113 protein-coding genes and 1 tRNA gene (2 of these 114 cut by a window edge) are annotated in these 111,521 nt (G+C 73.4%); 59 read left to right on the top strand and 55 right to left on the bottom strand.

Annotated features, from left to right (window positions below):
- Positions 1 to 49 carry the 3' portion of a hypothetical protein gene (locus tag O7546_RS03840; protein WP_281600467.1) on the top strand. 710 nt of this gene lie to the left of the window's left edge, so only the last 49 of its 759 coding nucleotides appear in the window; its start codon lies beyond the left edge, outside the window; its stop codon occupies positions 47 to 49.
- On the opposite strand, the gene O7546_RS03845 is transcribed toward O7546_RS03840, so the two are convergent.
- Entirely contained in the window at positions 19 to 1,113 is a 1,095-nt protein-coding gene (locus tag O7546_RS03845; RefSeq protein WP_281600468.1) for a DNA cytosine methyltransferase, read from the bottom strand. The genes O7546_RS03840 and O7546_RS03845 overlap by 31 nt on opposite strands.
- A 329-nt stretch (positions 1,114 to 1,442) precedes the next feature.
- Positions 1,443 to 2,699: a helix-turn-helix domain-containing protein gene (locus O7546_RS03850; RefSeq protein WP_281600469.1), complete on the bottom strand. Its 1,257-nt coding sequence runs from the start codon at positions 2,697 to 2,699 to the stop codon at positions 1,443 to 1,445.
- Between the two features lie 250 nt (positions 2,700 to 2,949).
- Between O7546_RS03850 and O7546_RS03855 the strand changes: the two genes are divergently transcribed.
- The 3 genes from O7546_RS03855 to O7546_RS03865 are packed head-to-tail and all read left to right on the top strand — an operon-like array spanning position 2,950 to position 3,651.
- The gene (locus O7546_RS03855) at positions 2,950 to 3,180 is read left to right on the top strand and encodes a hypothetical protein (protein WP_269701887.1); all 231 of its coding nucleotides are present in this window, start codon (positions 2,950 to 2,952) and stop codon (positions 3,178 to 3,180) included.
- Complete coding sequence (locus tag O7546_RS03860; protein ID WP_281600470.1) at positions 3,177 to 3,419, top strand: DivIVA domain-containing protein; 243 nt, start codon at positions 3,177 to 3,179, stop codon at positions 3,417 to 3,419. Before O7546_RS03855 ends, O7546_RS03860 begins: the two co-directional genes overlap by 4 nt.
- A complete protein-coding gene (locus O7546_RS03865; protein ID WP_281600471.1) occupies positions 3,412 to 3,651 on the top strand; it encodes a hypothetical protein in 240 nt (79 codons plus the stop codon). Before O7546_RS03860 ends, O7546_RS03865 begins: the two co-directional genes overlap by 8 nt.
- Before the next feature lie 194 nt (positions 3,652 to 3,845).
- Here O7546_RS03865 and O7546_RS03870 read toward each other — a convergent pair whose 3' ends face one another.
- A complete protein-coding gene (locus tag O7546_RS03870; RefSeq protein ID WP_281600472.1) occupies positions 3,846 to 4,358 on the bottom strand; it encodes a flavoprotein in 513 nt (170 codons plus the stop codon).
- Positions 4,359 to 4,619: 261 nt separating this feature from the next.
- Between O7546_RS03870 and O7546_RS03875 the strand changes: the two genes are divergently transcribed.
- Positions 4,620 to 5,447: an SAM-dependent methyltransferase gene (locus tag O7546_RS03875; protein ID WP_194799497.1), complete on the top strand. Its 828-nt coding sequence runs from the start codon at positions 4,620 to 4,622 to the stop codon at positions 5,445 to 5,447.
- 35 nt (positions 5,448 to 5,482) lie between these two features.
- Here O7546_RS03875 and O7546_RS03880 read toward each other — a convergent pair whose 3' ends face one another.
- A complete protein-coding gene (locus O7546_RS03880; protein WP_281600473.1) occupies positions 5,483 to 6,247 on the bottom strand; it encodes a hypothetical protein in 765 nt (254 codons plus the stop codon).
- A 168-nt stretch (positions 6,248 to 6,415) separates the two neighbouring features.
- On the opposite strand from O7546_RS03880, the gene O7546_RS03885 reads away from it, so the two are divergent.
- The 5 genes from O7546_RS03885 to O7546_RS03905 all read left to right on the top strand — a co-directional run bounded on the left by O7546_RS03885 (position 6,416) and on the right by O7546_RS03905 (position 10,659).
- Positions 6,416 to 7,708: an AAA family ATPase gene (locus tag O7546_RS03885; RefSeq protein WP_194799499.1), complete on the top strand. Its 1,293-nt coding sequence runs from the start codon at positions 6,416 to 6,418 to the stop codon at positions 7,706 to 7,708.
- 75 nt (positions 7,709 to 7,783) lie between these two features.
- Positions 7,784 to 7,987 (top strand): hypothetical protein, encoded by a 204-nt coding sequence (locus tag O7546_RS03890; RefSeq protein WP_281600474.1) that lies wholly within the window; start codon positions 7,784 to 7,786, stop codon positions 7,985 to 7,987.
- 55 nt (positions 7,988 to 8,042) lie between these two features.
- Positions 8,043 to 8,348 carry a DUF6403 family protein gene (locus O7546_RS03895; protein ID WP_281600475.1) on the top strand — a complete coding sequence of 102 codons (306 nt, stop codon included), beginning with the start codon at positions 8,043 to 8,045 and terminating at the stop codon, positions 8,346 to 8,348.
- On the top strand, positions 8,345 to 9,694 hold the full coding sequence (locus O7546_RS03900) for a hypothetical protein (protein WP_281600476.1): 1,350 nt from the start codon (positions 8,345 to 8,347) through the stop codon (positions 9,692 to 9,694). Before O7546_RS03895 ends, O7546_RS03900 begins: the two co-directional genes overlap by 4 nt.
- Positions 9,691 to 10,659 carry a hypothetical protein gene (locus tag O7546_RS03905; RefSeq protein ID WP_281600477.1) on the top strand — a complete coding sequence of 323 codons (969 nt, stop codon included), beginning with the start codon at positions 9,691 to 9,693 and terminating at the stop codon, positions 10,657 to 10,659. The genes O7546_RS03900 and O7546_RS03905 overlap by 4 nt, the downstream gene beginning before the upstream one ends.
- Before the next feature lie 27 nt (positions 10,660 to 10,686).
- Here the strand turns inward: O7546_RS03905 and O7546_RS03910 are convergent, their stop codons facing one another.
- Positions 10,687 to 11,253: a snapalysin family zinc-dependent metalloprotease gene (locus tag O7546_RS03910; RefSeq protein WP_262014916.1), complete on the bottom strand. Its 567-nt coding sequence runs from the start codon at positions 11,251 to 11,253 to the stop codon at positions 10,687 to 10,689.
- Positions 11,254 to 11,369: 116 nt separating this feature from the next.
- On the opposite strand from O7546_RS03910, the gene O7546_RS03915 reads away from it, so the two are divergent.
- The 5 genes from O7546_RS03915 to O7546_RS03935 all read left to right on the top strand — a co-directional run bounded on the left by O7546_RS03915 (position 11,370) and on the right by O7546_RS03935 (position 16,567).
- The gene (locus O7546_RS03915; protein WP_281600478.1) at positions 11,370 to 11,675 is read left to right on the top strand and encodes a globin; all 306 of its coding nucleotides are present in this window, start codon (positions 11,370 to 11,372) and stop codon (positions 11,673 to 11,675) included.
- Positions 11,676 to 11,833: 158 nt separating this feature from the next.
- Positions 11,834 to 12,547, top strand: coding sequence for a hypothetical protein (locus O7546_RS03920; protein WP_281600479.1), 714 nt, complete (start codon positions 11,834 to 11,836; stop codon positions 12,545 to 12,547).
- A 13-nt stretch (positions 12,548 to 12,560) separates the two neighbouring features.
- Entirely contained in the window at positions 12,561 to 12,821 is a 261-nt protein-coding gene (locus tag O7546_RS03925; RefSeq protein WP_091418956.1) for a hypothetical protein, read from the top strand.
- Positions 12,818 to 13,225, top strand: a complete 408-nt coding sequence (locus tag O7546_RS03930) for a hypothetical protein (protein WP_281600480.1) — start codon at positions 12,818 to 12,820, stop codon at positions 13,223 to 13,225. Before O7546_RS03925 ends, O7546_RS03930 begins: the two co-directional genes overlap by 4 nt.
- A gap of 42 nt (positions 13,226 to 13,267) precedes the next feature.
- Positions 13,268 to 16,567: an AAA family ATPase gene (locus O7546_RS03935; protein ID WP_281600481.1), complete on the top strand. Its 3,300-nt coding sequence runs from the start codon at positions 13,268 to 13,270 to the stop codon at positions 16,565 to 16,567.
- Between the two features lie 45 nt (positions 16,568 to 16,612).
- Here the strand turns inward: O7546_RS03935 and O7546_RS03940 are convergent, their stop codons facing one another.
- Together O7546_RS03940 and O7546_RS03945 are read right to left on the bottom strand one after the other, a co-directional pair.
- Positions 16,613 to 17,467, bottom strand: a complete 855-nt coding sequence (locus O7546_RS03940; RefSeq protein WP_194799506.1) for an ABC transporter permease — start codon at positions 17,465 to 17,467, stop codon at positions 16,613 to 16,615.
- Positions 17,464 to 18,477, bottom strand: a complete 1,014-nt coding sequence (locus O7546_RS03945) for an ATP-binding cassette domain-containing protein (RefSeq protein ID WP_194799507.1) — start codon at positions 18,475 to 18,477, stop codon at positions 17,464 to 17,466. The genes O7546_RS03940 and O7546_RS03945 overlap by 4 nt, the downstream gene beginning before the upstream one ends.
- A gap of 353 nt (positions 18,478 to 18,830) precedes the next feature.
- Here O7546_RS03945 and O7546_RS03950 point away from each other — a divergent pair, with 353 nt between their 5' ends.
- Positions 18,831 to 20,429 carry a hypothetical protein gene (locus tag O7546_RS03950; protein WP_269696206.1) on the top strand — a complete coding sequence of 533 codons (1,599 nt, stop codon included), beginning with the start codon at positions 18,831 to 18,833 and terminating at the stop codon, positions 20,427 to 20,429.
- A 63-nt stretch (positions 20,430 to 20,492) separates the two neighbouring features.
- Here the strand turns inward: O7546_RS03950 and O7546_RS03955 are convergent, their stop codons facing one another.
- The 4 genes from O7546_RS03955 to O7546_RS03970 form a co-directional block, all read right to left on the bottom strand.
- On the bottom strand, positions 20,493 to 21,476 hold the full coding sequence (locus O7546_RS03955; RefSeq protein ID WP_194799509.1) for an aldo/keto reductase: 984 nt from the start codon (positions 21,474 to 21,476) through the stop codon (positions 20,493 to 20,495).
- A 110-nt stretch (positions 21,477 to 21,586) separates the two neighbouring features.
- On the bottom strand, positions 21,587 to 22,441 hold the full coding sequence (locus O7546_RS03960) for an aldo/keto reductase (protein ID WP_281600482.1): 855 nt from the start codon (positions 22,439 to 22,441) through the stop codon (positions 21,587 to 21,589).
- Between the two features lie 117 nt (positions 22,442 to 22,558).
- Positions 22,559 to 23,734 carry an endonuclease gene (locus O7546_RS03965; protein ID WP_194799510.1) on the bottom strand — a complete coding sequence of 392 codons (1,176 nt, stop codon included), beginning with the start codon at positions 23,732 to 23,734 and terminating at the stop codon, positions 22,559 to 22,561.
- Positions 23,735 to 23,774: 40 nt separating this feature from the next.
- The gene (locus tag O7546_RS03970) at positions 23,775 to 24,752 is read right to left on the bottom strand and encodes a LysR substrate-binding domain-containing protein (RefSeq protein ID WP_281600483.1); all 978 of its coding nucleotides are present in this window, start codon (positions 24,750 to 24,752) and stop codon (positions 23,775 to 23,777) included.
- Between the two features lie 38 nt (positions 24,753 to 24,790).
- Here O7546_RS03970 and O7546_RS03975 point away from each other — a divergent pair, with 38 nt between their 5' ends.
- Both O7546_RS03975 and O7546_RS03980 read left to right on the top strand, forming a co-directional pair.
- The gene (locus O7546_RS03975; protein ID WP_194799512.1) at positions 24,791 to 25,672 is read left to right on the top strand and encodes a serine hydrolase; all 882 of its coding nucleotides are present in this window, start codon (positions 24,791 to 24,793) and stop codon (positions 25,670 to 25,672) included.
- Positions 25,673 to 25,812: 140 nt separating this feature from the next.
- The gene (locus O7546_RS03980; RefSeq protein WP_281600484.1) at positions 25,813 to 26,814 is read left to right on the top strand and encodes an MBL fold metallo-hydrolase; all 1,002 of its coding nucleotides are present in this window, start codon (positions 25,813 to 25,815) and stop codon (positions 26,812 to 26,814) included.
- Positions 26,815 to 26,823: 9 nt separating this feature from the next.
- Here O7546_RS03980 and O7546_RS03985 read toward each other — a convergent pair whose 3' ends face one another.
- Genes O7546_RS03985 through O7546_RS03995 form a run of 3 tightly spaced genes read right to left on the bottom strand, consistent with a single transcriptional unit; the run spans position 26,824 to position 30,162 of the window.
- Positions 26,824 to 27,579, bottom strand: a complete 756-nt coding sequence (locus O7546_RS03985; protein WP_281601137.1) for an FkbM family methyltransferase — start codon at positions 27,577 to 27,579, stop codon at positions 26,824 to 26,826.
- Positions 27,580 to 27,592: 13 nt separating this feature from the next.
- The gene (locus tag O7546_RS03990; RefSeq protein ID WP_281600485.1) at positions 27,593 to 29,350 is read right to left on the bottom strand and encodes a sulfatase; all 1,758 of its coding nucleotides are present in this window, start codon (positions 29,348 to 29,350) and stop codon (positions 27,593 to 27,595) included.
- A complete protein-coding gene (locus O7546_RS03995; RefSeq protein ID WP_281600486.1) occupies positions 29,347 to 30,162 on the bottom strand; it encodes a CDP-alcohol phosphatidyltransferase family protein in 816 nt (271 codons plus the stop codon). The genes O7546_RS03990 and O7546_RS03995 overlap by 4 nt, the downstream gene beginning before the upstream one ends.
- Positions 30,163 to 30,320: 158 nt before the next feature.
- Between O7546_RS03995 and O7546_RS04000 the strand changes: the two genes are divergently transcribed.
- A complete protein-coding gene (locus O7546_RS04000; RefSeq protein ID WP_281600487.1) occupies positions 30,321 to 30,833 on the top strand; it encodes a helix-turn-helix domain-containing protein in 513 nt (170 codons plus the stop codon).
- A gap of 32 nt (positions 30,834 to 30,865) precedes the next feature.
- Positions 30,866 to 31,960, top strand: a complete 1,095-nt coding sequence (locus O7546_RS04005) for a serine hydrolase domain-containing protein (protein WP_281600488.1) — start codon at positions 30,866 to 30,868, stop codon at positions 31,958 to 31,960.
- 13 nt (positions 31,961 to 31,973) lie between these two features.
- Here O7546_RS04005 and O7546_RS04010 read toward each other — a convergent pair whose 3' ends face one another.
- The 4 genes from O7546_RS04010 to O7546_RS04025 form a co-directional block, all read right to left on the bottom strand.
- Positions 31,974 to 33,395: an amino acid permease gene (locus O7546_RS04010; protein ID WP_194799516.1), complete on the bottom strand. Its 1,422-nt coding sequence runs from the start codon at positions 33,393 to 33,395 to the stop codon at positions 31,974 to 31,976.
- A gap of 116 nt (positions 33,396 to 33,511) precedes the next feature.
- Positions 33,512 to 34,216 carry a hypothetical protein gene (locus tag O7546_RS04015; RefSeq protein ID WP_269696213.1) on the bottom strand — a complete coding sequence of 235 codons (705 nt, stop codon included), beginning with the start codon at positions 34,214 to 34,216 and terminating at the stop codon, positions 33,512 to 33,514.
- A 2-nt stretch (positions 34,217 to 34,218) separates the two neighbouring features.
- Complete coding sequence (locus O7546_RS04020) at positions 34,219 to 35,004, bottom strand: ABC transporter permease (RefSeq protein ID WP_269696214.1); 786 nt, start codon at positions 35,002 to 35,004, stop codon at positions 34,219 to 34,221.
- Positions 35,001 to 35,900 carry an ATP-binding cassette domain-containing protein gene (locus O7546_RS04025; RefSeq protein ID WP_281600489.1) on the bottom strand — a complete coding sequence of 300 codons (900 nt, stop codon included), beginning with the start codon at positions 35,898 to 35,900 and terminating at the stop codon, positions 35,001 to 35,003. Before O7546_RS04025 ends, O7546_RS04020 begins: the two co-directional genes overlap by 4 nt.
- A 132-nt stretch (positions 35,901 to 36,032) precedes the next feature.
- Here O7546_RS04025 and O7546_RS04030 point away from each other — a divergent pair, with 132 nt between their 5' ends.
- The 3 genes from O7546_RS04030 to O7546_RS04040 all read left to right on the top strand — a co-directional run bounded on the left by O7546_RS04030 (position 36,033) and on the right by O7546_RS04040 (position 38,566).
- Complete coding sequence (locus tag O7546_RS04030) at positions 36,033 to 37,271, top strand: histidine kinase (protein WP_281600490.1); 1,239 nt, start codon at positions 36,033 to 36,035, stop codon at positions 37,269 to 37,271.
- On the top strand, positions 37,268 to 37,939 hold the full coding sequence (locus O7546_RS04035; RefSeq protein ID WP_120571433.1) for a response regulator transcription factor: 672 nt from the start codon (positions 37,268 to 37,270) through the stop codon (positions 37,937 to 37,939). Before O7546_RS04030 ends, O7546_RS04035 begins: the two co-directional genes overlap by 4 nt.
- Before the next feature lie 108 nt (positions 37,940 to 38,047).
- On the top strand, positions 38,048 to 38,566 hold the full coding sequence (locus O7546_RS04040) for a hypothetical protein (protein WP_281600491.1): 519 nt from the start codon (positions 38,048 to 38,050) through the stop codon (positions 38,564 to 38,566).
- A 182-nt stretch (positions 38,567 to 38,748) separates the two neighbouring features.
- Here O7546_RS04040 and O7546_RS04045 read toward each other — a convergent pair whose 3' ends face one another.
- Positions 38,749 to 39,528, bottom strand: a complete 780-nt coding sequence (locus O7546_RS04045; RefSeq protein WP_120571431.1) for a D-Ala-D-Ala carboxypeptidase family metallohydrolase — start codon at positions 39,526 to 39,528, stop codon at positions 38,749 to 38,751.
- A 257-nt stretch (positions 39,529 to 39,785) separates the two neighbouring features.
- Here O7546_RS04045 and O7546_RS04050 point away from each other — a divergent pair, with 257 nt between their 5' ends.
- Together O7546_RS04050 and O7546_RS04055 are read left to right on the top strand one after the other, a co-directional pair.
- Positions 39,786 to 40,427 (top strand): hypothetical protein, encoded by a 642-nt coding sequence (locus O7546_RS04050; protein WP_194799524.1) that lies wholly within the window; start codon positions 39,786 to 39,788, stop codon positions 40,425 to 40,427.
- Positions 40,428 to 40,459: 32 nt separating this feature from the next.
- A complete protein-coding gene (locus O7546_RS04055; RefSeq protein ID WP_030272926.1) occupies positions 40,460 to 40,924 on the top strand; it encodes a PPOX class F420-dependent oxidoreductase in 465 nt (154 codons plus the stop codon).
- Between the two features lie 16 nt (positions 40,925 to 40,940).
- Here the strand turns inward: O7546_RS04055 and O7546_RS04060 are convergent, their stop codons facing one another.
- Together O7546_RS04060 and O7546_RS04065 are read right to left on the bottom strand one after the other, a co-directional pair.
- Positions 40,941 to 41,582, bottom strand: a complete 642-nt coding sequence (locus O7546_RS04060) for an NAD(P)H-binding protein (protein WP_194799525.1) — start codon at positions 41,580 to 41,582, stop codon at positions 40,941 to 40,943.
- Between the two features lie 55 nt (positions 41,583 to 41,637).
- Positions 41,638 to 42,870, bottom strand: a complete 1,233-nt coding sequence (locus tag O7546_RS04065) for a serine hydrolase domain-containing protein (protein ID WP_194799526.1) — start codon at positions 42,868 to 42,870, stop codon at positions 41,638 to 41,640.
- A 57-nt stretch (positions 42,871 to 42,927) separates the two neighbouring features.
- Here O7546_RS04065 and O7546_RS04070 point away from each other — a divergent pair, with 57 nt between their 5' ends.
- The 5 genes from O7546_RS04070 to O7546_RS04090 all read left to right on the top strand — a co-directional run bounded on the left by O7546_RS04070 (position 42,928) and on the right by O7546_RS04090 (position 47,437).
- Positions 42,928 to 43,521, top strand: a complete 594-nt coding sequence (locus tag O7546_RS04070; protein WP_194799527.1) for a pentapeptide repeat-containing protein — start codon at positions 42,928 to 42,930, stop codon at positions 43,519 to 43,521.
- 44 nt (positions 43,522 to 43,565) lie between these two features.
- On the top strand, positions 43,566 to 44,018 hold the full coding sequence (locus O7546_RS04075; RefSeq protein WP_281600492.1) for a pyridoxamine 5'-phosphate oxidase family protein: 453 nt from the start codon (positions 43,566 to 43,568) through the stop codon (positions 44,016 to 44,018).
- Between the two features lie 1,080 nt (positions 44,019 to 45,098).
- Entirely contained in the window at positions 45,099 to 46,007 is a 909-nt protein-coding gene (locus tag O7546_RS04080; protein WP_281600493.1) for a hypothetical protein, read from the top strand.
- 125 nt (positions 46,008 to 46,132) lie between these two features.
- Entirely contained in the window at positions 46,133 to 47,038 is a 906-nt protein-coding gene (locus O7546_RS04085; protein WP_269696219.1) for a hypothetical protein, read from the top strand.
- Between the two features lie 87 nt (positions 47,039 to 47,125).
- Positions 47,126 to 47,437 carry a hypothetical protein gene (locus O7546_RS04090; RefSeq protein ID WP_194799530.1) on the top strand — a complete coding sequence of 104 codons (312 nt, stop codon included), beginning with the start codon at positions 47,126 to 47,128 and terminating at the stop codon, positions 47,435 to 47,437.
- 21 nt (positions 47,438 to 47,458) lie between these two features.
- Here the strand turns inward: O7546_RS04090 and dacB are convergent, their stop codons facing one another.
- A complete protein-coding gene (dacB, locus tag O7546_RS04095; RefSeq protein ID WP_281600494.1) occupies positions 47,459 to 49,042 on the bottom strand; it encodes a D-alanyl-D-alanine carboxypeptidase/D-alanyl-D-alanine-endopeptidase in 1,584 nt (527 codons plus the stop codon).
- Between the two features lie 317 nt (positions 49,043 to 49,359).
- Between dacB and O7546_RS04100 the strand changes: the two genes are divergently transcribed.
- Positions 49,360 to 49,641 (top strand): iron-sulfur cluster biosynthesis family protein, encoded by a 282-nt coding sequence (locus O7546_RS04100; protein WP_047894073.1) that lies wholly within the window; start codon positions 49,360 to 49,362, stop codon positions 49,639 to 49,641.
- A 2-nt stretch (positions 49,642 to 49,643) separates the two neighbouring features.
- Here O7546_RS04100 and O7546_RS04105 read toward each other — a convergent pair whose 3' ends face one another.
- Positions 49,644 to 50,618: a hypothetical protein gene (locus O7546_RS04105; protein ID WP_281600495.1), complete on the bottom strand. Its 975-nt coding sequence runs from the start codon at positions 50,616 to 50,618 to the stop codon at positions 49,644 to 49,646.
- A gap of 374 nt (positions 50,619 to 50,992) precedes the next feature.
- On the opposite strand from O7546_RS04105, the gene O7546_RS04110 reads away from it, so the two are divergent.
- A complete protein-coding gene (locus O7546_RS04110; protein ID WP_281600496.1) occupies positions 50,993 to 51,346 on the top strand; it encodes a hypothetical protein in 354 nt (117 codons plus the stop codon).
- Between the two features lie 249 nt (positions 51,347 to 51,595).
- Entirely contained in the window at positions 51,596 to 51,988 is a 393-nt protein-coding gene (locus O7546_RS04115; protein ID WP_013284343.1) for a cupin domain-containing protein, read from the top strand.
- 36 nt (positions 51,989 to 52,024) lie between these two features.
- On the opposite strand, the gene O7546_RS04120 is transcribed toward O7546_RS04115, so the two are convergent.
- Together O7546_RS04120 and O7546_RS04125 are read right to left on the bottom strand one after the other, a co-directional pair.
- Entirely contained in the window at positions 52,025 to 53,206 is a 1,182-nt protein-coding gene (locus tag O7546_RS04120; protein WP_194799534.1) for a threonine synthase, read from the bottom strand.
- Between the two features lie 8 nt (positions 53,207 to 53,214).
- A complete protein-coding gene (locus O7546_RS04125) occupies positions 53,215 to 54,249 on the bottom strand; it encodes a DNA polymerase ligase N-terminal domain-containing protein (RefSeq protein ID WP_281600497.1) in 1,035 nt (344 codons plus the stop codon).
- A 78-nt stretch (positions 54,250 to 54,327) separates the two neighbouring features.
- Between O7546_RS04125 and O7546_RS04130 the strand changes: the two genes are divergently transcribed.
- A complete protein-coding gene (locus O7546_RS04130; RefSeq protein WP_194799536.1) occupies positions 54,328 to 55,110 on the top strand; it encodes an aldo/keto reductase in 783 nt (260 codons plus the stop codon).
- Positions 55,111 to 55,171: 61 nt separating this feature from the next.
- Here the strand turns inward: O7546_RS04130 and O7546_RS04135 are convergent, their stop codons facing one another.
- Positions 55,172 to 56,305, bottom strand: coding sequence for a cellulose binding domain-containing protein (locus O7546_RS04135; protein WP_194799537.1), 1,134 nt, complete (start codon positions 56,303 to 56,305; stop codon positions 55,172 to 55,174).
- A gap of 330 nt (positions 56,306 to 56,635) precedes the next feature.
- On the opposite strand from O7546_RS04135, the gene O7546_RS04140 reads away from it, so the two are divergent.
- A complete protein-coding gene (locus O7546_RS04140) occupies positions 56,636 to 57,742 on the top strand; it encodes an FAD-dependent monooxygenase (protein WP_194799538.1) in 1,107 nt (368 codons plus the stop codon).
- A 127-nt stretch (positions 57,743 to 57,869) separates the two neighbouring features.
- Positions 57,870 to 59,627 carry a cytochrome c oxidase subunit I gene (gene ctaD / locus O7546_RS04145; protein ID WP_013284349.1) on the top strand — a complete coding sequence of 586 codons (1,758 nt, stop codon included), beginning with the start codon at positions 57,870 to 57,872 and terminating at the stop codon, positions 59,625 to 59,627.
- A gap of 497 nt (positions 59,628 to 60,124) precedes the next feature.
- Here ctaD and O7546_RS04150 read toward each other — a convergent pair whose 3' ends face one another.
- From O7546_RS04150 to O7546_RS04165, 4 genes are read right to left on the bottom strand one after another with little or no spacing between them, the layout of a single operon-like run.
- Positions 60,125 to 61,366 (bottom strand): MFS transporter, encoded by a 1,242-nt coding sequence (locus O7546_RS04150; protein ID WP_194799826.1) that lies wholly within the window; start codon positions 61,364 to 61,366, stop codon positions 60,125 to 60,127.
- A 39-nt stretch (positions 61,367 to 61,405) separates the two neighbouring features.
- On the bottom strand, positions 61,406 to 61,987 hold the full coding sequence (locus O7546_RS04155) for an isochorismatase family protein (RefSeq protein ID WP_281600498.1): 582 nt from the start codon (positions 61,985 to 61,987) through the stop codon (positions 61,406 to 61,408).
- Positions 61,988 to 62,002: 15 nt separating this feature from the next.
- Positions 62,003 to 63,289, bottom strand: coding sequence for a nicotinate phosphoribosyltransferase (locus O7546_RS04160; RefSeq protein ID WP_194799540.1), 1,287 nt, complete (start codon positions 63,287 to 63,289; stop codon positions 62,003 to 62,005).
- Positions 63,290 to 63,305: 16 nt separating this feature from the next.
- Positions 63,306 to 65,978, bottom strand: a complete 2,673-nt coding sequence (locus tag O7546_RS04165; RefSeq protein ID WP_194799541.1) for a LuxR family transcriptional regulator — start codon at positions 65,976 to 65,978, stop codon at positions 63,306 to 63,308.
- A gap of 193 nt (positions 65,979 to 66,171) precedes the next feature.
- Here O7546_RS04165 and O7546_RS04170 point away from each other — a divergent pair, with 193 nt between their 5' ends.
- The 9 genes from O7546_RS04170 (at position 66,172) to rdgB (ending at position 72,932) form a co-directional block, all read left to right on the top strand.
- Positions 66,172 to 67,713, top strand: a complete 1,542-nt coding sequence (locus O7546_RS04170; protein ID WP_194799542.1) for a hypothetical protein — start codon at positions 66,172 to 66,174, stop codon at positions 67,711 to 67,713.
- A gap of 115 nt (positions 67,714 to 67,828) precedes the next feature.
- Complete coding sequence (gene clpS, locus O7546_RS04175; RefSeq protein WP_018786685.1) at positions 67,829 to 68,119, top strand: ATP-dependent Clp protease adapter ClpS; 291 nt, start codon at positions 67,829 to 67,831, stop codon at positions 68,117 to 68,119.
- Entirely contained in the window at positions 68,116 to 68,619 is a 504-nt protein-coding gene (locus O7546_RS04180) for a DUF2017 domain-containing protein (RefSeq protein ID WP_194799543.1), read from the top strand. Before clpS ends, O7546_RS04180 begins: the two co-directional genes overlap by 4 nt.
- A 55-nt stretch (positions 68,620 to 68,674) precedes the next feature.
- Positions 68,675 to 69,163 carry a M67 family metallopeptidase gene (locus O7546_RS04185; RefSeq protein ID WP_128138201.1) on the top strand — a complete coding sequence of 163 codons (489 nt, stop codon included), beginning with the start codon at positions 68,675 to 68,677 and terminating at the stop codon, positions 69,161 to 69,163.
- A 67-nt stretch (positions 69,164 to 69,230) separates the two neighbouring features.
- Positions 69,231 to 69,569, top strand: a complete 339-nt coding sequence (locus O7546_RS04190; protein ID WP_047892373.1) for a MoaD family protein — start codon at positions 69,231 to 69,233, stop codon at positions 69,567 to 69,569.
- A gap of 11 nt (positions 69,570 to 69,580) precedes the next feature.
- Positions 69,581 to 70,546, top strand: coding sequence for a cysteine synthase (locus O7546_RS04195; RefSeq protein ID WP_194799544.1), 966 nt, complete (start codon positions 69,581 to 69,583; stop codon positions 70,544 to 70,546).
- Positions 70,547 to 70,771: 225 nt separating this feature from the next.
- Entirely contained in the window at positions 70,772 to 71,518 is a 747-nt protein-coding gene (locus O7546_RS04200; protein WP_187691215.1) for an MBL fold metallo-hydrolase, read from the top strand.
- Positions 71,519 to 71,589: 71 nt separating this feature from the next.
- A complete protein-coding gene (gene rph, locus O7546_RS04205; RefSeq protein WP_194799545.1) occupies positions 71,590 to 72,318 on the top strand; it encodes a ribonuclease PH in 729 nt (242 codons plus the stop codon).
- Complete coding sequence (gene rdgB / locus O7546_RS04210) at positions 72,315 to 72,932, top strand: RdgB/HAM1 family non-canonical purine NTP pyrophosphatase (RefSeq protein ID WP_120571409.1); 618 nt, start codon at positions 72,315 to 72,317, stop codon at positions 72,930 to 72,932. Before rph ends, rdgB begins: the two co-directional genes overlap by 4 nt.
- Positions 72,933 to 72,934: 2 nt before the next feature.
- Here the strand turns inward: rdgB and hutH are convergent, their stop codons facing one another.
- From hutH to O7546_RS04240, 6 genes are read right to left on the bottom strand one after another with little or no spacing between them, the layout of a single operon-like run.
- Positions 72,935 to 74,473 (bottom strand): histidine ammonia-lyase, encoded by a 1,539-nt coding sequence (hutH, locus tag O7546_RS04215; RefSeq protein ID WP_194799546.1) that lies wholly within the window; start codon positions 74,471 to 74,473, stop codon positions 72,935 to 72,937.
- Positions 74,470 to 75,636 (bottom strand): imidazolonepropionase, encoded by a 1,167-nt coding sequence (hutI, locus tag O7546_RS04220; protein ID WP_269696226.1) that lies wholly within the window; start codon positions 75,634 to 75,636, stop codon positions 74,470 to 74,472. The genes hutH and hutI overlap by 4 nt, the downstream gene beginning before the upstream one ends.
- Entirely contained in the window at positions 75,636 to 77,000 is a 1,365-nt protein-coding gene (locus O7546_RS04225; RefSeq protein ID WP_281601138.1) for a formimidoylglutamate deiminase, read from the bottom strand. Before O7546_RS04225 ends, hutI begins: the two co-directional genes overlap by 1 nt.
- Entirely contained in the window at positions 76,997 to 78,196 is a 1,200-nt protein-coding gene (locus O7546_RS04230; protein ID WP_281600499.1) for an allantoate amidohydrolase, read from the bottom strand. The genes O7546_RS04225 and O7546_RS04230 overlap by 4 nt, the downstream gene beginning before the upstream one ends.
- Entirely contained in the window at positions 78,193 to 79,848 is a 1,656-nt protein-coding gene (gene hutU / locus O7546_RS04235) for a urocanate hydratase (RefSeq protein WP_281600500.1), read from the bottom strand. Before hutU ends, O7546_RS04230 begins: the two co-directional genes overlap by 4 nt.
- A 12-nt stretch (positions 79,849 to 79,860) precedes the next feature.
- Positions 79,861 to 80,706, bottom strand: a complete 846-nt coding sequence (locus O7546_RS04240; RefSeq protein ID WP_194799549.1) for a MurR/RpiR family transcriptional regulator — start codon at positions 80,704 to 80,706, stop codon at positions 79,861 to 79,863.
- 114 nt (positions 80,707 to 80,820) lie between these two features.
- On the opposite strand from O7546_RS04240, the gene O7546_RS04245 reads away from it, so the two are divergent.
- Positions 80,821 to 82,023 (top strand): hypothetical protein, encoded by a 1,203-nt coding sequence (locus tag O7546_RS04245; protein ID WP_194799550.1) that lies wholly within the window; start codon positions 80,821 to 80,823, stop codon positions 82,021 to 82,023.
- On the opposite strand, the gene O7546_RS04250 is transcribed toward O7546_RS04245, so the two are convergent.
- The 7 genes from O7546_RS04250 to O7546_RS04280 are packed head-to-tail and all read right to left on the bottom strand — an operon-like array spanning position 82,020 to position 90,005.
- Complete coding sequence (locus O7546_RS04250) at positions 82,020 to 83,699, bottom strand: glycosyltransferase family 39 protein (protein WP_269696228.1); 1,680 nt, start codon at positions 83,697 to 83,699, stop codon at positions 82,020 to 82,022. The two genes, O7546_RS04245 and O7546_RS04250, sit on opposite strands and share 4 nt — an antisense overlap.
- 54 nt (positions 83,700 to 83,753) lie before the next feature.
- The gene (locus O7546_RS04255) at positions 83,754 to 84,629 is read right to left on the bottom strand and encodes a glycosyltransferase family 2 protein (RefSeq protein WP_281600501.1); all 876 of its coding nucleotides are present in this window, start codon (positions 84,627 to 84,629) and stop codon (positions 83,754 to 83,756) included.
- Positions 84,629 to 85,546, bottom strand: coding sequence for a glycosyltransferase family 2 protein (locus O7546_RS04260; RefSeq protein ID WP_281600502.1), 918 nt, complete (start codon positions 85,544 to 85,546; stop codon positions 84,629 to 84,631). The genes O7546_RS04255 and O7546_RS04260 overlap by 1 nt, the downstream gene beginning before the upstream one ends.
- Positions 85,543 to 86,877 (bottom strand): hypothetical protein, encoded by a 1,335-nt coding sequence (locus O7546_RS04265; RefSeq protein WP_269696231.1) that lies wholly within the window; start codon positions 86,875 to 86,877, stop codon positions 85,543 to 85,545. Before O7546_RS04265 ends, O7546_RS04260 begins: the two co-directional genes overlap by 4 nt.
- Positions 86,864 to 87,958: a glycosyltransferase family 4 protein gene (locus O7546_RS04270; protein WP_194799554.1), complete on the bottom strand. Its 1,095-nt coding sequence runs from the start codon at positions 87,956 to 87,958 to the stop codon at positions 86,864 to 86,866. Before O7546_RS04270 ends, O7546_RS04265 begins: the two co-directional genes overlap by 14 nt.
- Positions 87,955 to 88,788 (bottom strand): glycosyltransferase family 2 protein, encoded by an 834-nt coding sequence (locus tag O7546_RS04275; protein ID WP_281601139.1) that lies wholly within the window; start codon positions 88,786 to 88,788, stop codon positions 87,955 to 87,957. Before O7546_RS04275 ends, O7546_RS04270 begins: the two co-directional genes overlap by 4 nt.
- 20 nt (positions 88,789 to 88,808) lie before the next feature.
- Entirely contained in the window at positions 88,809 to 90,005 is a 1,197-nt protein-coding gene (locus O7546_RS04280; RefSeq protein ID WP_281600503.1) for a hypothetical protein, read from the bottom strand.
- Between the two features lie 174 nt (positions 90,006 to 90,179).
- Between O7546_RS04280 and O7546_RS04285 the strand changes: the two genes are divergently transcribed.
- A complete protein-coding gene (locus O7546_RS04285; protein WP_194799557.1) occupies positions 90,180 to 90,941 on the top strand; it encodes a lipopolysaccharide biosynthesis protein in 762 nt (253 codons plus the stop codon).
- Here O7546_RS04285 and rfbC read toward each other — a convergent pair.
- The gene (rfbC, locus tag O7546_RS04290) at positions 90,887 to 91,495 is read right to left on the bottom strand and encodes a dTDP-4-dehydrorhamnose 3,5-epimerase (protein ID WP_194799558.1); all 609 of its coding nucleotides are present in this window, start codon (positions 91,493 to 91,495) and stop codon (positions 90,887 to 90,889) included. The genes O7546_RS04285 and rfbC overlap by 55 nt on opposite strands.
- Entirely contained in the window at positions 91,492 to 92,379 is an 888-nt protein-coding gene (gene rfbA / locus O7546_RS04295; protein ID WP_194799559.1) for a glucose-1-phosphate thymidylyltransferase RfbA, read from the bottom strand. The genes rfbC and rfbA overlap by 4 nt, the downstream gene beginning before the upstream one ends.
- Positions 92,380 to 92,465: 86 nt before the next feature.
- Between rfbA and rfbB the strand changes: the two genes are divergently transcribed.
- Both rfbB and rfbD read left to right on the top strand, forming a co-directional pair.
- A complete protein-coding gene (rfbB, locus tag O7546_RS04300) occupies positions 92,466 to 93,467 on the top strand; it encodes a dTDP-glucose 4,6-dehydratase (protein WP_194799560.1) in 1,002 nt (333 codons plus the stop codon).
- The gene (gene rfbD / locus O7546_RS04305; protein WP_281600504.1) at positions 93,464 to 94,342 is read left to right on the top strand and encodes a dTDP-4-dehydrorhamnose reductase; all 879 of its coding nucleotides are present in this window, start codon (positions 93,464 to 93,466) and stop codon (positions 94,340 to 94,342) included. Before rfbB ends, rfbD begins: the two co-directional genes overlap by 4 nt.
- Here the strand turns inward: rfbD and O7546_RS04310 are convergent.
- Complete coding sequence (locus tag O7546_RS04310; RefSeq protein WP_194799562.1) at positions 94,311 to 95,765, bottom strand: sugar transferase; 1,455 nt, start codon at positions 95,763 to 95,765, stop codon at positions 94,311 to 94,313. The genes rfbD and O7546_RS04310 overlap by 32 nt on opposite strands.
- Before the next feature lie 109 nt (positions 95,766 to 95,874).
- Positions 95,875 to 96,942, bottom strand: a complete 1,068-nt coding sequence (locus O7546_RS04315) for an LCP family protein (protein WP_228531614.1) — start codon at positions 96,940 to 96,942, stop codon at positions 95,875 to 95,877.
- 165 nt (positions 96,943 to 97,107) lie between these two features.
- On the opposite strand from O7546_RS04315, the gene O7546_RS04320 reads away from it, so the two are divergent.
- Together O7546_RS04320 and O7546_RS04325 are read left to right on the top strand one after the other, a co-directional pair.
- Positions 97,108 to 97,407: a hypothetical protein gene (locus O7546_RS04320; RefSeq protein WP_269696237.1), complete on the top strand. Its 300-nt coding sequence runs from the start codon at positions 97,108 to 97,110 to the stop codon at positions 97,405 to 97,407.
- 54 nt (positions 97,408 to 97,461) lie between these two features.
- On the top strand, positions 97,462 to 98,502 hold the full coding sequence (locus O7546_RS04325; RefSeq protein ID WP_194799564.1) for an expansin EXLX1 family cellulose-binding protein: 1,041 nt from the start codon (positions 97,462 to 97,464) through the stop codon (positions 98,500 to 98,502).
- Between the two features lie 126 nt (positions 98,503 to 98,628).
- On the opposite strand, the gene O7546_RS04330 is transcribed toward O7546_RS04325, so the two are convergent.
- The 3 genes from O7546_RS04330 to bcp form a co-directional block, all read right to left on the bottom strand.
- The gene (locus O7546_RS04330) at positions 98,629 to 99,156 is read right to left on the bottom strand and encodes a GNAT family N-acetyltransferase (protein ID WP_281600505.1); all 528 of its coding nucleotides are present in this window, start codon (positions 99,154 to 99,156) and stop codon (positions 98,629 to 98,631) included.
- 64 nt (positions 99,157 to 99,220) lie between these two features.
- Positions 99,221 to 99,306: transfer RNA gene (locus O7546_RS04335), tRNA-Leu, on the bottom strand.
- Positions 99,307 to 99,371: 65 nt separating this feature from the next.
- Positions 99,372 to 99,842, bottom strand: a complete 471-nt coding sequence (gene bcp / locus O7546_RS04340; protein WP_194799566.1) for a thioredoxin-dependent thiol peroxidase — start codon at positions 99,840 to 99,842, stop codon at positions 99,372 to 99,374.
- 123 nt (positions 99,843 to 99,965) lie between these two features.
- On the opposite strand from bcp, the gene O7546_RS04345 reads away from it, so the two are divergent.
- Genes O7546_RS04345 through O7546_RS04360 form a run of 4 tightly spaced genes read left to right on the top strand, consistent with a single transcriptional unit; the run spans position 99,966 to position 102,650 of the window.
- A complete protein-coding gene (locus O7546_RS04345) occupies positions 99,966 to 100,685 on the top strand; it encodes an energy-coupling factor ABC transporter permease (RefSeq protein WP_030270233.1) in 720 nt (239 codons plus the stop codon).
- A complete protein-coding gene (locus O7546_RS04350; protein ID WP_194799567.1) occupies positions 100,682 to 101,119 on the top strand; it encodes a PDGLE domain-containing protein in 438 nt (145 codons plus the stop codon). The genes O7546_RS04345 and O7546_RS04350 overlap by 4 nt, the downstream gene beginning before the upstream one ends.
- Before the next feature lie 2 nt (positions 101,120 to 101,121).
- Positions 101,122 to 101,892 carry a cobalt ECF transporter T component CbiQ gene (cbiQ, locus tag O7546_RS04355; RefSeq protein WP_194799568.1) on the top strand — a complete coding sequence of 257 codons (771 nt, stop codon included), beginning with the start codon at positions 101,122 to 101,124 and terminating at the stop codon, positions 101,890 to 101,892.
- Positions 101,889 to 102,650, top strand: a complete 762-nt coding sequence (locus O7546_RS04360) for an ABC transporter ATP-binding protein (RefSeq protein WP_194799569.1) — start codon at positions 101,889 to 101,891, stop codon at positions 102,648 to 102,650. The genes cbiQ and O7546_RS04360 overlap by 4 nt, the downstream gene beginning before the upstream one ends.
- Positions 102,651 to 103,120: 470 nt before the next feature.
- Here O7546_RS04360 and O7546_RS04365 read toward each other — a convergent pair whose 3' ends face one another.
- From O7546_RS04365 to O7546_RS04380, 4 genes are read right to left on the bottom strand one after another with little or no spacing between them, the layout of a single operon-like run.
- Entirely contained in the window at positions 103,121 to 104,209 is a 1,089-nt protein-coding gene (locus O7546_RS04365; RefSeq protein ID WP_281600506.1) for a hypothetical protein, read from the bottom strand.
- Entirely contained in the window at positions 104,206 to 104,922 is a 717-nt protein-coding gene (locus tag O7546_RS04370; RefSeq protein ID WP_030270220.1) for a thioredoxin domain-containing protein, read from the bottom strand. The genes O7546_RS04365 and O7546_RS04370 overlap by 4 nt, the downstream gene beginning before the upstream one ends.
- The gene (locus O7546_RS04375) at positions 104,915 to 105,442 is read right to left on the bottom strand and encodes a MauE/DoxX family redox-associated membrane protein (RefSeq protein ID WP_194799571.1); all 528 of its coding nucleotides are present in this window, start codon (positions 105,440 to 105,442) and stop codon (positions 104,915 to 104,917) included. Before O7546_RS04375 ends, O7546_RS04370 begins: the two co-directional genes overlap by 8 nt.
- Before the next feature lie 30 nt (positions 105,443 to 105,472).
- Positions 105,473 to 106,060: a sigma-70 family RNA polymerase sigma factor gene (locus tag O7546_RS04380; RefSeq protein ID WP_194799572.1), complete on the bottom strand. Its 588-nt coding sequence runs from the start codon at positions 106,058 to 106,060 to the stop codon at positions 105,473 to 105,475.
- Positions 106,061 to 106,282: 222 nt separating this feature from the next.
- On the opposite strand from O7546_RS04380, the gene O7546_RS04385 reads away from it, so the two are divergent.
- The 3 genes from O7546_RS04385 (at position 106,283) to O7546_RS04395 (ending at position 109,685) form a co-directional block, all read left to right on the top strand.
- Complete coding sequence (locus O7546_RS04385; RefSeq protein WP_281600507.1) at positions 106,283 to 107,950, top strand: copper resistance protein CopC; 1,668 nt, start codon at positions 106,283 to 106,285, stop codon at positions 107,948 to 107,950.
- Positions 107,951 to 107,966: 16 nt separating this feature from the next.
- The gene (locus tag O7546_RS04390) at positions 107,967 to 108,692 is read left to right on the top strand and encodes a YcnI family protein (protein ID WP_269696244.1); all 726 of its coding nucleotides are present in this window, start codon (positions 107,967 to 107,969) and stop codon (positions 108,690 to 108,692) included.
- Positions 108,693 to 108,833: 141 nt separating this feature from the next.
- Positions 108,834 to 109,685, top strand: a complete 852-nt coding sequence (locus O7546_RS04395; protein ID WP_269696245.1) for a hypothetical protein — start codon at positions 108,834 to 108,836, stop codon at positions 109,683 to 109,685.
- 102 nt (positions 109,686 to 109,787) lie between these two features.
- On the opposite strand, the gene O7546_RS04400 is transcribed toward O7546_RS04395, so the two are convergent.
- Positions 109,788 to 111,083 (bottom strand): glycosyltransferase family 87 protein, encoded by a 1,296-nt coding sequence (locus O7546_RS04400; RefSeq protein ID WP_194799576.1) that lies wholly within the window; start codon positions 111,081 to 111,083, stop codon positions 109,788 to 109,790.
- A gap of 107 nt (positions 111,084 to 111,190) precedes the next feature.
- Here O7546_RS04400 and orn point away from each other — a divergent pair, with 107 nt between their 5' ends.
- A protein-coding gene (gene orn / locus O7546_RS04405) for an oligoribonuclease (RefSeq protein WP_281601140.1) crosses the window boundary here: on the top strand, positions 111,191 to 111,521 show its 5' portion. Its footprint extends 227 nt past the window's final position; only the first 331 of its 558 coding nucleotides appear in the window; it begins with the start codon at positions 111,191 to 111,193; its stop codon lies off the right edge, out of view.

The following is a 111,521-nucleotide window of genomic DNA, read 5'->3' on the forward strand; positions in this document are numbered from 1 at the left end:
GCATGACGGGCTTCCTCATCAGCGAGGGGACAACGTGTCGGCAATGTGATCCGCCAGTGCCGCTGCCAGTTCGACAGGCACGGCGTTGCCGATCTGCCGTGCGATCTGGACCTTGGAGCCACACCACTTGAAGTCGTCCTTGAAGCCTTGCAGGAGGGCTGCTTCGTGGTGGCTCAGAGCGCGGTGCTCTTCGGGGTGCAGGTAGCGTCCTTTCTCCGGCTTGAAGAACTCGGTCCTGATGGTCACCGACGGGCTGTCCCATCGCAGCCGCCCGAAGACATCCATGCCTGCTGTCCGGTCCACCCAACAAGGAGGAAGAAGATGCCGGGGGATGCTTCGCCGATCGCCCTCGGGCGGGATGTGCGTCATCCGCTTGAGCGAGATCGCGGTGTACTTGCGTGCGAAGTCCAGGTCTGACGCCTTGAAGATGCCTGGCACCGTGGCGTCGAAGAACCGGTCCGTGTCGCCAGGGAGCTCCGTATTCTCCGGGTTTACCGAATTGCGCAGACCCCAGATCGCGTCTCGCACCGTCCGCCAGTTCTCCCGGGGAACGTCCCCCGTCGGCACGTCGATGACAGGGTAATCCTTCAATGTGCCGATGACAATGAAACGCTTGCGGAGCTGCGCGGCGCCGAAATTGGTGGCAACAACTGACTTGTATCTCAACGAGTAGTTGCTGAGCGTAGCTCCAGGTTCGGTCATCTCTTGCAGGCTGTGGAATTGGCCCGACTTGCCGAACTGCGGCACGTTCTCGAGCAGGAACGCCTTGGGTTGGATCTTGGTCAGGGCTTCTACGTAGTGACGCCACATCGAGTTGCGCGGATCGCCGATGTCGCGTTTGCCCAGGTTCGAGAAGCCCTGGCAGGGCGGTCCGCCGATCACGACGTCGGCATCTGGTAAATCCTTCTTGACCCAGTCGGCAATGTCTCCGCGATATACGTTCTTCTCGCCGAAATTCGCAGCGTAAGTTGCTGCCGCGGCGAGATCGAACTCAACTGCGCCTACCGTGCGGTATCGGTCGGTGCTGTGGAAGCCGGACGTCAGGCCGCCGCAGCCGGCAAAGAGGTCAACGACTCGAAGCTTGTCCGACCCGCCCTGCAGATGGTTCGTCATTCGCTCCTCCTGCCGGAAGAATCTGCCCTGCAGAGGTGGCCAAGGGCTGCGGAGCAATGATATTGAGCTGATATGTCGCTGTCTCGAGGGCGCGCGGGCTGCCTGGTGGCGGGAGCGATGATCTCTTCCAATCAACTCTTCCTTCGTCGAACAGGACCTGCGCGTCGCGCCCACCGTACAGACCGCCGCCGACATGAGGCTCTCAGGCTGCTGCGGTCCCTCAGGCAGGGAGCACGTGTGGCCAAGCAGAGTAACCGAAGGCGACGCGCCGGGCCGAGGGAGGCGGCAAGCGAAGCTTCGATCGGCGGTACCTCGGTCGGCAGGTTGTCTCAGGCAAGGAGTCCTGCCCGCGACGCCAGCGGGCGCAGACCCGGCGTCGCCGCTCGCTTGTCCTCGGCCATGAGGTCGAGCAGGAGTGTTCGAGCTTGCACGTTTGCATGCACCGCCTCTGCGGCAACCCGCTCGGCTTCGAGGAGATGCAGCACCGCTGTGGACCTGTCCGCCGAGGCCCTGACGACGGCCGTCGCGAGATCGACGTGCACCTGAGCGCGTCGTCCGACAACGGCGGTGGGCAGGCGCGACGTGTCGATGCGCTCTCCGATCTCCAGCGCATGAGCCGCTTTCCCGGCGCGGACGGCGGCCGAGACGGAGTGGATGGCGACGTTGGTTCGGCCGAAGGCGGTCCACAGCCGATTCTGTTCTGCGCCCAGCTCTGTGGCCAGCTCTTCCGCCTGCGAGAGGTGCTGCGCAGAGTCCTTGGTGTTTCCCCGCCCTGCGGTCAGCAGGGCGGCCAGGAGCAACAGCGCACCACGGGCGGAAATCAGGTCGGGATTGCCTCTGTGACCGTATGTAGCCAGACGATCTATGCCGGCCTGTGTGATGCTCTCGGCCTCGGCGGCGCGGGCCGGCATTCGTATCAGGCCGCAGGCTGCCTGATACGCGGAAATCGCGATGAGAGCCTGGTCATCGCCGATCCGCGCTGCGTTGGCGGCTCGGTCCGCACTCAAGAGGGCTGTCTCGCCGTCGCCGACCTTGGCCGCGAGCTTGGCGGCTGCGATGTACGCAACGGCAAGAAGCCGGAAAACGTCCCTTTGACGAGCGCCGGGCGGTCGACCGGACAACTCGACCGCCTGACGCAGCACATCTGGCAGCAGGCGGGCGGCGGTTGAGTAGCTCGCTTGTTGATAAAGGGTGTGGACACGGCTCACGGAGCGCTGGAGCTGGACGACGGACTGAGCCGGTCGTACCGGCTGAGCGAGGTAATCGGTCAGAAAGCCCCGCAGGCCGCTCAGAAGGTCTGATCGCGTAGCACCTGTACCGCTGGCGTCGTAGTCCTCTGTCGCGTCTCCCATAGCCTGTCCTCGGCGCCTGACCACTGACACGTCGGCGAGCATGTCATCGACCTGGTCGAGCGTAACGCTCAACGCGAAGGCGATGCGGGTCCGATGCCACGGGTGCGGATCGGTCTCCGCGTTCTCCCACCTCACCACGGTGGACCGCTCCACACCCAGGATGTCGGCCAGGCGCTCCTGGCTGTACCCGAGAGCCTTTCGTCGCTGACAGAGCCGCTGCCGCTTGAGGGCCAAGCCCGACCTCCCTCCGTTCCGTCGTCAATGTAGTCACAATCCGTCGATCTCGGGGGTTGCTGGATGCCTCATTTTTGCGCCATACGGGCCTCTTCGGCGCTGTGGCCTCTCGTCCTGCCCGGCTCGAGGCTTTACGCATGGCCCGGGGCGGGCGCCGGGCTCCGGCGGCACCGCGTCCCCGATCGCGGCTCCTGTCGTCCCCGCCCGCTCCGGCGCCACTCCACCAGACCCGACCCGGAGGCGCCTGCCGATGTCCGCCGTACTCGCCGACTTTCCCGTCCTCACCCCGGTCACCGACGAGGAACTGCTCGTCGCCGCGCTGGCCGTGCGCGTACACGTGCCCGAGCACTGGCCGCAGGGACCGCTGTGCCGTAGCGAGCGCGTCCCGTACCCCTGCCGGCTGGCCCGGTGGGGGAGGGCGACGCTCGCCGCGGCCGGGTTGCCCGACGAGGCCGTGGCCGCCGGGACGGTGGCGTCGTGATCTACGTGACCGGCGAGCGGGTGCAGGCGTATCAGGTGCGCAGCGCCGTCTTCGACACCCGCTGGCGTGGCCTGGACCCGGCGCAGGTGCACGACTACCTGTGCCGGGTCGCCGACGAGATGGATCGCCTGCACCGGGAGCTGACCACGGTGCGCACCGAGTCGGAGCGGGTCCGCCAGGCCTTGCGGCAGTGGCAGTCCCGCCACAACGGCTGCCGGCGGCGCGGCCACGATGACTGAGCCGCGCTGGATCGTCCACCTGCCGACCACGCTGACCAGCCGGGACGCCGCCGTCGAGCTGGCCGCCGCGCTCGCCCGGTCGCTCGGGCACCTGGATGTCGTCGACTTCGGCGAGACGACGCTCAGCGAGGAGGACGCGCAGCACCTGCGGTACCGGGTCTGGTGCGACGTGCGGCTGCCCGGCGGTGGGCGCTGCGGACTACGAGATGGTCACGGCGGGTCGTGTGGGTAACGGAGCTGCTCTGAGGCCCGTGTACCTCGGGCGGAGTGCTGGACACCTGGGGCCTCACCGCCAATCGATGCCCGTCGGTGCGGCACCACCAGGTCTGCCGGCTCCTCGACACCCCGGGCGAAGGCAACGACCCGAGACGAAAGAAGCGCTGCTCTGGCGCTGCGTTCCGTTCCAATCGAGGGGCCCCGCTCCTGTCAGGCGCCGGTTCGGGCCGCGCGCAACACGTCGACCACCGCCGCCCAGTGGCTCTGCTTCATCTCGTCCGGTGTCCTCAGCACATCGCCGTCGTGTACCACTACTCCCGCATCGCGCAACCGCCGCAGGTTCGGCCCGTAGGCGGGGTGTGCGGCGAGCGTTGCCTTCACCCTGGGGAAGACATGGATCGGCACGCCGGTGCCCAGCAGCTCGTTGAGGACTCCCAGTGCCAGCGTGTCGCTCGCCCCGGTCGCCCACTTGTTCAGCGTATTGAACGTGGCGGGTATGACTGCGGCGCCATCGGCCGGGGGGTGCGGCTCCGGATCGCCGGGCCGACGCCACTGCGCGCGTACCGGATATCCGGTCTGTTCGGCGAGCGCGTCGCAGTCGAGCCAGCTCGCGGCGATCGGGGTGGCGATCAGGCAGATTCTCCAGCCGTCGGTCATCAGGAGGTCGGCGAGTTCGCCGATCCGCTGGGCCGGTGGCGCGGCGCAGACGACGAGGTAGAGCACCGGCGCTTCACTCATGCCCCGCAGTCTTACCCGGCGCGTTGTCGAAAAGGACCTGCGCCACTGATGAATCCGTCAAGAAGGGGGCCGTGCCTTGAACCTGGTCCGGGCGCCGGTCAGAGCGCTTCGGCGTGTCGGTCGATGAACGCCCTGGTGACGGGCCGGTCCGCTGGGAGCGGTCCCAAACGGGGCGACCATCCACCCTGTACGGTCGCTACACTCCCCGAAAACGCCCGGAACCGCCCACGGAGTCTGGAGACGCCAGTGACCCGCGACAAGGCCGCACCGCCCGGAATCGACGTCACCATTCCCAGCGTGGCCCGGGTCTACGACTACTTCCTGGGCGGCAAGGACAATTTCGAGGTCGACCGGAAGGTCGCCGAGCACGCCCTGCGGATCACGCCGGACGGGCCGGCCGCCGGTCAGGCGAACCGGGCGTTCCTCCGCCGGGTGATCCGCTACCTGGTGACCGAGGCGGGCATCGACCAGTTCCTCGACATCGGCTCGGGGCTGCCCACCCAGGGCAACGTGCACGAGGTCGCGATCGAGCACAACCCGGCCGCCCGCGTCGTGTACGTGGACAACGACCCGATCGTCCTGGCGCACGGGCGGGCGCTGCTCGCCGCGGAGGGCACCGCGACGGTGATCCAGGCCGACATCCGGGAACCGGAGGAGATCCTCAACGACCCGGACGTCCGCCGGTTCCTCGACTTCGACCGCCCGATCGGGCTGCTGCTGTTCGCGATCCTGCACCACATCGGCGACGACGAGGACCCGCGATCGGTGGCTGCGGCGCTGGTCGACGCGCTGCCGTCGGGCAGCTACGTCGCGATCTCGCACTTCCGTGACCCGGGCGAGCGGGATCCGGAAGGCTCCCGCAAGGCCCGCGAGGTCGAGCGGGTGTTCAACGAGTCGCTCGGCACCGGCCGCTGGCGTACCGACGAGGAGATCCTCGCCTTCGCCGACGGGCTGACGGTGCTGGAGCCGGGCCTGGTGCCGCTGGCCGAGTGGCGTCCGGACCCGGACGCGCCCGCCCAGCAGCAGACCGACACGTACCACACCTTCGTCGGACTGCTCGCCCGCAAGCCGTAGGCGGTGCGAAGGGCCCGCGAGCGGGTACGGGCACGTCAGCCGGCCTCTTCGTCGCCCTCCTCGAACCGTGCCAACACGGCGGACAGGTCCCGCAGGAACGCGTCGACCCGGGCGCGGTAGTAGCCGTGCGCGACGAGCGGCAACTCGAGCAGGGCCCGCTCCACCTGTACCTTCGTTGCGAGGCGCAGCAGGTGATCCTCCGACCGCAGCGCCTCCCGGCCCTTCTGCACGAGGGCGTCGACGGCATCCCTGTCGTATCCGCGCGCTTCGATCGGGAAGTCGGCTGAGTCGAAACGCTGACGGACGATCTTTCGGTGGTCGGTGAAACGGCTGCCGCCGTACCGGGCGAGCGCGTCGGCCACCTGGTCCGTCTTCTCCCGGACGTCGTGCACCTCGAGCAGGACCAGGCAGGGCCGGCCGTCCAACGGGCTGCGGTGTGTCAGTGGAACGTCGAGGGCCGACGTGGCGGCGGGTACGAGCAGCAGCAACGGCGACGGCATCCTCTTGTCGGACAGCACCGGAGGTTGCTGGTCCAGGACCAGGTGGTCGATCTCCGCCCAGGGCAGCAGCCGGTTCAGTCCGGCCGTCCGGACGGTCAAGCCGTCGACGTTGATGTGGAACCGGAACGGCCGGACCGCCTCGACGACGCCCGCAGCGCCGACGAGCATGATGAGCCCGCCGAAGATCAGCCCGCCGACCAGTCGAAGGGTGCTGCCGCTCAGCCCGGACAACACCATGCAGAAACCGAACGGCAGCATGACGCCGACGAACAAACCGGCGCGACTGCGGTGAAGATCCATCGTCTCACCCGCGATTCCCCGTCTCTTCTGACTGAGAGGGTGACAGCCGGGCGCAAGGTGATCGATGAAGCAGACGGCGATCTTCCTGGCGGCGGTGGGCGGCCCTGCCCGGGCGCGTGTTAAGAAGGGGCCCCGCCTCTACCGGAGACGTTGAAAGGGGGCCCTTCCTTGCACGAAGCGGAGCAGGTGATCCAGCGTGTGCTGCGGGATCTGCGCGACGGCACGCACCGCGGCGTCGTGGTGGACTCGCCTCCCGGCGCCGGGAAGTCGACCCTCGTCGTCCGCGCCGCGATCGAGACCGCCGCCACCGGTGACCCGCTGATGATCGTGGCGCAGACCAACGAGCAGGTGGACGACCTCATCGACCGGCTCGGCCGCAAGGCGCCGGAGCTGCGCGTCGGGCGGCTCTCCGCGACCGACTACCGGCCCACCGAGCGGGTCACCGCCCACCCGGCGGTCCGCGTCGCCGCGAAGGTGGCCGACCTCGGCGGGCCGGCGGTCACCATCGGTACGGCGGCCAAGTGGGCCACCGTCACCGAGGGGAGCTGGCCGTGGGCGATCGTCGACGAGGCGTACCAGATGCGCGCGGATGCGCTGCTGCGCGTGGCGGGGCGGTTCGAGCGGGCGCTGTTCGTCGGCGACCCCGGGCAGCTCGATCCGTTCAGCACCGTGGAGACGTTCCGCTGGACCGGCCTGACCTGGGATCCGATGCAGTCGGCGGTGGCCACGCTGCTGCGGCACAACCCGGAGCTGCCGGTGCACCGGTTGCCGGTGTCGTGGCGGCTGCCCGACTCGGCCGCGCCTGTGGTGTCCGCCGCGTTCTACCCGTTCACCGGGTTCCGCGCCGGGACCGGCCCGGCCGACCGGGCGCTGACGTTCACCGGGCCCGGCGCGGGTGACGCCTACGACGCCTCGGTCGAGCTGGCCGCCGCCACCGGCTGGGCGTTGCACGAGCTGCCGGCCCGGCACACGGTGCGTACCGACGGGGAGGCCGCCGCGGCCTGCGCGGAGCTGGCGCTGCGGGTGCTGGCGCGCGGCGCGGTCGCGGTCAGCGAGGCAGCGCCGGGCGGCGCGCCGGTCACCGCGGACCGGATCGCCGTCGGGGCCGCGCACCGCGATCAGGTCGCGGCCATCCGCTCCCGGCTGGGCGCGGCCGGTGCGGGCATCACCGTGGACACCGCCAACCGGCTTCAGGGCCGGGAGTACGACGTGACGATCGTGCTGCACCCCCTCTCGGGCCGGCGCGACGCCACCGCGTTCCACCTGGAGTCGGGGCGGCTGTGCGTGCTGGCGTCACGGCACCGGCACGCCTGCGTGGTGGTGGCGCGGGCCGGGATCGGTGAGCTGCTCGACGCGTACCCGTCGACCGAGCGGGTGCACCTGGACGTACCGGTGAAGTTCCCGGACGGCTGGGAGGCCAACCAGACGGTGCTGACCCACCTCGATGCCCACCGGGCGTGACGAGGGGCCGTCGCGGCAGGATCGGCGGACCGTTCGGATCTTCCGGCGTTCGCGGCCGGTGGGCACGATGGCCGGATGCATCCTCACGACCCCTACCAGCAGCAGCCGTACTACCCGCCGGCGTACGTGGAGCAGCCGAGCGAGGGGATGAGCAGGTGGGCGATCGTCCTGTGGGTCACGGTGCCGGCGCTGCTGGTGATCCTGTGCTGTGCCGGATGCGTCGTCTCCGGGTTCGCGGGCGGATTCATCGAGGGATTCAACGAAGGCCGGTCGTCGTAGGTCGCACCGCCGCCCTCGGCGCGCGGCGCTGGCGGCGGTGCGTTAGACAGGGATCATGACCACGAGCGTGCTGCAGTGGCTGGGCGGGGGCCTGGTGGCGGTGGCCGCCGGTTTCCTCGCCGCGTCGCTCCCCCGGCGCCGCGTCCGGGCCGAGGACCGGCGGGTCGCCTGGTCGTCGGCGCGGGCGGCGATCCACGACGCCACAGTCAGCCGGGACGCGTCCCCGACGGCGGTGCCGGAGGCCGAGCGGCTGCTGGCCCGCGCCGAGATGCTCGCCGCCGCCCGTGGCGGCGCCGACGCGGCCCGGGCGGCGGCCGAGCACGCCCGCCGCGCCGACGAGCTGTGGCGGGCCGGGCGATGACGAGGGTACGGCGGGAGCTGCTGCGCTGGTCGCTGCTGGCCGCCGCGGCGGCGGTGCTCGTGGTGTTCCTGGTGGCGCAGCGGCAGAGCGTGGAGGTCAGCTACGGGCGTTCCCCGTCGGCCGCCGCGCTGCCGGAGGGCTCGGCCGGCGAGTTGAGCGATGCGAGCGTGCCGTCGGTCGAGGAGATGACGGCGCTGGTCGCCGCCGCGCCGGTGGTGCGGCTGCCGGGGGCTGTCGCGCGCTGGGACGAGCAGCGGGTCCGGGCCGCCATCGGTGACCGGGGCACCCGCATCCTGGTCGCCCCGCCCGGTCTGGACGAGGCCGAACGCCGGCGGGTCAAGGACGTGGAGAAGGCGGAGATCCGGATCGTCGGTACGGAGGTCAGCGGTGGCCTCTACGTGGCGTCGCCGGACGACCTGCCGGGCTGGCGGGCCCGGTTCGCCACACACGACGTGACCGGCGCGCTGCTCACGCTGCTGGCGACGCTGCACGAGCAGCCCCTCCCGCCGGACCGCGACGACCTGCGCTGGCGCGAACCGACCGGCCCGGAACTGGCCCCGATGGTCACCGCGCTGCGGGCCACCGGCCGGTACGTGGGCACCGGAGCCACGCTGACCCGCCTGCCGGAGAAGGCGGCGGGCACCGCGTTCCCGGACGGCGCCTGGTTCGTGGTGCTACCCGCCCAGCCGTACGGGGAGCCGCTGCCCGCGTACGGGCCGGCGCTGCACCGGCTCGCCCCGGACCAGCCGCTCGTGGTGATGTACGGCGACTGGATCGAGTACCACGGTCCGGGCGCTGCGGAATTCGCCGAGGTGGCCACCGCGAGCTTCTACGCCCAGTTCGGCGGGCGGATCGGCCGGTACGCCTACCCACAGCAGAACGTGCTCGGCACGTACCTGGCCCAGGTCACCGACGTGCGGTACGCGGGGCTGTTCGACCGTCCGCTGCCGTACCGGCCGTTCGACCCGCTGCGCGTGGCGTTGCCGGCGCTGCCCTGGATCTTCGCCGCCTGCGTGGCGGGTTTCGTGGTGCTGTCCATCCGTACCGTGCGGGGGTCCGGCCGCCGCCCGGCCGACGTCGGTCCCGGTGGTACGCCGGCCCGGCTGGCCGGGCTCTCCGCGCTGGCTGTGGAGCTGTCGCTGCTGACCGACGCGCGCAGCGACCCGGCGCTGGTCCGGGGCGTGGGCCGGTTGCGGGCGGCCCGGGACGCGTTCGACGAGGGGTTGCCCGACCGGCACGTACGCGAACTGCTCGCCGACGCGGCGGCCGAGCTGGACGACGTGGCCCGGGACGTGCGGATGCCCGGCTACCGGCCGGACGTCTACCTGCGGGCGAGGCTGTCGTGAGCCGCGTCGCGAACCGGCCCGCACGGGCGGCGGACCGTCGTGGCGGGACGGCGACCGGTCCGCGCCGGCTGCTGGGCCGCCTGGTCGGTACGGCGTTCGGCCGCGCGGTGCTCGCCTGCCTGGCGCTGGCTGGCTGGGCACTGTGGACCGGCGGCATCCTGGACGGGCCGGTCGCACGGCAGGTGCGCGTCTCGTCGGTCTACGCGGCGCCCGGCGTGGACCTGGACCGGGCCGCCGCCGAGCGGGTCATCGGCAACCGGCGGCTGGTGGTGCTGATCATGGAGCCCGGTGCCGACCTGCGGGAGGCGTGCGCCGACACCGAGCGCGCCGCCCAGGGCACGCTGGTGCTGGCGATGAGCCGCGACGGTGAGGACTGGGACACCTACGGCTGCTCCCGCCTCGGTGGTGACCTGGGCCGGGCCGTGGTCACCGAGACCACCATCGGCCGGGGCGCCGACGCGTTCGTGGACCGGCCGGTCGAGGCGCTGAAGGTGATCGTGCTGAACTACGACCGGCTGGTCCGGGCCGGTCTGGTGCCGGACGGCGCCCGTACCATCAGCCCGTCGCTGCCCCGGTACCTGCTGGCCGGCGGCGCGGTGACCGGGGTGGTCGCCGGTGCGGCGGTGCTCTGGCTGGGCGGCCGGCGGGCCGGGCGGCTGGCCGACGCCCGCCGGGCCGGGCGGGACGCACGCGCCGACGAGCGGGCCGCGCTCGGCGCTGCCACGGCTGTCCTCGCCCAGCAGATCATCGACCTGGACGGGCACGCCGGGCCGGCTGCCCCGGCGCATCGGCGGCTGGCCGCCGACTACGTCGGCCTGCTCGACGAGGTGTCCGAGGTGGACGACGACGCCGGGGCCGTGCGCCGGCTCCGGGAGCGGGTCGAGAAGCTGAGCCGCCGCGCGGCGGATCTCGCCGACGATGCCGCGTCCGGCCGGCGTGGGACGCGCGGACGGGGCCGGCGGTGATCCGCCGACCCCGTCGTCAGTGCGTCGTCAGCGCTGGGCGCCCACGGTCGAGGCGGCCGGCCAGCTGCCGGTGAAGACCTGGGCGGGCGTCGCGCTGCGGACGGCGAAGCCGAACAGCGAGTCGACCCGGGATGCCTCGGCGGAGCTGGGGTACGGGTTGGTGCAGCTCGTGCCGGCGCTGCCGCCGGACATCAGGATGGCGCAGTTGCCGTTGTAGTTGTCCGGCAGGCCGAGGATGTGGCCGATCTCGTGCGTCATGATGCGCAGTGCCGAGTACTGCTGGGCCTGGTTGTAGTCGATCACCACGCGGCCGTTGCCGAGGCTGGTGCGCTGGGCGTACGAGCCGCCGCCGTAGGTGTAGGTGATCCGCAGGTTGGACCCGCACTGGGCCATGTTGATGTTGTTCGTGTAGTTGTTCCAGATCGCCGCCGCCTGCACCGCCGTGTTGGCGAACGGGCCGGCCTGGCTGATGTTGTAGCAGACGTTGCGGACGGCGGCGGAGGCCGGAGCCGGGTTGACGGCTACCGCGCCTACTGCTGCCAGCGTCGCGGCCGCGAGGGTGGCGAGGATCCGGGACAGCTTGGGCTTACGCATGGTTCACACTCCTTGGGATGGGGGGTGAGCGGAACGCCGCAAGCCTATAGATAGGCATTCATCGATATCAAGGGTTGCGGTGAACTGACCGGGCTCGATCATCCGTACCCCTCGTCGTGCGGACCACGGAGCTGGTGACCTGTCCCCGCGAGCCCGGCGAACGGCTCGGCCCGGTCGCCGTGCGCGCCGCGGTGCTCACCGCCCGGCTGGGCGCGGCGCTGGGCGGGACGCGGCGGAGCCCGGACGGCGTGCCCGCGGACGCCGGCACACCGGTCCTCGGTGGACCACGACGCCCGCCGCTCACCGGCGAGCAGCGCTGGCGCGTCCTGGACTACCTGGCCGCGGCACTCTGGACGCTCGACCTGCCGGCGGCGACAGTCGTCGACGCGCAGCGGGCCGTGGCCGGGCTGCTCCGGGCCTGACCGCCCGCCAGGCCGGGTGGCGTGAACCGGGCACAGGAACGGTCGTTCACGCCGCCGGGTATCCCCGGCTTTCCTGTCGGCCTCCCGTCACGCAGGGTGTATTTCTGATCGCTTCCGGTCGATAGCGTCGGGGCACTGCCGTCGACGAAGGGCCGACGATGAACGACAACGGACACCTGCTCGACCGTCGGCGACTGCTCGCCGGCGCGGCGGCGGCCTCTGCGGTCACAGTGACCGGCCTGGCCGTCGCCACCACCACCGGCGCCGCGGCGGCCGCACCGGGCCGCCCCGCGACGCCACTCGTCTCCCGGGACCGCATCGCCACCGCCGCGCTGCGGGCGCCCGACGGATCCGCACTCCCGGTCGCCGTCCAAGCCGACTTCCACGCCCGGCTCGCCGCCTGGCTGGCGTTCTGGTCGGCGAACTCGCCGGCGGCCTGGAGCGTGCCGGTGCAGGTGGTCGCCCGGATCGAGGCGGCCGGCGACGCGCTGGTGCTGCACGGGATCCGGCACCGCCGCGACGACGAGCTGCGCGCCGGCTTCGCCGCCGGCCGGCGGGACGCCACCCACCTGGCCACGCTGGCCAGCCTGCACCACCACTTCCCGAGCGTGCGGGTCCGCCCGGACGGCACGGTCCGGGTCGCCGACGGACCTGCCGGGTTCACCGGCGCGCCGGAACAGGTCGCCTTCGCGGTCGCGGCCTGCCGCGAACTGTGGGGCGACACCACGGCGACCGCCGACCGCTGGGCGGAGCACGCCGCCCGGGTGCTCGCCCGCGCCGGGCATCGCACCGACGCCGCCTCGCACGCCGGCTGGGCGGCCTTCACCCGCACCAGCCTGCGTCGCGGGCTGGGCACCGAATCGTACGAGTGACCGGAGGAAGCACATGGCCCGCAACGAGTTCCGCTTCGTGGTCGACGGCGTCGACCTGAGCCCCGAGCAGCAGACACTGATCGCCGCGGAGATCCAGAAGGCCGGCCTGGCCGCGCTGCGTACCGCCGACGCCAGGCTGACCAACCCGCTGACCGTCGGCCACGGCAACATCAAGCTGCGTCCCGAGTGGTACGGCCTCTGGGTCATCGACGGGCCGTTCGCCCAGGACCTCGGGCAGAAGATCAACGACATCGGGTTCTGGATCCAGCGGTGACCGACACCGCCCGGCCGGCCGGCACGCCGGAGCGGATGTGCCCGAGCACCCCGGCGTCGAACGCCACCGTGTTCCTCGGCATGATCACTCCGGCGGGCCGGGTGGCCTACTTGACACCGGCCGTACCGGCCGAGGTGGCGCTCGCCGGGCTCGGTGACTCCGACGAGCCGATCGAGTCGCGGGCCCGGCTCGCCGGCCCGTGCGTCACCTCGTCCTGCGGCTTCTGGACCGGCTCGCACTGCGGGCTGGGCGCCCGGATGGCCGCCTCGTACGCCGAGACCGCCCCGCCCGCGGAGGAGACGCTGCCGAAGTGCGCGATCCGGCGTACCTGCCGGTGGTTCGCCGAACAGGGACCGGCCGCCTGCCCGGCGTGCGCGCACGTGGTGACCGACGCGCGGCTCTGAGGGACCCTCCTTGTCGGACCCTTCGGCTAGCGTCGTGAGGTCATGGAGCCGCGGTTCGGCCAACACCTCATCGGGCGGGAGCATCCCGCTGCGCTGCTGCGCGCCGAGGTGGCCCGGCTGGTCGACAGTCACGGCGGTCTCGTCCTGGTCACCGGCGAGCCGGGCATCGGCAAGACCACGCTGGTGTCGGCCGCCGCCGACGAGGCCCGCCGCGGCGGGGCGCTGGTGCTCGGCGCCGCCTGCTGGGACTCCGACACCGCTCCCGACTACTGGCCCTGGGTGCAGGTGCTGCGCCGGCTGGCCCGGTCCGCCGACGACCCGCGCGGGGTGCGGGAGGCGGCCGCCGCCGGCCTGGCGGCACTGCTCGGCGAGCGCACGGCGGGCGACATGACCGAGCCGGGTGACGTCGGCCGGGCCGAGTTCGACAGGCACGACGCGGTGACCGCCGCCCTGGCCGCCGTGGCCCAGCACCGGCCGGTCGCGGTGGTCCTCGACGACCTGCACTGGGCCGACCCGGCGTCGCTGCGGCTGCTCCAGTTCGTCACCCAGCACGCCTGGTTCGAGCGGCTGCTGCTGATCGGCACCTACCGGGACGCCGAAGTCGAATCCGGCGACCACCCGCTGCGGCAGTGGCTGCTGCCGCTCACCGCCAAGGCCACCACCGTCACGCTCGCCGGGCTGGGCCGTGCCGAGGTGGCCGCCCTGATGGCCCGCACCGCCGGCCGGGAGCCCGACGCGAGCGTCGTCGACGAGGTGCACCGGCGCACCGGCGGGAACCCGTTCTTCGTCGAGCAGACCGCCCGCCTCTGGCACACCCACGGCCTGACCGACACCGTCGCCCCCGGTGTACGGGAGGTGGTGCGCCGCCGGCTCGACCAGTTGCCCGCCGGAGTGGTCGAGGCGCTCACGGTGGCCGCCGTGCTCGGCCGCGAGTTCGACAGGCGGACGCTCGCCGCCTGCGTACCCGCTCCGGTCGCGCAGGTGGACCGGCTGCTCGCCCGCGCCGCCGCGGCCCGGCTGGTGCTGCCCCGCGACGGCGGCCGGTTCGTCTTCGTACACGACCTGGTCCGCGAGACGCTCTACGACGGGCTGGCCGACGACGAACGGCGGGCCCGGCACGCGGCGGTGGTCCGGGCCGTCTACCAATCGGACCTGCTCGCCGGCGCACTCAGCCCGGCCCACCTGGCCCGGCACGCCTGGCTGGCCGGCGCCGAGCTGGACCCGGAACGCGCCGGTGACCTGCTGCTGGCCGCCGCCCGCGACGCCGGGGGCCGGATCGCCGTGGACGAGTCGGTACGGCACTACCGGCGCGCGCTCGAACTGACCGGCGAGCCCGGCCGGCGGGTCCGGGTGCTGCTGGAACTGGCCGGGCTGCTGCACCACGCCGGCCCGCCGGCCGAGGTGGAGCGGCTGCTGGCCGAGGCCGCCGCGCTGGCGAGGGAGCTGCCCGATCCCGGCGTGCTGACCCGGGTGGCGCTCATCGCCCACCGGCAGCACTCCGCCACCCGCCGCCGGCTCGACGCCGCCGAGCTGGTCCGGGAGGCGTACCGGCGGTCGATCGCGGAGCCGGACCCGGAACGGCCGGTACGCGCGCTGGTCACCGACCTGATCACCGCCACCGAGACGCTCGCCCGGCACGGCCGCGACGACGAGGCGCTCACCTTCAGCCTGTGGGCCCGCCACGACACCACCTGGGGGCTCGGCACCGCGCAGGAGCGAGCCGTGGTCACCGCCGAGATCCGGGAGGTGGCCCGCCGCAGCGGCGACCGGGAGACCGAGCTGTGGGCCACGGCCCTGCGCTGGGTCGCGCTGCTGGAGCTGGGCGATCCGGGCTACCGGCAGGAGCTGACCGCGTTCGTGACCGGCGCGCGACGCGACGACGTGGCCCGGCAGCGGGTGGCGGCGATCGCGGACACCGCCATCATCGCCGCCTTCCAGGGCGACCTCGCCGCCGCCGAGGCGGGCTTCGCCGAGGCGGAGAGCTACCGCGAGCCGGGGCACTCCGATCACGCGTTCATGACGCACCACATGCGCTGGTCGATTCTGCTGCTGTACGGCCGCCTCGCCGAGGCCGAGGCGGTGCTCGACCGGGTGGGCGCCGGGCACCCGCAGGTGGAGCTGCTCCGGGCGATCACCGCGGCCGAGCGCGGCGACGTGGCCACGGTGCTGCGGCTCACCGCCGCGATCGAGGCAGCGGGCACCGCGTACCCCCGGTCGGTGTCGCCGTTGTGGCTGCGCCTGCGGGCGCAGGCGGCGGCAGTGGACGGCGACCCGGCGCGGTGCGCGGCGGTGCGGGCCGACCTGGCCCCGCACCGCGGGCAGTGGGCGGCGGCATTGTTCGGCTGCGACATCGTCGGCCCGGTCGACCTGTGGTTGGCCGGTGTGGACGCGGCCGAGGGCCGGTGGGACGACGCTGTCGACTGCTACGCGGCGGCCCGGGACGCGGCCGACCGGCTGGGCGCCCGGCCCTGGTCGGTGCTGGCCCGGGCCGGTCTGGTGGGCGCGCTCGCCGGGCGCGGCGGGCCGGGCGACGCGGCCGAGGCGCGGCGACTGCGGGCCGAGACGGTGGCCGAGGCGCTGTCGCTGGGGATGGTTCAGGTGGTGGACCGGCTGGGCGCGGCGGATCCCGCCCCGGCGGCGGTGTCCGCAGTGGTCGCGCCGGTGCCGGCCCGGCTCGGCGCGGGCGTTCCGGCCCTGGCCGTCGCGTCGTCGCTGTCCAGCCGGCGGGGTGCGCTGGGCCTGTCCCGGGCGGGTGTGGTGCACGGGCGGCCGCCCGACCCCGGCGCGGACGTCATCCAGCCCGAGTTCCGTCCGGACGGGCCGGTGTGGCGCCTCGCGTACGACGGCGTCGTGGTGCACCTGCCCGACGCCAAAGGGCTGCACGACCTGCGCCTGTTGCTGAGCCGTCCCGGCACGGACGTGCCCGCCGTCGAACTGCTCGACCCGGCGGCCGGTCCGGAACTCGTCGCCGTGCGCCGCCTCGGAGCCGATCCGGTGCTCGACGACGAGGCGAAGGCCCGCTACCGCCGGCACCTGCGGCGGCTCGACGACGAGATCGACCGGGCGGCGGCCAAGGACGACGGGCGGCGGCTGGCCGAACTGGACGCCGAGCGCGCGGCGCTGCTCGACCAGTTGCGTGCCGCCGCCGGGCTGGCCGGGCGCCACCGGCGACTCGGTGACCAGGCGGAACGGGCGCGCAAGGCGGTGACCGGACGGATCCGGGACACCCTGCGCCGCATCGACGAGCGGCATCCGGCGCTCGCCGCGCACCTGCGCGAGTCGGTCACCACCGGCGGCGCCTGCCGCTACCGGCCGGCCGAGCCGGTGCCCTGGCGGCTCTGACCGACAAGGTGGCGGGGCCGGGTGGACCCCGCCACCCTCGTCGCGTCAGCGGCGGTTGTAGCGGTACATCGTCAGCGTGCCGAAGACGACCACGAAGAGGGCGCTCCAGAGCAGCATCCACATGGTGCTCGGGCCGTCCACCGAGCCGGCCATCGCCGCGCGGACCGAGGTGACGAGCTGGGTGATCGGGTTGATCTTGACGAACGCCTGCAGCCAACCGGGCATGGTCGACGGGTCGACGAACACGTTGCTCAGGAACGTCAGCGGGAACAGCACCATCATGCTGGTCCCCATCACCGACTTCTCGCTGCGCAGCACCAGGCCGAAGAACGTCCACACCCAGGAGAACGCGAACGAGAAGATCACCAGCAGCCCGATCCCGGCGAGCACCCCGAGCAGACCGCCGTCGGGGCGGAAGCCGAGCACCACGCCCACGGTGAGGATGACCACGGCGGCCAGGACGTAGCGCAGCACGTCGCCGAAGATCATCCCGACCAGCGCCGCCGGCCGCCAGACCGGCAGCGTACGGATCCGGTCGAAGACGCCCTTCTCGATGTCGCTGTTCAGCCCGACCCCGGTGTACATGGTGATCATCACGACGCTCGTGACCATGATGCCGGGCAGGAAGAACTGCAGGTACGCACGCGGGCTGTCGGCGAGCGCGCCACCGAACAGGTACGTGAACATCAGCACCATGATGATCGGGAACGCGGTCACGTCGAACAGCTGCTCCGGCACGTGCTTGATCTTCAGCAGCGCCCGCCAGCCGAACGTCAGCGACGCCGACAACGCGCTGGGCCGGGCCGGCCGCTCGGCCGGGGCGAGCACGGTGGCCAGCGCCTCGGCGGACGGCATGTAGACGGACGGCGACCGCCCGGTGCTGATCGCGGTGTCGCTCATCGCGCCGCCTCCAGTTCGTCGTCCCGCTCGTCCGCCGGGACGGCCGGGTGGTCGGTCAGGGCCAGGAAGACCTCGTCCAGGCTGGGCTGGCCGAGGGAGAAGTCGTCCACCACGATGCCGGCGGCGGCCAGCTCACCGAGCGCCCGCGCCGCCTGCGTACCGGCCTCCAGATCGGTGCCGTGCTCGCCGACGCGGGCGGTCAGCGCCGCCGGGTCCGCGGCGAGCTGCACCGGTACGCCGAGCGACGCCCGCAGCACCTGCTCGGCCTGCGGCCGCTGCTCCGGATCGCGCAGCCGGATGTGGACGCTGCCCGCGCCGATCGACGACTTCAACTCGCCCGGGGTGCCCTCCGCGATCACCCGGCCGTGGTCGACCACGGCGATCCGGCCGGCGAGCTGGTCCGCCTCGTCGAGGTACTGCGTGGTCAGCAGCACCGTCGTGCCGTACGCCACCACCGCCCGCACGATCGCCCACACCTGGTTGCGGCTGCGCGGGTCCAGCCCGGTGGTCGGCTCGTCGAGGAACAGCAGGTCCGGCGTGTTGAGGATGCTCGCGGCGATGTCGATGCGCCGCCGCATCCCACCGGAGTACTTCTTCACCTGCCGTCCCGCCGCCTCGGTCAGCCCGAACGCGGCGAGTAGCTGTTCGGCCCGGTCCCGGGCGCCGGCCCGGCCCAGCCCGAGCAGCCGGCCCAGCAGGACCAGGTTCTCCGCGCCGGTCAGGTCCTCGTCCAGCGAGGCGTACTGGCCGGTCAGGCTCACCCGGGCGCGCACCGCGTCGGCCTCGCGCACCACGTCGTGCCCGAAGACCCGGGCCGTGCCGCCGTCCGGGCGCAGCAGCGTCGCCAGCACGCGTACGGCTGTGGTCTTCCCGGCGCCGTTCGGGCCCAGGACGCCGTAGACGGTGCCGGCGGGAACCCGCAGGTCCAGCCCGTCGAGTGCCCGGGTCGAACCGAAGGACCGGACCAGGCCCTCGGCCTCGACGGCCAGGCCGGTGTTCCGGTTGCTCATGAATCGCTACCTCTCTCGTCGGTGTCTCGACAGGCGTACGGGCGTGCCGCCAGACCGATCGCCTGTTTCAACGAGGCCGGGATGCTGTGGTGTTGTGCCGGCCTCACCTCTCAGGCGCCAGACGGCCCGCCAGATCCGATCTGGCGGTGGCGATTCCCGGCCGACGACGGCCGGTACGGGAGGAAGGCGGGGTTATGACCGTTCCCGCAGCAGTCCGCCGGATGACCGGTCGCGGACAGTGCCCGATCGATCGTCTGCCATATGCTGCGCCGGCATCCGACGCACGGGGGGCGTGTCCTGGTTGTGGTGACGCGGACGCCTCTTGAGCGCATTGAAACCGAGAGGGGTCCACCGTGTCCATCGTCCGAAGAGTGCTCGGCGCACTCGCCGTGACGGTCCTGGCCGTCACCGCCGCACCCACCGCCGCCGGGGCGGCGGATCCGGCCGGCGTGCTCCACCTGACCGTCACCAGGCCCGACGGCAGCCCGGCCGGCGCCAACGTCGCCGTGACGGCCGCCGACAACAGCTACGACAAGGACCTCCTGCCGCTCGACGAGTCCGGGCAGCTCAGCGTGGAGGTGCCGGCCGGCGACTACAAGATCGCCATCACCCCGGTGTACAGCGACGGCCAGGACGACGAGTCGCTGAGGCAGTGGGTGCCGGGCCGGACCAGCTGGGCGCAGGCCGGAACGGTCCGGGTGTCCGCGGGGGACACGACGGAGGTCTCCGAGCGCCTGCTCGTGCCCAGCGGGTCGACCCTGCGGGCGCGCGACGCGGTCACCGGCGCCGCGGTCGACGGGCTGTGCGTGTTCGTCGACCCCCGGCGCAATCCGTGCGGCGACACCCAGGTGACCGTTCCGCCGCTGATCCCCGGCCCGCAGGAGGTGTGGGTCTACACCCGGGACGACACCCACCTGCCCCGCTACGCCACGGTGAACGTCCTCGCCGACGGCAGCGGCACCGCCGTGGTCGTCCTGACCCCGGCCGCGAACGTGGTCTCCCGGGTGGTCGACGCGGCGACCGGCGCACCGGTCGCCGGGGCCTGTGTGACGCCGGCGCCGGCCGGGACCGGCGAACTACCCCACAACCCGGGACGGTACTGCTCCGACGCCTCCGGGAACGTCCGCGTCGGCCTGGTCGCGGCCGGCTCCTGGAACCTGTTCGCCCGCCCCGCCGGCGGATCGGCGTACGGCGCGCAGTGGGTCGGCGCGACGGGCGGCACCGGCGACGCGAAGCAGGCCCGGGTGGTCACCCTCCGGGCCGGGCAGACGGTCACCGTGCCCCCGATCCGGCTGGACCGCTCCGGTGTCGTCACCGGCACCGTGACCAGCGCGGCCACCGGCAGGCCGGCGACCTCCGGCACCGTGACGCTCGCGCCCGAGTCGGGTTTCTTCCCGGATTGGGGAGTGGAACTGGACGCGCAGGGCCGCTACCGGATCGACTGGCTCGGCCCGTACGCCTGGCCGCTGCTGTTCACCACCGCCGACAATGCCACCCAGTGGTCCGGCGGGTTCGCCCTGCGGGGCAAGGCCGTGCCGGTCACCGTCCGGGCCGGCGCCACCACCGTCTACAACCTTGCCGTACGGCGAGGCGTCCTGGTCACCGGCCGGCTCGTCGACCCGGAGGGCCGCCCGGTGGTCGCCGAACTGACTGTGCGCAACGCGCGTACCCGTGAGGTCATCGGATACACGTTGGATCCGGATCGCGACGGTGAGTACGCGCTGCGCGTGCTCGGTCCCCAGCCGGTCACCGTGGCGTGGCTGTGGACGCCGCCCTACATCAACTACGCCGGCTGGTACGACGGTGCGACCCGCCCGGCCGACGCCACCGAGGTGGCCCTGCCGGGCACCGGCACCCTGCGGCTCGACGTCACTGTCGACCGGTTCCCGGCCGGTTCAGCGGCGCGGGCGAGCTCAGCGGCACCGGCCGGCTCAGCGACGCGGGCCGGTTGAGTGACACGAGCCGGTTGATCGGCGCGGGCCGGGTGGCGTGTGAGCCACCCGGCCCGGCGCCGGTCAGCGTGCCGAGTCCAGCCGGGTCCGCTGCTCGGCGGTCAGCTCCAGGTCGACCGCGGCCAGGCTCTCCTCCAGCTGCGCCACCGAGGAGAAGCCGACGAGCGGGACGGCCGGGATGTCGCCGCCCATCAGCCAGGCCAGCACCACCTGGTTGACGGTGGCACCGGTCTCGGCGGCCACCGCCCGCAGCGCCTCCAGCCGGGCCGGAGTGGCGGGCACCGCGTACTCCTCGCCGAGCCGCTCCGGCCGGACGTACGCGCCCTTCAGCAGCGGCGAGTACGCCACCAGCGTGAGCTGCGGCTCGGTGCGCAGGTAGCTGAGCAGGTCCGGGCCGACCCAGCCGACGTCCCCGTCCCGGTCCAGCTCGCTCGGCACGTCCAGGCGCCGGGGCAGGTAGCTGCGGTGGTACTGCAGCACCTCGTACCCGGGCAACCCGGCCGCGGCGGCGAGCGCCCGCGCCCGCTCCACCCGCCAGGTGCGGTGGTTGCTGGCGCCCAGCAGCCCGACGGTGCCCTCGGCGACCAGCTCGGCGAAGCCCTCCACGGTCTCCCCCAGGGGAACCGTGTGGTCCTCGATGTGGGCGTAGAGCAGGTCGATCCGGTCGAGCCCGAGGCGCTCCCGGCTGCGCTCGGCGGACTCGCGGATCACCTTCGCCGACAGCCCTTCGGGGTTGTCGACGTAGCTGGTGCCCGGCGCGAGCGGACGGGCGCCCAGCTTCGTCGCGATGACCACCTCGTCGCCGATCCCGCGGCTGCGCCGCCAGCGGCCGAGCAGTTCCTCGCTCTCGCCACCCTGGCCCCCGTTCTGCCAGAAGGCATAGTTGTCCGAGGTGTCGATGAAGGTGCCGCCCGCCTCGACGTACCGGTCGAGGATGGCGAACGAGGTGGCCTCGTCGGTGGCGGTGCCGAACAGCATCGCGCCGAGACTGAGCACACTGACCTCGCGGCGGGTGGCCGGGTCCGTGCCGATGGTGCGGTAGCGCATGTCTTCCTCCCCGTCGAAGCGTTGCCGGTCACCCTGCCCCTTCGAGTGCGCGCGAAGTCAACAACGGAGGGGCCCCGGGTCTCCCCGGGGCCCCTCCGACGTGTGACTGCTCAGCTCGGGATGTAGTCGAACTCGTCCGGGTTCGGGCCCGTCCGGCCGGCCTCGCCCCGGTCCAGCGAGGTGAGCCGCTCCATCGCGGTGTCGTCGAGCGTGAAGTCGAAGATCGCGAAGTTCTCCTCGATCCGCTTCGGCGTGGTCGACTTCGGGAAGACGATGTCGCCGCGCTGCACGTGCCAGCGCAGCACCACCTGGGCCGAGGTCCGGCCGACCTGCTCGGCCACGTCGACGACAGTCGGGTCGTCGAGCACCTTGCCCTGCGCGATCGGCGACCACGCCTCGGTGAGGATGCCGTGCGCCTTGTCGTACGCCCGCACCTCCTCGTTGCCGAGGTACGGGTGCGCCTCGATCTGGTTGACCGCCGGCACCACGTCCGCCTCGGCGGCCAGCCGCTCCAGGTGCGCGACCTGGAAGTTGGACACGCCGATCGACCGGACCGTGCCCGCGTCACGCAGTTCCTCCAGCACCTTCCAGGTGGAGACGAAGTCGCCGTCGTAGCGGGTGGGCAGCGGCCAGTGGATCAGGAACAGGTCGAGGTAGTCGAACTTCAGCTCCCGCAGCGACTGCTCGAACGCCTTGCGGGCGTCGTCCGGCCGGTGGAAGCCGTTGTTCAGTTTGCTGGTGACGAAGACCTCGCCGCGGTCCAGGCCGGAGGCGCGCAGCGCCTGACCCACCTCGGCCTCGTTGCCGTACATCTGGGCGGTGTCGATGTGCCGGTAGCCGACCTCCAGCGCGGTGCCGACGGCCCGGACGGTGTCCTTCGGCTCGATCTGGAAGACGCCGAAGCCGAGCTGCGGGATGGTGTTGCCGTCGTTGAGTGCGATGTCCGGAATGCCGTTCTGGGCCATGAGAGCCTCATCTCCGATCGTGCGGTGCCCGGGGCGTGTCCGTGCCGACCGCCTCCCGGCCGTGCCAACCGGATGTCTCTACCCGCTCGCCACGCTTCCTCACATCGGGGACGAGCGTCAACCCCAGATCGACCGCGCCCACTCGGGGTGGTCGACGAACGGGTTGCGGTTGCCCTGCCAGCGCTCGTGGATGCGCTGGTTGCGGCGCTTCTCGAAGGCGTCCGGCGGATCCTGGTCGTTCCAGGCCAGCAGCTTCGACAGCCGCCCGAGGCGGGGTGCGGAGCCGTTGGAGACCGAGTCGTTCGGTTCCAGGTCCGGCCAGCCGTCGTCGCCCTCGTACCGGATCGCCATGTAGAGGATCATGCGGGCCACGTCGCCCTTCACCGCGTCGCGCGGCTCGAACGAGTCGGCGTCGGTGTAGCAGCCGGGCGCCTCGGCGACCGTGCCGCCGCCCGCATCGAAGTCCTTGTTGCCGCGCAACGAGTTGACCGACACGTCCTCCGGGCGAAGGTGGTGCACGTCGGTGCCGGGACCGGTGGCGGTGCCGAAGTCGCCGTGCGACTTGGCCCAGACGTGCTCCCGGTTCCAGTCGTTCGCGCCGCCGCCGTTGCTCGTCTTGCTCTGTGACCGTCCGCTGTAGAGCAGGACCACGTTCGCCGGGTTGGCCGGATCCTGGTCGGTGTCCTTCAGCGCGTCCCACACCTGGTCGTAGCTGAGCTTCGTCTGCACCCTGATGATGCCGTGCAGCGCGGTGCGCAGCGCCGTCCCGGTCTTGCCGGACGCAGCCGCGTAGTAGGCGTCCGGCGCGGCGGTGCCGGTCGGGCTCGGGGTCGGCGTGGGACTCGGCGTGGTGCCGCCGCCGAGGCTCATGGCGGTCGGGTTCTTCAGCCCGCCGTGGCTGAAGTACGCGGTGAGCGTGCCGGTGGCGGTGACCTGCCGCCCGCGCAGCGACGGGTTGGTGAGCAGCCCGAAGGTGCTCCGCCAGGCGGCCGTCACCTGCACGTACAGCATCCGGGCGGTGCCGGTCTCGCCGGCCTGGTCGGCGATGGCGATCGCGGTGTCGGCGGTGAAGCCCGAGGTGAGCACCGTGGTGGTGGCGGTGGGCTGGCCGATGACGTAGCCGGTGACGGTGGCCGTCCGGCCGTCCTGGGCGGCGAGGGCCTGCGCCACCGTCAGTGTGGTCGCGGCCGACGCGGCGCCGGTGACGCCGAGCGGGAACGCGACCGCGACGGTGAGCACGACCGCCGCGATCAGCCGCCCGGGTCGCGAGCGGGTGACGCACTTGATATTCATGATCAGCGATGTTAGTCGGATCGGGGTGAACTGCGGGAGGTCAGCGGGCCAACTTCTCGTCCCGGCCGGCCTCGAACAGCACCGGCCACGGCCGGGCCGCCGGGGCGAGGAGCGCCGGCCCGCCCGGTTCGTCGGGCGCGGCGAGCGTCTCGGTGGCGAGGTGGCCGAACATCGGCGGGGCGGGGTGCGCCGCACGGATCGGCCAGGCCGCGGAGATCCGCCGGACCAGCGGCGTACCGGTGATCGGCCGCCACGCGACACGTGGTTCCCGGCGGGCCAGCGCGGCGGGCTCGACGGCGACCGCGCCGCCGGCGAGGAGCAGACCGAACAGGAACTCCGGGTTGCGCGCGGGGCGGACCCGGGCCGGGGCGAAACCGTGCTGCCGGCACACGGTCAGCAGATGCTCGTGCCAGCCCGGAGCGGTGGCCGGTGGCGCGGTGACCAGGTCCATGCCGGCCAGATCGGCGAGCGCGATCTCCCGCGGTCGAGCCAGTGGCGAGGCCCGGGGCAGCAGCACACCCACAGGTACGTCCACCGGCTCACCGAAGCGCAGCCCGGCCCCGTCGACCGGATGGTGCAGCAGGCCGACGTCCAGCCGCCCGTCCGCGAGCATCCGGTGCTGCTCGGCGCTCGTCAGTTCGTGCAGGTCGAGGGCGAGCCCGGGCGCGCGGGCCGCGAGCGCGTCGAGCAGCGCGCGCAACGTCACGGCCGGGGTCTCCGGGGGTACGCCGGCACGCAGCACCCCGAGCGCGCCCCGGCGGACCCGGTCGGCGAGGTGACGCAGCCGGCGTTCACCGGCCAGCAGCTCGTCGGCCTCGCCGAGCAGCAACTGGCCGGCGGTGGTGAGGCCGACCTGGCGCTGTGACCTGTCGAACAGGGTGACGCCCAGCTCCCGCTCCAACCGCTGGATCGACTGGCTCAGCGGCGGCTGTGCCATGCCCAGCGTCTCGGCGGCCCGGCCGAAGTGCAGTTCCCGGGCGACCACCACGAAATGCCGCAGGTGCCGCAGCAGGTCCATCCGCGCACCCTAGCGTCGCCGCTGGTTACCGTGTCGGCGTGGATGTGGCGGAACGGGTCGGGGAGATCTTCGGGCGGGCCGGGGTGCGGGGTTGCCTGCACGTCGTGGACGTGGACGACCCGACCGGCGGTGAGGTGGCGCTGCGCGCCGACGAGCAGATCGTCATCGCCTCCATCTTCAAGATCATGGTGGTGCTGGAGTTCGCCCGGCAGGCGGCCGCCGGCCAGCTCGACCCGACCGAACGGGTGCTCGTCGGTGCCGCCGACCGGCTCGGCGGCTGGGGTGTGGCCGGCTGCGCCGACGACGTGGAGGTCTCCCTGCGCGACCTCGCGTACCTGGCCATGTCGGTGAGTGACAACACGGCGGCCGACCTGCTGCTGCGCCGGATCGGGGCGGACGTGCTGCCGATGCTGGCCGCGGAGCTGGACCTGCCGCGCACCCGGATCGTCGGCGGCCCCCGGCAACTCGTCGAGACGATGCTCTCCGACGTGGGCGCACGCACCGAGGCGGACTTCGCGCGGATCTTCCCCACCCTGTCGCCCGAACAGGTCCGCGCGATGCGGGTCTTCGACCCCGAGCACACCAGCTCCAGCACCGCCCGGGAGCTGACCCGGCTGCTCCGCCTGGTGTGGCGGGACGAGGCCGGCCCGGCGCCCGCGTGCGCCATGGTCCGGGAGCTGATGGCACGGCAGCTCTTCTGGACCCGGCTGGCCGCCGGTTTCCCACCCGGGGTCCGGGTCGCCGGGAAGACCGGCACCCTGCCGGGACTGCACCTCGAAGCCGGCGTCGCGGAGTACCCCGACGGCCGCAGGTACGCGATAGCGGTGGCGGTACGCACCGAACGGCTGGCCGCCCGCCGGATCGACGTGGACCTGGCGATGGGGGAGGCGGCCCGGACCGCCGTCGATTCGTTGCGTTGATCCGGGCCGGGCCACCGGCCTGGCCTGCGGTGATATCGGTCCGGATATCGGTCGTTGCGCTCGTCGATCTTGGACATCGGCGCCGGCGGGGTGGTGGTCTGGGCCTACCGATCACCGATCCCGAACGGGGAGGACGACACATGCCCGAGAACCAGCCGTCCGGCTACGCCCGCCGTCGACTGCTACGCGACACCGCGGTCGGCGCCGCCGCCGTCACCACCGCCGGACTCGTCGTCGGCGCCCCGGCCCGCGCCGCCGGGCCGAGCCCCGTCGCCGCGCCGAGCCGTGCCGCCGGCGGTACGCGACGCGGCGGCGCGGTGAGCTTCCGCTGGTGGGGTACCTCCGGCTGGCGGATCGACATGGGGGACCGGACGGTGCTCGTCGACCCGTACCTGAGCCGGTACGACACCGGGCTGTTCCGGAAGCCGTTCAACCCCGACACCCGGCTGACAGTGGCCGCCGACGTGGTCGACCGGCTCGCCGACCGGGCGGAGAACGTCTTCGTCACCCACACCCACTGGGACCACTTCAACGACGTGCCGCACATCGCCGCCCGGACCGGTGCCCGGGTCTTCGGCACGCTCACCGCGTATCACCTCGGCCTGGCGTACGGGCTGCCGACCGGGCAACTGGCCCCGGTCAAGGGCGGCGAGGTGCTCGACTTCGACGGGTACACGGTGGAGGTGGTCGGCTCGCTGCACAGCCGGAATCCCACCTGGTCGATGGCCTTCCCCGGGGTACGGGTCACCCGGCCGCCGCGTCCGGAGACGATCGCTGACCTGCCCGAGGGCGACACGCTGGCGTACCAGATCCGGATCGACGGCGGCCCGTCCGTGTTCTTCATGGGCGCCAGCGACTTCGACGAGCGCAAGCTGAGCGGACTCGCCCCGGACGTGGCGATGGTCGCCTCCGCCGCCACCACGGCGACCGCCGACTACGTGCCCCGGCTGATGGCCGCGCTGGACCGCCCGAAGGTCGTGGTGCCGGTGCACTGGGACAACTTCGAGACGCCGCTCACCAACCCGCCGACTGTCGCCGACAGCGACCGGGAACGCCTCGACGCCCTCGTCGCCGAGGTGCGCCGGGTCTCGCCGCGCAGCCGCGTGCTGGTGCCCGAGTACCACACCGCGTACCGATTCTGACGGCGCCGCTCAGGAGGCCGCCAGCCGGGCGTAGACGTCGCCGGAACGACCGGCCGGGCGGTACGTCTCCAGCAGGCGCACCAGCTCGGCCGCGTCCAGCCACCTGTCGCTCGCGAACCGCATGGTCTCCACGGGCGAGTAGTTGTAGCGGTAGCCACCCGCCGACGCGCCCAGCCGTTCCACCAGCTCCAACGCGGCCAGCGCGGAGTCGTGCGCGGGCGGCAGGTACTCGAACGACAGCCCGCGCACCGGACGGCTCAGCCCGGCCAGCACGTCGACCTCGAAGCCCTCGACGTCGACCTTGCAGAACGCCGGTACGCCGTGCCGCTCGATCAGGTCGTCCAGCGTCACCACCGGCACCTCGACCGACCGGTCCCAGCGGACCCCGGCGAAGCTCGGATCGGCGGTGACCGACTCGATCCACGACGACGACATGGTGGACACCGTCGGAGTCGCGCTGGACAGCTCCAGCCGCGCGCTCCCGGACCGGGCGCCGACAGCCGTCGGCTCGATCGTCACGCCGGCGTCCCGCCCGAAGCCCAGGCGCAGCACCCGCAGGCAGTCCGGCTGCGGCTCCACCGCCACGACGCGCGCGCCCAGCCGTCGCCAGGTACGCACCCGGCCGCCGACGTGCGCGCCGATGTCGAAGCCGAGGTCGCCGGGGGAGAGGAACTGCCCGTAGAGCTGCCGGGCACGCCGGTGCTTGGCCGGCTGTCCGTGGTAGACGGCCAGGGAACGGGTGATCCCCCAGGCCCGCGCGAGCATCGTCACGACATCCCTAACTGTGAGTGGTGGACTTCGGTCCGAACGCGTGCAGGAACCGGTCGCGGAACGACTCCATCGGCCAGACCGGGGCCTGCGGGTCGGGGTTGAGGCCGTCCTGCCAGCCCCACCCGGCGATGCGGTCGAGCACTGCCGGGTCCTTGGCGACGACGGTGATCGGCACGTCCTTGCCGGCTCCCTCGCCGGTGACCGCCCGGGCCGGCTGGTGGTCGCCGAGGAACACGAGCACCAGGTTCTCGTCACCGTAGCGCTGCACGTAGGAGATCAGCGTGCGCAGCGTGTAGACCACCGACTGCCGGTACGCCTCCCGGGTGCCCTCCGCCGAGCGGTCGGCACGCGCGGTCCCCTTGTACACCGAGCCGTCCCCGACGTCGTCCCAGTCGACCAGCGGCGGCACCGGCGTCCACGGAATGTGGCTGGACAGCAACGGGATCTCGGCCATCACCGGCGCATGTCCGGGTCCGCGCTCGCGGCGCTGGAACGTCGACAGCGTGTACTGGTCCGGCGGTGAGGAGAAGCTGAACAGCGGCCCCCGGTAGCCGAGTTCCTTCACCCCGTACACCTGGTCGGGGGAGAAGAAGTCGGCCTCCGGCCAGGCCCGGGTGAGTGCCGGCATGACCAGCGTGGTCCGCCAGCCGGCGCGCTTGAACGCGCCGTTGAGGGTCAGGTGGTCGCTGCGGACCAGGTTGGTGTAGCGCAACTGGTTGTCCGCCCGGATGCCGCTCATCAGGGTGGCGTGCGCGAGCCAGCTTCCGCCGCCGGTGGTGGACGAGGTGAGGAACGCGCTGCGGCTGCCGTATCCGGCCGCGCGCAACTGCCGGGTCCCCTCGTCCAGGACGGCGTCCACCTCCGGCGCGAGGTCCGGGTCCTCCAGCGCGACCCGGCCGTAGCTCTCCACGAACGTGAACAGCACGTCCTTGCCGCGCAGCGCGGTCAGCAACTCGTCGCCCGGCACGTTCTGGAACGGGTCGCCGGCGAGCTGCGTGTTCAGCGTCTCCTGGTCGTTGAGGCCCGCCCGTACCTGCCGGGCCCGGTCGTAGAGACCGGACGCCACCGTGTCGGCGGCGACCGGGACGCCCGGCACGATCTGTGCGCCGAGCACGGCGCAGACCACCCAGGCGGCGGCGAACGCGGTGGTCGCGCGCGCGGTGACCCGCCGGTGGCCGGCCACCACCCGGGTCAGCCGCCGCACCGACAGCGTCACCAGCAGCGGTACGGCGAGGACGGCGACCACGGCCAGCGCCACCGCGCCCACCTCGGCGGTCCGGCCGTACGACTCGGACAGGAACTCCGCGCCCGCGCCGAGGAACGTCCAGTCGGCGATCAGGTCGAAGGGGCGGTCCAGCACCAGCGAGAACCCGAGGTCGGTGACCTTGAGGACGAGGACCAGACCGAGCAGCGCGCCGAGGATCGTGGCCACCACCCGGCGCGGACGCGGCCGCAGGACCAGCAGCAGGGCCACGCCGATCAGCCCTTCCACCGGGATGCGCAGGAACGCGCGGGGGGTGAATTCGTTGACCTCGCTCGGCGCGACGAGTGCCACCAGCACGAGCACGGCGGCCAGCGCGGTGACCATCGCGGCGAGCACCCGCCGGGTACGCCGGCGGCCGGTCTGCCGGGCGTCGGCTGCATCGGCGTCCGGGGCGCCGCCGTCCTCGCGTGTGTCGGTGTCCGGAGTGGTGCGGTCCGGGACCCGGTCGCCCTCGGTCGTGGTGCCGGCGTCGTCGTCCGCCGCGCGGGACAGGTCGGTCACCGGTGCCGACCGCCGACCTCGGCGGGCTGCCGGGCGATCCGCACGCCCGGCGTCCACTCGGGCCGGTGACCCGCCGGTGCGGGGGAGACCGGCGCGGCCGGGAGCGCGCGCGGCGCCGGCCGTACGCGGTGCCGCCACAACCAGGCGACGTCACGGCCGAACGACTCGACGAGCATCGCGAGCGCGCCGAGAAGCACCGCGACTGCGAGCAGCCGGGACAGGACGCCCGCCGCCACCACCGCCAGCGCGATGCCCTGCGTGGCGGCCACCACCTTGCGCCAGTAGCGCGGCGGCAGCGAACCGCGCATCCAGGGCAGCACCCAGCCGGCGGCGACGAAGACGTACCGCATCGCGCCGATCACCAGCACCCAGGCGCCCACCTGGTCGGCGACGTATCCGCAGAGGACCAGGACGAGGAAGGAGTCGACCTCCATGTCGAACCGGGCGCCCAGCGCGCTCACCGTGCCGGTACGCCGGGCCACCTGCCCGTCGACCCAGTCCAGCGACAGCGCCACCGCGCTCAGCACGACGAGCACCGGCACCACGATCGGCTCGCGGAACGAGTCGACAGTCAACGCGGCAACGCCACCGGCGAGCGTCGCCCGGGTCAGCGTCACCCAGTCGGCCGGCCCGAGCCGGTCCGCGCCCGAACGCCGCAGCCCGTATCCGAGCGCCGCGACCGTCACCACCCCGAAGAGCAGACCGGCAAGCCAGCCGTACGCGCTCAGGCCGACCGTGCCGGCCAGGGCCGCGAGTACGCCGACCTGGAGAATCGCCCCCGCGAATGGATCAGTTCGAAGTGCGGACACCATGCCTCCGAGGTAGACGTCACGAACCACACGTGTGTACGGAGAACATGCCCGAACAGTTCGTTCTGATACCGGAAACGCGCCAGCAGAAGTAGCGGCACCGGCAGCTCCGCACGTTTGTTTGTTTGCACGTAAGTACGTACTTCCGTACTATCGCTGCCGTGGCAAGCGTGGAGGAACGGCTCGCGGCCCTGGAGGCCCAGGTGGCCCGGCTCGTCGGCGAGCGGGACGCCGGAGCCGGCGCGGCGACCGGCGAGGTCGCGCCGGCCGACGCCCTCTGGGCGCTCGGCGGCCTGAAACAGCGGATACCCGCCGACGGCACCGGGGCGGTGCTCTACACCGGCACTGTCCGCACCGGGGACCGGCACTACGACTGGCAGTACGGCTCCACAGTCGACGACCTGCTCGACGATGACTGGCCCGCTCTGGCCGGCACGCTTACGGCGCTGGCGCATCCGGTGCGGCTGCGGCTGCTGCGGGAGATCCTCGGCGGGCGGCACGGCACCGCCGAACTGGCCGACCTCGACGGGCTCGGCACCACCGGTCAGCTCCATCATCACCTGCGGCAACTCGCCGCCGCCGGCTGGCTGCGCAGCGGTGCCCGAGGGCGCTACGACATCCCGCCCGAGCGGGTGGTGCCGCTGCTGGCCATCCTCACCGCAGCCCGCCGCTGATCCGGACATCCACCCCGACGGAAGGCAGCACCATGCGTACCCCGATCGTTCTCGCCGTCGCCGCCGGCCTCGCCGCCACGGCCGTGGCCGCCGTCCGGAAGCCCCGGCCACCGCGCCTGGGCCCGCAGCAGACAGGCGACGCGGACCTGGCCGCGACGGTCCGGGCCGCCGTCGACGACACCGAAGGGCTGCGCGGCCTCGCGGTCGCCGTGATCGAGGGCGACCGGGTCCGCGTCGCGGGCCTCGGCGAACGGGCGCGCGGTGGGCCGGCCGTCGAACCGGGCACGCCCTTCGAGATCGGCTCGATCGCCAAGCCGCTCACCGGGATGCTCCTGGCCCGGCAGGTGGCGGCCGGTGCGGTCGACCCCGACGACCGGCTGGCCGCCGTCCTGCCCGGCGTGACCGGTCCGGCCGGCGGCGTCACGCTCGCCGAACTCGCCAGTCACCGCGCCGGGCTGCCCCGGCTGGCACTCGGCTCCACGGGTGCGACGATCCGCATGTGGTGGGCGGCGTCCACGGCCGGAAACGCGTACGCCGGCTACGACGTGGACCGGATCGTCGCCGTCGCCGCGAACACCGAGCCGGGCGGAGACCGCGGCACCGTCTCCTACTCGAACTTCGGCGCGGCGCTGCTCGGCCAGGCGCTGGCGGCCCGGGCCGGCGTCGGCTACCCGGAACTGCTGCGCCGGGACGTGCTGCGTCCACTCGGCATGACCGCCACGCTGGCCGCCACCGAGGCCGGGCACCTGCCGGCCGGGCGGGCCGAGGGCGCCACCGCCGCCGGCCGCGCCGCCGACCCGTGGCTGGGCGCGGGCTACGCCCCGGCCGGCGTCGGAATCTGGTCCACGGCCGAGGACCTGGCCCGGCTCACCGCCGCGATGCTCGCCGGCACCGCCCCCGGCGCCGACGCCGCCATGCCCCGCTTCGACGCCGGGGACGACGGCCGGATCGGGTACGGCTGGTTCACCAGCCGGCACGGCGACCGGGAGATCGTCTGGCACAACGGGGGAACCGCTGGCTTCCGGGCGATCCTGGGCTTCGACCGGGCCGCCGGCCGGGGCGTGGTGGTGCTCGGCAACACCACGCGCGACGTGGACCCGATCGGCCTGCGACTGCTCGACGGCTGAGGTGACGCGGCGGTCAGCGGGCCCGGTCGGCGGTGTCCTCGTCGCGCCGGGCCAGCGCCGAACGGCGGTAGCCGTACAGCGCGTAGACGACCGCGCCGAGCAGGAACCAGGCGCCGAACCGCAGCCACGTCACCGGGTCGAGGAACGTGATCAGCCAGATCGAGAACACCACGCCGATCGCCGGCACCACGGGCATGCCGGGGAGCCGGAACGTCCGCGGCGCGTCCGGGCGGCGGTAGCGCAGCACGATCACCGCCACGCACACCACCACGAACGCCAGCAGGATGCCGATGTTCGTCAGCTCGGCGGCCTGCCGGATCGGCAGGAAACCGGCGATCAGCGCCGAGCCGACACCGACGATCCAGGTGACCCGGGTCGGTACCCGGCGTACCGGGTGGACCTTGGCGAACCAGCCGGGCAGCAGCCCGTCCCGGCTCATCGAGAACCACACCCGGGTCACGCCGAGCATGAACGTGAACATCACGGTGAGGATGCCGATGATCGCCCCGACCGCGATCACACTGGCCAGTCCGGAGAGCCCGACCGAGGCGAACGCGGAGGAGAAGCCGCTCTCCGGGTCGATGTCCCGGTAGTTCTGCATGCCGGTGAGCACCAGCGTGGCCAGCACGTACAGCACCATCGAGATGACCAGCGACCAGATGATCGCCTTGGGCATGTGCCGGCGGGCGTCCCGTGACTCCTCCGCGGCGGTGCTCATCGCGTCGTACCCGAAGACGGCGAAGAAGACGGTGGCCGCGCCGGTGATCGCGCCGCCGACGCCGAACGGGAAGAACGGCGAGTAGTTGGCGGTCTTCACGTGGAAGAAGCCGACCACGATCACCAGCAGCACGACGGCGACCTTGAGGCCCACCACGAACGTCTCGAACCGCGCGGCGGCCTTGATGCCCCGGGTCAGCAGGAACGCGATGAGCAGGCAGAGCACCACCGCGAACAGGTCCACCCGGTGCCCGTCGCCGGTGCCGGGCGCGCCGAGCATCCAGGCCGGCAGGTCCGCGCCCAGCTCGTTGACGAGGAAGCCGAAGTAGCCGGAGATGCCGATGGCCACGACGGCGACGATCGCCGTGTACTCCAGCAGCAGGTCCCAGCCGATGAACCAGCCGACCGCCTCGCCCAGCACCGCGTACCCGTAGGTGTAGGCCGACCCGGCCTTGGGGATCATGCCGGCGAACTCCGCGTACGAAAGCGCGGCGGCGGCGCTGGCCAGACCGGCGATCAGGAACGACACCAGCACGGCCGGGCCGGCGGTCTCGTTCGCCACCGCCCCGGCCAGCGCGAAGATGCCCGCGCCGATGATGCCGCCGACCCCGATCGCGGTGAGCTGCCACAACCCCAGTTCGCGGGAGAGGCCCGCGTCGGTCTCGTCGGCGATCTGCTCGACCGGCTTGCGCCGGAAGATGCCCTGTCCCACGGCCATGCCGGTTCCTCCCGTCGCACCGACGTACTCCGGCCGGGCCGCCGCCGTCCGGCGAGCCGCACCCGTATGGACGAACGTAGATGCTCGGCGCGAAGATCGCAGCGCGACCGCGGCGGTCAGCCCGGCGGTGGGCCGGCCACCAGCCGCCAGTACTGCCGTTTGCCCTCGTCGCGGACCACGACGCCGAGCCGGGCCAGCTCCCCGTGCAGCTCCCGGGTCTCGGCGTCGTGGCCGCCGTCGAGCGCCCGCTGCCGGGCGCGTAGCAGGGCGTCCGCGCCGGGCGGCAGGCCGGGCAGCCCTTCCACCCACCGCCGGTACGCGTCCCGGTGCGGGTCCTGGCCGGTCCACGGCCAGCCCTGCCTGGTGAACGCCTCCCGCAGCCGCTCGGTGTCCAGGTCGGACTTCTCCCGGGCCAGCTCGCCACCGGCGGTGTCCAGCAGCACCAGTGCCTTTCCGTCGACGAACACCCCCGCCACGTCGGCGCGGGCCAGCTCCCGGCCGTGCCCGTCGCGGTGCAGCCGTACCGTCCGGTGCCCGACCGTGACGGTCAGCCGCTCGCGGACCGCCACCACCGCCAGGAACAGGCCGCCGAGCAGGCCCACAGCGGCCCCGATCGGGTACGACCGCTCGTCCGGCCACCGGGTGAGCAGCTCGAACAGGCCCTGGAACGGGAACCAGGCCAGCCCGGCGATCCAGCCGGACAGCGCGGTCAGCCCGGCGCCCAGACCTGCCCCCAGCAGCGGGAATCCCGCCCACATCAACACCAGCTCGCCGCGTCCGCCGTCGACCACGACGTCCTCGCCGGGTTGCCGGACGGCCACGGTCAGGACACCTCCCGGCGCATGGTGCGGACCAGACCGGCGACCAGCGGCAGGAGCACCCAGACGGCGAGCGAGACGCCGAGCCGGCCCCACTGCCCGCCGGTCATCTCGGCGCCGAGCAGCGGCTCCATCGTGTACGAGGTGTCCAGCCAGCGGGCCGGCTCACGCAGCGCCGAGATCATCGCGGCGAGCAGGCTCCACACGGTGGGCAGCAGCAGGTAGGCGACGATCGCCAGCGGCGTGTTCAGCAGCAGCAGGCCGAAGGCGGCGCCCATCAGCACGTTCACCACCTGGAACACGGCCGCGTGCGGCAGCAGTTGCCAGTCGAACGTCCAGGCGCCCGCCCCGCCGGTGGCGCGGGCGGCGAGCGTGCCGACGACGGCGACGGCCAGGCTGACCAGCACCGAGGCGAGCGCGGCGAGCACCACCGCGACGAGTTTGGCGACGATCACCCGTTCCCGGCGCGGCACCAGCGCGAACGTGGTGAGCGCGCTGCGCTGCGACCACTCCCCGGTGATGGAGAGGATGCCGAGCACCGGCAGCAGCAGCCCGACCGGCAGCAGCGACGGGGTGAAGAAGGCGGTGAACGTCTGGTCGGCCGCGTCCACGACGAACAGCTGCACCACCACGATCACGGCGGCGATCAGCCCGATCGTGATCAGCAGCCAGCGTCCGGCCCGGGTGTCGGCGAGCTTGCGCAGTTCGACGGCGGTCAGCCGGGCCAGCGTCGGTCCGGCGACGGCGGCCTCGGGACGCGGCGGCGCGGGGGTACGGGTGGCGGTGGTCATCGGACGGCCTCCTTGGTCGACGCGCCGGCGGTGAGGGTGAGGAAGAGTTGTTCCAGGCCGCCGCTGCCGGCCGGGCGCAGCTCGGTGAGGACCAGTCCGGCGTCCGCCGCGGCCTGGCCGACCTCGCCCGGCTCGGCCCGGACCACGAAGCCGCCGTCGGTGCCGGCGGTGGCGGGCAGCGCGGCCCGGTCCAGCGTCAGGCGCAGGGCGTGCGCGTCGCGGGCCCGCACGAGGGTGCCGGCGCCGGCGAGCAGCTCGTCCTTGCCGCCCTGGGCGACCACCCGGCCGCCGCCGATCACCACCAGCCGGTCGGCCACCGCCTCCACCTCGCGCAGCAGGTGCGAGGAGAGCAGCACCGTGCCGCCCCGGTCGGCGAAGTCGCGCAGCAGGCCGCGCATCCAGAAGATCCCCTCCGGGTCGAGGCCGTTGGCCGGCTCGTCCAGGATCAGGACCCGGGGGTCGCCCAGCAGCGCCAGCGCCAGGCCGAGCCGCTGCCGCATGCCCAGGGAGTACGCGCCGACGCGGCGCCGGGCCGCGGTGTCGTTCAGTCCGACCTGGTCGAGTGCCGCCGCCACCCGCCCCCGGTCGACGCCCATGGTGCGGGCGGCGAGCGTGAGCGTCTCCCGTCCGGTCCGCCCGGTGTGCTGCGCTGAGGCGTCGAGCAGCACGCCGATCTCCCGCCCCGGGTTGGGCAGCTGCCGGTACGGGCGGCCACCGACAGTCGCGCCACCCGAGGTGGGCGGCGTCATCCCGCAGATCATCCGCATGGTGGTGGACTTCCCGGCGCCGTTCGGCCCGAGGAAACCGGTCACCGAACCCGGTTCGCACCGGAACGTGACGTCCTCGACGGCGGTGTGCGGGCCGTACCGCTTGGTGAGCTGGTCGACTTCGATCATGCCGTCGAGCCTGCCGGGGTCATCCGGTCACGCGCTGCGGCCGGCGGTCTGCGCCGCCGTCGACCTCGGTTCACCGAAGGCGTCGACTTTGGTAGCTGGTAGCCGGTCCGGACGGCTTCCTAGCATGGACGGGTGACCAGCGCCGCCGTACCCGATCATCCCTGGCTCCTGCCGGGTTCCCTGGTGCCCGCCCGGGCCGCCCGTCGGACGCCCCGGGACTGGTTCGTGGACGGCGTGCTGTTCGTGGCCTCGCTGCTCTGGGTGCTGATCACCCACGCCGACGTCACCAGCGCCACCCCGGAGTTCGGCCTCAACGCCGGTCCGGCCTGGCTGGAGGAGGTCGACCTGCTGATCGGCCTGCTGGTCAGCGGCGCGCTCTGGCTGCGCCGGCGCTGGCCGGTCGGGCTGGCGGTGGCCACCGCGCCGCTCGTGTTCTTCTCGGTCACCTCCGGCGTCGCGTTGCTCGTCATCACGTTCACCGTGCTCGTGCACCGGCCGCTGCCGGTGGGTCTGGCCCTGGCGGCGTGGAACGTGCTGAGCCTGCCGGTCTACCTCGCCGTCCGGCCCGACCCGACGATGCCGTTCTGGGGTTCGGTGATCTGGACCGCGCTGTTCATCGGCGTGGTGGTGGCCTGGGCGCTGTTCGTCAGGGCCCGCCGCCAGCTGGTGCTGTCGCTGCGCGACCGCGCCGAGCGGGCCGAGGCCGAGCAGCAACTCCGGCTCGACCAGGCCCGGCAGCTCGAACGCGGCCGGATCGCCCGCGAGATGCACGACGTGCTCGCGCACCGGATCTCCCTGCTCAGCCTGCACGCCGGCGCGCTGGAGTTCCGGCCGGACGCGCCGCCGGAAGAGGTGGCGCGGGCGGCCGGGGTGATCCGGGCCAGCGCGCACGCCGCGCTCCAGGACCTGCGCGAGGTGATCGGCGTGCTGCGGGCCGAGGTCGGCTCCGAGGCCACGCCGGAACGGCCGCAGCCAACCCTCGCCGACGTGCCCGCGCTCGTCGCCGAGAGCCGCGACGCCGGGGTACGGGTCGGCGTGGTCGACGAGGTGATCGAGCCGGAGGCGGTGCCCGCGGCGATCGGGCGCAGCGCGTACCGGATCGTGCAGGAAGGGCTGACCAACGCCCGCAAGCACGCACCGGGCGCGGTGGTGACGGTCCGGCTCGCCGGCGGCCCGGGGGACGGGCTCGCGGTGGAGATCCAAAACCCGTGGCCGGTGGGCGCGTCGCCCACCGCGATCCCCGGCACCGGCACCGGGCTGGTCGGGATCGCGGAGCGGGTCACGCTCGCCGGTGGCCGCCTCGAACACGGGCGGGACGCCGACGGCGCGTTCCGGCTGACCGCCTGGCTGCCCTGGGCGGCGGCTCAGTGAGCGCGCCGGTGCGGGTGCTCATCGTCGACGACGACCCGCTGGTCCGCGGCGCGCTGTCGATGATCCTCGGCGGCGTACCCGACCTGGCTGTGGTCGGCGAGGCCGCCGACGGTGCCGAGGTGCCGGCGGCGGTCGCCGCACACGCCCCGGACGTGGTGCTGATGGACATCCGCATGCCCCGCGTCGACGGGCTGGCCGCCACCGAGGCGCTGCGTGCCACAGCCGAACCGCCCGAGGTGCTGGTGCTCACCACCTTCGACGCCGACGAGCAGGTGCTGCGGGCGCTGCGCGCCGGGGCGAGCGGATTCCTGCTCAAGGACACCCCGCCGGCCGAGATCGTGGCCGCGGTACGCCGGGTCGCGGCGGGGGAGGCGACGCTGTCCCCGGCGGTGACCCGCAAGCTCATCGCGCACGTCACCGGCACCGCGCCGGTGCCCGGCGCGGACCCGAAGCGGGAGCGGGCGGTACGGCTGCTCGACGGGCTCTCCGAACGGGAACGGGAGGTCGCGGTGCTGCTCGGCCGGGGCCGGACCAACGCGGAGATCTCCGCCGAGCTGTTCATGAGCGTGGCGACCGTGAAGGCGTACGTGTCGCGGCTGCTGACGAAGCTCGATCTGAACAACCGCGTGCAGGTGGCCCTGCTGGTCCAGGACGCCGGCCTGGTCTGACTCGCCGCACGGCGGGATTGAACTGCTGCCGTTCTCCGGCCGTACCAGTGGTCGAGGATGTGGTGCGGCCGTTCCGCCGTACCGCTGCCGAGCTGCGGGAGGCCTGCCGTGCGAGTTGGTGAGCAGTCGACGGACCCCATCGACCAGATCCTGGGCGAGGTGCCGGTACCGGCGCCGTTGACCCCCGAGGACGTCCGCCTCGCGGTCCGGGCGGTGGTGGTGCACGCCGCCGAGGAGTGGCCCGCGGGGCCGAAGTGCCGCAACGACGGGTCGTCGTTCCCCTGCCGGTTGCATCGCTGGGGCCGGCGGGTGCTGGAGACACACGGTCTCAACGACCGTCAGATCGACGCGCTGATCCGGCACGGCAACCCGTTCGTGCACGTGCCCTTCCCGTTCGTGCTGACCGGCCCGTCCGGCGCCCGTCCGGCCGCCGGTCAGGTCGCCCGTCCGGCCGGTCAGGCGGGTCGGCCGGGCGTACCCGGTCAGGCCGCCCGTCCCGCCGCCGCGGCCCAGGCGGCGCGCGGTCCGGTCCCGCGGGTCGCGACGCCGCCGGTGCGGCCCGGTCTGCGCCCTGTCGCCGGGCGGCCGGCTCCCGCCGCCCGGCCCCGCTGGCCCCGGGCGAGCTGACTCCCGCCGCCCGGTTCCGGGCCGACCGCCCCCGGGCCCGCCGGCCCGGGTGAGCTGACGCCCGGCGCCCGGTTCCGGTCGCGTCGACGCCCCGTCGCGGAGCGGCGTCGGTCGTGCCGGAGCATGCCGGCGGCGGCCCGGCCGGGGAGCCCCCACCCCCGTGCCGGGCCGCCGTCACCGTGTCACTTGACGCCGCAGTCCGGGGCGGACCAGTCCCTGGTGTTCGGCGCCTTGTCCCGGTTGTTCTCCCGCCGCGAGTCCACGTGCGTGTGGTCGTCGTGGTCCGGGTAGCCGGGCCCGTAGATGCCGCTGAAGCCCTGGTCGCGGGCGGATCGGGCGATGTCGCAGAGGCTGCGGTGCTTGGCGATCAGGTCGGCCGCGTTGCCGTAGAGGTGCTGGCTGTCCGCGGCGCCGCCGACCTGCCGGTTGCAGGCGATGCTGCGGAACCCGCTGGTCACGTAGAGCGGCTTGTCGCCGAGGCTGCGCCGCAGCGCCTCCAGCTTCCACATGGTGCGCAGCGCGTTCTCCCGGGTGGCCGACGAGGAGAGCGGACCCCCGGCCCACCCGCCCTTGCCGCAGCCGTTGTCCAGCTCGGCGTAGCTGAAGTGCTTCGGCGTGCAGTCGCTGTCCTTCTGCAGGTCGTAGATCTTGGCGAACGTCTGCGGTCCGGCCACGCCGTCGGCGCGCAGCCCGTACGCGGCCTGGAAGCGCTTGACCGCGGCGGCCGTCTCCGGGCCGTACACACCGTCGACCCGGACGATGCCGCCGTACGCGGCCCAGCCGGCCACCCGGATCTGGAGCTGCCGGACCTCGGCGCCGGAGCTTCCCTGGGACAGCGTCCGCTTCCAGGTGTAGCAGCCGTCGGCGTGCGCCGGTGGCGCGGCCACGACTGTCGCCACGGCGGCGCCGGGCAGGGCCAGCGCGAACGCGACCGCCGCCCGCTTCAGGGTGTTGACGCGCACAGAGTCCTCCCGATGTCAGAGCGGAACTGGGATCCGACGGGCACATCGACCGGTACGTCCCGTCTCTCTCACCGTGACAGGTGCGAGGATTCTTCGTGGTGATTAGCCGAAATTGTTCTTACATCGGTCGTTTGCTGGGTATCAGCTGTGAATACTGCCTGTTTGCGTACGCGCCGCCGGGTGTCGCCCGTCGGAGGTGAGCGGTAACGTCTGCTCCCGGACCCGGGCGGCGACCTCGACGGGCGGGGAGGTGGGCGTTGGCGCGTGGCGGCGTGTTCTGCGTCGAGGGGCAGTGGCACCGCGACCTCAACGAACGAGGATCCGTCCTGCCCACGCTCGACCTGCTCGAACGACTCGGCCGCATCCGCTACATCCACAAGGACGCGGCCACCCGTGACGAGCTGTTCTACTTCGTCGACAGGTGGCTGCTCAAGCAGTACGCGGACCACCGGGTGGGCTTCTTCGCCATGCACGGCGAGCCGAGCCGGCTCTGCCTCACCGACTGGGACTCGGTCGAGCTGTCGGACGTGGCCGAGCGGATGGCCGGCCGCTGCGAGGGCCGCCGCCTCTACTTCGGCAGCTGCTCGGTGCTGCGTGCCTCCGACGCCACGCTACGCGAGTTCCTCGACGTCACCGGCGCGGCCCTGATCTGCGGCTTCACCCGCGAGGTGGACTGGGTCGAGTCGGCCGCCTTCGAGACGGTGCTGCTCGACGTGCTCGCCAACGGTCAGCGGCACAACGCCGCCGAGGTGCGGATGCGCTCGGCGCACTGGGCACCGCTCGCCGCGTACCTCGGTTTCCGGGTCATCTATGCCAACGGCCGCGCCTGGCGGCCCTCGGCGCGCCCGCGCGTGCCGGAGCAGGTCCCGGCGCAGCGGTCCGCAGGGCGTCCACGCTGAGAACGACGGGCGTGCCTGGTAGAACCGAGGGCATGGCACGCAGCATCGCGAAGAACACCCGGGTCGACCGGGACGCCCTGATCGAGTTCCTCCGCCCCCGCCACCACGTCGTGCTGATGACCACCCGCTCCGACGGTCGTCCGCAGTCCTCCCCGGTGGCCTGCGGCGTGGACGCCGAGGGCCGTCTGGTGATCTCCACCTATCCCGAGCGCGCCAAGGTCGCCAACATCCGCCGCGACCCGCGCGTCTCCGCGTGCGTGCTCTCCGACGACTGGAACGGCCCGTGGGTGCAGGTCGACGGCGTGGCCGAGGTGCTCGACCTGCCCGAGGCGCTGGAGCCGTTGGTCGAATACTTCCGCAGCATCTCCGGCGAGCACCCCGACTGGGACGAGTACCGGTCGGCGATGGTCGCGCAGGGCAAGTCGCTGATCCGCGTCACGATCGAGTCGTGGGGTCCGATCGCCACCGGCGGCTTCCCGGCCCGGCTGGCCGACTGAACCGGTACGCGCCGGGTCAGTACGCGACGGTGAACCGGGCGTTGCCGAACCGGGGATCCTCGATCTCGTCGACGATCGCCACCGCCAGATCCTCGTAGGTGAGCACCGAACGGCCCTGCGCGTCGGTCACCGGGTGGTCGGTGCCGGTGCGGTAGTGCCCGGTCCGCTCACCCGGGTGGAACTCCAGCGGCGGCGGCGAGACGTACGTCCAGGTCACCCCGTCCGCGCTGGTGCGGTAGAACTCCAGCGCGTCGGCCTGGCCGTGCGCCGAGTCCCGGTACTCCTCCGGGAAGTCCGGCTCGTCCAGGTAACGGGTGCCCTTCGGCGTGAGCAGCGTCGAGCCGCCGCCGACGTGGATCACCCGCGGTGGGTCCGGCAACTCACGCAACGTGTCGACCAGCGTCCGCGCGGCGTCGCGCCACAGCTCCCGCTCGCCACCGCCGATGGCCACCACCAGCACGTCCGCATCCTCGGCCAGTTCGCGTACGCTCCGCGCCGAGGTGGCGTCGCCGGTCACCGTGCGTACGCCGGGGGGTAGATAGCCGACCGCCTCCGGACGCCGCACCGCCGCTGTCACCCGGTGCCCCCGCTCGACCGCCTCGGCCGCGATCCGCGAACCTGCCGTCCCGCCGGCGCCGAACACGACGATGTCGCTCATGCCTCACAGGCTAGGCAGCCCACCGGGGGACGGCGGGACGTTCCGCCGAACCGGCTCAGTCGACGATCGCCGAGTAGACGAGCTGGCGCAACTGGCTGCGCAGCGGGTACGTGCTCGACGGCATCAGCTGGGTGAACAGCAACGCGGTGACCTCCTCGACCGGGTCCACCCAGAACGCGGTGCTGGCCAGTCCGCCCCAGTAGAACTCGCCGACGCTGCTCGGCACCCGCGACGGCACCGGGTCCAGCACCACCGCGAAGCCCAGCCCGAAGCCGATCCCGTCGAGGATCGTCTCGGCGAAGCCCTCCGGCGAGAACGACGCCAGGTCCCGGTTGCCCGGCAGATGGTTGCGGGTCATGAAGCGCACCGTCCGCGGCCCGAGCAGGCGCACGCCGTCCAGCTCGCCGCCGCGCAGCAGGAACTGGGTGAACCGGTGGTAGTCGGCCGCCGTGGAGACCAGCCCGCCGCCGCCGGAGTGCCAGGTCGGCTCCGCCAGCGCGGCCCGGCCCACCCCGTCGGCGCGTACCGCCTGCCCGGTCGCCGGGTGCGGGGCGTAGAGCGCGGCCAGGCGCTTCGCGTCCGCCGCGTCCACCCACCAGCGGGTGTCCGTCATGCCCAGCGGACCCAGGATCCGCTCGGCGAAGAACGCGTCCAGCGACTGCCCGGAGATCACCTCGACCAGGCGGCCCAGCACGTCGGTGGAGACGCCGTAGTTCCAGCTCGTGCCCGGCTGGAACAGCAGCGGCAGCCGGGCCAGCCCGGCCGAGGCCGCCGCCAGGTCCGCGCCCGCCGGCACGCCCAGGTCGAAGCCCGCCGCCCGGTACAGGCCGTCGACCACCGAGACCTGGGCGAAGCCGTACGTCAGGCCGGCCGTGTGGGTGAGCAGGTGCCAGATCCGGATCGGCTCGACCGCCGGCACGGTGTACGGCTTGAGCACCGAACCCCGGTCGTAGACGCGCACGTCGGCGAACTCCGGCAGCCAGCGGCTGACCGGGTCGTTCAGCTCGAACCGGCCCTCCTCCCAGAGCATCATCGCGGCGACCGAGGTGATCGGCTTGGTCATCGAGTAGATGCGCCAGAGCGTGTCCGGCTCGACCGGCGTACCGGCCTCCCGGTCCCGCAGCCCGTACGTCGAGGAGTGGGCGATCTCGCCCCGCCGGCTGACGACGATCTGCCAGCCGGCGAGCCGGCCGTCGTCGACGTACCGGGCGAAGTGATCGTCGATCCGCGCCAGCCGGGCGGGATCGAAGCCGACGTGGCCGGGGTCGGTGCTCACCGTGACACTCACGACCGCGAACCTACCCGCCGGTACCCGCGGCCGGGAAGTGTCACTAGGGTCGGTGGCATGCCCGAGCCGGTCGAGGACGTCACCTACCGCCAGCAGGACTGGTACGCCGAGGAGCTGGCCGACCGGCACTTCGTGCGGTGCGAGTTCTTCCACGTCGACCTGACCGAGGCGGTCAGCCGCGGCGCGGTCTTCACCGACTGCGTGTTCGGCAACGTGGCGTTCAACGCCTCCCGGCACACCGACTCGGCGTTCACCAGGTGCTCGTTCAGCAAATGCAACCTCTTCGAGGCCGAGTTCACCGGCTGCAAGCTGGTCGGCAGCACGTTCGACCGCTGCGACATGCGCCCGCTGCGCGTCGACCGGGGCGACTGGTCCTTCGTCACGCTCGCCGGGGCCGACCTGCGCGGGGCGCGGATCACCGACGTACGGATGCGGGAGGTCGACCTGACCGGCGCCGACCTCACCGGCGCGACGCTGACCGGCGTGGACCTCTCCGGCGCCCAGCTGCACGCCGCCAAGCTGATCCGGGCCGACCTGCGCGGCAGCGACCTGTCCGCGCTCGATCCGACGGCGGTGCAGCGTTCCGGCGCCCGGATCGACGCCGAGCAGGCGGTGATGCTGGCCCAGGTGCTCGGTTTCCAGGTGGGCTGAAAAGGCGCCGCGGGTTGTCAGGTTTTCCGGACACACTCGGGCACATGACATGGTGGTCCGATCTGGTGACGGCGGAGCCCGAGTTCGCGGCGCGGGTGCGCGCCCGCTTCGCGGTCCGCAAACACGGCACGATGGCGACACTGCGGCGGGACGGCTCCCCGCGGATCAGCGGCACCGAGTTCGACTTCGGCGACGACGGACAGCTGCGGCTGGGCAGCATGGCCGGCGCGCTCAAGGCGCGTGACCTGCTGCGTGACTCTCGAGTGGCGCTGCACAGCCCGACCGAGGACACCCCGCCGGACGACCCGTCCGCCTGGGACGGGGACGCGAAGATCGCCGGCCGGGCGCACGAGGAGCCGCCCGCCGAGGACGGCTCGCACCGCTTCCGGATCGAGCTGACCGAGGTGGTGCTCACCCGGGTCGGCGACCCACCCGACCACCTCGTGATCGAGAGCTGGCACCCCACCCGAGGCCGCCAACACCGAACCCGCCACTGACCCGCCGCCCGCCGCCCGCCCGCGCCTGCTCCCGTCGCCCGCCCGCGCCTGCTCCCGTCGATCATGAAGTTGACGGCACTCCGTGCCCGAAATGTCCCCGCCAACATCATGATCAACGGGGTTTGCGAGGGCGGGTGCGTCTGCCGCGTCGGGCCGGGGGAGATCTTGGTAGGAAATGGCCCCTATGGGGGCCATATTCTTCCAAGATCTTGTCCGCGGGAGGGGCTGGCGGGGGGTGGTGCGTGGGAATTGCGGGGGCCGATGACCTTCTCCAAGATCGCGTTCTGTGTCATCCTCCCTACGGCGAGCCACGGGGCCGGGCCGCTCGCCGCCGGTGGCCGAGGAGGGTCGGTGGCTGAGGACGACATCGCGCGGACCGGAATCCGAGTCGGGGGTTGGCTGCCCACGCCGGACGAATCGACGGACGCGCCCGAGCGCCCTACCGGTCCACGCCGCCTGCCCGGGGACACCGACCCCGGCGCATCCCGGCCGGTGATGCCCCCGGACGTCGAGCGCTCACCCTCCGACGCGGACGATCCGGTGCCGCCGCTCGACCTGGATCCGCCCGGTACCGCTGTCTGGCCGCCTCCGCGCGCCGCCGGCCCGCCGGCTTCCGACCTTCCGGCCGCCGGTCCGCTCCCGACCGACATGCCCGCACCCAGCCTGCCGGCGCCGCCCCCGCTCACCCCGGGCCCGCTCACCCCGGGCCCGCTGGCTTCGGGTCCGATCGCGCCGGGTGTGCAAGCTCCGGGTCGGCTGAGCCCGGGTGTGCAAGCTTCGGGACCGATCGGTCCGGGTTCGATCGGCCCGGGACCACTCATCTCCGGAGCGGCTGCGCCGGCCGGCCCCGAGTCGCGTCCGAATCCGCCCGGCGGCCGGCTTCCGCTGGTCGGGCCGGCGCCGATCGGACTGCACCTGTCCGGTTCGCCGCCGATCCGGCCGGGCACCACTACCCACGATCCGGCCGGCCCGGCAGGACCCGCCCACGGCCCGGCGAGGTCGCCAGCGGCCGCGCCTGGCCCGGCAGGCCCGGCAGGCATCACCCACGATCCGGCAGACGCCGCCCACGGCCCGGCCGAGGTGGAAGCGCGGCCGGGCCGGCACTCCGCCTCGGAGAGTCTGACGGCGCGCCTCGCCGACCTGACCGGCGGGATCAGCGTCCGGCTGCGCGACGCGGCGCGGACCGGGCTGAGTCGGACGCCCGACCCGGCCCGGCCCTCGGTCGATGCCCCGGTCACCCGGGTCGCGGCGGCCCGGGCCCGGCGTCGACGCCGGCGCGCCGTGTTGGCAGCGGTGGCCGTGACCGGGCTGGTGACGGCGCTGGCGTACGCGGTCCGGTCGCCCGCGTCACCCCCGCGGGAGACCGCGCCGGTGGCGGCACCGACTGTGCAGGCACCCGGCGATCGGGCGCCGGTCGCGCCGGTCACCGGCGACCCGGTCTCGCCCGGCGGGCCGCTGCTCGACGTGGACCTGGCACCGCTGCCGGGGTCGTTGTCGCTCACCGACCTCGGTACGCGGGACTGGCGGCACTGGGGCGGTACCGGCGCGGACAGCTTCCACCGCAAGGCGGGCGGCAGCGGCGAGATCCAGGACCCGGGTGGCGAGCGGCTGGAGCACAACGCGGGCGCCTGTGACCTGCAGTGGACCGACGGCACGCCGACGGCGCGTCAGGAGGGCACCCGGGCGGGTGTCTTCCAGCGCGGCGCCGGGAAGAGCTTCACGCTCGGCGTGACCGGGAGCGGGGATCTGCGTACGGTCCGGCTGTTCGTCGGCACCTTCTCGGCCGGTGCGCGGCTCGACCTGTCGCTGTCCAGTGGGGGCGACCCCGCCGTCCGCGAGGTCGCCCTCGCCGCGGGCGACCGCTTCTACCAGTACGTCATCCGCTTCCGGGCGGCCCCGGGGGAGCGGCTGCTGATCAGGTGGCGGGCCCTGACCGTGACCGGCGGCCAGAACGACGGGGTGGCGCTGCAGGCGATCACGGTAGGCTGAGCGGCCGGTCCGGCGAGCGGTCGCCAGGTAACGAACTGGAAACGCCCGTCACTCGACATATGGCGCAAAGGGCCATGCGGTGACACCGTGAAGCCCGTCGCACACCTGTCGTATCCGGCGGTGTCGTGACCGAAGTGGAGGGTGTGGTGGGCCAGGAGGACCGTCCGCGTACCGGCCCCGGCTCACACCGGCACGGCCTGCCGCGTACCCGGTCCGCGTTGCGCCGGCTGCGCCGCCGGCGTCGGCTGATGCTCGAAGGGCTGGCCGCCCTACTCTGCCTGGCGGCGCTGGCCGTCTACCTGGGCGTCGAACGGCACGACGCGCCGCGCGAGGAGCACGCCGGAGTGCCGGTGGCACCGCCCGGGCGGGTCGGGCTGCCGAACGAGGCCGACGACACGGTGGTCAACCCGGGCTTGCGTCCCCGGCAGCGGCCGCCGTCGCCGAGCCCGTCGCCGTCCACGCAGTCACCGTCACCGACGCCCGCGCTCCCGCCGACCGTCACCGTGACCCGCGCCGAGGTTCCCGCCACCGTCGACCTCACCGCCGCCGGGCCCACCGACTGGGTCCACTGGGGGCTCACCGGCGCCGACCGGACGGTCCGCAAGCGCGGTGGCTCCGGCGAGATCCGCGACGAGGGCGGCCGGGGGCGGCGGGAGAGCTTCAGCAACAACCCCGAGGCGTACGCGTGGCGTGACGGCAACCCGGTCGCGTCGGCGAGCGGCACCATGTCCGGCCTCTACACCTGCCATCGGGGCAGCGGGTTCAACCTGTCGGTGGCCGCTGACGGGCAGCAGCGCACGGTGCGTCTGTACGCCGGACTCTGGATGGCCCGGGGCCGCCTCGACGTGCGCGTCTCCAGCGGCGGCCCGGTGACCACGCTCCGGATGGAGGATCCGCACACGGCGCTCACCGCCGAGTTCACGATCAAGTTCCGTGCCTCGCGTGGCGCGCGGCTGCTGATGAGCTGGACGGTGGAGGAGTCGCTGGGCGACTGCGGCAACGTCAGCCTGCAGGCGGTGGCGCTGCGCTGAGCGGGGACAGTTTGTCCGTCGCGTACCCGGCCGGGCGTCGTACGTTTCCGTTGTCCCGTCCGACCATCCTCTGTGGAGGCCCGACCGATGACCGGCCCTGCCCCCGTCGTCCCCGCCCGCCCGCGCACCGACTGTGACGTGCTGCGCGAGATCCCGATGCCGCCGTACGTGACGGTCGAGGACGTCCAGTTCGCGGTGCGGGCGGTGGTGGTGCACGCTCCGCGGGCCTGGTCGGGCGGGACCATCTGCCGCAACGACGCCAGCCCGCACCCGTGCCGCCTGCACGTGTGGGGCCGCCGGGTGCTCACCCTGCGCGGACTGCCGTCGGCGGAGATCGACGCGCTGGTCGAGCGCGGCGACCCCGCCGCCGACCCGCGTCCGTACCGCCCCGGCGCCTGAGCACCGGGGCGGCCGGGCCGGTCAGCAGAGCGCGGGCTTCACCCAGGAGCACTCTCGCCCCTCCGGTACGCGCGGCGACTCCGGCGCGACCGGCACGGCCCGCCGAGCGGTCGCCGTCTCCTTCTCGGTGTACGAGGCGAGCGCGATGGCGATCTGGTCCTCCAGCCCCTTCACCGACGAGGTGAGGTAGTTGTTCAGCACGATCGAGAACGCGAGCAGCCGTCCGTCGGCGTCGGTGACGTAGCCGGAGAGCGCCGACGCGCCGGTCAGGCTGCCGGTCTTGGCGTGCACGTTGTTCGCGGCGGCGGTGCCGCCCATCCGGCTGCGCAGCGTCCCGCCCACGAACCGGTCCGGGTTGCCGGCCACCGGCAGCGCGGCGTACCAGGTGTCGAACCACGGTTCGGCGCGGACCGCCGAGAGCAGCGTGACGAACTGGGCCGGCGGGACGAGATTGCGCCGGGACAGGCCGGACCCGTCGCGCTGGCGCAGCGTGCCGGTGTCCACTCCGGCGTCACCCACGTACCCGCTGATCGCGGACAGCCCGGCGGCCCAGGTGCCGGCCCCGGACAGCTGTCGGCCCAGTTCCTTGGTGAGCACCTCGGCGTGACCGTTGTTGGAGAGCTTGAGGAACGGCACCATCAGGTCGGCCAGCGGCATCGAGTCGTGCCGGGCGAGCGGCTTGGCCGTGTCCGGGGTGGCGGTGCCGAGCACGGTCCGGCCGAGCACCCGTACGCCGTGCCGCCGCAGCGCGGAGCGGAACACGTCGGCGGCGTACCCGGTCGGTTCCCACACGGTCACCCAGTCGCTCTCGGCGGCCTGGCCGACCGCGATCTGGCCGGTCACCACCACCGTGTTGCCGCCGTGCTCACGTTCGAAGGAGATGGTGGTCTCGCCGTCGGCGACCGTCTCGGCCCGGATGTCGATCCGCAGCCAGCCGTTGTCCGGGGTCATGGAGATCTTCGGCCGTGCGCCGGCCCGTGTGCCGGGGGTGGCGTGCACGATCACGGTGCCCGCGTCGTAATCGGTGTCCGGGGCGACCGTCAGCGCGGACACCTGCGCGGCGTAGTAGTAGGGCTCGTCGTCCCAGGTCCAGTCCGGACCGAGCCGGCCCCTGTCGTAGCGGGTGTCGTCGGCGACCAGATCGCCCGCGACCACGCGTACACCCGCCGCGGCGACCTGCTGCGCGAGGCGGTCGTAGTCGGCGGCGAGGATGGTGGGGTCGCCGCCGCCACGCAGGTAGAGGTCACCGGAGAGCATCCCGGCGCGGCGCGTCCCGTCGGCGCTGACCTCGGTGGTGAAGCGGTGACCCGGGCCGAGGAGTTCCATCGCCGCCGCCGAGGTGAGCAGCTTGGTGTTGGAGGCGGGGATGAGCCGCCGGGTGCCGTTGCGGTCGTAGAGCGTACGGCCGGTGGTGGTGTCGACGACCACCACGCCCGCCTGCGCCCCGTCGAGCCGGCTGTCGGCGAGGACCGCGTCGATTGTGGCGTTCAGCCGGGTCTGCGCGGGGGTGGGCGCTTCGGCGGTGGCGGTGGTGGTGCCGGCGGCGGCCGCGGTGGCGACCAGCGCCAGCACCGCGAGCGCCCGGGGGAATAGGCGTCGATGCATGGAAGGATGCTGCCACGGAGATTTCCTGCGGGAAAGGCTCCGGAGCGAAAGGTTATTTGCGGCTGCCGACGCCGGCACCGCAAACCCCTCGGTGTTCCCGGTACGGACCGGGGAAAACACCTGTTCACCGGGGAGCGGCCGATCGCCGGGTTCCGTTTGACGGATGACCTGGCAGCGGGCACGGTGGGGGTGAGGGCCGGGGAACCGCCCTGCTTCCAGCGCGGCGGGGCCGTGTCTCGCCCGCTTCCGGGTCGCGAGCCGACCGCGTGGGCCGTGTCGCCCGCGAAACCCGACATCCAGCCATGAGGAGTTCAGCCATGCTGACCATGACCGACAACGCCGTCCTGGTGATCCGTGACCTCGCCGCCCAGCAGGACGTCGCCGACGCGGGCGGGCTGCGCATCGCCGCCGACACCGACGCCGGTTCGCTCTCGATCGAGCTGGTGCCGCAGCCGGTGCAGGGCGACCAGGTGGTGGACACCGAGGGGGCGCGCATCTTCCTCGACTCGGACGCGGCCGAGCTGCTGAACGACACGTCTGTGGACGCGGTCGTCGACGAGGAGGGCGTGGTCCAGTTCGGGTTCACCGAGAAGGAGTGAGCTCAGCCGGCCCGCTGGTCCGGTTCCGGCCGGACCAGCGCGGCCAGCACGTGCGCCAGATGGTGCGAGGTGCTCCACGCGATCCAGTTGGCCGGTGAGCCCGCGCCGGCGCCCCGCCGGGCCCGCCGGACGATCTCGTGGTCGCCCCAGGAGAAGCCGGCCCCGGCCGGTGACCAGTGCGGCGCGGTGGTGAGCGTGCGGCACAGGTCGGCGAAGCGATCGTCGCCCCGCCCGCCCCGCCGCGACCAGCGGTACACCCACCACGCGTCGTCGGCGGCCCAGCGCAGCGTCGGGGTCCGGTCGCCCGGCTCGTCCGCGTCCCGTACCGCGCAGCAGACGCCGTAGTCGCCGTATCCGAGGCCCAGGTCGGCCAGGCGCCGCCAGAGCGACCAGTCGTAGCGGTCCAGCCGCACCGGTTCGTCCACCGGCAGCCGGGACAGCGACGGAGGCATTCCGCCCGCGGCCACCGTGACCGAGCGCCAGGCGTGCCGCCGGGCCCAGTGCGCCGCCCGCCGGACCCGTGGCTCGGCCAGCCGCACGTCGGCCTGGCAGCACACGTCCCCCGCGTCGAGCAGCAGATCGCACTGCTCGGGCAGCAGCCCGGTCACCCGCCACACCCGTTCCGCCGCCGCCGTCGCGGCGTCCGGTCCGGCCCGGTCCGGGCCGACCCGCAACCGGACCACCGCGTGGTGCGCCCAGGCCCGGGCCGCCGCGCCGTGCGCGGCCAGCCGCCGGTCACTGTCCGCGAGACCGATGACCGGCACCAGCGGTACGCCCCAGCGGGCCGGATCGTGGTCCGCGCCGTCCGGCAGCGCCGACACGTCGACGGCGGGCAGCAGGCCGTCGGGCAGCCGATTCAGCGCATCCACGATGGACGGCGCGTCGGCCGGAACGTCGAGGATCGGTGCGAGCAGCGCGGCGGAGGCGTCGTCGAGCCGGGTCAGCGCCTCCAGTTCCCCGCGCCGCGCGGCAAGCACCGGGCGGTAGGCCGGAGGTCGACCTCGGAGCGGCGGCACCATACTTCAATGTAGCCAGACGACTGCGCTGCGTCATGGTTTCCGGTCGGCTCCGGTTCCGGGAGCAGGCATCGCAGGGGTCGGTGGAGGGAACCCCGTAGTCGATCGTCAGGGCGACGTTTCCGCAGCTCAGAGCCGTCCACTGTCAATGATCGGACAGTCCTCCGGCTGGTTGCCGGGCGGTTCGCCGACATAGCGTCGGAATCACCGAGGGGGACCGCCGACGATCGCCCGGAAGTGCACGAACGCCTCCTGCCGGCGTACCGGCGGGAGAGAGGATCACCATGCCGAGCCGCAGGGCAAGGAGGGAAACCACCGGCCAGCCGATCCCGAGCATGCGGGATGCCGCGCGCGCCGACACCGAGATCAACTCGTGTTCACCGGTCGGGTTACCGCCGACCGCGCGCATGCTGTTCGCCGTTGTCGACGCCAACGGGCGGCTCGTCCGGGGCCTCGGCGCCACCTCGGCCACCCGGCTCGCCGCCGGGATGTACCAGGTCGCGTTCGACCAGGACGTGGCCGGGGCGGCGTACGTCGGGACGGTCGGCCCGGCGACGGCGAACGGGCTGGTACCGCAAGGCGTCATCACGGTGGCGCCACGCTCGGGCATCGCCAACGCGGTGTTCGTCGAGACGCACGGCGCGAGCGGGCACGCGGACCGCCCGTTCCACCTGGCCGTGCTGGCCTGACCGGACCCGCGAACGAGCGCACGGCGCCGCACGACCTCCGGTCGTAACGTCGCCGCGCTCCGGCCGTCTCCCACCACCGCAGCCGTACGGCGGTACGCCGGCGGGGACCTGGCTCGACCGGTCCAGCCCGCACCGGTCTTGTCGGCAGCACATGCCCCTTCTCCGGGCATCCAAACCGGATCGGCGTGGGGAATTCCACCATCTGCGACTCCCGGCGTGGCGGGCGCGTGATCGGGGTATGAGCGGGCCATGGAGCATTTCACGATCGCGACAGTCGCCGAGAAGAGTCCCGACTTCCGCCGCGTGCTCTGGACCGGAGAGCACACCCAGCTGGTCATCATGACCATTCCGCCGGGCGGCGAGATCGGCGAGGAGGTCCACGAGGGCATCGACCAGATCCTCACGTTCGTCAGCGGCACCGGCGAGGCGCGGGTGGCCGGGGAGAAGAAGGAGGTCGTCTCCGGCGACCTGGTGGTCGTACCGGCCGGCACGAAGCACAACTTCGTCAACACCGGGCCGAACCCGCTGGTGCTCTACACCGTCTACGGCCCGCCGGAGCACGCCGACGGCGCGGTGCACAAGACGAAGGAGGAGGCGGACGCCGCCGAGGAGGCGGGCGAGGACGAGCCGCCCACCTCCTGACCGCACGTCTCGAGCGGGGCGCCACGATCTCGCCTGTCAGACGGGCGCCCCGCTGTGCACCAGCCCCGGATACTTGACGCCGGCCCCGGTGTTCAGCACCACCACGCGCTCACCGGGCCGGATCCACCCGCCCGCGCGCAGGTGCCGGGCGGCGGTCAGGCAGGCCGCGCCCTCCGGGCAGAGCAGCAGCCCCTCCCGGGCGGCGAAGTCGCGCAGGTCGGTGAGGATCTCGGCGTCGTCCACCGCGATCGCGGTGCCGGCGCTCTCCCGCAGCGCGGACAGGATCAGCTCGTCGCCGAGCGGCGCGGGTACGGTGATGCCGAACGCGACGGTGTGGGCGTCCTCCCACGGGGTGACGCGCTCCTCGCCGGCCGCGAACGCCCGCACGATCGGCGCGCACCCGGTGGACTGCACCGCGACCAGCCGGGGCAGCCGGTCCTCCACCCAGCCCAGCTCGCGCAACTCGTGCAGCGCCTTGTGGATGCCGATCAGCCCGACGCCACCGCCGGTCGGATAGACGATCACGTCGGGCACCTGCCAGCCGAGCTGCTCGACGATCTCGTACCCCATTGTCTTCTTGCCTTCGAGGCGGTACGGCTCGCGCAGCGTGCCGGCGTCGAAGATCCCGCCGTCCGACCCGGCGATCAGCTCGGCGACGTCCCGGCCCGCGTCGTTTATCAGGCCGTCGATCAGCCGCAGGTCGGCGCCCGCGGCGAGGCACTCCTCGCGGCAGATCGTCGGCGCGGCCAGCGGCATGGCGATCGTCGCGCCGATCCCGGCCCGCGCCGCGTACGTGGCCCAGGCCGCTCCCGCGTTGCCGTTCGTGGGCATGGCGATCCGCCGCACGCCCAGCTCCCGGGCCCGGCTCACGCCCACCGACGCGCCGCGCGCCTTGAACGAACCGGTCGGCGTCAGCCCCTCGTCCTTGACGATCAGATCCGCGATGCCGATCTCGTGGCCGTACGCCGGCGCGCGCCACATCGGCGTCCAGCCCTCGCCCAGCGTGGTCACGCACCGGGGGTCGGCCACCGGCAGCAGTTCCCGGTAACGCCACAGGTCGGCCGGGCGCAGCCCGAACTGCTCCGGCGCGACGGTGGCGGCCACCGCGGCGAGGTCGTAGCGGGCCAGCAGCGGCGAGCCGCAGCCGCAGAGGTTCTGCAACACGTCGGCCGGGTGTTCACTGCCGCAGCGCGGGCACTCCAGGTGCGTCAGGTGCACGGTGGTCCTCAGCTCGCGTCGATGCTCAGCCAGTGCCGGCTGCGCCGGCCCGGCTCGTACGGGGAGTCGAGGCGTTTCGCCACCACTCCCGGGAGCCCCTGCTCACGGGCGGCCCGTAGGGCGTCCGCGCCGACTCCCGGGAACCACGGCGGAGTCTGCCAGTGCGGACCCGTGAGCGCCAGGCCGTCGAGCAGGTCACGGCGTTGCGCGTACGGCACGTCGAGGCTGGACACGCCCTCCAGCCAGAGCAGGTCGACGGCGAGGAACTGACCGTCGCGCCGGGTCGGCGGACGGACCCGCCCGGCCGGGTCGATCCGGACCAGCACGCCGTCGAGCACCGCCTCGGCCGGGGCCAGCGCCTCGGCCATCGCCCGTGCCCAGGGGTACGACCCGCTGACGTCGGTGTCGTCGCCGTCGAGCAGCCGCAGCCGGCCGCCCGAGACGTACGCCATCGCGCGCACGCCCGCCCAGCGCAGCTCGTACCCCCAGGCGGCGGCGTCGCGCGGCAGCCGCCCGCCCTCGGCGGGGAGCATCGGGCGGACCAGCTCGGGCATCGGCGTCCAGCCCTCCGGTGCCGGGTCGGTGCGCCTGATCATCCAGTCCCGGCCCCGCCCGCCGGTGGCGAACAGGACGTACCGGCCCTTCGTGCGCTCGCCGTCGAGCACCACGATCACCTCGTCGTCGCGCCACTTCTCCGCGCGGTAGGTGCCGGTGTCGTGCACTGTCATCCACCCGCCGCCGTACTCCCCGGCCGGGATCTCCCCGTGGAACGTCAGGTACTCCATCGGGTGGTCCTCGGTGTGCACCGCCAGGTGGTTGCGGCCCGGGTCGCGCGGCAGGCCGCGCGGCACCGCCCAGGAGGCGAGCACGCCGTCGTGCTCCAGGCGCAGGTCCCAGTGCAGGCTCCGGGCGTGGTGCTGCTGGATGACGAAGCGGGGGGCGCGCCGCGCGGACCGTTTCCGGCCGGCAGCCCGCTCGGGCACCGGTTCCGGGGTACGCGCGGCGTCCCGTTTCCGCCGGTACTCCTCCAGCCGGTCCGCCATCCCCGCATCCTCCCCCAGACCCGCCGTACGCGCCGGGATGCCGGTGTGTGTGCGGCCAACCGGGGTAGAACGGGGGACATGGACAGCGACCAGCCCACCCTTCCGCTCACCGGCGACGTCCGGATCCCGCTGCTCGGCTTCGGCACGTGGCAGGCCACCGGCGAGGCCGGGTACCAGGCGGTGCTCGCCGCACTGGACGCCGGCTACCGGCACATCGACACGGCCACCATGTACGGCAACGAGAAGGAGGTCGGGCGGGCGGTGAAGGAGAGCGGTCTGCGCCGCGAGGACGTCTTCATCACCACCAAACTGCCGCCGGACCGGGTGGGCCGGGAGCGGGAGACCATCGAGGCGAGCCTGGCCGCCCTGGACACCGACTACGTCGACCTGTGGCTGGTGCACTGGCCGCCGTCCGCGCCGGGCGACAGCATCCCGGTGTGGCGGGAGATGCTCGCCGCGCGGGACGAGAACATGGCGCGCACGGTCGGGGTGAGCAACTACTCGATCGGGCAGATCGACGAGCTGATCCAGGCCACCGAGGAGACGCCCGCGGTCAACCAGATCCGCTGGAGCCCGTCGCTGTACGACAGGCACACGCACGCCGCCCACCGGGACCGGGGCGTGGCGCTGGAGGGGTACAGCCCGTTCAAGGCCAGTGACCTGTCCGACCCGGTGCTGGTCCGCATCGCCCAGGCGCACGACGTGTCACCGGCCCAGGTGGTGCTGCGCTGGCACATCGACCACGAGATCGTGGTCATCCCGAAGTCGGTCACGCCGGAGCGCATCCGGGCCAACGTCGACGTGTTCGGGTTCTCGCTCACCGCCGAGGAGATGCGCGACGTCGACGCACTCGCCGGCTGAGGCGTACCGGGGAAGGGGGCGCGGTCCGTCGCGGACCGCGCCCCCTTCTCGTGTGCGGTGGTCAGCCCCGGGCGCAGGTGGAGCCGTTGAGCGTGAAGCTGCTCGGCGCGGAGTAGCTGCCGTTCAGCGTCGCCTGGTAGCCGAAGCTGGTGGACGCCCCGGGCGCCAGCGTGCCGTTGTAGCCGGCGTTGCGGGCGGTCACCGCCGAGCCGCTCTGGCTCACGGTGGCGTTCCACGCGTTGGTGACGGTCTGCCCGGAGGGCAGGTTGTAGTTGAGCGTCCAGCCGTTGATCGTGCCGGAGCCGGTGTTCTTGACGGTCACGTCGGCGGTGAAGCCGTTGTTCCAGACGTTCGCCGCCTTGTAGGTGACGGTGCAGGACGCGCCGCCGGACGGCGGAGGCGTGGTCGGCGCGGACGTGGTCGGCGGCGGGTTGGAACCGGTGTTGACGCTCTGCGAGAACGAGTTCACCGCCAGTCCGACGCCGCCCTGCCACGGCTCGAACCCGGCCTGGATGCTGGTCAGGTACCAGTCGTTCGTGATCGCGCCCCGGTTGCGGGTGTCGTTGATGAACGCCATCGCGTCGAAGCTGAAGCTGGGGATGGCGGACGGCGACAGGTACGAGATGACGTTGTTGGAGCCGTTGCTGCCGCGCCAGACCTCCCAGGTGCGGCCGGCGATGCTGGCGGTGCCGACCGGCGAGCCGATGGGCTGGATCGAGCCCTGCCGGTTGAGCCAGATCATGATCTCCATCTGGTTCACGCCGTCGCGCTTGGGCGACGGGTCGAGCCAGATGTCGTACGACGCGTTGAAGATCGCGCCGCTGACGTAGTTGTAGCTGATGCTGGACGGGGCGCTGCTGATGTTCTTCACCTGCACCGGCAGGTTCGTGCCGGGCGAGCAGTTGGTGTAGTGGCAGCCCACGAAGATCGACGGGTACGCGACCGGCGCCCCGTTGGTCGGCGCGGAGCCGTCCGCCCGGGTGATCGAGAAGCCGGTCGAGGTGACGTTGATGCACTGCTGGGCACTGGTGCCCCAGCGGTTGTTCTGCACCACGTACTTGCCGCCGATGGTGGTCGAGCCGTACTGCTCGCAGATCTGGGTGTCGGCGGAGGCGGTGCCGCCGAGCGCGACGGCGACGAGGGTGCCGGCGGCGAGCAGTCCGGCCGCCGCGAGGGCCCTGAGTGGACGCTTCATGATGCTCCTTGGCTCGGCGCGGGGACGGCGCCGGTTCGGTAGGTGGTACGGGCGGGAGCGCTCCCACGATGCACTGCACACATTTACATGTCTCGAATCATTGCGCAAATGCGCCGGGCTCGTTAACGCTCCGCGTCCGGCCGGTGGCGCACGAGAGGACCGCGGCCGCCCCCTTCCCCCAGATGGAGGCGGGATTCCTGCCGGTGGGACGGGGTGCGCCGCCGACCGGCGGCCCGCGCCAGGGCGCACGGGCACTTCCGCCGCCTGGTTGCGGCGAGTAATGTCTTGCCTCCAACGCGTTCCGATCCCCCTCCGGAGGCGTACCCCGTGATGGGTGGTTCCCCCCTGCGCATCCTCGTCGTCGGCGCGGGCATCGCCGGCCTCGCCGTGGCCCGGGCGCTGCGCCTGGCGGGGTTCCGGCCCGACGTCACCGAACGGCTGCCACCCACCGAGACGATCGAGACCGGCCTCTACCTACCGGGCAACGCCGCCCGGGCGATGCGCCGGCTCGACCTCGACGGGCCGCTGCGCCCGCTCGGCCAGGTGATCCACCGGCAGCGCTTCCTCGACGCCGCCGGGGCGCCGCTGTGCGAGGTCGACCTCGACGCGCTCTGGGCCGGCGTGGGGGAGTGCCGGGCGCTGCCCCGGGCCGAACTGCACCGGGTACTGCTCACCGGTGCCGGCGGCGCGGTGCGCCACGGCGCCGAGGTGAGCACCGTCGACCCGCTGCCCGGGCGGGTCGCCGTCGGCTTCACCGACGGCACCACCGCGGAGTACGACCTGGTCGTCGGCGCTGACGGACCCCGCTCGGCGGTACGGACGCTCGCCGCGCTCGGCGGACCGCCACGCCCCGCCGGGCAGGTGGTCTACCGCGCCCTGGTGCGCGGCGGCCCCCGGATCGCGGACTGGACCGCCCTGCTCGGCCAGCGGGCCGGGTTCCTCGTGGTGCCGCTCGGCGCCGGACGGCTCTACTGCTACGCCGACGAGGCCGGCACCGACCTGCCCGCCGATCCGCTGGCCCGCCTGCACGAGCTGTTCGGCTCCTACGGCGGCCCGGTGCCCGAGGTGCTCGCCGCGCTGGAGAGCGTGTGCGTGGAGCGCACCGAGGAGGTCGAGCTGGGACGCTGGTTCCACGGCCGGGTGCTGCTCGTCGGTGATGCCGCTCACGCGACCGCGCCGACGCTGTCCCAGGGTGCCGCCATGGCGCTGGAGGACGCCGTCGTGCTCGCCGAGTCGCTGCGCGCCGCCGGCAGCGTCGACGCCGCGCTGATCGCGTACGAGAGTCGTCGCCGCCCGCGTACCCGCTGGGTGCGGGACCGGACCCGGGACCGCAACCGCACCCGCGACGTGCCGCCGGCGCTGCGCGACCCGTTGCTGCGCGGACGCGGCGGGCGGATCTTCCGGGAGCACTACCGGCTCCTGACCGGTCCCCTCTAGAGAGCGGGAGATCGTAGCCGCCCACCCCACGCGGCGGGGCCACCTACCGGGGACTATCCTCCCTACGGATGACGGCTGCGCCGATGACCAGCGCGCCGAGCGGGACAACCAGAACCGGAGGCCACTCGTGACCACCGTCGCACCCAAGCCGGTCGTGACCCGGCCCTGGCCGGTCCGCGAGCCGGTCAAGGGGTCGGCCATCGCGCGGCTGCTGCGCACCACGGACGCGAAGCAGATCGGGATCATGTACATGGTCACCGCGTTCGTGTTCTTCATGATCGGTGGCCTGATGGCCCTGATCATGCGTGCCGAACTCGCGCGACCGGGCCTGCAGTTCCTGTCGCCCGAGCAGTACAACCAGCTCTTCACGATGCACGGCACGATCATGCTGCTGTTCTTCGCGACGCCGATCGTGTTCGCCTTCGCGAACTACGTGGTGCCGCTGCAGATCGGCGCGCCGGACGTGTCGTTCCCCCGGCTCAACGCCTTCGCCTACTGGCTGTACCTGTTCGGTGGCACGCTCGCCACCGCGGGCTTCATCGCCCCGGGCGGCGCGGCCGACTTCGGCTGGACCGCGTACACGCCGCTGAGCACCGCCGACCACGCCCCGGGCGTGGGCGCCAACATGTGGGTCGTCGGCCTGGCCATCTCCGGTCTGGGCACGATCCTCGGCGCGGTCAACCTGATCACCACGATCCTGACCCTGCGCGCGCCCGGCATGACCATGTTCCGGATGCCGATCTTCACCTGGAACATGCTGGTCACCAGCCTGCTGGCGATCCTGGTCTTCCCGCTGCTGGCCGCCGCGCTGTTCGCGCTCGCCGCGGACCGCCTGATGGGCGCCCACGTGTACGACCCGGCGACCGGCGGGCCGATGCTGTGGCAGCACCTGTTCTGGTTCTTCGGTCACCCCGAGGTGTACATCATCGCGCTGCCGTTCTTCGGCATCATCAGCGAGATCATCCCGGTGTTCTCCCGGAAGCCGATCTTCGGCTACAAGGGCCTGGTGGCCGCCACCATCGCCATCGCCGCCCTGTCGATGAGCGTCTGGGCGCACCACATGTTCGCCACCGGCCAGGTGCTGCTGCCGTTCTTCAGCTTCCTGAGCTACCTGATCGCCGTGCCCACCGGTATGAAGTTCTTCAACTGGATCGGCACCATGTGGCGGGGCCAGATCACGTTCGAGACGCCGATGCTGTTCTCGATCGGCTTCCTGGTGACCTTCCTCTTCGGTGGTCTCACCGGTGTGCTGCTGGCCAGCCCGCCGCTCGACTTCCACCTGCACGACTCGTACTTCGTGGTGGCGCACTTCCACTACGTACTCTTCGGCACCATCGTGTTCGCGGTGTTCGCCGGCATCTACTTCTGGTTCCCGAAGATGTTCGGCCGGATGCTCGACGAGCGGCTCGGCAAGATCCACTTCTGGCTGACCATGATCGGCTTCCACACCACGTTCCTGGTGCAGCACTGGCTGGGCAACGAGGGCATGCCGCGCCGGTACGCCGACTACCAGGCCGCCGACGGCTTCACCACGCTGAACACGATCTCCACGATCGGCGCGTTCATCACCGGTATCTCGACGCTGCCGTTCATCTGGAACTGCTGGAAGTCGTACAAGACCGGCCCGGTCGTCGAGGTCGACGACCCGTGGGGCCACGGCAACTCGCTCGAGTGGGCCACCAGCTCCCCGCCGCCGCTGCGTAACTTCGACCGCATGCCGCGCATCCGCTCGGAGCGGCCGGCGTTCGACGCGAAGTTCCCCGAGCTGGCCGCCGGGCAGAGCCTGGCCGGTCCGCCGGAGGGTGGTGCCAAGCCGCTGACCAGCGAGGTCAACGGTGGTGCCAGCTACCAGGAGGACACCGCAGGCAACCTCGACCAGCGCTGACGCAGTCCAAGGCCGGGCGCCGCACTCCCCCACGGGGTGCGGCGCCCGCTCTGTTTCTCCCGCCCGTCCCCGCCCGTCCCCGCCCGTCCCCGCCCGTCCCCGTTGATCATGAAGTTGACGGTGTTCCGTGTCCGATTTGTCGCCGCCAACTTCATGATCGCCGGGGTGGGGGGCGGGGTGCGGCACCAGTTCGGGGGAGTGGTGGTGTCCGGAGCGCCTGGAGCCAGCCACTTCCCCGTACTGGTTTCGCCCCGCCTCGGGGCGCCCCGGTGATCAAGGGGTTTGTGTCGGTTTGGCCTGCATGGGGGGACACCAACTCCTTGGTCAACTTCCGGGAACGTGGGGTTCCGGCCGGGGCCGTCACGCGACGCCAGTACGGGGGAGTGGTGGTGTCCGGAGCGCCGGGACCTAGCCACTTCCCCGTACTGGTTTCGCCCCGCCTCGGGGAGTTGATCACGCGGGGTGGGGTGGGTGGAGGCGGGGGCGGGGCCCGGGGGCTAGCGGGACGCCAGGGCCAGGTCGGGGTCCGGGGTCGGGGTGAGGGCCGGGGTGCGGCGGTGGCGCAGCTCTATCGGGAGCACCGCCAGCGCCACCAGCGCGCCGATCGCGCCCGTGACCACGAAGCCCCACGCGGGCGCGGAGGCGTCGATGACCGCGCCGGCCAGCGGTGCGCCGAGCGCGATGCCGACCGTCACGGCGGAACCGTGCAGGCCCATCGCCAGACCCCGGACGGAGGACGGGGCCAGCCGGCTCACCGCGTCGGAGGTGGACGCGATGGTGGGGGCGCAGAGCGCACCGGCCGGGATCAGCGCCAGACACAGCAGCCACCAGTGCGACCCGCCCAGCCCGACCGGGATGGTGGTGAGGCTCAGCGCCGCCATCAGCGCCAGCGGGGAGAACGAGCGGCGTACCGCGCCGTAGGCGAAGCCGCCGGCCAGCGAGGCGACCGCCCAGGCGGCCAGCACGGCGCCGGTCCAGCCGACCTCGCCTCCCTCCCTGAGCACGGCGACCACCGCGACGTCGGTGCCGCCGAGCACCAGGGTGGCGGCGAGGCTGACCGCCAGGACGGCGAGCAGGCGCGGGGTGAGCCATTCGCGGCGGTGCACCGGGCGCGGCGGAGCGGCCGGTTCGTCGGCGGCCCGGATCGGCGGGTCGAGCACCCAGAAGCAGATGCCGGAGGCGACGATCCCGGCGCCGACTGCCCAGAGCGTCAGGCGCGGCGTGACGGCGGTGGCCAGGGCCACGGCGAGCGCCGGGCCGACCATGAACGACAGCTCCACGGCCATCGAGTCCAGCGCGTACGCGGGGCGGCGCTTCTCCACCGGCACCAGCGCGGCGATCGACTGGCGGACCATCGAGAAGATCGGCAGGGCGAGCAGCCCGGCGAAGAACGCTGCCGGCAGGAGTACCGGGTACGGCAGTGTGGGCGCGGCGGACCAGAACAGCGCCTCGGCGACTGTGGTGAGCACCAGCACCGGCCGGAGCCCTCGGCGGTCGATGAGCCGCCCGAGCAGCGGGGCGCCGACCGCCGCGCCGATCGTCGACGCGGCGCCGACCAGGCCGGCGGCGCCGTAGCCGCGGCCCAGGTCGAGCACCACGTAGAAGGTGAGCGTCACCCCGGTGGCGGTCAGCGGCACACGGGCGAGCACCGACACCAGCAGCAACGATCGGAGACCGGGTAGGGCGAGCGCTTCCCGGTAAGGCTTCAGGTTCACGACGGTCCGTACCTCCGGCGCCATCCTCGGGCCGGGGTACAACACCCGCAAGCAATTATCAGGTCAAGCGGCAGTGATCACAGGCTCGCCCACCATTGTCACCCCGGCGCCGTCCAGCGCCCGCAGCGCGACGTCGAGCGTGTCCGGCGCGACGGCGGCGGTCAGGTCGAGCAGCACCGTGGTCCGGAAGCCCTCCCGGGCGGCGTCCAGTGCGGTCGCGCGCACGCAGTGGTCGGTGGCGATGCCCACCACGTCGACCTGGTCCACGTCGTGCCGCCGCAGCCAGTCGGCCAGGCACTCGCCGTCGGTGGCGTGGCCCTCGAAACCGGAGTACGCGGCCGCGTGCTCGCCCTTGTGGAAGATCGCCTCCACCCGGTCGGTCGCCAGCTCGGGGTGGAACTCGGAACCGGCGGTGCCGACCACGCAGTGCCGGGGCCAGGAGTCGACGTAGTCCGGCGGGTCGCCGAAGTGCGCGCCCGGGTCGATGTGGTAGTCCTTCGTCGCGACCACGTGGTCCCACCGGTCCGGCTCGGCGGCGAGCAGCCGGGAGATGCCGGCGGCCACGCCGGCCCCGCCACCGACCGCGAGGGAGCCGCCCTCGCAGAAGTCGTTCTGCACGTCCACGATGATCAGGGCGTTCGCCATCTGACGGGTTCCTCCTCAGCTCGCGGGTACGACGGTCACCGGTACGGCGGGATCCCCGGCGGAGAGCTTGAGCCCCTCCCACGGGATGGAGATCAGGCACTGGCGCAGGTGGTCCCGGGACTCCTCCAGCGTGGGCAGCGTCTCCGGCTCGCCCGACACCACGTACGAGCGCTGGAGCAGCCGGTCGTTCGGCTGCCGGTCCGGTACGCCCTGCGGCACGATGACCTCCTCGGTGGCGGTGCCGGTCGGCTTGTGCCGGCGGACCGCGACCTTCCGGCCGCCGATGGTGGCCTTGTGCTCGGAGCGCTTGACCACCGGCCGACCTTCCACCTCGACCAGCTTGTAGACCAGGCCGGCAGTGGGTGCCCCGGAGCCGGTCACCACCGCGGTGCCGGCGCCGTACATGTCGACCGGTTCGGCGGCGAGCGCGGCGATGGCGTACTCGTCGAGATCGCCGGAGACGATGATCTTCGTCTCGGTGGCGCCGAGCGAGTCGAGCAGCTCCCGGGACTGCTGGGCGATCACCGCGAGGTCGCCGGAGTCGATCCGGACCGCCCGCAGCTCCGGCCCGGCCACCGCGATCGCGTTGCGGATGCCCTGGGCGATGTCGTACGTGTCGACGAGCAGCGTGGTGTCCTTGCCCAGCGTGGCGACCTGGGAGGCGAACGCCGCCCGCTCGTCGTCGTGCAGCAGCGTGAAGGCGTGCGCGGCGGTGCCCGCGGTGGGGATGCCGTAGCGCTGCCCGGCGGCCAGGTTGGAGGTGAACCGGAACCCGGCCAGGTACGCGGACCGCGCCGCTGCGACGGCGGCCTCCTCGTGCGCCCGGCGGGAGCCCATCTCGATCAGCGCCCGGCCCCGGGCCGCGGTGACCATCCGAGCCGCGGCGGCGGCGACCGCGCAGTCGTGGTTGAGCACCGACAGTACGAGCGTCTCCAGCACCACGCACTCGGCGAACGTGCCGGACACGGTGAGGATCGGCGAGCCGGGGAAGAACAACTCGCCCTCGGCGTAGCCGTCGATGTCGCCGGTGAACCGGTAGTCGGCCAGCCACTGCGCGGCCGGCTCGTCCACCACACCGGTACGGCGCAGGAAGTCGATCTCCGCCGGATCGAACCGGAAGTCGCGGATCATCTCGATCAGGCGGCCGGTTCCGGCGACCACGCCGTACCGGCGCCCGGCCGGCAGCCGCCGGCTGAACACCTCGAAGACGCAGCGTCGGTCGGCCGTGCCGTCACGCAGGGCCGCGCTGACCATGGTCAGCTCGTAGTGGTCGGTCAGCAGCGCGGGACGAAGGGTGCTCACCGCCCCAGCCTAGAGTTCAGCCCGGGTCCACGCCGTCGTGCCCCGGCATGGACCGCAGTGCGGCCCGCAACTCGCCGCGCCCGGCGACGCCGAGCTTGCTGTAGACGCGCTGGAGATGGTTCTCCACCGTGCGGGTCGACAGGAACAGCCGCTCGGCGATGGCGCGGCTGGTCACGCCGTCTGCGGCCAGCCGGGCGATCTCCCACTCCCGCTCGCTGAGCGCCGGGCGCAGCAGCCGCAGCGCCGGGGTGGAGATCTCGTCGCAGCGGCGCAGCAGATCCGCGAGGCGTTCCCGGATCGGCCCGGTGGCGCCGGCCCGGACGTGTCGCGTCCGATGCAGGGCCAGGGCGGTCGCCTCGGCCGCGTACACGATCAGCTCCCGGTCGGCGAAGCCGTCGGCGACCGCGAGCAGCGCGTCCGGCGAGCCGTCGACAGCGGCCCGGCCGAACCGGGCGACGAGCGGCGGCAGGACGCCGTCGACCTGCTCGGAGAGTTCGGCCAGGCGTTGCGCCACGGTACGCCGGCCACCGTCGGTGCAGGTCGGCCCGACCGGCGCGGCGGCCTGGTCCAGCCGGACCAGGTCGAGCAGGACGAGCAGCTCGTGCCCGGCCAGGCCGTCCTCGCGCAGCCGGTCGGCGAGCGCGCACAGGTGCTTGGTGGCCGCCGGCAGGTCACCCGTGGCGGCCTGGACCGCGCCCCGGGCCTGCTCCAGCCACGGGTAGAGCACGGCCATACCGGGCGCGTGCGTCCGGTCCGCCTCGGCCATCGCGTCGGCCGCGTGCGTCACGTCCCCGCGCAGCGCGGCGGCCTGGGCGCGCTCCGCGTGCGCGAGGCCCGCGTACACCCGGCTGGTGGCGAGCACCGCGCACGCCTCCAGGCTGGTCCGCAGCGCCTCGTCGCCACGCCCGCGCAGCCGCGCCGCGTACGCCTGGAGGATGGCCAGGTAGCCGGTGCCGAGCCGGAAGTCACCGGCCCCGGCCAGGTCGGCGAACTCGTCGGCGACGATCGCGTCGATGCCGGGCAGGTCGCCGGAGAGCGTCAGCCGGGTGCCCCGGGCCAGCTCCATGGCGAGCTGGAGGTAGGGCATGTCGGCCCGCCAGCACGCCGCCTCGGCCTGCACCCGGGCGATCGCTGTGGCGCTGCGCTGGTATTGTCCCTGCGCGGCCTGGAGGTGGGCGAGCGTGCAGCGGGCCAGCTCCCGGGCGGCCATCGGGGCGGCGGGCCGGTCCAGCACCTCCTGGGCCAGCCGTACCGCGACGTCGACGTCGAGCCGGTGCAGCCGCATGATGGCCTCGAACGCGCGTACCCGGGCCCGGTCGGCGGGGTCGCTCAGCTCCTCGCCGCGCGCGGCGATCTCCTCCACCGTGGACTCGCGGTTGAGCCCCCAGTAGCTGACCATGCCCCGCACGGTCAGCCACCGGCTGCGCCGCCGGTCGTCGTGGATCTCGCCGGCGACCTGGTCGAGCACGCCGATCGCCTCGTCCGGCCGGTCGCCGAACATGAGGATGGTGGCGAGCAGCTCGGCCGCGTCCGTGCCGCCGCCGGCCTCCAGCGCCGCGCGGGCCAGCCGGGTGGCAAGCGGCACGTCGTACCTGCCGAACGCCTGCACCGCCGCTTCGAGCAGCAGGGCCACGTCCTGCGCCGTACCCGAGTCGAGCCGCCACACCGCGACGCGCAGCAGGTCCTCCCGGCGGCGCTTGCCGACCTGTTCCAGCAGCCCGGCCAGGGTGGCCTGGAGCCGGCGGGTGCGGCTGACCGGGCAGTGCCGGCGCATCACCTCGCCGTAGAGCGGGTGCGCCAGCCGGACGTTGAGCCGCCGGTCGTCGTGGACCAGCGCGATGAGCCCGCGTTCCTCGGCCGTCTCCACGTCCGCCGGGTCGACCGCCCGTTCCAGCAGTTGCAGGCCCAGCGGCTCGCCGAAGGCGACAAGCTCGACGACCGCCCGGACGCCGGGGGTGAGCTGGCCGATCCGGGTGTCGATCAGCTCGGTGAGGTTGGGCGCCAGCTCCAGCCGGCCGGTCCAGGTCCAGAGCCCGTACCTGCGGTCCAGCGCGTCGTCGGCGGCGAGCACCAGCTCCCGCAGCAGCAGCGGGTTGCCGGCGGAGAGCTGGAACAGCCGGTCCGAGGAGCAGGCGTCGACCGGGCCGCCCAGGATGGCGGCGAGCAGCCCCGAGGTCTCGGTGCGGCACAGCGGGCCGAGCTCGACCAGGTCGGCCAGGTCGTCGGTCCAGAGTGCCCGGATCGGCAGCGGGACCTGTTCGCCGTTGCGCAGCGTCCCGATCACGTACGCGTTCTCCGAGCGGGCGACCAGGTGCACGAGCGCCGCCGAGGGCGGATCGAGCAGATGCGCGTCGTCGACGGCGAGCACGATGGGCCGGCCGGCTGCCTGTTCCTGGAGCACGTCCAGGGCCCAGCGCAGGATTCCGGCGGGGGACAGGCCCTGCGGCTGCGAGGCGGGCAGCACCTGGACCAGCCCGCCGAACGGCAGCGCGGCAGTGGTGGCGCTGGCCGCGATGGACCAGATCGCGTACCGCTCGGGGGAGAGCGCGGCCACCCCTTCGCGCAGCAGCCGGCTCTTGCCGACCCCGGCGTCGCCGCCGAAGAGCAAACCGCGCCCCTCGGGGCCGCCGACCGCCGACAGCAGACGGTTGAGTTCATCAGTACGGCCGACGAACTCCCACCTACTCATCGATGCAGCATATCGACCGTGTTCCGTCCGCGTGCGTATCGTCACGCAGTGAAGTTGAGTAATCTGTTCATTACCCGTGAGTACCGGAGTTGTTGGCTGTCGGATGGCCGACACCCGTACTCTTCCGGCAGTCCCCGTACCCAGGGAAGATCCGCGACCGGCACCCCGGTCGCCCGACCGGGAGGCCCACCTGATGACACCGGGTCCGCTCCCTTCGGTCGACGTGCCCGACCCGCGCCGTCAGGCCGAGCCCTCCTCCGGAAGTGCCCCGCTGCCGACCCGGCTCGGTGTGACAGCGCCCGGTCCGGACGAGCCGATGGCGGTGGTCGTCGCCGGTCCGGCCGGCGCGAACCGACGCGAGCTGATCGCCGGCCTGCTCGGGATCGAGGCCGCGACGCTCGCCGTGCCGCCGGGGAGCAACCTGCTGATCCAGCACGCCGCCACCGCCACCCGCGCCGCGTACGTCCCGGGCTACCGCCAGCCGCACTCCTACGGCGCCGACCCGCTCGCGGCCGGCCCGGCGCTGGCCCGGCCGCCCCGCCGGGTCGAGCTGAGCCTGCCCGATCCGCTGCTGCGGCACTTCGCGGTGGTCGACACGCCTGATACCGGCACGCTCGGTGTGGCCGGCGGCCGGGTGCTGCGCGACGCCGTCGGCCGGGCCGGCGCGCTGCTCTTCGTGATCTCCGCCGACCAGGCGTTCAGCGCGGCCGAGCTGCACCTGCTGGCCGAGGTGGTGCGTACCCGGGTCGAGGTGTTCTTCGCCGTCACGCCCGGCGTGACCGGCCCGGCGCCGGACGACGACGCGCGGGCCCAGGACCGGACGGCGTCCGGCCGGGCCGGGTCCGCCCGCCCGCTCGACCCGGTCTCGGTCTCCATCGAGGCGCACCGCGCCGCGCTGCTGGCCGCCGTGCCGGCGCTCGCCCCGGCCCGGTGGTTCCCGGCCCGCCGCGCCGAGCTGCCGAACCTGCGCCGAGCGCTGGTGAACTGGGCCGCCGACGAGGTGCGGCGGCGCGGCAGCGCCCACCCGCCGGTGCCGGTCGGCGGGCACGGCCGGGTGCCGGTGCTCACCGGTGTCGAGCCGGGTGAGCTGGCCGACGGGATCGACCGCCAGGCCCGCGCCTGCGCCCGCCGGATCCGTCAGCACCTCGCCCTGGAGCTGGCGAACATCCACCTGCGGGTGGTGCAGGAGATCGTCTTCGGGGTCGGCTGCGCCGGCCTGCCGCAGATGCTCGACCGGGAGCTGGAGGCCCTGTCGCTGCTCGCCACCACGCAGTGCGACGAGGCCGTGCGGGGCCTGGTCGACGAGGCCGCCGCCCGGGTCTTCGGCGCGCCGCTGGCAGAGGGCGTACGCCGGCGGATCATCCACGCGGTGCGCTTGGGCCTGGCGGACCACCCGGACGCCCCCGAGCTGGACCGGGTGCTCCTGGTCACCAGCACGGCCGGGGTCGCCGGGCTGACCGGCGCGGGCGCCCTGGACGCGCTGGCCGGGCTGCCCGGCGCCCAGCGGGACGAGGTGCTCCCGCCGGTCGGCGTCGCCCTCAACGGCGGCTGCTGGCAGCACTGGCGGGCACCGGGCAACGACGACCCGAACGCCGCCCGTTCCTGGGCCCAGCGCGCGCTGCGCGAGGTCGAGCTCGAACTGTCCCGCGAGGTGTCCCGCCGCTTCGAGGTGATCCGTCTCTCGCTCGGCGGGGTGCTCGCCGATGCGGTCGACCACGGCATCCTGCTTGCCTGACCACGGCGCGGGCACACCGCGACCCGGGCTCGCGTACGCCGCCCGGGCGGGTGACGACGACCGCCGCGCCGTTCCGGTTCATCGGTTCCCCGGATCCGGTGGCACGATGGGGGGCATGGCGGCTCCACAGGTTGCGCCGGTCGAGACGCCGGACACCGAAGAGGTGCCGGTCTCCGACCGGCCGTGGGTGACCATCGTCTGGGACGATCCGGTCAACCTGATGACGTACGTGACCTGGGTGTTCCAGAAGCTCTTCGGGTACAGCCGGGAGAAGGCGGAGCGGCTCATGCTGGACGTGCACCACAAGGGCAAGGCCGTGGTCTCCAGCGGCGCGCGGGAGCGGATGGAGCACGACGCGGCGCAGCTGCACGCGTACGGCCTCTGGGCGACGGTGGACAGGTCATGAGCATGTTCCGCCGCCGGGGCGACCACTACGTGGCCACGTTCGCGGTCGACGAGGTCCGGGTCCTGCGCAAGGTCGCAGGCGAGGTGGTCGGCCTGCTGACCGACGGCTTCGACCACGGCGATCCGGTGGTCGGGCGGCTGTTTCCCGACGCCTACCCGGACGACGACGCCGGCACCGCCGAGTTCCGCCGCTACACCGAGGGCGACCTGAAGACCGGCAAGATCGACCAGGCGGGCGCCGTGCTCGCCGCGCTGCCCGACGGAGACGCCGGCGGCGAGGTGCGGCTGGACGCGGAGGCGGCCGAGGCGTGGCTGCGGGCGCTGAACGACGCCCGGCTGGCGATGGGCGTACGCCTGGAGATCAAGGACGGCACCGACCTGGGTGAGGAGCTCGACGACGCGGTCGCCGCGGACCCGGGCTCGTCCCGGGTGTTCCAACTGTCGGTCTACGCCTATCTCGGATATCTCCAGGAATCCCTGCTCAACGCGCTCATCGACTGAGTGGTGACGGTCGCCACCTCGCCGCCCGGCCGGGCCAGGGGCTAGGCTTGGCGGCGTGCTGAGCATCGACCGGTCGATCATCGACGCGATCGTCGCCCACGCGCGTCGGGACCACCCGGACGAGGCGTGCGGCGTGGTCGCCGGCCCCGTCGGCAGCGACACCCCGACCCGGCACATCCCGATGGACAACGCCGCCCGCTCCATGACGTTCTACGAGTTCGACTCGATGGAGCAGTTGCGGGTGTGGCGCGAGATGGACGACCGCGACGAGGAACCGGTCGTCATCTACCACTCGCACACCGCGACGGAGGCCTACCCGTCACGTACGGACGTCTCCTTCGCCGGCGAGCCGGGCGCGCACTACCTGCTCGTCTCGACCCGCGAGCCCGACACCGAGGAGATCCGCTCCTTCCGGATCGTCGACGGCGTGGTCACCGAGGAACCGGTGGAGATCGTGGACGCCGCCGTGGACCCGAACGCCGTCCAGTCCTACATGTTCGGGCAGAGCCCGGCGACGGTCGACTACGAGTGTTCCGGCCGCTGACCTTCAGCGCCGGCACCTTCCTTTTCCCGTCACCTGGCACGATCCCGAACGAGGAGCACGAGACATCATGGCCATCGAGGTTCGTATCCCCACCATCCTGCGCAGCTACACCGGCGGCGCGAAGGTCGTCGAGGGCAGCGGCGACACGCTCGCCGACCTGATCGCCGACCTGGACTCCCGGCACGGCGGCCTGAAGGCCCGCCTGGTCACCGACGCGGGCGCGCTGCACCGGTTCGTCAACGTCTACGTCAACGACGAGGACGTCCGCTTCCTCGGCGCGCTCGACGCCAAGCTCAACGACGGCGACAGCGTGACCATCCTGCCGGCCGTGGCCGGTGGCGCGTTCGGCTTCGCGGCCGCCGCGGCGATCGCCTCGCACGCGGTCTCCACGCGCGCCGCCCGCTGAGGGGGCCCGCGATGGCGCGGTACGAAAGCCTCCTCGACGCCTGCGGCGGCACGCCGCTGGTCGGGTTGCCCCGGCTCTCGCCGACGGTCCCGGCCGGGGCGCCGCCGGTGCGGCTCTGGGCCAAGCTGGAGGACCGGAACCCGACCGGCAGCATCAAGGACCGCGCGGCCCTGTTCATGGTGCGCGCGGCCGAGGAGTCCGGTCGGCTGCGTCCGGGTGACACGATCCTGGAGCCGACGAGCGGCAACACCGGCATCTCGCTGGCGATGGTGGCGAAGCTGCGCGGCTACCGGCTGGTCTGCGTGATGCCGGAGAACGTCTCCACCGAGCGGGTGCAACTGCTCCGCATGTACGGCGCGGAGATCATCTTCTCGCCCGCCGCGGGCGGCTCGAACCAGGCGGTCGCGACCGCGAAGCAGATCTCCGCCGAGCACCCGGACTGGGTGATGCTCTACCAGTACGGCAACGAGGCGAACGCCCGGGCGCACTACGAGACGACCGGGCCGGAGCTGCTCCAGGACCTGCCGGGCATCACCCACTTCGTGGCCGGGCTGGGCACCACCGGCACGCTCATGGGCACCGGGCGCTACCTGCGGGAGAAGGTCGAGGGCATCCAGATCGTGGCGGCCGAGCCGCGCTACGGCGAGCTGGTCTACGGTCTGCGCAACATCGACGAGGGTTACGTGCCCGAGCTGTACGACGCCGGGGTGCTGTCCCGCCGGTTCTCCGTGGGCACCCGGGACGCGGTGCTGCGTACCCGGCAGCTCGTCGAGGTGGAGGGCATCTTCGCCGGGTTCTCCACCGGCGCCATCCTGCACGCCGCGCTCGCGGTGGCGCACGAGGCGGTCCGCGACGGCCGCGGCGCGGACGTGGCGTTCGTGGTCTGCGACGGCGGCTGGAAGTACCTCTCGACCGGCGCGTACGGCGGCACCCTCGCCGACGCGGAGGAGGCCCTGGAGGGTCAGCTCTGGGCCTGACGGACCGATGGCCGGTCCGGCCGGTGGCGTGCCCGCCGGCCGGACCGCCGGTCTCGTCCGGAGCGGACGTGTATGGGTGTCACGTTGATGACAACTTCCGGCAGATGATTCTTGCCCGACCGGGGCGACGCGTAGGCTGCGCAGCGTGGCGAGCGCGTCGGTAGAGATCATCGGCGGCGCCGCCGCCGGCGCATCGACTACTCATGGTGAGATCGAGGCCACCGGATGAGACTGACCGTCCTCGGCTGCGCGGGCAGCTTCCCGGGGCCCGAATCCCCCTGTTCGGCCTATCTCATGGAAGCAGACGGCTTCCGGCTTCTGATCGACTTCGGGGTGGGGTCGCTCTCCACGCTCCAGCGTTACGTCGGGCTGCACGCCCCCGACGCCATCCTCCTCACCCACCTGCACTGCGACCACATGTTCGACGCCGTGTCCTACGTCGTGGTACGCCGGTACGCGCCGGACGGCCCGTACCCGCCCCTGCCGATGTACGCCCCGTCCGGCGCGCCCGACCGGTTGGCCGCCGCGTACGGGCAGGAGGAGGGCTCGGTCGAGGACGTCTACCAGTTCTACGGCCTCCAGCCGGGCACGTTCCCGATCGGCCCGTTCTCCGTCACCGTCGACCGGATGAACCACCCGGTGGAGACGTACGGGGTGCGGCTGGAGCACGGCGGCCGGGTGTTCTGCTACTCCGCCGACACCGCGCCCTGCGAGGCGCTGCTACGCCTGGCCCAGGACGCCGACGTGTTCCTCTGCGAGGCGAGCTACATGGACGGCGTGGAGAACCCGCCGGATCTGCACCTGACCGGCCGGGAGGCCGGTGAGGCGGCCACCAAGGCGGGCGTGGGACGGCTCCTGCTCACCCATCTCGTACCGGCCTGGGGCAGCGAGTCGCAGACCGTGGAGGCGGCGGCCGGGGCGTACGCCGGGCCGCTGGACGTGGTCCGGCCCGGCGCCTGCTACGAGGTCTGAGCCCGGCGGCGGCCCTGTCGTCGGCGGGCACCCGCGGGCGGTGCGATCACCGCACCGCATAGGGTGCAGGCATGGCGCGACCTGACGGGCGGCGGCCCGACCAACTCCGACCGGTGACCCTGACCCGGGGCTGGAGCACCCACCCGGAGGGCTCGGTGCTCGTCGAGTTCGGCGCGACCCGGGTCCTCTGCACGGCGAGCGTCACCGAGGGCGTGCCCCGCTGGCGCAAGGGCTCCGGGCTGGGCTGGGTGACCGCCGAGTACGCGATGCTGCCCCGCGCCACGAACACCCGTTCGGACCGGGAGAGCGTCCGCGGCAAGGTCGGCGGGCGCACGCACGAGATCTCCCGGCTGATCGGCCGCAGCCTGCGCGCCTGCGTCGACCTGAAGGCGCTCGGCGAGAACTCGATCGTGCTGGACTGCGACGTGCTCCAGGCCGACGGCGGCACCCGTACCGCCGCGATCACCGGCGCGTACGTCGCGCTTCACGACGCGGTCACCTGGCTGGCCGAGCGCAAGGCGCTGGCCGGCAAGGTGGAGAAGGTGATGCACCGCTCGGTGGCCGCGGTGAGCGTCGGGGTGATCGGCGGCGAGGCGATGCTCGACCTCTGCTACGCCGAGGACGTCACCGCCGAGGTCGACATGAACGTGGTCTGCACCGGCACCGGCGACTTCGTCGAGGTGCAGGGCACCGGTGAGGCGGGCGTCTTCGCCCGCGACCAGCTCGACGCGCTGCTCGACCTGGGCGTGGCGGGTTGTCTGGAACTGGCCGACGCGCAGCGGAAGGCGCTCTCGTCATGAACAAGGTCCTGCTCGCCACGCGGAACCGGAAGAAGCTCGTCGAGCTCCAGCGGATCCTGGACGGCGCGCTCGGCGCGCACCGGATCGCCCTGCTCGGGCTCGACGACGTCGAGGAGTACCCGGAGCTGCCGGAGACCGGCCTCACGTTCGGCGAGAACGCGCTGATCAAGGCGCGGGAGGGCTGCCGGCGTACCGGCCTGCCGACCATCGCTGATGACTCCGGGCTGGCGGTGGACGCGCTCAACGGCATGCCGGGTGTGTTCAGCGCCCGCTGGTCCGGCCGGCACGGCGACGACCACGCCAACCTCCAGCTCGTGCTGGACCAGGTCGCCGACGTGCCGGACGAGCACCGGGGCGCCGCATTCGTCTGCACCGTCGCGCTGGTGCTGCCCGGCGGCAAGGAGCACCTGGTCGACGGCCGCCAGTCCGGCCGGCTGCTGCGCGCGCCGCGCGGCGACGGCGGCTTCGGCTACGACCCGATCTTCCTGGGCGACGGGCAGGAGCGCACCAACGCGGAGCTGACGCCCGAGGAGAAGGACGCGGTCAGCCACCGCGGCAAGGCGCTGCGGGAACTGGCCAAGCTGGTCGCGAAGGTGCTCCCGCCCGCCGCCTGAGATCAGCCGAGCGGGCCGATCTCCCGCTCGATCGCCGCGCGCAACTCCGGGCCGCGTACCACGTCCCGCGCGGCCTCCATCAGCGGCGCGAGGAACACGTCCGGTCCCGGCTCGCCGATGGTGCCGCCGAGCGCGTCGAGCGCCGCCCGCCCGGCCGGTGACGGGGTCAGCGGCGCGCGGAGCTGGAGCCCGCGTACGGCCGCCAGCAGCTCCACCGCGAGCAGGCTGGTCAGGTTGTCCAGCACCGTGCGCAGCTTCTTGGTGGCCGCCCAGCCCATCGAGACGTGGTCCTCCTGCATGCCGCTGGTCGGCAGCGAGTCGATCGAGGCGGGCGCGGCGAGCCGGCGGTTCTCCGCCACGATCCCGGCTGCGGTGTACTGGGCGATCATGAGCCCGGAGTTCACCCCGGCGTCGGGGGACAGGAACGCGGGCAGCTCCCGGGAACGGGTGACGTCCAGCAGGCGGTCCACCCGCCGCTCGGCGATCGCGCCCACCTCGGCGGCGGCGATGGCCAGGTAGTCGGCGGCGAAGCCGAGCGGCGCGCCGTGGAAGTTGCCTGTCGACTCGACCCGCCCGTCCGGCAGCACCACCGGGTTGTCCACCACCGACAGCAGTTCCCGTCCCGCGACCACCTCGACGAAGTCGAGCGTGTCCCGGGCCGCGCCGGCGACCTGCGGGGCGCAGCGCATCGAGTACGCGTCCTGCACCGCGTGCGCCAGGTCGTCGCGGTGCGAGTCCATCACCGCCGAGCCCTGCAACAGCCGGTGGATGTTCGCCGCCGAGGCGGCCTGCCCGGGGTGCGGGCGGATCGCGTGCAGCTCGGGCAGGAACGGCCGCTCCGAGCCGAGCATCGCCTCGATGGCGAGCGCCGCCGTCACGTCCGCCATGGCGAACAGGTGCCGCGCGTCGGAGACGGCGAGCAGCAGCATGCCGAGCATGCCGTCGGTGCCGTTGATGAGCGCCAGCCCTTCCTTGGCCGCGAGCGACACCGGCTTGAGCCCGACCCGGCGCAGCGCGTCGGCGGCCGGGATGCGGTCACCGGCCGGGCCGAGCACCCAGCCCTCGCCGAGCAGCACCAGCGCGCAGTGCGCCAGCGGCGCCAGGTCGCCTGATGCGCCGAGCGAGCCGTGCTCCGGCACCCACGGGGTGACCTCGTGGTTGAGCAGGTCCACGAGCGCCTCGGCGACCAGCGGGCGGACACCGGAACGGCCGAGCGCCAGCGAGCGGACCCGCAGCAGCATCATGGCGCGTACCACCTCGCGCGGCATCGGCGCGCCCACCCCGGCGGCGTGCGAGCGGATCAGCGCGTGCTGAAGCTCGGCCCGCCGCTCCGGGGCGACGAACGTGTTGGCGAGGGCGCCGAAGCCGGTGGAGACGCCGTACACCGGCCGGCCGGCCGCCTCGATCCGGTCCACGATGGACCGCGAGGTCGCCATCGCCTCGGTGGCGGCCGGGTCGAGCACGACCTTTGCGGTGCCGCGGGCCACCGCGAGCACGTCGGCGGGGGTGACCCCGGTGGACAGGATGGTCACGGTGGTCATCGCGGCACTCCGTTGTGCAGAACCTGGCGGATCAGTGGCACCCCCGGCCGGTAGGCCAGGTGCAGGTGGGACGGGGCGTCGAGGACGATCAGGTCGGCCCGCGCCCCGGGGGTCAGCCGCCCCACGTCGGTGCGGCGCAGCGCCGCCGCCCCGCCGGCGGTCGCGGCCCACACCGCCTCCGCCGGGGTCATCCGCATCTCGCGTACGGCGAGCGCGACGCAGAACGGCATCGACGACGTGTACGACGAGCCGGGGTTGCAGTCGGTGGCGAGCGCGACAGTCACGCCCGCGTCGAGCAGCCGCCGGGCGTCCGGATAGGGCGACCGGGTGGAGAACTCGGCGCCCGGCAGCAGCGTGGCGACCGTCGCCGAGCCGGCCAGCGCGTCGATGTCGGCGTCGGTCAGGTGGGTGCAGTGGTCGACGCTGGCCGCGCCCATCTCCACGCCGAGCCGTACGCCCGGCCCGGGGCCGAGCTGGTTCGCGTGCAGCCGGACGCCCAGACCGGCGGCCTGCCCGCAGGCGAGGATCGCCCGCGCGTGGTCGGCGTCGAACGCGCCCCGCTCGCAGAACACGTCGATCCAGCGGGCGTACGGCGCGGCGGCGGCGAGCATCGGCCCGCAGACCAGGCCCACGTAGTCGTCCGGCCGGTCGGCGTACTCGGCGGGGACGACGTGCGCGCCGAGGAACGTGGTGTCGCCTGTGAACTCGGCGGCGATCCGCAGCGAGCGGGCCTCGTCGGCGACGTTCAGGCCGTACCCGCTCTTGATCTCGACGGTGGTGGTGCCCTGCCGCAGCATCTCGGCGCGCAGCCGGCCCACAGTGGCGCGCAGGTCGTCGTCGGAGGCCGCGCGGGTGGCGCCCACAGTGGTCCTGATGCCGCCGCCGGTGTAGGGCTCGCCGGCCATCCGGGCGGCGAACTCGGCGGCCCGGTCCCCGGCGAAGACCAGGTGGGCGTGACTGTCCACGAAGCCGGGCAGCACCGCCGCGCCACCGGCGTCGATCCGCCGGTCGGCGGCGGGCGCGTGCCGGGCCGGACCGGTCCAGGCCACCTCGCCGTCCTCGATCAACAGTGCGGCGTCGCGCCGGATGCCCAGCGGGTCGCCGTCGCGGCCGTCGTTCGTGACCAGCTCGCCGATGTGGTCCACGAGCAGGCTGCCGCGCATCACGAGTCGTCCTTCGCGGTCACCGCCGCGATCGCGTCCCGCAGCTCGGTGGGCACGTCCACGGTGAGGTGCCGGCCGCCGTCCACCACGGGGCGGCCGTCGACCACGACGCTCGTCACGTCGGCGGCGGTGGCGGCGAAGAACGCGCCGACCGGCGGCACCCCGGCGGTGCGGGCGCTGTCCAGCCGTACCGTGACCAGGTCCGCCCGCTGCCCGACGGCGAGCCGGCCGGCGTCGCCCCAGCCCAGCGCGGCGTGCCCGCCCACGGTGGCGGCGGTGACCAGCTCGGCCGGCGTGAAGTGCCCCCGCCGCCGGGTACGCAGCCGCTCGTCCATCTCCAGCGCGCGGGCCTCCTCGAACAGGTCCACCACGGCGTGGCTGTCGCTGCCCAGGCTCAGCGGGCTGCCCGCGTCGGCCATCCGGCGTACCGGGCCGACCCCGTCGGCCAGGTCGCGTTCGGTGGTGGGGCAGACGCAGACCCGGGTACGGCTGTCGCCGAGCAGCGCCACGTCGGCGGCGGTCGGGTGGGTGGCGTGCACGGCTGTGGTGTGCGGGCCGAGGACGCCGTGGTCGGCCAGCAGCCGCGTCGGGGTGCAGCCGTGCACCGCGCGGCAGGCGTCGTTCTCGGCCGGCTGCTCGGACAGGTGCACGTGCAGCGGCAGCCCGTTGCGGTCGGCCCAGCCGGCCACCGTGGCGAGCTGATCGGCCGGGACCGCGCGCACCGAGTGGATGGCCGCGCCGAGCCGGACGTGGTCGTCGGCCGGGCGGAACGCGTCCACCCTCGCCGCCCAGCGCAGCGCGTCACCGTCGCCGAACCGGCGTTGCGGCCCGGCCAGCGGCGCGCCGTCCACGCCCCCGGCCAGGTACGCGGTGTCCAGCAGCGTGAGCCGGATCCCGGCGTGCGCGGCGGCCTCCACGAGCGCGGCGGACATGGCGTTCGGGTCGTCGTACGGGGTGCCGCCGGGACCGTGGTGCAGGTAGTGGAACTCGCCCACGCAGGTGATTCCGGACAGCGCCATCTCGGCGTACACGGCGCGGGCCAGCGCCAGGTAGGTGTCCGGGTCGAGCCGGATCGCGACGGCGTACATCAGGCTGCGCCAGGACCAGAAGTCGCCGCGCCCGTCGTGGGTGCGCCCGCGCAGCGCCCGGTGGAACGCGTGCGAGTGCGCGTTCGCCAGGCCGGGCACCGTCAGGCCGGGCAGCCGGACCGCGTCGGCGAGCACCTCCACCCCGGCGGTCGGCGGACCGTCCACGGTCAGCGGGGTGACAGCGGTGAGCCGCCCGTCGGTCGCCTCGATCAGCACGTCCCGGGTGGGCTCGGCGCGGTCGGGCAGCCAGGCGTACTCGGCCAGCCAGCGGGTCAGCGGCATGCCAGCTCCTCCAGCACCCGGGCCAGGGCGGCCACCCCGGCGGCGCAGTCGGCGTCGGTGGCCGCCTCGGCGGGGGAGTGCGACACCCCGGTCGGGTTGCGCACGAACAGCATCGCGGTGGGCAGGTGCGCCGCCAGCACGCCCGCGTCGTGCCCGGCGCCGGTGGGCAGCACCGGCGCGCCGAGCAGCGCGGCCAGCCGGTCGGCCAGCCCCCTGTCGAACGCGACGAGCGGGGTCGCCGACTCCTGCGTGCAGGTCAGCGTGGTGCCGTCGCGGCCGGCCCGGTCGGCGGCCTTGGTGCGTACCGCCTCGACCAGACCGTACAGCGTCTCCGCCTCGGCCGCCCGCGCGTCGAGCCAGCCGGTGACCCGGGACGGGATCGCGTTCGTGGCGTTCGGCTCGACCGACACCCGGCCCACTGTGGCATGCGCGTCGCGCAGCCGGGCCTCCTTGTTCGCCGCGAGCACGGTGAACGCGTAGGTGAGCATCGGGTCGCGGCGGTCGGCCATCCGGGTCGTACCCGCGTGGTTGCCCTCGCCGGTGAAGTCGAACCTCCACCGGCCGTGCGGCCAGATCGCGGACGCCACCGCGACCGGCGCGTCCAGGTCGACCAGCGCGCGGCCCTGCTCGACGTGCAGCTCCACGAAGGCCGCGAAGCGGCCGAGCAGCGCCGGGTCGGCGCCCGCCGGCCGCTCGCCCAGCGCCTGCGCGAAGGTCGTCCCGGCCTGGTCGCGCAGCCCGGCCGCGCGGTCGACGTCGATCTCGCCGGTGAGCAGGCGCGATCCCAGGCAGGGTACGCCGAACCGCGCGCCCTCCTCCTCCACGAACGCGGCCACCACCACCGGCCGGTCCGGGGTGACGCCCGCGGCCCGCAGCTCGTCCACGGCGAGGAACGCGCTCACGATGCCGAGCGGCCCGTCGTACGCGCCGCCGTGCGGCACCGAGTCGAAGTGGCTGCCGGTGAGCACCGCGTCCCCGGCCACCGGGTCGCCCCACCAGGCGAACAGGTTGCCGTTGCCGTCCTGCGACACCGGCATGCCCCGCCGGTCGGCCTGCTCCCGGAACCAGGCGCGCAGCCGCAGCTCCGGCTCGGTCAGCGCGTACCGCAGGTAGCCGCCGCTGCCGGCGTCCCGCCCGATCGTCGCGATCTCGTCCCACAGCTGGCGGAACCGGGCCGCCAGGTCGGTCACAGGTCTCCCTCGGTCATGGGGACGCGCACGCCGGTGCGCTCGGCGACCTCGCGCGCGTCGTCGTAGCCGGCGTCGACGTGCCGGATGACGCCCATCGCCGGGTCGTTTGTGAGCACCCGCTCGATCTTCTGCCCGGCCAGCGCGGTGCCGTCGGCCACGCAGACCTGGCCGGCGTGGATGGACCGGCCGATGCCGACGCCGCCGCCGTGGTGGATGGACACCCAGGACGCACCGCTCGCGGTGTTGACGAGCGCGTTCAGCAGCGGCCAGTCGGCGATCGCGTCGGAGCCGTCGGCCATCGCCTCGGTCTCCCGGTAGGGGCTGGCGACGCTGCCGCAGTCCAGGTGGTCCCGGCCGATCACCACCGGGGCGCTCAGCTCGCCGGAGGCGACCATCTCGTTGAACCGCACCCCGGCCCGGTCGCGCTCGCCGTAGCCGAGCCAGCAGATCCGCGCCGGCAGGCCCTGGAACGCGACCCGCTCGCCGGCCATCCGGATCCACCGGGCGAGGGACTCGTTCTCCGGGAACAGGTCGAGGATGGCCCGGTCGGTGGCGGCGATGTCCTTCGGGTCGCCGGAGAGCGCGGCCCAGCGGAACGGACCCCTGCCCTCGCAGAACAGCGGCCTGATGTACGCGGGCACGAACCCGGGGAAGTCGAACGCCCGCTCGTATCCGCCGAGCTTGGCCTCGCCCCGGATCGAGTTGCCGTAGTCGAAGACCTCGGCGCCCACGTCCAGGAAGCCGACCATCGCCTCCACGTGCTTCGCCATCGACGCCCGGGCCCGGTCGGTGAACTCGGCCGGCTTGGCCGCCGCGTAGTCCCGCGCGTCGCCGAGGTCCACGCCTTCCGGCACGTACGACAGCGGGTCGTGCGCGCTCGTCTGGTCGGTCACGATGTCGATCGCTACCCCGCGCGCCAGCAGCTCGGGGAAGACGGTGGCGGCGTTGCCGACCACGCCGACGCTCAGGGCCCGCCGGTCCCGCTTCGCGGCGAGCGCCCGCTCGACCGCGTCGTCGAGCGAGTCGGCGATCTCGTCGAGGTAGCGGTCGTGCGCCCGCCGCTCCAGCCGGGTCCGGTCCACGTCCACGATCAGGCAGACGCCGCCGTTCATGGTGACCGCCAGCGGCTGCGCACCGCCCATGCCGCCGCAGCCGGCGGTGAGCGTCAGCGTGCCGGCGAGCGTGCCGCCGAAGCGCTTGGCGGCGACAGCGGCGAACGTCTCGTACGTGCCCTGGAGGATGCCCTGGGTGCCGATGTAGATCCAGGAACCGGCGGTCATCTGCCCGTACATGGTCAGGCCCAGCGACTCCAGGCGGCGGAACTCCGGCCAGGTGGCCCAGTCGCCGACCAGGTTGGAGTTGGCCAGCAGTACGCGCGGCGCCCACTCGTGGGTGCGCATCACCCCGACCGGGCGGCCCGACTGCACGAGCATCGTCTCGTCGTCGCGCAGCTCGGTCAGCGTGCGCACGAGCGCGTGGTACGACGGCCAGTCCCGGGCCGCCTTGCCGGTGCCGCCGTAGACCACCAGGTCCTCGGGGCGCTCGGCGACCTCCGGGTCGAGATTGTTCATCAGCATCCGCAGGGCGGCCTCCTGTGGCCACCCCTTCGCGGTGCGTGCGGTGCCGCGGGCGGCGCGGACGGGCTGGTGCATCTCGTACTCCTCTCAGCCGAGGAACAACTGGCGGCGGGCGGCGGACGACTCGAACGCCTCGAGCCGGTTCTGGGTCTCGGCCGGCGCGGCGTCGCAGATTGCCTGGAGCACCACCATGGCCAGCGTCATCGGGGCGGTGTGCAGGTCGAAGACCAGGTCGGCGCCGACGGCGGCGGGCAGGACCACCTCGGCGTGCTCGGTGGCCGGGCTCACCGGTGAGTCGGTGATCGCCACGACGGTCAGCCCGGCGTCCCGGGCCTCGCGCAGCGCGTCCAGGGTCTCCCGGGGGTAGCGGGGCAGCACGAACGCGAGCATCGCCGTCGCGCCGGCCGCGACCGCCTGGTCCAGCCGGTCGACGAGCATGCTGCCGCCGTCGTCGAGCACCCGCACGTCCGGGTGCACCTTGGCGGCGAAGTACGCGAAGTACGCGGCGAGCGGCGCGGCGGCGCGCAGCCCGAGCACGGGCAGCGGACGGCTGGCCGCGAGCAGCTTCCCCACCTCGGCGACCCGCTCGGCGTCGGCGAGCTGCGCGGCGAGCCGGTCGAGATTGTCCCGCTCGGCGTGCACCGCCCGTTGCAGGGCGTTGCCGGCGGCCGGTTCGGCCGACCCGGTGACAGTCAGTTCCCGCAGGCGGCGGCGCAGCGCGGGGTAGCCGTCGTGCCCGAGCGCCATGGCGAACCGGGTCACCGACGGCTGGCTGACACCCGCCAGCTCGGCCACCTCGGCGGCGGACAGGTACGCCGCCGCGCCCGCGTGCCGCACCAGACAGTGGGCGATGCGGCGCTGGGTCGGGGTGAGCCGTACGCCGTGGAAGAGGTCGAGCAGGCGGTCGGGGGCGGCCGCACTGCCTTCATTCACGCCGCGACTCTATGCATGAAAACTTTCAGAGCGCAAGAGTGGCCCGACCGCAGGGAGATCCGGTGAGCGTGCTCTCTGTACTATCCGCACGGCGGGTGAGCAGAGGAGTGGGGCATGCAGCCGGAAGGTCCGTACAGGTTCACCGAGGTGCTGGGCGAGTGCCAGGTCGGCAGGGCCTGGGCCGCGCTCGACGGGCAGGACCGCGCGCTCACCGTGGCGGTCCTGGACGGCGCCGCCGCCGGTGACCAGCGCTGGCGTGAGGCGTTCACGAACGCGGCGAACGTGCTGGCCCAGACGCCCGGCGGCCACCGGTACGTGAACTCCGACTTCGCCGCCGGTCAGCCCTGGGTGGCGTATCCGTCCGACGAGGACGGCGCTGCCGAGCGGCTGTTCCGCAGCCTGGGCATGGACTACCAGCGCACCGCCACCGGCGAGATGCTCCCGCCGCCCCCGCCGGTGTCCGCGCCACCGCAGCAGGTCTCGTCGCCGCCGCAGCTGCCGTGGAGTCCGCAGCCGTGGGCGATGACGCCGCAGCAGCCGGTCTCCGGCGCGCCCGTCTCGTCCGGCGCGCCCGTGTCACCCGGTGTGCCGGTGTCGCCGGGCATGCCGGTGCCGGCGATCCCGGCCCAGGCCACCGCCCCGGATCCGCTCGTGCCGACCGGCGGTCCCCGGATCGCACCGGTCGCCCGCCCGCCGAAGAGCCGTACCGGACTGTGGATCGGGGGTCTGGTCATGGCGGCCGTGCTGGCCGGCGGCGCCGGTCTGCTGGCCGGGCGGTCGCTCGCCGACGGCGGCGAACCGTCCACTCCGACTGCCAGCGCATCCCCGGCGCTCTACGAGGCCACCCAGCAGTCGCTGAACAAGGCGAAGTTCGACGCCACGCTCATGCCGATCGCCGAGCCGTGGCTCGACGGCGTGGGCGGCTGCGCGATCAACACCGAGAAGAGCGGCCCCGGGCTCGCCGACGGCGAGAAGCAGCACGTCTTCTGCCGCTACCTGGGCGTGTCGCTGCACTTCGCCGAGTACGAGTCGGCCGAGAAGAAGGAGGCGGCGCGCGCCTTCCGCCAGCAGATGGGCATCATCGGCCGGGCGCTCGCGCCGGGCATGCGGGAGGCCGGTCCGGCCACCGGCGGCGTCAGCGGGGCGCAGGGCAGCTACGTCGAGTACGCCGGCAACGGCCAGGACGGCCGCCCGGTCTGCGGCATCTGGTGGGGCCGCGACGACAACACCAGCGCCATCTACATGGAGACGCCGTGCGGTGCCGGGCTGGGCGGCAACTGGGACGCGCTGCGCGACCTCTGGCAGCGGCACAGTTAACGGACAGCCGCGCCGTTCGGCGGCGGCACCAGGCAGACGTCGCTGCCCTTGGTGACGCCCGCGGCCAGGTCGAAGCGGACCACGCGTGCCCCGCCGAACTGCCGCTCGGTCACCGCCACGCCGCTGCCGCCGAGCCGGACGATGACGTCCCGGTTGGCCCCGTCGGCCCAGTCGGTGGCCTGGAACAGCCAGACCCGGGCCCGTCCGGGCAACAGCGTGGACACGGTGCGCCCGGGGCAGCCGCCGGGGCCGGCCGCTACCACGTAGGCGTCCGCCGCCGGGCCGTACCAGGCCTGCGCGTTCCACGACACGGTGGTGGCCAGCACCAGGTCACCCGGGCGGCGTTTGTCGTCCAGGTAGCCCAGCGCGCCCCGGTAGTCGACAGCGTTGGCGCCGCCGCCCTGGGCGAAGGCCCGCGCCGGATGGACAGTCGCCACCACGGCGGTCGCCAGTTGCGGAACGGCGAGCGCGAGCACCAGCACCACGCCGACCACCCACCGGATCCGGGCGGGCAGGCCGGCCCGCATCGGCGGCGGCGCGACGGCGAGCGCGGCGAGCAGCAGGCAGGCGGGCACCGCGTAGAGCGCCAGCCGGCCGTTGAACGGGTAGACCGACACGGCCGCGCCGGCCAGCCCGGCCGCCAGCGGCGTGAGCAGCACCAGCACCGCCACCGTGGACAGCCGGCGCAGCCCGGCGGCCGTGCCCAGCACCAGCAGCGGTACGACGACCCACGCCGACCAGGCCACGAACGGCACCGTGGCGAGACTCCGGTACGTGGCCGCGAGCCATTCCACGGTGGCGGCCAGGTCGGTGAGCGGGTGCGCCGGGTAGATCGACTTCGCCCGCCAGTACGCGGCGAGTTGCGGATCGGCGAGCCCCGGCGCCAGGAACAGCACGTACACCACGAGTGCGACCACGCCCCAGGCCGGCGCCGGGGCGAGGAACCGGCCGACCTCCCGCCACCTGCTCGCCCACTGCCGATCGGTGCGGGACAGCGCGTACCCGCCGAGCAGCACGCCGAGCGCGGCGGTGACCGGAATGGACAACGTGCTGACGAACGCCGTGACCGTCGCCGCCGACCAGAACACCGCCGACCCGGCCCAGGTGACGCCGTTCCGGACGAGCAGCAGCGCCAGCCCGACCACGAGCGTGACGCCGAACGCCTCGGCGCTGTACTGCTTGAGCTCGTTGGAGTAGCCGATCAGGAACGGCGCGACGGCGACCAGCAGCAGCGCCGCCAGCGCGGCGAGCGGCGGCAGGAGCCGCCGGCCGAGCCAGGCCACGAGCGGCAGCAGCGCCAGCCCGAACAGCAGTGGCACCAGCCGCAGCGCCCGCTCACCGTCGCCGAACTGCTCGTACGCGAACCGTTCCAGCCACAGCCAGCCGGGCGGCGCGGACTGGCTGAACGCCAGCGGCCGCAACAGGTCCAGGTAGCCGCGTTCCCGGATGTTGTGCGCCACGTACAGCTCGTCGCTCCAGAAGCTGCGCGCGTACGCCCACTGCCGGATCCGCAGCACGGCGCCCAGCGCGACCAGCAGGCCCGCGACGGACCAGTACGGGGAGCGGCTCAGCCGGTCCCACGCGACGGCGGCGTACGCCACCGGCGTGCCCGGCCGCGACGGCGCCGGTGTCGCGGGCGCCATCGAGGGGGAGAAGGCCGGGCGTGTCACGGACACGGCGAGACGGTATCAAAACGTCATTCACGTCAGCGGCCCCGCGACCGGCTCCGATCACTCCCCGACGCGGTCCGGCGCGGACGACGGGTCCGGAGTGGACGTCACGTTCCGAGTGGATGCGACCGACGGTACCGGCGTGCCGACCAGCCCGGCGGCCCGGCGGTGCCGGCGTGTGGGGCGCGGCAGGCCGACCAGGAACTCCGGGTACAGCCCGAAGAACGTCCGGGCGCTGCGCAGCTCCAGCGTGTGCGCGTGGGACCAGCGCACCGAGTTCGTCGCGCGGGCCCAGTGGTGGGTCCACCGCACGTCACCCAGCACCGCCACCGGCATCCCGTGCCGCCAGGCGCGCAGCCCCAGCTCGTGGTCCTCGTAGTAGAGGAAGAACCGCTCGTTCCACCCGCCCAGCTCGGTGACGTCGGCGGTCCGGCCGGCCACCGCCGCGCCCATCACCCAGGCCACGTGGCGCGTCTCGCCGGGCGCGGCCACCAGCCGGTACGAGGCGTGCAGCCGGGACAGCGGCCACACCTTCCGGTTGCCGAGCTTCGCCGTCGCGTACGGGAAACCACGCCCGTTGGCCTGCGGTGTGCCGTCGGTGCCCAGCAGTTGCGGCGCGACCAGCCCGCCGTGCGTGTCCAGGTGCCGGGCCAGCGCGTCCAGTCCGTCCGGGCGTACCTCCAGGTCGGGGTTGGCGAACAGCACGTACCGGCCGGTCGCCTGGCGCAGCGCGACGTTGTTGGCCCGGGAGAAGCCGACGTTCTCCGGCAGCCGGATCACCCGCGCGCCCAGCTCCTCGGCGACCGCCGCGGAGTCGTCGGTCGAGGCGTTGTCGACCACCAGCCACTCGTACGGCTTCGGCCCGCGCCAGCAGCGGCGCAGCGTGTCCGCCGAGTGGTAGGTGACTGTCACCACGGTCCACGGCTGTGCCGTCATCACGCCCTCCGAGCGGTCAGGTAGCCGAGCAGCGATGCGAACCCGAAGCGCCGCCCGGTCCAGCGGCGGCGAGCCGCCGGCCCCTCGGCCAGCCCGCGTCCGACGCCGCGCAGGAACGGGCGCAGCAGGCCCTGCCGGACCCGCCGGGCGGCCAGCGCGAGGTGCGCGAGCGCCAGCACCGGCACCGCCACGAGCAGCAGCGGCCAGGTGAACGTGCGGGACGCGACCAGCAGCCGGTTGCGGGCCAGCAGAAACGCCCGGAATCCCTGCAACCGGTCGTCGCCGTCCACGCTGTGCCCACCGGCGTGCGGCAGCACCACGTCCAGCGCGCGCGTGCGCAGGCCGGAGGCGTAGAGCCGGAACGCCAGGTCGGCGTCCTCGCCCCAGGCGAACAGGTGCTCGTCGAAGCCGCCGAACCGCCGGTACAGCGCGGCCGGGAAGACCGCCGCGCCGCCGGACGGGCCGAGCGGGGCACGGCCGGCGGTGGACCGCCTGTCGATGAACAGCGACACCGGGTTCAGGTCGATGCCCACGTACTCGCCGCCGTGCATGGCGAGGCCGACAGCGAGCGGGGCGGCCGGGTCGGCGGCGACGGCGGCGCAGATCCGGGCCAGTGCGTCGTCCGGCAGCCACACGTCCGGGTTCAGCAGCAGCAGGTGGCTCGTGGTGACCGTCGCCGCGGCCCGGTTGCAGCCGGCCGCGAAACCCGGGTTGGTGGAGTCGGGCAGGTACGCGTACCGGTCGGCGGCCAGGTTCCCGGCGATCACCTCGGCGCACCCGTCGGCGGGCCAGTTGTCCGCGAAGACGAATCGGACCGGCAGGTCACCGGCGCTGCGGATCCAGGTCGGCAACGTCTCGGCGAGCATGCCGGCGGACCGGTAGAGGACGGTGACCACGGTGAGCCCGTCGAACGTCATGCCGTGCTCCTGCCCAGCCGGTGCAGCACCCAGAGGCCGGGCACGAGGCTCAGCCAGGTCGGATAGATCAGCGGATACAGCTCGTAGACGCCGAACAGCGCGAAGTAGACGACGAACGCCCGCGCCAGCTGTCCGGCCGGCGCGCGGGAGAACTCGAACCACCGCTCGGTAGCGCCCACCGCCAGCCCCAGCGCGGCCAGGAAGAACACCGCGCCCAGCGGGCCGTAGTCGAGCAGTGGGATGGCCACGAACGTCGCGGTGTTCATCAGGTACGGCTGGCTGAGCTGGGACGTCAGCCCGTACAGGTCCGCCTTGCCGACGATCGGCTCGACCCGGGAGCCGAGGAACGTCAGCGAGTACGTGCCGTACCGGGGTTCCAGGTGCTCCCGCTGCGACCACACCCGCCCGAACGTCTCGGTGGACGAACTCAGCGACAGGTCCAGCGACCCGGCGCTGCTGGTGAGCGCGTTGCTGCCGTAGCGGGCCCGGAACTCGGTCTCGAACGCGCCGGTGCCGGCCATGGTGCGCTGCCCGCCGAGGAACACCGCCGCGCCGAGCGCCAGCGCGCCGATCAGCAGCACCACAGGTGTCCGCGCGGCCAGGAACGACGCGGCCCGCCCCCGGGTACGCCGGACCGACAGCGCCGCGATCAGCGCGGGCGCGATACCCACCAGAACCGAGTTCTTGCTCGCGCCGAGCGCCGCGCCGACGGTGAAGACAGCGGTGAGCGCGTAGTAGACGGGCAGCGCCCGGCCGCGCGCGGACAACGCGCGCAGCAGCGAGACGGCCATGCCGAGCGTCCACGCCTCGGACAGCAGCCCGATGACCAGGTTGGACTGCTCGCGCAGCACCTGCCGGGCGGCGTCCGGGTTGTCGGCGAGCAGCGGCGGCACCGTTCCCCGGAACCGGATCGCCGCAGTCACCACAGCGATGCCGAGCAGCACGAACAGGTACGTCAGCAGGCGCCGCTCGGACGGCCAGGACAGCGCCGGACGGGACCGGTCGCCGTCCTCGTCCCGCCTGTCGATCAGCCGCCGGCCGGCCGCCCAGGCCAGCAGGAAGACGGTCACGTACCCGGCGAGCACCGGCAGCACGCCGCGACCGGCCCAGGAGTCGTACGGGCCGGGCAGCACCCGCACGGCGAGCAGCGCGGCGGTCCAGACGGCGGCGCAGGCGGCGAGCGCCCACATCCGCTGGCGCGCGGCGAACAGCGTGCCCACCGCCAGCGCGAGCGCGACGGCGATCCCGGTGTCGAGTATGGCCAGCAGCAGGGCCGCGCCCAGCGCGAACGGGATCCCGACCGACCAGAGGCGTCGCTCAGCGGCTGTCACGGGCGACCGTCCGGTACAGGTCGTGCCAGCTGTCCAGGCATCCGTCGAACGAGTGCCGGGCCGCGTACTGCCGGGCCAGCTCGCGCCGCCGCTCGTCCCACGCGGCCGGGTCGGTGGCCGTCCGCACGGCGGCGGCGAGCGCCTGCGGCGTCAGGTCCGCCCGGTACGCGAGCACGCCGTCACCGGCGGCCGTCACCTCGGTCAGGCCGCCCGCGCCCGAGTGCACCACCGGCACACCCAGCGACATCGCCTCCAGCGCGCTGCGCCCGAACGCCTCCACCCGGGACGGCACCAGCAGGCAGTGCAGTCGTTGCAGGAACGGCGCGGCGTCGACCCGGCCGACCAGGTGCAGGTTCGGCCGCTCCCCGACGGCGACGGTGCCCGCGCCGGCGACCAGGAACTCCACGTCCGGCAGCGCGGCGGCGACGTCCCCGAGCAGGTCGGCGCCCTTCTCCCGTTCCAGCCGGCCGAGGAAGCCGACCCGGACCGGGCCGTCGGGTGCGGGGCCGCCGGTGTCACCGACCTGCGGCCAGATGGCGGGCAGCGGGTTCGGGATCACCCGCACGTCACGGATCCGCCCGCGTACCCGCAGCTCGTGGGCCTCGAAGCCGGAAACCGCGACCGTCGCGTGCGGCCGCAGCCGCCGGAACATCAGGTCGGTGCTGATGTTGGCCTGCACGGCGGCCTTGGCGCGCATCGTCTCCGCCGCGTCGCGGTACTGCCAGAGGCTGTTGTGCAGCGTCACCACGAGCGGCGTGCGGCGGCCCCGCACGCCCAGGCCGGCGCGGGCGTGCATCGCGGCGGAGAGCAGGTGTGCGCTCACCACGTCCGGCCGCAGCTCCTCGACCAGCGCGCGGATGCCGCGCGCGTACCCCAGGTCCACCCGCTTGGCCGCGCCGAGCGGACGCCACGGCACGCCCGCGTCCCGCAACGCCGCCGCGACCTCGTCGTCTGGGGTGGCGGCGAGCACGTCGACGCCGCGGGCCGCGAGCGCCGGAAGCATCTCGATCAGGAAGCGCTCGGCGCCGCCGAGCTGCCGCCGCCCCGACCCGCCGGTGGTGCAGACGAACAGCACCCTCATCGGACGCCCATGCCTTCCAGGGCGCCGCGGGCGATCGCCCGCCGCGCCGCCCCGCCGCCCACCGCCGCCCGGGCCAGCACCCCCAGCGTGTACGCGGAGCAGGCCACTGTGCCCCGCCATCCGGCCAGCTCACGGCTGGCCCGGATGAACTCGCGGGTCTGCCGGCGGGAGATCTCCTCCGCCGCCCACCGGCGCTTCGCGCTCGCGTCGTCCTCGTGCGTGACCACGGCGTCCGGCAGGTACGCCAGGCGCAGCCCGAGCCGCCGCACCGCCCAGCACAGCCGCAGATCCTCGGAGTAGAAGAACGACGACTCGTCCACCCCGCCGATCCGGTCCAGCGTCTCCCGCCGGATCGCCACGAACGGCCCGGAGAGCCAGTCGCCACGCTCCGGCGGCGCCACGATCCGCAGCCTCGGGAACACCAGGCTGAGCCCGGTGGCGTGCGCGACGCCGGTGCCCACTGTGAGGAACCGGCCGGCCGCGGTCTGGTCATGGCCGGTCGCGTCCAGCACCTTCGGGAACGCCGCGCCCACAGCCGGGTCGTCCAGTTCGGCCGCCAGCCGCTCGATCGCACCCGGACGCACCAGGATGTCGTTGTTGGACAGCACCACCCGGGAGCGGGTGCTGTGCCGGACACCGAGGTTCATGCCCTTGGCGTAGCCGAGGTTCGTCTCCGAACGCACGTACCGGGCGCCGGTCTCGGCACACATCGCCCGCAGCCTGTCGCTGATCTCGGCGGCGCTGCCGTTGTCCACCACGACGGCTTCCACACCCTCGGGCAGCGAGCGGACGCAGCCGTCGGTGCGCTCGAAGTCTTCCCAGGTCAACACGACGATTGAGACGTCCACCGCTAGGCCATCCGATTGACGAGGAGGTGCGTGGACCGCTGGAGTCGCTGCCGGGTGCGCAACGCGTAGACGCCGTAGGCGACAGACGACGCGACCGCGGCGCCGAGCGCGCCGGCCCACGGGATGAGCAGAACGTACAGCACCACCGACACCGACATGGTGACCAGGGCCACGGCGGTGGTGGCCCGCTCGCCCGCGCGCTTGAGCAGCGCCGCGCTCCACGTCTTGCCGGCCGACAACGCCAGCGTGCCGGGCAGCAGGAGCAGTCCGAAGATCCAGGCGTCGTGGTAGTCGGGCGCCAGCACGCCGAGCACCGCCAGACCGATCACGGCGAGCGCGGCGATCGGCAGCGCCGACCTGACCACGTCGCGGCCGTGGTCGCCGATCGCGTCCGGGTCGCGTTCGGCCAGGATCCGCTGCGCCCGTACCACCGCGCCGGACTGCGCGAACTCCAGCGCGGCGACCGCCAGCGCGAACACGCCGAGCGCGCCCGCGCCGGCGAACCGGGCCACCAGGACCTGGCTCAGCCGGTACGTCAGCATCTGCGCGCACACCCCGACGTGCAGCCGGCCCACCGCGAGCAGGTCGGCGCGGTACTCCGTACGCCCGGCCGTCGCCGCCGGCACCGGACCGAACCGCCGCGCCCAGCCCAGCACCGCCACGCCGAGCACCGTCGCGGTGGCGACCTGCACGCCCAGCCAGAGGACGCTCCACAGGCCACCGTCGAGCCGGTGCCCCAGCCACAGCAGCCCGTACCCGGCCACCAGCACCGCACCGCCGAGCGCCCGCATGGTGTAGACGAACCAGAACCGCTTCAGGCGCAGGCCGAGCGAGGCAGCAGTGTTGAACACGGTGAGCGCGCAACCCGCCCCGATGCCGACCGGGTGGCTGCCCAGCCCGGCCAGCGTGGTCAGCAGCGCCGCGGCCAGCGCGGTGAGGCCGAGTGACACGGTCAGGATGCCGGCGATCCACAGGCGACCGCGCGACATGATCCAGCCGGCCGGGCGGGACAGCAGGAACGTGTCGACGGACAGGCCGCCGAGTGCCGCGCCCACTGTGGCGCTGACCATGTTCGCCGCGAGTTCGCCGCGTTCCGCCGCCGGCAGCGTCACCGACACCAGCGCGGCGAGGCCGGTCAGGCCCAGGGCGACCAGATAGAGACGCTCGGGGGAGACGATCCGCCGGAGTCGGCCTAACACCCGGCGCCCAGGCGCCGGCGCCGGCCACGAGCCGGCCACGCGGAATCCACTCGATCTTCCCCCGAGATGCGCGGATGTGTGCGGGCCTGTTCTACCCGACATGAGCGCCGCCGCGCAATGGACCCGGCGGGCGGGTACGCCCAGGGCTCCACCCCGCCGGTAGGGTGACGCGTCGTGGACCTCGCCCACTTCCGCGACACGATCGGCAGGCGGTGGCCGATCGTGCTGGCGCTGACGCTGCTGTGCGGCGCGTGCACCGGGGTCCTCGCCGAACGCCGGCCGCCGGTCTACCGGGCCGAGACCCAGATGCTCGTCACGTTCGCCGCCGAGAAGTCGGCCGAGCCCCAGCCCCGCCCGCCTGCGGACGAGGCGGGCCGGCTGATGCAGCGGCGGGTGAAGACGTACGCCACCATGATGAACACGCCCCGGCTGACCCGCCCGGTGATCGACTCGCTCGGACTGCCGTACACCACCGACGACCTGGCCGGCCGCGTCGTCGCATCGTCCACTGTCAACTCGCTGGCGATCGACGTGGCGGTCACCGACCGCTCCGCCGGCACGGCCGCGGCGATCGCCGCCGCGCTCGCCGCCGAACTGCAACGGATCGCCGAACGTGACCTGCCGCCCGCCGGACTCGGGCTCAAGGCCCACGTCGCGGTGGTCCGGGCCGCCGCGCCGCCACCGCGTCCCGAGCCGGTGCGGTGGCAGTGGTACGCCCTCGGCGGCGCGCTCGGCGGCCTGGCCGTCGGGGTCGGCATCGCGCTGGTGCTCGGCTACCGCCGGGCCGGCACTCCGGTGAGCGCGGACGTGCGGGCGCTCTGGGCGACGGTGGCGCGCCGCCGTCCGGCCGACGCCGTCGCGGAGCCGGCGGGTGTGCCGGGTCAGAGCGACGGCCGGATGTCCAACGCTTCGGTGAAGGAGCGGCAGGCGTCGTAGCCGGGCAACAGGCCCGCCGCCCGCGCCTCGGCCAGGCGCGGTGCCGACGCGTCCCGCTCGGACAGCAGCGGCGTCGCCGCCGGCCAGTCGATCCCGAGGTCCGGATCGAGCGGGTGCACCGTGTGCTCGGCCGCCGGGTTGTACGTGGCGGAGCAGAGGTAGCTGAGCGTCGCGTCGTCGGTGAGCGCGCAGAACCCGTGCCCCAGCCCCTCGGCCAGGTAGACGGCCCGCCGGTCGGTGTCGTCGAGGCGTACCGCCTCCCACCGGCCGTACGTCGGCGAGCCGACCCGCACGTCCACCACCACGTCCAGCACCGCCCCGCGTACGCAGGTGACGTACTTGGCCTGCCCGGGCGGTACGTCGGCGAAGTGGATGCCGCGCACCACGTCCCGCGCCGACACGGACAGGTTGCCCTGCGCCAGCCGCAGCGGATGCCCGACCGCCTCGGCGAGCCGATCGAAGCGGTACCACTCCAGGAACTGGCCGCGCGGGTCGCCGTGCAGGCGCGGGGTCACCTCCCAGGCGCCCTCGATGCCCAGCGGACGGATCTTCACGATGCGCCCCCCGTCCCGGACCGGTCGGCGAGCAGGCCCAGCAGGTACTCGCCGTAGCCGCTGCGGGTCAGCGGATGGGCCAGCATCCGCAGCCGCTCGTCGTCGATCAGCCCGGACCGCCAGACGACCTCCTCGACGCAGCCGATCTTCATGCCCTGGCGTTCCTCGATCACCCGGACGAACTCGGCGGCCTGCATCATCGACGCGAACGTGCCGGTGTCCAGCCACGCCGTGCCCCGGTCGAGCACTGTCACCGTCAGCTCGCCCCACGCCCGGTACGTCTCGTTGATCGCGGTGATCTCCAGCTCGCCCCGGGGGCTCGGGGTCAGCTTGCGGGCGATGTCGACCACCCGGTTGTCGTAGAAGTAGAGGCCCGGCACCGCGTACCGGGACCGGGGGCGGGCCGGCTTCTCCTCGATCGACAGCACCCGGCCGGCGTCGTCGAACTCGACCACGCCGTAGTCCTGCGGATTCGCCACCGGATACGCGAAGACCCGCCCGCCGGCCGGTTCGCCGTGCTGCGCGAGCTGCCGGCCGAGCCCGACGCCGTGGAAGATGTTGTCGCCGAGGATCAGCGCCACCGACTCCTCGCCGACGAAGTCGGCGCCGAGCAGGAACGCCTGCGCGATGCCCTCCGGGCGGGGCTGCTCGGTGTACGTCAGGCGCAGCCCCCACTGGCTGCCGTCGCCGAGCAGCCGTTCGAACTGGGCGCGGTCCTCCGGTGTGGTCACCACCAGGATCTCCCGCACCCCGGCCATCACCAGAGTGGAGAGCGGGTAGTAGACCATCGGCTTGTCGAACACCGGCATCAGTTGCTTCGAGACGGCCCGGGTGATCGGCCAGAGCCGGGATCCGGTGCCACCGGCGAGAAGGATTCCGCGCACCCGCGGAGACTACCCGCGACGCCGCCGCCCCCGTGGCCCGTCGACGTCCCGCCCGGGCTGCCGCTACGGCGTAGACTCCACGACCCGTGAGGATCCTCGTCACCGGCGGCGCCGGCTTCATCGGGTCGGAGTACGTGCGGATGCTGCTGGGCGTACCCGGCGGCGACGCGGCCGGGGTGCCGGTCGAGGGCCCGGCCGCGCTCACCGTGCTGGACAAGCTCACCTACTCCGGCAACCTGGCGAACCTGGCACCGGTACGCGACGATCCCCGGCTGCGCTTCGTCCACGGTGACATCTGCGATCCGGCACTTGTCGACGAGGTGGTGCCGGGCCACGACGTGATCGTCCACTTCGCCGCCGAGTCGCACGTGGACCGTTCGATCACCGGCGCGGCACCGTTCGTCACCACGAACGTCCTCGGCACCCAGACGCTGCTGGACGCCGCGCTGCGGCACGGCGTCCGCCGGTTCGTGCACGTCTCCACCGACGAGGTGTACGGCTCGATCGACTCCGGCTCGTGGACGGAGGACTGGCCGCTGGCGCCGAACTCGCCGTACTCCGCGTCGAAGGCCGGGTCGGACCTGCTGGCGCTGTCCTACCACCGCACCCACGGCCTGGACGTCGTGGTGACCCGCTGCTCCAACAACTACGGGCCGTACCAGTTCCCGGAGAAGGTCGTCCCGCTGTTCGTGACCAACCTGCTCGACGGCGGCACCGTGCCGCTCTACGGCGACGGCGGCAACGTCCGGGACTGGCTGCACGTGCACGACCACTGCCGGGGCGTGGCGATGGTGCAGGAGAAGGGGCGGGCCGGCGAGGTCTACCACATCGGCGGCGGCACCGAGCTGACCAACCGGCAGCTCACCGAGCGGCTCCTGGCGGCGTGCGGGGCCGGCTGGGACCGGGTCGTGCCGGTCACCGACCGCAAGGGCCACGACCGCCGGTACTCGCTGGACATCAGCAAGATCAGCAGCGAGCTGGGGTACGCCCCGAGCATCGACCTCGAGAGGGGCCTGGCCGAGACGATCAGCTGGTACCGGGAGAACCGGGCCTGGTGGGAGCCGCTGAAGACGGCCGGCCCCGAATGACCCGGATCCTGGTCACCGGCGCGGGCGGGATGCTCGGGCGGGACCTGCTCGCCGTGCTGCGGACCCGGCCGGACCTGTCCGTCACCGCCGCCGGCCACGCCGACCTCGACGTCACCGACACGCACGCGGTCCGGGACGCGGTGGGCGGCCACGACGTGGTGTTCAACGCCGCCGCGTGGACCGACGTGGACGGCGCCGAGACGCGCGAGCGGGACGCCACCGCCGTCAACGGCGACGCGGTGGCCGCGCTGGCCGGCGCCTGTGCCGTGTCCGGCGCGCGCCTCGTGCACGTCTCCACCGACTACGTGTTCGCCGGGGACGCCACCGAGCCGTACCCGGAGGATGCTCCGACCGGCCCGGTCAACGCGTACGGGCGCAGCAAGCTCGCCGGGGAGCGGGCGGTGGCCCGGCTGCTGCCCGAGACCGGGTACGTGGTGCGCACCGCCTGGCTCTACGCCACCCACGGGCGCAACTTCGTCACCACGATGCTGCGGCTGGCGGCCGAACGCGACCGGCTCGACGTGGTGGACGACCAGCGCGGCCAGCCGACCTGGTCGTACCGGCTCGCGGAGCGTCTCGTGGCGCTCGCCGACGCGGCGCTCGCCGGCGACGCGGCACCGGGGACGTACCACGGCACCGCCGCCGGCGAGACCACCTGGTACGGCCTGGCCCGCGCCGTCTTCGCCCTGCGTGGTCTCGACCCGGACCGGGTCCGGCGGACGACGAGCGACAGCTTCCCGCGCCCGGCGCCGCGCCCCCGCTACAGCGTGCTGGCGCACGGCCGGTGGGCCGCCGCGAAGCTGCCGCCGCCGGGTGAGTGGCACGCGGACCTGGCCGAGGCGCTCAGCGCCCTCCGCCCCGGAACACCTCGGTGACGGTACGCAGCACGATCTTGATGTCGAGCCAGAGCGACCAGTTCTCGACGTAGTAGTTGTCGAACCGCGCCCGGTCCGAGATCGGCGTGTCCCCGCGCAGGCCGCTGACCTGAGCCAGCCCGGTGAGTCCGACCGGTACGCGGTGCCGCATCGCGTACCTCGGGTACTCCATGGAGAACTTCTCCACGAAGTACGGCCGCTCCGGCCGGGGCCCCACCACGCTCATCTCGCCGCGCAGGATGTTCCACAGCTGCGGCAGCTCGTCCAGCGAGGTCCGCCGCATGAACCGCCCGATCGGCCCGACCCGCTCGTCGTGCGCGATCGACCAGGTGGTCTGCGACTCGAGCTCGTCGGCCGGGCGCATCGACCGGAACTTGATCACGTGGAACGGCTTGCCGTACCGGCCGATGCGCTCCTGACGGAAGAACACGCCCCGGCCGCCGTCGAGGAACGTGGCGGCGGCGCAGAGCAGCAGCAGCGGGCTCAGCGCCAGCAGGGCGGTCACCGCGAACACCACGTCGGAGGCGCGCTTGAGCCGCCACCGGGGCCCGGTGAGCGTGGTGTCGCCGATCTTGATGATCGGGATGGCGCCGATGTGGTCGGGGTAGCCGCCCTGCGACCGCGACCCCCACAGGCGCGGCACCGCCCACAGGTCACAGCGGGAACTGGCCGGACGCAGCAGCGCCTCCATCAGGTCGGCCTCGGAGCAGTCCGGGTCCGCGATGACGAGGACCTCGCACTCCAGCATGTCGGCGAGTTTCTCCAGGTCGTCGATCGTGCCGATGAGCGGCAACGCGCCGATCCGCGGCCGTGACGGGGCGTCGACAGCGCCGACGAACCGCAGCCCGTACTGCGGGTATCGGCGCAGCAGCCGGGCCAGCTCACCGCCGATCGGCCCGCCGCCGATCACTATCGCGTTGTGCTCCACCCACCGCCGCTTGCGGGCCAGCAGGATGAGCCGGCTGTTCAGCGCCCGTCCGACGATCACCAGGCCGGCGGAGAGCGCGACGCCGCGCATGAACCCGCTGACGTGCGGCACCGAGTCGTGCCGCAGCGCCGCGATGATGGCACCCACCGCGCCGGAGGCCAGCAGCCGGCCGCCGAGGCTCGGCAGCTCGTCCAGGATGCTGATGTGCCGCCGCGGCCGGTAGAGCCCGCCCGCGGCGAACAGGCCCACTGTGAGCGCGGCGTTGAACAACGTGCCACGCCAGTAGTCCTGAGTCAGCAGCAGCGGCGTGAGCAGCGCCGCGACGTCGATGGGCGCGGTCACCATCCAGGCCCGCAACCGACGGGTACGCGTCGACGCCCGCGACCCCGCGTACGGCAGCACAGTGGTCGTGTCCATGCCGCTGTCCATCGGCGTGTTCATGGCCACACCGGACGGCGGCGCAGACGGATGCTCGAACGCCGGCAGGCGTGGCATGGTCGATCCTCCCCCGTGACGCCGCCGGCCCGGATACAGAGACCGACGGCGATCGCAGGATACGAGCGACCCCGCCCCGCCGCCAGCACCGGCATGGCAGATCGACGTCCTACTTTCCGCTGATGGCGAGGATCTCGGGGACCGAGTCGCGGCGCACCGCGTCGAACAGCGTCTTCGAGCGCGCCGGATCGGGGAACACGACGCTCTCGCTGCCGACCCGGCCGGTGCCCTTGACCGGGCAGGTGAAGAACGTCAGGTTGCCGCCGCGCAGGCCCCGCATCTCCATCGCGAGGTCCACCAGCGACAGTGACTTGTCGACGGCCACCGAGTCGGACGTGGCGCGGACGAACGAGTTCAGCTTGGCCGGGTTGGTCAGCACACCGCCCGAGGCGGCCTTGTCCAGGATCGCCTTGATCACCTGCTGCTGGTGCCGGATACGCGCGAAGTCGCCGTCCGGGAAGGCGTGCCGCTCCCGCGCGTAGTCCAGCGCGGCGGCCCCGTCCATCGTTTGCCGGCCCTTCTCGAAGGTCCGCGTGCCGATCAGTGAGTACTTCGTGGTGAAGCCCTTCTCCACGTCGATCTCGACACCGCCGAGCGCGTCGATGATCTCCTTGAAGCCGGCGAAGTCGACCATCGCCACGTTGTCCACCCGTACGCCGCTGAACTTCTCCACCGTCTGCACCATCAGCGGCACACCGCCCCAGGCGTACGCGGCATTGATCTTCGCGTCACGACCGCCGCGGCCCTCCTTCGACTTCGGGACGGCCGTCCAGGTGTCGCGGGGGATCGAGATGAGCTGGGCGCTCGACCGGTCCTTCGGCAGGTGGGCCAGGATGATCGTGTCGCTGCGCGAGCCGCCGGTGCTCTCCGGGTCGCGGGAGTCGCTGCCCAGGATCATGATGTTCATCGCACCCTTGGCCTCGACCTGCGGCCGCGACTCCTCCGGGACGCCCTCGAAGGCGTCGACCCGCTCGATCGACTTGTCGACCGAGCGGTAGTAGAGGCCGCCGGCCACTGCGGTGCCGCCGCTCAGCAGCACCACCACGAGCAGCACGATCAGGGCGATCCGCCGCCCCCGGCGGCGCCGGGGCGCCTTCTCCTCCACCGGCCCGCCCGGCTCCACATCGGAGCCCTGCGCACGACTGTCGGAATCGGTGAGCTGGTGGCGATCTGACATGCCGCGATGCTACTGAGTCACGTCGTACCGTGTGGCCCCGCGCCCGGACGGTGACGCCCCGGCGGCGTGGGACCGTCGCGGTGAGGTGGCCGGTTCCGGGCCTTGCCGCCGGACGGCCATCGGATCGATGATGGTGAGGAATGCCACATCGACCGAGGAGTCGAGATGCAGGTCATCCACCAACCGCGGGTGGCGTGGGACGCCGCCCGGGTCATCGGCGGGGCGATCCACGACGAGCAGCTGTTCGGCTGGCTCCGCGGCGAACTCGGTGCCCTGATGGGCCCCGCGGCGGCGGTGGCCCTCGACGAGAGCCGGGACCGGGTCCGCCGGGCCGGCGACGCCCGGCTGCCGGTCGAGACCGGCGTGTGGCGCGTCCGCCTGGAGGACTCGCTGCGGCAGCGCCCCGACCTGGCCGGCGGGCTGTCCGGTGTCGTCTCCACCGCCCGTACGCTGCGCCCGGTTTAGCTTTCGCTTAGCTCGCTTGTCCCACGGCACGCCGGTCCGGCAGCATCGACCGGCGTGACCGACGGCACCGCACCCCACCCGCCGACCACCGGCGCCGCGCCCGGACCCGCCACCCCGGACGACCGGCGCCGCACCGCCGGACGCCGTCGCCGCCTGGCCGCCGCCGGGCTGGTCACCGTCGCCGCCGCGGTCGCGGTGACCCTCGCGGTACGCGGCGGTGCCGCCCCCGCCTGCGCCGCCCCGGCTGGGCGCGCTGCCGTGGCCGCTCCTCCGCCCGCCGTTCTGCCGCCCGGCGCTGCCCTGGCGGCGGCTGCCGCCCCGCCCGTCGTCGGCGTGACGCACAGCGGCAAGGCCACCTTCTACGACTCCGAGGGCTCCGGCGGCAACTGCTCCCGGCCCGCCGCGCCCGCCGACCGGTTGTACGTCGCGCTCGGCCCGAGCGAGTACGCCTCCGGCGCCTCCTGCGGCGGCTTCCTCGACGTCACCGGCCCACGCGGCACCGTCCGGGTGCTCGTGATGGACCAGTGCCCGGAGTGCGCACCAGGTCACCTCGACCTGTCCGCCGAGGCGTTCGCCCGGATCGCCGACCCGGTGCAGGGAGTGGTGAAGGTCAGCTACCGCGCGGTGGTGAACCCGAGGCTGCCCGGCCCGCTCACCTTCCGCATGAAGGAGGGCTCGTCGCAGTGGTGGTTCGCCGTCCTGGTCGGTGACCACGGCAACCCGCTGCGCTCGGTCGAGGTGCGGCAGAACGGTTCGTGGCGGGCGGCGCAGCGGCAGGACTACAACTACTGGCTGATCCCGTCCGGAGCCGGTCCCGGGCCGTACGAGATCCGGGTCACCGACGTGTACGGCCACCGCGTTATGGCCACCGGCGTCCGGATGCTCCCCGGCCAGGTGCAACGCAGCAGGACCCGCATGTACGGCGCCGATCCCGCCACCCCCGGACCCACCCCGAAGAAGCCGACCCCCACCCCCAGGACGCAGACCTCCAGTCCTCCGGCCTCCCTCACGCCGTCGCCCACCCTCACCCCGGCCCTCACGGAACCCCTGGTGCAGGCAGCCGCCACCCCTCCCACCCAGGCCCCCTGCTCCTGACCCCGCGCCCGCCCGCTCAGCTCGCCGATCTTGCACTTGCGGCCCTCGATCTACCCCGGGATGCGGCTTTTGCGGAGGCGGAAAGTGCAAGATCGGCGGGGCAGGGCGGGCGAGGACGGGACGGGGTCAGGGGGAGGTGGGGAGGTCCAGCCACATGAGGATCTCGTCGCGGGCGTCGGTGGGGGACAGGCGCAGCGCGGCGGGGAGGCGGCCGATCTCGCGGTAGCCGAGGCGCTTGTAGAAGCGGTCCAGCCCGAGGCCGTCGCGGACCGTCACGTGCAGCGCCGCCAGCCCGAGGCCGCGGGCGATCCGCTCGGCCTCGCGCATCAGCGCCGCGCCGTGGCCGCGTCCCTGCGTGTCCGGGTGCACCATGACGCGCTTGAGCACCCGCCAGTGCGTCTTGAGGTGGAACCGGTTGTCGGCGATGACCAGCACCGCGACCAGCTTCTCGCCCTCGTAGCCGGCGAGCAGCCGGTCCGGCCCGTCCGCCACCTCGTCGAGCGTGGAGGTGGCGAGCGGGCGTACGTCGTCGGCCGTCACCGGGGCGACGAAGCCGACGGCGCCGCCGGCGTTCGTCACGTCCACCCAGAGCGCGATGATCTGCTCGCGCAATTCGGGAGTCGGGTCGGGGTCGAGTACGAAGCGCAGGTCCACGACGCCATCCTGCGCGTGACGACGCGGCCCGGACCCGCGTTCGTGACGCGGGTGACACAGTTGATGGTGCGGGAGGGGGGTTTCGAACCCCCACGTCCTCTCGGACACAGGCTCCTAAGGCCTGCGCGTCTGCCGTTCCGCCACTCCCGCCGACCCGCTGAGTTTAGAGCGTCGTGCCGCAGGCGTGTGTACTCCGGGCCGTGACCGGAACGACCTCAGTCGAGGCCGAGGTCCCGGCGCAGCTTGGCGACGTGACCGGTGGCCCGCACGTTGTAGAACGCCTGCTCGATCTTGCCGTCCTCGTCCACCACGAACGTCGAGCGGATCACGCCGGTGACGGTGCGGCCGTACATCTGCTTCTCGCCGAAGGCGCCATACGCCGTCAGCACCGCCTTGTCCTCGTCGGAGACCAGCGGGAACGTGATGGCGTCCCGGTCGCGGAACTTGGCGAGCTTCGCCGGCTTGTCCGGCGAGATGCCCACCACCTCGTAGCCGGCGGCTTGGAGGGAGGCGAGCGAGTCCCGGAAGTCACACGCCTGCTTCGTGCAGCCGGGCGTCATGGCGGCCGGGTACGCGTACAGGATGACCTTGCGGCCGCGCAGGCCGGACAGGGACAGCGTGCCGCCGTCGTCGGTGGGGAGGGTGAAGTCGGGGGCGGGGTCGCCGGGCTCGAGGCGGTCGGTCATGGCGGTGACGATACCTCCGGGCCGGTGCGGCCGGCGGGCGGCGACGCGCGGGCGCGGTGACGGCCATCATGAGGTTGTTGCCAGATATTGGCAACAGTGCCTTCCTGGAAATACGCTGAGCGCGTGGACACCCTGGCGATGCACATCTCCAACGGGATCATCAACGGTCCGGTCGCCGCGATCTTCGCGGCTCTCGCCCTCGCCGCGCTCGCCTTCTGCGTGCTGCGGGGCCGAGCCGACCTCGACGACCGGCTGGCTCCGATGGCCGGGCTGGTGGCGGCGTTCATCTTCGCCGTGCAGATGCTCAACTTCCCGATCTTCACCGCCGGGGTCAGCGGTCACCTGCTCGGCGGCGCGCTGGCCGCGCTGCTCGTCGGCCCCTGGGTCGGCGCGCTCTGCGTCGCCGTGGTGCTCATCGTGCAGGCGCTGGTCTTCGGTGACGGCGGGGTGGCGATGCTCGGCCTCAACATCACCAACATGGCGCTGCTCGGCACCGCCGCCGCGTACCTGCTGATCGCGCTCCTGCTGCGCGTGCTGCCGCGTACCCCGGCCGGGCTGGCGGTCACCGCCTTCGTGTCCGCGCTGGTCAGCGTGGTGGTCGCGTCCCAGGGCTTCGTCCTGCAGTACTGGCTGGGCGGCACCACCGACCTCGGCGGCAACCTCACCGGCCTGGCCGGCACCATGGCCTTCGCCCACCTGCTCATCGGCATCGGCGAGGGCCTGATCACCGCGACCACCGTGGTCACCGTCGCCAAGGTCCGACCCGACCTGGTGTACGCGCTGCGCGCCCTCAAGCCGGCCACGCCGGCTCCCGCCGTCCCGGTCGCCGGAGGTGCCCGATGAGCAAGCGTCACTGGCCGTTCCTGCTCGGCGGCCTGCTGGTGGCCCTGCTGCTGGCCGGCGTGGTCAGCAACTACGCCTCCTCGCACCCGGACGGCCTCGACTCGTCGCTGCTCAAGGGCTGCACCGTCAACGCCGACGACGAGATCACCGGCGGTAGCTGCCCGGCCCAGCAGGCCAAGGACCACGAGTTGGCGGACAGCCCGCTGGCCGACTACGGCGTCCGCGGCATCGGCAACGACTTCCTCTCCACCGGCCTGTCCGGCGTACTCGGCGTGCTGCTCACCTTCGCGCTCGGCGGCGGCCTGTTCTGGCTGGCCCGCCGCCGCGGCCCCGCCACGCCCGTCACGTCCGCCGGCCCCGGGGCGCGTGACACGACCACCGCGAGCACCGACCCGGCGGACGACGCAGCGACCCCGTCCACCGGCACCCGCTGACCGTGGGCGCAGGGCACGCGCACGCGCTCTACCGCGAGTCCGGCTCGCCGGTGCACCGCCTTCCGCCCGAGGTGAAGATCGCCGCGATGGTGCTGTTCACCATCGCCGTGGTGGCGACGCCCCGGGAGGCGTACTGGGCCTTCGGCGGCTACGCGCTCCTGGTCGCCGCGGTGGCCGCGCTGGCCCGGGTCGGCCCGCGCTGGCTGCTCAGCCGGGCGCTGATCGAGCTGCCGTTCGTGCTGTTCGCGTTCGCGCTGCCGTTCCTCGGGGCGGGGGAGCGGGTCGAGGTGGCAGGGCTCGCCCTGTCCGTCGACGGGCTGCACGGCGCGTTCAACATCCTCGCCAAGGGCACGCTCGGCGTACTCGCGTCGCTCCTGCTGGCGGCGACCACGACGACGCGTGACCTGCTGCTCGGCCTGGACCGGCTGCGGTGCCCGCAGATCCTCACCCAGATCGCCACGTTCATGCTCCGCTACCTGGAGGTACTCGTCGGCGAGGCCCGCCGGATGCGCGTGGCGCGGGTGTCGCGTGGCGACGACCCACGGTTCCTGTGGCAGCTGCGCGGCTTCGCGGCCGGGGTCGGCGCGCTGTTCCTGCGCGCGTTCGAGCGCGGCGAGCGGGTCTACCTGGCGATGCTCTCGCGCGGCTACACCGGCCGGATGCCGGCGGTGTGGCAGGGGGCCGGCGCGGCCACCGCCGGCCAGTGGGCGGCCGCCGCGACGGTGCCGGCGATCGCGGCCACCATCGCCGCCGTCGCGCTCGTCCTGCAATGATCGGGTACGTGCAGCAGCCGCCCTCCCTCGACGTCGACGGCGTCCGGTACGCGTATCCGGACGGTCATGTCGCCCTGCACGGCGTGGACCTGACCGTGCCGCGCGGCGATCGGGTGGCGCTGCTCGGGCCCAACGGCGCGGGCAAGACCACGCTCGTGCTGCACCTCAACGGCATCCTCACCCCGACCGAGGGCACGGTGACCGTCGGCGGCCTGACCGTCAGCCGGGACCGGGACACGCTGGCCGAGGTACGCCGCCGCGTCGGCATCGTCTTCCAGGACCCGGACGACCAGCTGTTCCTGCCCACAGTCGCCGAGGACGTGGCGTTCGGCCCGGCCAACCTGGGCCTGCGCGGCGCCGAGCTGGCCGCCCGGGTCGACGAGGCGCTCACGGCGGTCGGTATGAGCGAGCACCGGGACCGTGCGCCGCACCACCTGTCGTTCGGGCAGCGGCGCCGAGTGGCGGTGGCGACGGTGCTGGCCATGCGCCCGGAGATCCTGGTACTGGACGAGCCGTCGTCGAACCTCGACCCGGCCGCCCGCCGCGAGCTGGCGGAGATCCTGCGCTCCCTGCCGGTGACGCTGCTCATGGTCACCCACGACCTGCCGTACGCGGCCGAGCTGTGCCCCCGCTCGGTCATCCTGGACGGCGGCCGCATCGTCGCCGACGCCCCCACCCTTGACCTGCTGGCAGACGAGGCGCTGCTGACAGCCCACCGCCTGGAGCTCCCTTACGGCTTCGCCCCCCGCCCCACCTGACCCGCCCCTCGCCCGTCCCGCCCTCGCCGTGCCGCCCTCCTCCGCCGCGATCTTGCACTTTCGTCCGGGCATCCGGGACAAAAGCCGCAAGCTCGGGGCGGCAACTGCAAGATCACGCCGTCCAAGGGGTGCGTGCGGCGGGAGTGGAACGTGATGGGTGTGTCGGGGGCGGTTTGACACCCGTGGTGTTCCACTCGGGCGTGCCCGGCGCTCGCAGCTCTCGGTGATCCTACGGTTGCGGCCCCGGAGATGTGGTGAATGCCGTGGATGCCGGGGCGGAAAGTGCAAGATCGCGGGGTTGGGGGGCGGGAGTTCCTCGTTCGGCCGGTTGTTGTGGCGCACGGCCTCCCGTTACGCGAGATTGGCGTTCCGCGTGGTGGGAGCAGTGGAGATCTTGGTAGGAAAGGGCCCCTATGGGGGCCGTTTGGTACCAAGATCTCGCCGCGGGCGGGGCGGGCGGGCGGGGCGGGTTAGGGCGTGGGGGTTGGGTGGGGGGTGGGGCGGGCTGCTCTTGCAGCGGTGCGCAGGCGCAGCAGGCCCGCCGCCACCGCTCCGGCACCCGTCGCCAGGCCGAGCACCACCAGCACCCGCACCAGCGTGGCCGGGCCGGCGGCCGGGGGGATCGCGCGGGACAGCGCGGCCAGGTTCGTCGCCACGGCGAACAGCGTGAGGCAGGCGCCTGCGAGCGCCAGCACGAAGTCGGCGGCCGGGCGGCGGGCCAGCGCGTACCCACCCGCGGCGAGCGCGCCGAGCCCGGTGAGCAGCGTCCACACCTGCCCGGTGACCAGCTCGGCGAGCGTTCCGCCGACGCCGGGCGCGCCGGTGTCCAGCGCGCGGGCGACGGTGAGCGCCACAGTCGCGGCGCCGCCCACGGCGAGCAGCGCGCCCACCCCGCGCAGCGCCCGCACCCCGGCGGCGGTACCGCCCGGCGCGAGTCCGGCCGCGCCGATCAGCAGGAAGCCCAGCGTGGCGGCGACCCACCAGGGGTACGGGTCGGGCGGCGGCACCCAGTCCAGCGTGCCGCGTACGGCTCCGGCGGTGTCACCGGCGCGCAGCGGCACCGCCCAGTCGCGTACCCGATGTTCCCGGTCCGGGTCGGCGGCGACGGCGGCCGGCGGAGCTTCCTCCCGCCACAGCGTGCGCTGATCGTGCCAGCGGGCGGTGGGGCCGTCGTCGATCCGCCGCCAGTCGGGCGCGGCGGCCGGGTTCGCCTCGGCCGGCAGCCGGGTCTCTCCGGCCAGCGTCCGGTTCAGGTACGCGGCGGGGGAGTGGGTGTTCTCGTACACGCCGCCCGGGCCGATGCGCAGGTACGGCTCACCGGAGTAGCCGAACACGGTGACCTCGGCGCCGGTGTCGTTCGTCAGCTCCAGCCGCGCGCCGGCCTCCACCATCCGCGCGGTGAGGCCGGGGCGGTCCGGGTCGACGCCGCTGATCGTGGCGCGGTAGTCGGTGCCGTCGGGCGCGTCCGCGCCGTGCGCGGCGGCCGGCGTGGCGAGCGTGAGCAGCGCGGTGGCCGCGACGGCGAGCACCAGCGCGGCCCGGCGCAGGGGTGCGATCACTTGCCGGCCGCCTCCACCGCCGACTTGATCCCCTCGGGGCTGCGGTCCTGGAGTTCACTGCCGTTGACCTTGATGGTCGGGGTGCCGGTCACGCCGGACTTGCTCGCCTCGTCGGTGACGTGCTCGGTCCACGACCGGTACGTGCCGTCGGAGACGCAGGAGGCGAACTCGTCCCGGTTCAGCCCGACGCCCGCGCCGATGTCGACGAGTTCGTCGTTGCTGAGTCCGGCGCCGCCCTCCGGCGGCTGCTTGGCGAAGAGCTGGTCGGTGAACTCACGGAACTTGCCGCCCTGCGCGGCGCAGCCGGAGGCGGCCGAGGAGCGGGTCGAGTATTCGGTGGTGGAGAAGCGGTTCAGGAACGCCACCGGGTGGAACACCAGCTTGGCCTTGCCCTCGCTGACGAGCTGGTTGAGCGTCTCGCCGTTGATCTGCTGGAACTGCTTGCAGGCCGGGCAGAGGTAGTCCTCGTACAGGTCGATGGTGACCGGCCCGGTGCCGAGCACGATGCCGGTGCCGGCATCGTTGGCCCCGGGCGGGGCGGTGAACTCGTCGGACTTCTGGCTGGAGTAGACCGCCCAGCCGATGCCGCCGGCGATGACGAGCACCAGCACCGCGGCGATCGAGGTCCAGAGCGTCCGCTTGCGCCGCTTCTCCCGGGCGATCTGCTCGCGTACGACCCGGGCCGCGTCCTTGCGCCCCTTGCGACTACTCATCGGTGTCCTCCACGGTGTCGTCGCCCGCCAGCCACCCGTCCACGGAGAACGGGGTGCGGGGCCAGATCAGCAGGAACCCGGCGAGTACCAGGAACCCGAGGTCCCGGAGGATCTCCGGGAGGTAGCTGGGCGTCTGGCCGGCGGCGAGCTGCCCGCCGCTGCCGAAACACCCGCAGTCGATGGCCAGGCCCCGGGCCCAGGCCGAGGCGATGCCGGCGATGAAGACCACGAGCAGCGCCGCTGAGACGCCGGCGCTGATCCGGGTGGCGAGCCCGGCGATCAGCAGCACGCCCAGGGCCAGCTCGACGAACGGCAGCGCCGCGCCGATCACGGTGGCCACGTCGTACGGCATCACCTGGTAGGCGTTCACGGCCCGGCCGGAGGCGGCCAGGTCACCGACCTTGGTGCCGCCGGCGATCAGCCACACGGCGGCGAGCCCGAGGCGGGCCGCGACGCCGAGCCAGGGCCGCAGGGCCTGCCAGCGGCCGGCCCGAGGTGAGGGGGAGGGGGTCACAGTCATTCGTCGTCCGAGCGCCACGAAAGGTTCCCGCTATCCGGCCAGCGTGTCGCCGACGGCGTCGACCAGGTCGTCGCGGGCGCGGGCGACCCGGGAGCGGATGGTGCCCACCGGCACCCCCTCCACGTCGGCGGCCTCGGCGTACGACAGGCCGAGCAGTTGGGTGAGCACGAACGCGGAGCGCCGCTCGGCGGACAGCCGGCGGACCAGGTCGGTGGCACCGAGCTGCCCGGCGGGGTCCGGGTAGGGGCGGTCGGTGGCTGCCTGGGCGGCGAGCCGCGCGTCGAGCCGGCGGCGGCGCACGACGGTGCGCAGGTGGTCGGCGCAGGCCCGCCGGGCGATGCCGAGCAGCCAGGTCCGCACGCTGGAGCGCCCCTCGAAGCCGGACAGCGCCCGGAACGCCCGCAGGTACGTCTCCTGGGTGAGGTCGTCCGCCGTGTCCGGGTCGACGAGCGCGGCGGCGAAGCGCCACACCTCGGCCTGCGTGGCCCGGACGAAGGCGGCCTGAGCGTCGCGGTTCCCGTCGCGGGCGGCCAGCGCCCAGCCGGTGGCCGCGTCCCGGGCAGCGTCGGGCGCCGACTCGGGGCGGTCGGCGGCGGTGTCGCGCGGGCCGGGGATCACGTCACCCGAGGTTACGCGGCGTACCTGGAGGGGACAGGGTCCTTCGACCCATTCCGTGGTCCCGCACACGCCGGGAACTTTTTCCGGCCGCCGTCCGACTACCCTCCCATGACCTCCGAGCAGGCCCGGCGTGGCGCGCGCCGCCGCACCGGGTGGGCGCTCGGTCACGCCCGCCGGAGACCGGCTCGCCGGACCCGCGCCGGTTCGGGAACCATTGCGGTCATGACTGCTGCCGTACGCCGCCCGTCCCGGGTCGTCGCCGCCCGCTCCGGGGCCGTCGCCGGGCTGCTGCTCCTGCTGGTGGCCCTGCTGCTCGCCCCGGCCTCCCCGGCTGCCGCCCACGCGGTGCTGGTGAGCAGCAGCCCGGCCGCCTCCGCCGTGGTGCCCGAGGCGCCCGCGCAGGTGGTGATCACGTTCAGTGAGGGCGTCCGCAAGGTGCCCGGGAAGGTCCGGGTGATCGCCCCCGACGGCTCGCGCGCCGACCGGGGCGAGCCGACGTTCCAGGGTGCCGAGGTCACCATCCCGGTGGACCCGTCCGCCGGGCGCGGCACCTACCTGGTGAGCTACCGGGTCATCTCGGCCGACAGCCACCCCGTCTCCGGCGCCTTCACCTACTCCGTCGGCGCACCGTCCGAGCCACCCACCGACAGCGGTTCGGACAACCGGGCGAACCCGGTAACCGAGAACGCGGTGAAGGTGGCGAAGTACGCCGGCTACGCCGGGTTGCTGCTGCTCGTCGGCCCGGCGCTGGTGCTCGCCGCGCTCTGGCCGCGCCGGCTGTCCCGCCGGGGTCCGGCGCGGCTGGCCTGGACCGGGCTGGGGCTGCTGGCGGTGGCCACGGTGGCGGAGGTGTGGCTTCAGGTGCCGTACGTCAACGGCGGCGGCCTGTTCGACGTCACCGGTTCCGGCCTGAGTGACGTGCTCGGCAGCGCCTACGGCACCACCCACCTGGTCCGGCTGGGCCTGCTCGCCGCGGCGGCGTTCCTGCTCCGGCCGCTGTTCGCCGGCCCGATCGGCCGTACCGACGGGATCATCCTGACGGTCCTCGGCGGCGCGGCGCTGTTCACCTGGCCGCTGTCCGGGCACGCGGCGGCGTCGCCCGCGCCCGCGGTGTCGGTGGTGGTGGACGCGGTGCACCTGGGCGGCATGGCGGTGTGGCTGGGCGGCCTGGTCATGCTCGCGGTGTTCCTGCTGCGCCGGGCCGACGAGCGCGAGCTGGACGCGATCCTGCCGATCTGGTCCCGCTGGGCGGCGCTCGCGGTGGCCGCGCTGCTGCTGGCCGGCACCGTGCAGGGCCTGATCGAGGTGGCCGGTCTGCAGCCGCTGTTCGACACCACGTACGGCCGGCTCCTGCTCGCCAAGATCGCGCTGTTCGTGCTGGTGATCGGCGTGGCCGCGTACTCCCGGGCGCTGGTGCGGCGGCGGGTCGCCGCCGGCCGGCCGGGCTCGATGCGGCGGGCCGTGGTGGCCGAGCTGGTGATCACGGCGGTGGTGCTGGGCGTGTCGGCGACGCTCGTGCAGACCACCCCGGCGCGCACCGCCGCCGCGAACGTCGCGGGCGCCGAGCAGGGCTACTTCTCGGCCACGCTGAGCAGCCCGATCTACTCGCTGGAGGTCCAGGTGGACCCGGCGGAGACCGGCAACAACTCGATGCACCTGTACGCCTACACCAAGGACAGCCGCCCGCAGCCGGTGCAGGAGTGGAAGGTCACCGCCGCGCTGCCGTCGGCCGGGATCGAGCCGATCACCGTCCCGCTGCTGCCGTTGAGCGACAACCACGCCACCGGCGAGATCAACCTGCCGGCCCGGGGTGACTGGCAGGTGCGCATCACCGTCCGTACGACCGACATCGACCAGGCCACGGTGACCGCCACCGTGCCGATCAAGTAACGGAAGGTCCCATCTGATGATCCGTCTCCGGCGCTCCGCGACAGTCGCCGCGCTGACCCTCACCGCCGTCGCCACGGCCGTGCTCGGCGTGGCCGGCCCGGCCTCGGCGCACGTCACGATCAACCCGGCCGAGGGTACGCAGGGCGGCTACGGCCGGTTCGCGTTCCGGGTGCCGAACGAGAGCGACACGGCGTCGACAGTCAAGGTCGAGGTGAACCTGCCGGAGAACGCCCCGATCGGCTCGGTCTCCACCATGCCGGTGGCGGGCTGGACGGTGGCGGTGGAGAAGCGCAAGGTCGACCCGCCGATCGAGGTGCACGGCAGCCAGCTCACCGAGGCGGTCTCCAAGCTGACCTTCACGGCCGCGCCGAACGGCGGCGTGAAGCCGGGCGAGTTCCAGGAGTTCCCGGTGTCGATGGGCCCGCTGCCGCAGGCCGACACGATGGTGTTCAAGGTGCTCCAGACGTACTCCGACGGCAACGTCTCCCGGTGGATCGAGGAGCCGACGCCGGGCGCGGAGGAGCCGGAGAACCCGGCGCCGGTGCTCAAGCTGGCCGCGGCGGCGCCCGCCTCCTCCGCTGCGAGCGCGCCGGCCGCCGCAGCCGACGACGATGACGACGACGACGGCTCCGGCGGGGCCACGGCCCTCGGCGTGGCCGGCCTGGTCGCCGGACTGGGCGGCCTGGCCCTCGGCGGTCTGGCGTTCGCGCGTACCCGGCGGGAGCCCGCCGCGAAGTCCTGAACGCGAGCCACGCACCGGCCCGGCGGAACGATCCGCCGGGCCGGTCGCCGTTCCGGCCCCGGTGCCGCCGATATCCGGCGATCGGCCGACCCCCGTCGGTAAGGTCGGCCGGGTAATCGGCTACCGAGAGGGACGAAGCGAATGCGTTTCGTACGCACGATCGCCGGCATGGTGCTGCTGGCGTTGGGGATTCCGGCGCTGCTGGCGGGCGGAGGTCTCTGGCTCGCCGCCCGGCACGCCGACCCGGACGGCGGCTTCGGCGCCCGGTTCGAGCCGGTCCGCACACCGGCCCGCGCGGTGCTGGTGACCGACGTGGACGCGTTGCTGCGCGCCGACCTGCCGTTGGCGCGTACCGGGCAGGCCCGGCTGCACCTGACCGCGCGGGACGACGACGGCCCGGTCTTCCTCGGCCTCGCCCCGGCCGACCAGGTGCGACTGTGGCTGGCCGACGTTCCGCACAGCACCGTGCGCCGCGTCGCGGTCACCCGGGGTCCGCTGCCCGTCGATCTCGACCCGGCCATCGCCGGCGCCGGCACCGCCGCGCCGATGACCCAGCCCTTCTGGGTGCGCGAGGGCGTCGGCTCCCTGGAGTGGAGCCCGGCGGAGCTGTCCGGCCGGTCGCTGAGCCTGGTCGTGATGCGCGTGGACGGCGCGGACGGGCTCGACCTGCGGATGCGTGCCGAGTTGCGGGCCGGGTGGTTCCCCGGGCTGGCGTGGGCGCTGCTGGCCGGCGGGACGCTGCTGCTGGTCCTCGCCGTGGCGGTGCTGCTGCGCCCGCTGCGCCCGCGTGAGGTGGTCTTCGTGGTCGAGCCGGACCAGGTGCCGGTGCTGGCCGGGCGTCTCGGCGTCACCTCGCTGAGCGGCCTGGGCCGCCAGCCGGGCCCGGCGTCGCGACCCGAGCGGCACCTGGTGGCGGTGGGCTCCGGCTCCGGCGGGCGGACCCGGGCCGCGATCGCCCCGCCGCCCAGCCGGTGCCCCGACGGCAGCGACTGACGAGGCGAATCCGAACGGCCCTCCGCGCTGCCGACGCGGAGGGCCGTTCTTCACCGGGGGATCGGTGCTACCTGGGAGAAAACTGAGGTAGTTGATACCAGATTAGCGCTGATCGCCATTTGTTGCGAGGTGTGTCCGTTCAGTCCGGGTCGTCGGTTTCTCGCCCGCACGCCGGCGGATCGGCAGCACCGCGAGCAGGAGCAGGCTGAGCAGCACGTACACGTTGCGGACGACGAAGTCGACTGGATCGTCCGTGTGCACGATGGCGGTGCCCCAGTCCTGGAACGTCACCAACCCGTACACGATCGGCAGGCCGACGACGGCGACCAGCGCGAAGAGGCCGCCGCGCCGGCGGGCGCCGGCGGGCGTCGCCGGGTCGGCGTCCAGTGCCACGTCGACGAGCACCACCACAGCGGGGATGAACCAGTACAGATGGTGGATCCAGGTGATCGGGCTGACCAGCCCGCCCACCAGCCCGGTCACTGTGAGACCCACGAGCGCGTCCCCCGCCCGGGCCGCGCGCGCGGCCCGCCACAGGCCGAACGCGGCCACCGCCAGCGCGAGCAGCAGCCACAGCAGCCGGTCCGGCTCGGCCGGCGCGGTCAGGCGGCTGAGCAGCCCGAACAGCGACTGGTTGCCGGTGTAGTCGGGGCGGCCCACCCGGTCGGTCACCCACAGCTCGTGCGTCCAGAACCGCCACGAGTCACCAGGCGCGACCGCCGCGGCCAGCAGCGTGGCAACGGCCGCCGTCACCGCCGCCACGGCCGCCGCCCGCCACTTCCGGGCGGCCAGCAGGTAGACCACGAAGATGCCGGGGAACAGCTTGAGCGCCGCGGCCAGGCCCACGCCCACACCGGCCCAGCGCCGCCCCTGCGGTACGGCGAACAGCAGGTCGGCCAGGATCAGCACCACCAGCAGCATGTTGATCTGCCCGAGCGTGAGCGTCTCCCGCGTGCTCTCCACCGCCAGCACCAGCAGCACGGCGACGGTCAGGCCGAACCCGCGCGGCAGGTCGTGCCGCCGCAGCACCGGCAGCACCAGCCAGCGGGTGGTCACCACCACGGCGGCCACCGTCAGCACCGCGAAGGCGGCGATCGCCACCCCGAGCCGCAGATACCCGAACGGCGCCAGCAGCAGCGCCGCGAACGGCGGATAGGTGAAGTAGAGCGCGCCCTGCACGCGGTCCGGCTGGACGTAGTCGTAGAGCGGGTGCCCGGCCGCCCACCAGTCCATCGCCGACATGTAGATCTTCTGGTCGTAGTAGTCGTGACGCAGGTTGCGCAGGTAGGGCGCCGGCAGGATCGCGATCAGCGCCAGCACCGTGAGCACCCGGAGAGCCGTACGCCCGCCCGCGTCGTCGCGGGGGACGGCGGGTGGGGCGACGGGTTCGGCTGGCACGCAGGAAACCCTAGCGGTCCACCTCGGCCGCCGGGCCGAGGCGCGGGCGCGTCGGCGGCGCGTAGTCTGTTCCGGTGGCTGATCTTCTCGTCTGGATCGACTGTGAGATGACCGGGCTCGACCTGCGGCGGGACGCCCTGATCGAGGTCGCCGCGCTCGTCACCGATCCCGACCTCAACGTGCTCGGTGACGGCGTCGACGTGGTGATCCACGCCGACGACGAGGCGCTCGACGGCATGCCGGAGATCGTGCGGACCATGCACGCCAAGTCCGGCCTCACCGAGGAGGTACGCCGCTCCACGGTGACGCTGGCCGAGGCCGAGGACATGGTGCTCGACTACGTGACCAGCTGCGTGAAGGACCCGCGTACGGCCCCGCTGTGCGGCAACTCGATCGCCACCGACAGGGGTTTCCTGGCCCGCGACATGACCCGGCTCG

Origin of the sequence: Micromonospora sp. WMMA1976 (assembly GCF_027497335.1) — a bacterium.
Taxonomy (GTDB): domain Bacteria; phylum Actinomycetota; class Actinomycetes; order Mycobacteriales; family Micromonosporaceae; genus Micromonospora; species Micromonospora aurantiaca.

Coding starts and splice junctions, on each gene's coding strand:
- O7546_RS03845 (WP_281600468.1), bottom strand. CDS start 1,113: ATGACGAACCATCTGCAGGGCGGGTCGGACAAGCTTCGAGTCGTTGAC.
- O7546_RS03855 (WP_269701887.1), top strand. CDS start 2,950: ATGTCCGCCGTACTCGCCGACTTTCCCGTCCTCACCCCGGTCACCGAC.
- O7546_RS03865 (WP_281600471.1), top strand. CDS start 3,412: ATGACTGAGCCGCGCTGGATCGTCCACCTGCCGACCACGCTGACCAGC.
- O7546_RS03880 (WP_281600473.1), bottom strand. CDS start 6,247: ATGGATCTTCACCGCAGTCGCGCCGGTTTGTTCGTCGGCGTCATGCTG.
- O7546_RS03890 (WP_281600474.1), top strand. CDS start 7,784: ATGCATCCTCACGACCCCTACCAGCAGCAGCCGTACTACCCGCCGGCG.
- O7546_RS03895 (WP_281600475.1), top strand. CDS start 8,043: ATGACCACGAGCGTGCTGCAGTGGCTGGGCGGGGGCCTGGTGGCGGTG.
- O7546_RS03900 (WP_281600476.1), top strand. CDS start 8,345: ATGACGAGGGTACGGCGGGAGCTGCTGCGCTGGTCGCTGCTGGCCGCC.
- O7546_RS03910 (WP_262014916.1), bottom strand. CDS start 11,253: ATGCGTAAGCCCAAGCTGTCCCGGATCCTCGCCACCCTCGCGGCCGCG.
- O7546_RS03920 (WP_281600479.1), top strand. CDS start 11,834: ATGAACGACAACGGACACCTGCTCGACCGTCGGCGACTGCTCGCCGGC.
- O7546_RS03925 (WP_091418956.1), top strand. CDS start 12,561: ATGGCCCGCAACGAGTTCCGCTTCGTGGTCGACGGCGTCGACCTGAGC.
- O7546_RS03935 (WP_281600481.1), top strand. CDS start 13,268: ATGGAGCCGCGGTTCGGCCAACACCTCATCGGGCGGGAGCATCCCGCT.
- O7546_RS03940 (WP_194799506.1), bottom strand. CDS start 17,467: ATGAGCGACACCGCGATCAGCACCGGGCGGTCGCCGTCCGTCTACATG.
- O7546_RS03945 (WP_194799507.1), bottom strand. CDS start 18,477: ATGAGCAACCGGAACACCGGCCTGGCCGTCGAGGCCGAGGGCCTGGTC.
- O7546_RS03955 (WP_194799509.1), bottom strand. CDS start 21,476: ATGCGCTACCGCACCATCGGCACGGACCCGGCCACCCGCCGCGAGGTC.
- O7546_RS03960 (WP_281600482.1), bottom strand. CDS start 22,441: ATGGCCCAGAACGGCATTCCGGACATCGCACTCAACGACGGCAACACC.
- O7546_RS03965 (WP_194799510.1), bottom strand. CDS start 23,734: ATGAATATCAAGTGCGTCACCCGCTCGCGACCCGGGCGGCTGATCGCG.
- O7546_RS03970 (WP_281600483.1), bottom strand. CDS start 24,752: ATGGACCTGCTGCGGCACCTGCGGCATTTCGTGGTGGTCGCCCGGGAA.
- O7546_RS03980 (WP_281600484.1), top strand. CDS start 25,813: ATGCCCGAGAACCAGCCGTCCGGCTACGCCCGCCGTCGACTGCTACGC.
- O7546_RS03985 (WP_281601137.1), bottom strand. CDS start 27,579: ATGCTCGCGCGGGCCTGGGGGATCACCCGTTCCCTGGCCGTCTACCAC.
- O7546_RS03995 (WP_281600486.1), bottom strand. CDS start 30,162: ATGGTGTCCGCACTTCGAACTGATCCATTCGCGGGGGCGATTCTCCAG.
- O7546_RS04005 (WP_281600488.1), top strand. CDS start 30,866: ATGCGTACCCCGATCGTTCTCGCCGTCGCCGCCGGCCTCGCCGCCACG.
- O7546_RS04010 (WP_194799516.1), bottom strand. CDS start 33,395: ATGGCCGTGGGACAGGGCATCTTCCGGCGCAAGCCGGTCGAGCAGATC.
- O7546_RS04020 (WP_269696214.1), bottom strand. CDS start 35,004: ATGACCACCGCCACCCGTACCCCCGCGCCGCCGCGTCCCGAGGCCGCC.
- O7546_RS04025 (WP_281600489.1), bottom strand. CDS start 35,900: ATGATCGAAGTCGACCAGCTCACCAAGCGGTACGGCCCGCACACCGCC.
- O7546_RS04055 (WP_030272926.1), top strand. CDS start 40,460: ATGGCACGCAGCATCGCGAAGAACACCCGGGTCGACCGGGACGCCCTG.
- O7546_RS04060 (WP_194799525.1), bottom strand. CDS start 41,582: ATGAGCGACATCGTCGTGTTCGGCGCCGGCGGGACGGCAGGTTCGCGG.
- O7546_RS04070 (WP_194799527.1), top strand. CDS start 42,928: ATGCCCGAGCCGGTCGAGGACGTCACCTACCGCCAGCAGGACTGGTAC.
- O7546_RS04075 (WP_281600492.1), top strand. CDS start 43,566: ATGACATGGTGGTCCGATCTGGTGACGGCGGAGCCCGAGTTCGCGGCG.
- O7546_RS04090 (WP_194799530.1), top strand. CDS start 47,126: ATGACCGGCCCTGCCCCCGTCGTCCCCGCCCGCCCGCGCACCGACTGT.
- dacB (WP_281600494.1), bottom strand. CDS start 49,042: ATGCATCGACGCCTATTCCCCCGGGCGCTCGCGGTGCTGGCGCTGGTC.
- O7546_RS04100 (WP_047894073.1), top strand. CDS start 49,360: ATGCTGACCATGACCGACAACGCCGTCCTGGTGATCCGTGACCTCGCC.
- O7546_RS04110 (WP_281600496.1), top strand. CDS start 50,993: ATGCGGGATGCCGCGCGCGCCGACACCGAGATCAACTCGTGTTCACCG.
- O7546_RS04115 (WP_013284343.1), top strand. CDS start 51,596: ATGGAGCATTTCACGATCGCGACAGTCGCCGAGAAGAGTCCCGACTTC.
- O7546_RS04125 (WP_281600497.1), bottom strand. CDS start 54,249: ATGGCGGACCGGCTGGAGGAGTACCGGCGGAAACGGGACGCCGCGCGT.
- O7546_RS04130 (WP_194799536.1), top strand. CDS start 54,328: ATGGACAGCGACCAGCCCACCCTTCCGCTCACCGGCGACGTCCGGATC.
- O7546_RS04135 (WP_194799537.1), bottom strand. CDS start 56,305: ATGAAGCGTCCACTCAGGGCCCTCGCGGCGGCCGGACTGCTCGCCGCC.
- O7546_RS04140 (WP_194799538.1), top strand. CDS start 56,636: ATGGGTGGTTCCCCCCTGCGCATCCTCGTCGTCGGCGCGGGCATCGCC.
- O7546_RS04150 (WP_194799826.1), bottom strand. CDS start 61,366: ATGGCGCCGGAGGTACGGACCGTCGTGAACCTGAAGCCTTACCGGGAA.
- O7546_RS04155 (WP_281600498.1), bottom strand. CDS start 61,987: ATGGCGAACGCCCTGATCATCGTGGACGTGCAGAACGACTTCTGCGAG.
- O7546_RS04165 (WP_194799541.1), bottom strand. CDS start 65,978: ATGAGTAGGTGGGAGTTCGTCGGCCGTACTGATGAACTCAACCGTCTG.
- O7546_RS04170 (WP_194799542.1), top strand. CDS start 66,172: ATGACACCGGGTCCGCTCCCTTCGGTCGACGTGCCCGACCCGCGCCGT.
- clpS (WP_018786685.1), top strand. CDS start 67,829: ATGGCGGCTCCACAGGTTGCGCCGGTCGAGACGCCGGACACCGAAGAG.
- O7546_RS04180 (WP_194799543.1), top strand. CDS start 68,116: ATGAGCATGTTCCGCCGCCGGGGCGACCACTACGTGGCCACGTTCGCG.
- O7546_RS04190 (WP_047892373.1), top strand. CDS start 69,231: ATGGCCATCGAGGTTCGTATCCCCACCATCCTGCGCAGCTACACCGGC.
- O7546_RS04195 (WP_194799544.1), top strand. CDS start 69,581: ATGGCGCGGTACGAAAGCCTCCTCGACGCCTGCGGCGGCACGCCGCTG.
- O7546_RS04200 (WP_187691215.1), top strand. CDS start 70,772: ATGAGACTGACCGTCCTCGGCTGCGCGGGCAGCTTCCCGGGGCCCGAA.
- rph (WP_194799545.1), top strand. CDS start 71,590: ATGGCGCGACCTGACGGGCGGCGGCCCGACCAACTCCGACCGGTGACC.
- rdgB (WP_120571409.1), top strand. CDS start 72,315: ATGAACAAGGTCCTGCTCGCCACGCGGAACCGGAAGAAGCTCGTCGAG.
- hutH (WP_194799546.1), bottom strand. CDS start 74,473: ATGACCACCGTGACCATCCTGTCCACCGGGGTCACCCCCGCCGACGTG.
- hutI (WP_269696226.1), bottom strand. CDS start 75,636: ATGCGCGGCAGCCTGCTCGTGGACCACATCGGCGAGCTGGTCACGAAC.
- hutU (WP_281600500.1), bottom strand. CDS start 79,848: ATGCACCAGCCCGTCCGCGCCGCCCGCGGCACCGCACGCACCGCGAAG.
- O7546_RS04245 (WP_194799550.1), top strand. CDS start 80,821: ATGCAGCCGGAAGGTCCGTACAGGTTCACCGAGGTGCTGGGCGAGTGC.
- O7546_RS04255 (WP_281600501.1), bottom strand. CDS start 84,629: ATGACGGCACAGCCGTGGACCGTGGTGACAGTCACCTACCACTCGGCG.
- O7546_RS04260 (WP_281600502.1), bottom strand. CDS start 85,546: ATGACGTTCGACGGGCTCACCGTGGTCACCGTCCTCTACCGGTCCGCC.
- O7546_RS04270 (WP_194799554.1), bottom strand. CDS start 87,958: ATGAGGGTGCTGTTCGTCTGCACCACCGGCGGGTCGGGGCGGCGGCAG.
- rfbD (WP_281600504.1), top strand. CDS start 93,464: ATGACCCGGATCCTGGTCACCGGCGCGGGCGGGATGCTCGGGCGGGAC.
- O7546_RS04310 (WP_194799562.1), bottom strand. CDS start 95,765: ATGCCACGCCTGCCGGCGTTCGAGCATCCGTCTGCGCCGCCGTCCGGT.
- O7546_RS04315 (WP_228531614.1), bottom strand. CDS start 96,942: ATGTCAGATCGCCACCAGCTCACCGATTCCGACAGTCGTGCGCAGGGC.
- O7546_RS04320 (WP_269696237.1), top strand. CDS start 97,108: ATGCAGGTCATCCACCAACCGCGGGTGGCGTGGGACGCCGCCCGGGTC.
- bcp (WP_194799566.1), bottom strand. CDS start 99,842: ATGACCGACCGCCTCGAGCCCGGCGACCCCGCCCCCGACTTCACCCTC.
- O7546_RS04350 (WP_194799567.1), top strand. CDS start 100,682: ATGAGCAAGCGTCACTGGCCGTTCCTGCTCGGCGGCCTGCTGGTGGCC.
- O7546_RS04360 (WP_194799569.1), top strand. CDS start 101,889: ATGATCGGGTACGTGCAGCAGCCGCCCTCCCTCGACGTCGACGGCGTC.
- O7546_RS04370 (WP_030270220.1), bottom strand. CDS start 104,922: ATGAGTAGTCGCAAGGGGCGCAAGGACGCGGCCCGGGTCGTACGCGAG.
- O7546_RS04375 (WP_194799571.1), bottom strand. CDS start 105,442: ATGACTGTGACCCCCTCCCCCTCACCTCGGGCCGGCCGCTGGCAGGCC.
- O7546_RS04385 (WP_281600507.1), top strand. CDS start 106,283: ATGACTGCTGCCGTACGCCGCCCGTCCCGGGTCGTCGCCGCCCGCTCC.
- O7546_RS04390 (WP_269696244.1), top strand. CDS start 107,967: ATGATCCGTCTCCGGCGCTCCGCGACAGTCGCCGCGCTGACCCTCACC.
- O7546_RS04395 (WP_269696245.1), top strand. CDS start 108,834: ATGCGTTTCGTACGCACGATCGCCGGCATGGTGCTGCTGGCGTTGGGG.